Annotated in this window: 95 protein-coding genes and 1 pseudogene (1 of these 96 cut by a window edge); 39 read left to right on the top strand and 57 right to left on the bottom strand. The window is 72.9% G+C overall.

The genetic code is table 11. The annotated features are described in order from the left end of the window. Positions 1-137 precede the first annotated feature (137 nt). Positions 138-1,208, bottom strand: a complete 1,071-nt coding sequence (locus ACZ7HT_RS23995) for an alkene reductase (protein ID WP_471169291.1) — start codon at positions 1,206-1,208, stop codon at positions 138-140. A 115-nt stretch (positions 1,209-1,323) separates the two neighbouring features. On the opposite strand from ACZ7HT_RS23995, the gene ACZ7HT_RS23990 reads away from it, so the two are divergent. Further along, positions 1,324-1,848: a MarR family winged helix-turn-helix transcriptional regulator gene (locus ACZ7HT_RS23990; protein WP_471169288.1), complete on the top strand. Its 525-nt coding sequence runs from the start codon at positions 1,324-1,326 to the stop codon at positions 1,846-1,848. A 364-nt stretch (positions 1,849-2,212) separates the two neighbouring features. On the opposite strand, the gene ACZ7HT_RS23985 is transcribed toward ACZ7HT_RS23990, so the two are convergent. The 3 genes from ACZ7HT_RS23985 to ACZ7HT_RS23975 all read right to left on the bottom strand — a co-directional run bounded on the left by ACZ7HT_RS23985 (position 2,213) and on the right by ACZ7HT_RS23975 (position 5,148). Further along, positions 2,213-3,274, bottom strand: a complete 1,062-nt coding sequence (locus ACZ7HT_RS23985) for an aminotransferase class V-fold PLP-dependent enzyme (RefSeq protein WP_471169285.1) — start codon at positions 3,272-3,274, stop codon at positions 2,213-2,215. A gap of 98 nt (positions 3,275-3,372) precedes the next feature. After that, the gene (locus ACZ7HT_RS23980; RefSeq protein ID WP_471169283.1) at positions 3,373-4,080 is read right to left on the bottom strand and encodes a DsbA family oxidoreductase; all 708 of its coding nucleotides are present in this window, start codon (positions 4,078-4,080) and stop codon (positions 3,373-3,375) included. Positions 4,081-4,155: 75 nt separating this feature from the next. Continuing rightward, the gene (locus tag ACZ7HT_RS23975; RefSeq protein WP_471169280.1) at positions 4,156-5,148 is read right to left on the bottom strand and encodes a GlxA family transcriptional regulator; all 993 of its coding nucleotides are present in this window, start codon (positions 5,146-5,148) and stop codon (positions 4,156-4,158) included. Positions 5,149-5,218: 70 nt separating this feature from the next. Between ACZ7HT_RS23975 and ACZ7HT_RS23970 the strand changes: the two genes are divergently transcribed. Further along, positions 5,219-6,625 carry an MFS transporter gene (locus tag ACZ7HT_RS23970; protein WP_471169277.1) on the top strand — a complete coding sequence of 469 codons (1,407 nt, stop codon included), beginning with the start codon at positions 5,219-5,221 and terminating at the stop codon, positions 6,623-6,625. On the opposite strand, the gene ACZ7HT_RS23965 is transcribed toward ACZ7HT_RS23970, so the two are convergent. Continuing rightward, positions 6,602-7,555 (bottom strand): AraC family transcriptional regulator, encoded by a 954-nt coding sequence (locus tag ACZ7HT_RS23965; RefSeq protein WP_471169274.1) that lies wholly within the window; start codon positions 7,553-7,555, stop codon positions 6,602-6,604. The genes ACZ7HT_RS23970 and ACZ7HT_RS23965 overlap by 24 nt on opposite strands. A gap of 90 nt (positions 7,556-7,645) precedes the next feature. On the opposite strand from ACZ7HT_RS23965, the gene ACZ7HT_RS23960 reads away from it, so the two are divergent. Next, positions 7,646-8,653: a zinc-dependent alcohol dehydrogenase family protein gene (locus ACZ7HT_RS23960; protein WP_471169272.1), complete on the top strand. Its 1,008-nt coding sequence runs from the start codon at positions 7,646-7,648 to the stop codon at positions 8,651-8,653. A 6-nt stretch (positions 8,654-8,659) separates the two neighbouring features. Here the strand turns inward: ACZ7HT_RS23960 and ACZ7HT_RS23955 are convergent, their stop codons facing one another. After that, positions 8,660-10,162: an aldehyde dehydrogenase (NADP(+)) gene (locus ACZ7HT_RS23955; protein WP_471169270.1), complete on the bottom strand. Its 1,503-nt coding sequence runs from the start codon at positions 10,160-10,162 to the stop codon at positions 8,660-8,662. Positions 10,163-10,310: 148 nt separating this feature from the next. Here ACZ7HT_RS23955 and ACZ7HT_RS23950 point away from each other — a divergent pair, with 148 nt between their 5' ends. Further along, on the top strand, positions 10,311-11,081 hold the full coding sequence (locus tag ACZ7HT_RS23950; RefSeq protein WP_471169268.1) for an IclR family transcriptional regulator: 771 nt from the start codon (positions 10,311-10,313) through the stop codon (positions 11,079-11,081). A gap of 70 nt (positions 11,082-11,151) precedes the next feature. Here the strand turns inward: ACZ7HT_RS23950 and ACZ7HT_RS23945 are convergent, their stop codons facing one another. Further along, a complete protein-coding gene (locus ACZ7HT_RS23945; RefSeq protein ID WP_471169265.1) occupies positions 11,152-11,631 on the bottom strand; it encodes a cupin domain-containing protein in 480 nt (159 codons plus the stop codon). Between ACZ7HT_RS23945 and ACZ7HT_RS23940 the strand changes: the two genes are divergently transcribed. The 3 genes from ACZ7HT_RS23940 to ACZ7HT_RS23930 are packed head-to-tail and all read left to right on the top strand — an operon-like array spanning position 11,630 to position 14,519. After that, positions 11,630-12,625 carry a hypothetical protein gene (locus ACZ7HT_RS23940; protein WP_471169263.1) on the top strand — a complete coding sequence of 332 codons (996 nt, stop codon included), beginning with the start codon at positions 11,630-11,632 and terminating at the stop codon, positions 12,623-12,625. The genes ACZ7HT_RS23945 and ACZ7HT_RS23940 overlap by 2 nt on opposite strands. Further along, on the top strand, positions 12,622-13,857 hold the full coding sequence (locus ACZ7HT_RS23935; protein ID WP_471169260.1) for a sensor histidine kinase: 1,236 nt from the start codon (positions 12,622-12,624) through the stop codon (positions 13,855-13,857). The genes ACZ7HT_RS23940 and ACZ7HT_RS23935 overlap by 4 nt, the downstream gene beginning before the upstream one ends. 44 nt (positions 13,858-13,901) lie before the next feature. Beyond that, the gene (locus tag ACZ7HT_RS23930) at positions 13,902-14,519 is read left to right on the top strand and encodes a response regulator (RefSeq protein ID WP_471169351.1); all 618 of its coding nucleotides are present in this window, start codon (positions 13,902-13,904) and stop codon (positions 14,517-14,519) included. A gap of 54 nt (positions 14,520-14,573) precedes the next feature. On the opposite strand, the gene ACZ7HT_RS23925 is transcribed toward ACZ7HT_RS23930, so the two are convergent. Further along, positions 14,574-15,578 carry a hypothetical protein gene (locus ACZ7HT_RS23925; protein WP_471169348.1) on the bottom strand — a complete coding sequence of 335 codons (1,005 nt, stop codon included), beginning with the start codon at positions 15,576-15,578 and terminating at the stop codon, positions 14,574-14,576. A gap of 147 nt (positions 15,579-15,725) precedes the next feature. On the opposite strand from ACZ7HT_RS23925, the gene ACZ7HT_RS23920 reads away from it, so the two are divergent. The 6 genes from ACZ7HT_RS23920 to ACZ7HT_RS23895 all read left to right on the top strand — a co-directional run bounded on the left by ACZ7HT_RS23920 (position 15,726) and on the right by ACZ7HT_RS23895 (position 24,530). After that, entirely contained in the window at positions 15,726-17,174 is a 1,449-nt protein-coding gene (locus ACZ7HT_RS23920) for a peptidoglycan D,D-transpeptidase FtsI family protein (RefSeq protein ID WP_471169258.1), read from the top strand. A gap of 148 nt (positions 17,175-17,322) precedes the next feature. Further along, positions 17,323-17,712: a hypothetical protein gene (locus tag ACZ7HT_RS23915; protein WP_471169345.1), complete on the top strand. Its 390-nt coding sequence runs from the start codon at positions 17,323-17,325 to the stop codon at positions 17,710-17,712. Beyond that, complete coding sequence (locus ACZ7HT_RS23910) at positions 17,709-18,404, top strand: HEAT repeat domain-containing protein (RefSeq protein WP_471169256.1); 696 nt, start codon at positions 17,709-17,711, stop codon at positions 18,402-18,404. The genes ACZ7HT_RS23915 and ACZ7HT_RS23910 overlap by 4 nt, the downstream gene beginning before the upstream one ends. Then, positions 18,383-19,570 (top strand): MFS transporter, encoded by a 1,188-nt coding sequence (locus ACZ7HT_RS23905; protein WP_471169254.1) that lies wholly within the window; start codon positions 18,383-18,385, stop codon positions 19,568-19,570. Before ACZ7HT_RS23910 ends, ACZ7HT_RS23905 begins: the two co-directional genes overlap by 22 nt. Before the next feature lie 116 nt (positions 19,571-19,686). After that, positions 19,687-21,753 carry a SpoIIE family protein phosphatase gene (locus ACZ7HT_RS23900; RefSeq protein WP_471169251.1) on the top strand — a complete coding sequence of 689 codons (2,067 nt, stop codon included), beginning with the start codon at positions 19,687-19,689 and terminating at the stop codon, positions 21,751-21,753. Further along, positions 21,750-24,530, top strand: coding sequence for a SpoIIE family protein phosphatase (locus ACZ7HT_RS23895; protein WP_471169248.1), 2,781 nt, complete (start codon positions 21,750-21,752; stop codon positions 24,528-24,530). Before ACZ7HT_RS23900 ends, ACZ7HT_RS23895 begins: the two co-directional genes overlap by 4 nt. A 163-nt stretch (positions 24,531-24,693) precedes the next feature. Here ACZ7HT_RS23895 and ACZ7HT_RS23890 read toward each other — a convergent pair whose 3' ends face one another. Continuing rightward, positions 24,694-25,662: an amidohydrolase gene (locus tag ACZ7HT_RS23890; RefSeq protein ID WP_471169246.1), complete on the bottom strand. Its 969-nt coding sequence runs from the start codon at positions 25,660-25,662 to the stop codon at positions 24,694-24,696. Between ACZ7HT_RS23890 and ACZ7HT_RS23885 the strand changes: the two genes are divergently transcribed. Together ACZ7HT_RS23885 and ACZ7HT_RS23880 are read left to right on the top strand one after the other, a co-directional pair. After that, positions 25,607-25,930: an FCD domain-containing protein gene (locus ACZ7HT_RS23885; RefSeq protein WP_471169243.1), complete on the top strand. Its 324-nt coding sequence runs from the start codon at positions 25,607-25,609 to the stop codon at positions 25,928-25,930. The genes ACZ7HT_RS23890 and ACZ7HT_RS23885 overlap by 56 nt on opposite strands. A 128-nt stretch (positions 25,931-26,058) precedes the next feature. Then, a complete protein-coding gene (locus tag ACZ7HT_RS23880) occupies positions 26,059-26,868 on the top strand; it encodes an NAD-dependent epimerase/dehydratase family protein (RefSeq protein WP_471169240.1) in 810 nt (269 codons plus the stop codon). Between the two features lie 314 nt (positions 26,869-27,182). Here the strand turns inward: ACZ7HT_RS23880 and ACZ7HT_RS23875 are convergent, their stop codons facing one another. Further along, positions 27,183-28,187, bottom strand: a complete 1,005-nt coding sequence (locus ACZ7HT_RS23875) for an AraC family transcriptional regulator (protein WP_471169237.1) — start codon at positions 28,185-28,187, stop codon at positions 27,183-27,185. A 115-nt stretch (positions 28,188-28,302) separates the two neighbouring features. Between ACZ7HT_RS23875 and ACZ7HT_RS23870 the strand changes: the two genes are divergently transcribed. Beyond that, positions 28,303-29,583, top strand: a complete 1,281-nt coding sequence (locus ACZ7HT_RS23870; RefSeq protein WP_471169234.1) for a TerD family protein — start codon at positions 28,303-28,305, stop codon at positions 29,581-29,583. 46 nt (positions 29,584-29,629) lie between these two features. Here ACZ7HT_RS23870 and ACZ7HT_RS23865 read toward each other — a convergent pair whose 3' ends face one another. From ACZ7HT_RS23865 to ACZ7HT_RS23850, 4 genes and pseudogenes are all read right to left on the bottom strand, one after another. Further along, entirely contained in the window at positions 29,630-30,646 is a 1,017-nt protein-coding gene (locus tag ACZ7HT_RS23865; RefSeq protein WP_471169231.1) for a 1-aminocyclopropane-1-carboxylate deaminase, read from the bottom strand. Positions 30,647-30,947: 301 nt separating this feature from the next. Further along, positions 30,948-31,586 (bottom strand): annotated as a pseudogene (locus ACZ7HT_RS23860) (GntR family transcriptional regulator); the annotation flags it as partial. Between the two features lie 54 nt (positions 31,587-31,640). After that, positions 31,641-33,065, bottom strand: a complete 1,425-nt coding sequence (locus ACZ7HT_RS23855) for an alkaline phosphatase PhoX (RefSeq protein ID WP_471169228.1) — start codon at positions 33,063-33,065, stop codon at positions 31,641-31,643. A 220-nt stretch (positions 33,066-33,285) separates the two neighbouring features. Next, positions 33,286-34,740 (bottom strand): hypothetical protein, encoded by a 1,455-nt coding sequence (locus tag ACZ7HT_RS23850; protein WP_471169225.1) that lies wholly within the window; start codon positions 34,738-34,740, stop codon positions 33,286-33,288. A gap of 250 nt (positions 34,741-34,990) precedes the next feature. Here ACZ7HT_RS23850 and ACZ7HT_RS23845 point away from each other — a divergent pair, with 250 nt between their 5' ends. Next, the gene (locus ACZ7HT_RS23845) at positions 34,991-36,829 is read left to right on the top strand and encodes an endonuclease/exonuclease/phosphatase family protein (protein WP_471169222.1); all 1,839 of its coding nucleotides are present in this window, start codon (positions 34,991-34,993) and stop codon (positions 36,827-36,829) included. 12 nt (positions 36,830-36,841) lie between these two features. On the opposite strand, the gene ACZ7HT_RS23840 is transcribed toward ACZ7HT_RS23845, so the two are convergent. Beyond that, on the bottom strand, positions 36,842-37,555 hold the full coding sequence (locus ACZ7HT_RS23840; protein ID WP_471169220.1) for an antibiotic biosynthesis monooxygenase: 714 nt from the start codon (positions 37,553-37,555) through the stop codon (positions 36,842-36,844). A gap of 109 nt (positions 37,556-37,664) precedes the next feature. Here ACZ7HT_RS23840 and ACZ7HT_RS23835 point away from each other — a divergent pair, with 109 nt between their 5' ends. Further along, positions 37,665-38,108, top strand: coding sequence for a GNAT family N-acetyltransferase (locus ACZ7HT_RS23835; RefSeq protein WP_471169343.1), 444 nt, complete (start codon positions 37,665-37,667; stop codon positions 38,106-38,108). 31 nt (positions 38,109-38,139) lie between these two features. Here the strand turns inward: ACZ7HT_RS23835 and ACZ7HT_RS23830 are convergent, their stop codons facing one another. Then, entirely contained in the window at positions 38,140-38,895 is a 756-nt protein-coding gene (locus ACZ7HT_RS23830; protein WP_471169217.1) for an SDR family NAD(P)-dependent oxidoreductase, read from the bottom strand. 134 nt (positions 38,896-39,029) lie between these two features. Between ACZ7HT_RS23830 and dapA the strand changes: the two genes are divergently transcribed. Beyond that, positions 39,030-39,902 (top strand): 4-hydroxy-tetrahydrodipicolinate synthase, encoded by an 873-nt coding sequence (gene dapA / locus ACZ7HT_RS23825; RefSeq protein ID WP_471169214.1) that lies wholly within the window; start codon positions 39,030-39,032, stop codon positions 39,900-39,902. Here dapA and dapD read toward each other — a convergent pair whose 3' ends face one another. From dapD to ACZ7HT_RS23810, 3 genes are read right to left on the bottom strand one after another with little or no spacing between them, the layout of a single operon-like run. After that, on the bottom strand, positions 39,903-40,886 hold the full coding sequence (gene dapD / locus ACZ7HT_RS23820) for a 2,3,4,5-tetrahydropyridine-2,6-dicarboxylate N-succinyltransferase (protein ID WP_471169212.1): 984 nt from the start codon (positions 40,884-40,886) through the stop codon (positions 39,903-39,905). Between the two features lie 44 nt (positions 40,887-40,930). Beyond that, on the bottom strand, positions 40,931-41,527 hold the full coding sequence (locus ACZ7HT_RS23815) for a TetR/AcrR family transcriptional regulator (RefSeq protein ID WP_471169209.1): 597 nt from the start codon (positions 41,525-41,527) through the stop codon (positions 40,931-40,933). Then, positions 41,527-41,847, bottom strand: coding sequence for a DMT family transporter (locus tag ACZ7HT_RS23810; protein WP_471169206.1), 321 nt, complete (start codon positions 41,845-41,847; stop codon positions 41,527-41,529). The genes ACZ7HT_RS23815 and ACZ7HT_RS23810 overlap by 1 nt, the downstream gene beginning before the upstream one ends. 63 nt (positions 41,848-41,910) lie before the next feature. Between ACZ7HT_RS23810 and ACZ7HT_RS23805 the strand changes: the two genes are divergently transcribed. After that, entirely contained in the window at positions 41,911-42,984 is a 1,074-nt protein-coding gene (locus ACZ7HT_RS23805) for a DUF7847 domain-containing protein (protein ID WP_471169203.1), read from the top strand. A gap of 58 nt (positions 42,985-43,042) precedes the next feature. Here ACZ7HT_RS23805 and ACZ7HT_RS23800 read toward each other — a convergent pair whose 3' ends face one another. The 8 genes from ACZ7HT_RS23800 to ACZ7HT_RS23765 all read right to left on the bottom strand — a co-directional run bounded on the left by ACZ7HT_RS23800 (position 43,043) and on the right by ACZ7HT_RS23765 (position 49,595). Next, entirely contained in the window at positions 43,043-43,381 is a 339-nt protein-coding gene (locus tag ACZ7HT_RS23800; RefSeq protein WP_030205917.1) for a metal-sulfur cluster assembly factor, read from the bottom strand. Then, positions 43,378-43,845, bottom strand: coding sequence for a Fe-S cluster assembly sulfur transfer protein SufU (sufU, locus tag ACZ7HT_RS23795; RefSeq protein ID WP_471169200.1), 468 nt, complete (start codon positions 43,843-43,845; stop codon positions 43,378-43,380). The genes ACZ7HT_RS23800 and sufU overlap by 4 nt, the downstream gene beginning before the upstream one ends. A gap of 10 nt (positions 43,846-43,855) precedes the next feature. Further along, positions 43,856-45,124 (bottom strand): cysteine desulfurase, encoded by a 1,269-nt coding sequence (locus ACZ7HT_RS23790; protein ID WP_471169197.1) that lies wholly within the window; start codon positions 45,122-45,124, stop codon positions 43,856-43,858. Then, positions 45,121-45,885 (bottom strand): Fe-S cluster assembly ATPase SufC, encoded by a 765-nt coding sequence (gene sufC / locus ACZ7HT_RS23785; protein ID WP_041128637.1) that lies wholly within the window; start codon positions 45,883-45,885, stop codon positions 45,121-45,123. The genes ACZ7HT_RS23790 and sufC overlap by 4 nt, the downstream gene beginning before the upstream one ends. Positions 45,886-45,892: 7 nt before the next feature. After that, positions 45,893-46,210 carry a bifunctional 3-phenylpropionate/cinnamic acid dioxygenase ferredoxin subunit gene (locus ACZ7HT_RS23780; protein ID WP_406057374.1) on the bottom strand — a complete coding sequence of 106 codons (318 nt, stop codon included), beginning with the start codon at positions 46,208-46,210 and terminating at the stop codon, positions 45,893-45,895. Further along, the gene (gene sufD / locus ACZ7HT_RS23775; RefSeq protein ID WP_471169193.1) at positions 46,210-47,391 is read right to left on the bottom strand and encodes a Fe-S cluster assembly protein SufD; all 1,182 of its coding nucleotides are present in this window, start codon (positions 47,389-47,391) and stop codon (positions 46,210-46,212) included. The genes ACZ7HT_RS23780 and sufD overlap by 1 nt, the downstream gene beginning before the upstream one ends. 66 nt (positions 47,392-47,457) lie before the next feature. Continuing rightward, entirely contained in the window at positions 47,458-48,873 is a 1,416-nt protein-coding gene (gene sufB / locus ACZ7HT_RS23770; protein ID WP_471169191.1) for a Fe-S cluster assembly protein SufB, read from the bottom strand. Then, on the bottom strand, positions 48,870-49,595 hold the full coding sequence (locus ACZ7HT_RS23765; protein WP_471169189.1) for a helix-turn-helix transcriptional regulator: 726 nt from the start codon (positions 49,593-49,595) through the stop codon (positions 48,870-48,872). Before ACZ7HT_RS23765 ends, sufB begins: the two co-directional genes overlap by 4 nt. A 170-nt stretch (positions 49,596-49,765) precedes the next feature. On the opposite strand from ACZ7HT_RS23765, the gene ACZ7HT_RS23760 reads away from it, so the two are divergent. The 3 genes from ACZ7HT_RS23760 (at position 49,766) to ACZ7HT_RS23750 (ending at position 52,495) form a co-directional block, all read left to right on the top strand. Further along, positions 49,766-50,701, top strand: coding sequence for an ABC transporter ATP-binding protein (locus ACZ7HT_RS23760; protein WP_471169187.1), 936 nt, complete (start codon positions 49,766-49,768; stop codon positions 50,699-50,701). Next, on the top strand, positions 50,698-51,462 hold the full coding sequence (locus tag ACZ7HT_RS23755) for an ABC transporter permease (RefSeq protein WP_471169184.1): 765 nt from the start codon (positions 50,698-50,700) through the stop codon (positions 51,460-51,462). Before ACZ7HT_RS23760 ends, ACZ7HT_RS23755 begins: the two co-directional genes overlap by 4 nt. Positions 51,463-51,526: 64 nt before the next feature. After that, complete coding sequence (locus ACZ7HT_RS23750; RefSeq protein WP_471169340.1) at positions 51,527-52,495, top strand: COX15/CtaA family protein; 969 nt, start codon at positions 51,527-51,529, stop codon at positions 52,493-52,495. Between the two features lie 22 nt (positions 52,496-52,517). On the opposite strand, the gene ACZ7HT_RS23745 is transcribed toward ACZ7HT_RS23750, so the two are convergent. The 3 genes from ACZ7HT_RS23745 to ACZ7HT_RS23735 form a co-directional block, all read right to left on the bottom strand. Next, positions 52,518-53,612 (bottom strand): amidohydrolase family protein, encoded by a 1,095-nt coding sequence (locus ACZ7HT_RS23745; RefSeq protein ID WP_471169181.1) that lies wholly within the window; start codon positions 53,610-53,612, stop codon positions 52,518-52,520. Positions 53,613-53,682: 70 nt separating this feature from the next. Beyond that, positions 53,683-54,003, bottom strand: coding sequence for a hypothetical protein (locus ACZ7HT_RS23740; RefSeq protein ID WP_471169179.1), 321 nt, complete (start codon positions 54,001-54,003; stop codon positions 53,683-53,685). 99 nt (positions 54,004-54,102) lie between these two features. Continuing rightward, complete coding sequence (locus ACZ7HT_RS23735; RefSeq protein ID WP_471169176.1) at positions 54,103-55,050, bottom strand: heme o synthase; 948 nt, start codon at positions 55,048-55,050, stop codon at positions 54,103-54,105. Positions 55,051-55,397: 347 nt separating this feature from the next. Between ACZ7HT_RS23735 and tkt the strand changes: the two genes are divergently transcribed. From tkt to pgl, 5 genes are read left to right on the top strand one after another with little or no spacing between them, the layout of a single operon-like run. After that, a complete protein-coding gene (gene tkt, locus ACZ7HT_RS23730; protein WP_471169173.1) occupies positions 55,398-57,500 on the top strand; it encodes a transketolase in 2,103 nt (700 codons plus the stop codon). Between the two features lie 36 nt (positions 57,501-57,536). Continuing rightward, on the top strand, positions 57,537-58,655 hold the full coding sequence (gene tal, locus ACZ7HT_RS23725; protein ID WP_471169170.1) for a transaldolase: 1,119 nt from the start codon (positions 57,537-57,539) through the stop codon (positions 58,653-58,655). Between the two features lie 5 nt (positions 58,656-58,660). After that, positions 58,661-60,193, top strand: a complete 1,533-nt coding sequence (gene zwf / locus ACZ7HT_RS23720; protein WP_116161614.1) for a glucose-6-phosphate dehydrogenase — start codon at positions 58,661-58,663, stop codon at positions 60,191-60,193. Beyond that, on the top strand, positions 60,190-61,248 hold the full coding sequence (opcA, locus tag ACZ7HT_RS23715; protein WP_471169165.1) for a glucose-6-phosphate dehydrogenase assembly protein OpcA: 1,059 nt from the start codon (positions 60,190-60,192) through the stop codon (positions 61,246-61,248). The genes zwf and opcA overlap by 4 nt, the downstream gene beginning before the upstream one ends. Beyond that, positions 61,245-62,027, top strand: a complete 783-nt coding sequence (gene pgl, locus ACZ7HT_RS23710) for a 6-phosphogluconolactonase (RefSeq protein ID WP_471169163.1) — start codon at positions 61,245-61,247, stop codon at positions 62,025-62,027. The genes opcA and pgl overlap by 4 nt, the downstream gene beginning before the upstream one ends. Before the next feature lie 30 nt (positions 62,028-62,057). Here pgl and ACZ7HT_RS23705 read toward each other — a convergent pair whose 3' ends face one another. From ACZ7HT_RS23705 to uvrC, 13 genes are all read right to left on the bottom strand, one after another. Next, positions 62,058-63,614 (bottom strand): PH domain-containing protein, encoded by a 1,557-nt coding sequence (locus tag ACZ7HT_RS23705; protein WP_471169160.1) that lies wholly within the window; start codon positions 63,612-63,614, stop codon positions 62,058-62,060. After that, positions 63,611-64,111, bottom strand: coding sequence for a PH domain-containing protein (locus tag ACZ7HT_RS23700; RefSeq protein WP_471169156.1), 501 nt, complete (start codon positions 64,109-64,111; stop codon positions 63,611-63,613). Before ACZ7HT_RS23700 ends, ACZ7HT_RS23705 begins: the two co-directional genes overlap by 4 nt. A 4-nt stretch (positions 64,112-64,115) precedes the next feature. Next, positions 64,116-65,768: a glucose-6-phosphate isomerase gene (gene pgi / locus ACZ7HT_RS23695; RefSeq protein WP_471169337.1), complete on the bottom strand. Its 1,653-nt coding sequence runs from the start codon at positions 65,766-65,768 to the stop codon at positions 64,116-64,118. A gap of 169 nt (positions 65,769-65,937) precedes the next feature. Further along, positions 65,938-66,273, bottom strand: coding sequence for an RNA polymerase-binding protein RbpA (locus ACZ7HT_RS23690; protein WP_078908267.1), 336 nt, complete (start codon positions 66,271-66,273; stop codon positions 65,938-65,940). Between the two features lie 77 nt (positions 66,274-66,350). Then, positions 66,351-66,581: a preprotein translocase subunit SecG gene (secG, locus tag ACZ7HT_RS23685; RefSeq protein WP_116161609.1), complete on the bottom strand. Its 231-nt coding sequence runs from the start codon at positions 66,579-66,581 to the stop codon at positions 66,351-66,353. 97 nt (positions 66,582-66,678) lie between these two features. Continuing rightward, positions 66,679-67,455 carry a triose-phosphate isomerase gene (gene tpiA, locus ACZ7HT_RS23680; protein ID WP_471169153.1) on the bottom strand — a complete coding sequence of 259 codons (777 nt, stop codon included), beginning with the start codon at positions 67,453-67,455 and terminating at the stop codon, positions 66,679-66,681. A gap of 7 nt (positions 67,456-67,462) precedes the next feature. After that, positions 67,463-68,674 carry a phosphoglycerate kinase gene (locus ACZ7HT_RS23675; protein WP_471169150.1) on the bottom strand — a complete coding sequence of 404 codons (1,212 nt, stop codon included), beginning with the start codon at positions 68,672-68,674 and terminating at the stop codon, positions 67,463-67,465. Positions 68,675-68,786: 112 nt separating this feature from the next. Then, positions 68,787-69,797, bottom strand: a complete 1,011-nt coding sequence (gene gap, locus ACZ7HT_RS23670) for a type I glyceraldehyde-3-phosphate dehydrogenase (protein WP_471169147.1) — start codon at positions 69,795-69,797, stop codon at positions 68,787-68,789. Positions 69,798-70,015: 218 nt separating this feature from the next. Next, positions 70,016-72,967, bottom strand: coding sequence for a M14 family metallopeptidase (locus ACZ7HT_RS23665; RefSeq protein WP_471169144.1), 2,952 nt, complete (start codon positions 72,965-72,967; stop codon positions 70,016-70,018). 180 nt (positions 72,968-73,147) lie between these two features. Further along, positions 73,148-74,137 carry a DNA-binding protein WhiA gene (whiA, locus tag ACZ7HT_RS23660; RefSeq protein ID WP_030205188.1) on the bottom strand — a complete coding sequence of 330 codons (990 nt, stop codon included), beginning with the start codon at positions 74,135-74,137 and terminating at the stop codon, positions 73,148-73,150. Then, positions 74,128-75,162: a gluconeogenesis factor YvcK family protein gene (locus ACZ7HT_RS23655; protein ID WP_471169140.1), complete on the bottom strand. Its 1,035-nt coding sequence runs from the start codon at positions 75,160-75,162 to the stop codon at positions 74,128-74,130. The genes whiA and ACZ7HT_RS23655 overlap by 10 nt, the downstream gene beginning before the upstream one ends. Continuing rightward, a complete protein-coding gene (gene rapZ / locus ACZ7HT_RS23650) occupies positions 75,159-76,121 on the bottom strand; it encodes an RNase adapter RapZ (protein ID WP_471169138.1) in 963 nt (320 codons plus the stop codon). The genes ACZ7HT_RS23655 and rapZ overlap by 4 nt, the downstream gene beginning before the upstream one ends. Further along, the gene (uvrC, locus tag ACZ7HT_RS23645; RefSeq protein WP_471169136.1) at positions 76,118-78,106 is read right to left on the bottom strand and encodes an excinuclease ABC subunit UvrC; all 1,989 of its coding nucleotides are present in this window, start codon (positions 78,104-78,106) and stop codon (positions 76,118-76,120) included. Before uvrC ends, rapZ begins: the two co-directional genes overlap by 4 nt. A 58-nt stretch (positions 78,107-78,164) precedes the next feature. Here uvrC and ACZ7HT_RS23640 point away from each other — a divergent pair, with 58 nt between their 5' ends. Continuing rightward, on the top strand, positions 78,165-78,917 hold the full coding sequence (locus ACZ7HT_RS23640) for an SDR family NAD(P)-dependent oxidoreductase (RefSeq protein WP_471169134.1): 753 nt from the start codon (positions 78,165-78,167) through the stop codon (positions 78,915-78,917). 354 nt (positions 78,918-79,271) lie between these two features. Here ACZ7HT_RS23640 and ACZ7HT_RS23635 read toward each other — a convergent pair whose 3' ends face one another. Both ACZ7HT_RS23635 and ACZ7HT_RS23630 read right to left on the bottom strand, forming a co-directional pair. Beyond that, complete coding sequence (locus ACZ7HT_RS23635) at positions 79,272-80,009, bottom strand: hypothetical protein (RefSeq protein WP_471169333.1); 738 nt, start codon at positions 80,007-80,009, stop codon at positions 79,272-79,274. Between the two features lie 5 nt (positions 80,010-80,014). Beyond that, positions 80,015-80,602, bottom strand: coding sequence for a papain-like cysteine protease family protein (locus tag ACZ7HT_RS23630; protein ID WP_471169131.1), 588 nt, complete (start codon positions 80,600-80,602; stop codon positions 80,015-80,017). Positions 80,603-80,832: 230 nt separating this feature from the next. On the opposite strand from ACZ7HT_RS23630, the gene ACZ7HT_RS23625 reads away from it, so the two are divergent. Continuing rightward, positions 80,833-81,762 carry a hypothetical protein gene (locus ACZ7HT_RS23625; protein ID WP_471169128.1) on the top strand — a complete coding sequence of 310 codons (930 nt, stop codon included), beginning with the start codon at positions 80,833-80,835 and terminating at the stop codon, positions 81,760-81,762. Between the two features lie 10 nt (positions 81,763-81,772). Here ACZ7HT_RS23625 and ACZ7HT_RS23620 read toward each other — a convergent pair whose 3' ends face one another. Both ACZ7HT_RS23620 and uvrA read right to left on the bottom strand, forming a co-directional pair. After that, positions 81,773-82,207: a Rieske (2Fe-2S) protein gene (locus ACZ7HT_RS23620; RefSeq protein WP_471169125.1), complete on the bottom strand. Its 435-nt coding sequence runs from the start codon at positions 82,205-82,207 to the stop codon at positions 81,773-81,775. Between the two features lie 150 nt (positions 82,208-82,357). Then, positions 82,358-85,426 carry an excinuclease ABC subunit UvrA gene (gene uvrA / locus ACZ7HT_RS23615; protein WP_471169122.1) on the bottom strand — a complete coding sequence of 1,023 codons (3,069 nt, stop codon included), beginning with the start codon at positions 85,424-85,426 and terminating at the stop codon, positions 82,358-82,360. 213 nt (positions 85,427-85,639) lie between these two features. On the opposite strand from uvrA, the gene ACZ7HT_RS23610 reads away from it, so the two are divergent. The 3 genes from ACZ7HT_RS23610 (at position 85,640) to ACZ7HT_RS23600 (ending at position 88,447) form a co-directional block, all read left to right on the top strand. After that, positions 85,640-86,329 (top strand): maleylpyruvate isomerase family mycothiol-dependent enzyme, encoded by a 690-nt coding sequence (locus tag ACZ7HT_RS23610; protein WP_471169119.1) that lies wholly within the window; start codon positions 85,640-85,642, stop codon positions 86,327-86,329. A gap of 35 nt (positions 86,330-86,364) precedes the next feature. Then, the gene (locus tag ACZ7HT_RS23605; protein WP_471169116.1) at positions 86,365-87,021 is read left to right on the top strand and encodes an MBL fold metallo-hydrolase; all 657 of its coding nucleotides are present in this window, start codon (positions 86,365-86,367) and stop codon (positions 87,019-87,021) included. 139 nt (positions 87,022-87,160) lie between these two features. After that, positions 87,161-88,447 (top strand): MFS transporter, encoded by a 1,287-nt coding sequence (locus ACZ7HT_RS23600; protein WP_471169330.1) that lies wholly within the window; start codon positions 87,161-87,163, stop codon positions 88,445-88,447. A 76-nt stretch (positions 88,448-88,523) separates the two neighbouring features. Here the strand turns inward: ACZ7HT_RS23600 and ACZ7HT_RS23595 are convergent, their stop codons facing one another. The 5 genes from ACZ7HT_RS23595 to ACZ7HT_RS23575 all read right to left on the bottom strand — a co-directional run bounded on the left by ACZ7HT_RS23595 (position 88,524) and on the right by ACZ7HT_RS23575 (position 95,666). Beyond that, positions 88,524-89,528, bottom strand: coding sequence for a TerC family protein (locus ACZ7HT_RS23595; protein WP_471169113.1), 1,005 nt, complete (start codon positions 89,526-89,528; stop codon positions 88,524-88,526). A gap of 234 nt (positions 89,529-89,762) precedes the next feature. Continuing rightward, positions 89,763-91,646 (bottom strand): TerD family protein, encoded by a 1,884-nt coding sequence (locus tag ACZ7HT_RS23590; RefSeq protein ID WP_471169326.1) that lies wholly within the window; start codon positions 91,644-91,646, stop codon positions 89,763-89,765. A 144-nt stretch (positions 91,647-91,790) separates the two neighbouring features. Next, positions 91,791-92,369, bottom strand: coding sequence for a TerD family protein (locus ACZ7HT_RS23585; RefSeq protein WP_359509123.1), 579 nt, complete (start codon positions 92,367-92,369; stop codon positions 91,791-91,793). A 151-nt stretch (positions 92,370-92,520) separates the two neighbouring features. Continuing rightward, complete coding sequence (gene uvrB, locus ACZ7HT_RS23580; RefSeq protein WP_471169109.1) at positions 92,521-94,659, bottom strand: excinuclease ABC subunit UvrB; 2,139 nt, start codon at positions 94,657-94,659, stop codon at positions 92,521-92,523. Between the two features lie 71 nt (positions 94,660-94,730). Beyond that, positions 94,731-95,666, bottom strand: a complete 936-nt coding sequence (locus ACZ7HT_RS23575; RefSeq protein WP_471169106.1) for an MHYT domain-containing protein — start codon at positions 95,664-95,666, stop codon at positions 94,731-94,733. A 277-nt stretch (positions 95,667-95,943) separates the two neighbouring features. Between ACZ7HT_RS23575 and ACZ7HT_RS23570 the strand changes: the two genes are divergently transcribed. Continuing rightward, on the top strand, positions 95,944-96,522 hold the full coding sequence (locus ACZ7HT_RS23570) for a methylated-DNA--[protein]-cysteine S-methyltransferase (RefSeq protein ID WP_471169104.1): 579 nt from the start codon (positions 95,944-95,946) through the stop codon (positions 96,520-96,522). Positions 96,523-96,708: 186 nt separating this feature from the next. Next, entirely contained in the window at positions 96,709-98,013 is a 1,305-nt protein-coding gene (locus ACZ7HT_RS23565; protein WP_471169100.1) for an MFS transporter, read from the top strand. A gap of 16 nt (positions 98,014-98,029) precedes the next feature. Here the strand turns inward: ACZ7HT_RS23565 and ACZ7HT_RS23560 are convergent, their stop codons facing one another. The 4 genes from ACZ7HT_RS23560 to ACZ7HT_RS23545 all read right to left on the bottom strand — a co-directional run bounded on the left by ACZ7HT_RS23560 (position 98,030) and on the right by ACZ7HT_RS23545 (position 102,310). Then, positions 98,030-99,010 carry a hypothetical protein gene (locus ACZ7HT_RS23560; protein WP_471169097.1) on the bottom strand — a complete coding sequence of 327 codons (981 nt, stop codon included), beginning with the start codon at positions 99,008-99,010 and terminating at the stop codon, positions 98,030-98,032. Next, positions 99,007-100,263, bottom strand: coding sequence for an MFS transporter (locus ACZ7HT_RS23555; RefSeq protein WP_471169095.1), 1,257 nt, complete (start codon positions 100,261-100,263; stop codon positions 99,007-99,009). The genes ACZ7HT_RS23560 and ACZ7HT_RS23555 overlap by 4 nt, the downstream gene beginning before the upstream one ends. Then, positions 100,263-101,603: a discoidin domain-containing protein gene (locus ACZ7HT_RS23550; protein WP_471169093.1), complete on the bottom strand. Its 1,341-nt coding sequence runs from the start codon at positions 101,601-101,603 to the stop codon at positions 100,263-100,265. Before ACZ7HT_RS23550 ends, ACZ7HT_RS23555 begins: the two co-directional genes overlap by 1 nt. A 350-nt stretch (positions 101,604-101,953) precedes the next feature. After that, positions 101,954-102,310, bottom strand: a complete 357-nt coding sequence (locus tag ACZ7HT_RS23545) for a cupin domain-containing protein (RefSeq protein WP_391478994.1) — start codon at positions 102,308-102,310, stop codon at positions 101,954-101,956. A 275-nt stretch (positions 102,311-102,585) separates the two neighbouring features. Here ACZ7HT_RS23545 and ACZ7HT_RS23540 point away from each other — a divergent pair, with 275 nt between their 5' ends. Continuing rightward, on the top strand, positions 102,586-103,554 hold the full coding sequence (locus tag ACZ7HT_RS23540; protein WP_471169090.1) for a pseudouridine-5'-phosphate glycosidase: 969 nt from the start codon (positions 102,586-102,588) through the stop codon (positions 103,552-103,554). After that, a complete protein-coding gene (locus tag ACZ7HT_RS23535; RefSeq protein WP_471169087.1) occupies positions 103,551-104,498 on the top strand; it encodes a carbohydrate kinase family protein in 948 nt (315 codons plus the stop codon). Before ACZ7HT_RS23540 ends, ACZ7HT_RS23535 begins: the two co-directional genes overlap by 4 nt. A 24-nt stretch (positions 104,499-104,522) precedes the next feature. On the opposite strand, the gene ACZ7HT_RS23530 is transcribed toward ACZ7HT_RS23535, so the two are convergent. Beyond that, on the bottom strand, positions 104,523-105,158 hold the full coding sequence (locus tag ACZ7HT_RS23530; RefSeq protein ID WP_471169323.1) for a nucleoside/nucleotide kinase family protein: 636 nt from the start codon (positions 105,156-105,158) through the stop codon (positions 104,523-104,525). A 114-nt stretch (positions 105,159-105,272) separates the two neighbouring features. On the opposite strand from ACZ7HT_RS23530, the gene ACZ7HT_RS23525 reads away from it, so the two are divergent. Both ACZ7HT_RS23525 and ACZ7HT_RS23520 read left to right on the top strand, forming a co-directional pair. Continuing rightward, entirely contained in the window at positions 105,273-105,689 is a 417-nt protein-coding gene (locus tag ACZ7HT_RS23525; RefSeq protein ID WP_471169084.1) for a VOC family protein, read from the top strand. Between the two features lie 47 nt (positions 105,690-105,736). Further along, positions 105,737-106,143: the 5' portion of an SDR family NAD(P)-dependent oxidoreductase gene (locus ACZ7HT_RS23520; RefSeq protein ID WP_471169081.1), read on the top strand. It continues 343 nt past the right edge of the window; 407 of the gene's 750 nt are visible here — the first part of the coding sequence; the start codon lies at positions 105,737-105,739; its stop codon lies off the right edge, out of view.

Below are 106,143 nucleotides of genomic sequence, written 5' to 3'. Positions count from 1 at the left end.
CCGCCCCTGTCTTTGTGTTCTTGACTCCCCCCCCCCCCCCCCCCCCCGCCTCTATTCACCCCCCCGGGGGGGGGGGGGGGGGGGGGGGGGCGGCGCCCCCCCCCCCCCCCCCCCCCCCCCCCCCCCGTACCCGCGACCTACAGCGCGGGGTAGTCGATGTAGCCCTCGGGGCCGCCGGCGTACATGGTGGCGGGGTTCGGGGTGGCGTAGGGGCCGTCGGCCTTCAGGCGGGCGGGCAGGTCGGGGTTGGCGATGAAGAGCCTGCCGTACGCGACGAGGTCGGCGGTGCCGTCCTCGACCAGGGCCAGCGACTCGGCGCCGGTCGGGACGGCGCCGGTGGCCGGGTTGAGGATGAAGGCGCCGGCGAACCGCTTGCGCAGGTCGAGGACGAGCGGGCGCTGCTCGGGGCCGGCCTCCAGGACGTGGAGGTAGGCGATGCCGACGGGCTCGATCGCGGTGAGCAGCTGGGCGTAGAGCTCGTCGGTGTCGGTCTCGCTGATGTCGTTGAGCGTGCCGGCCGGGGAGATGCGCAGGCCGGTGCGCTCGGGGCCGATCTCGGCGGCGACGGCCTTGACGACCTCGACGGCGAAGCGGATGCGGTTCTCGACGGGGCCGCCCCACTCGTCGGTGCGGTGGTTGGAGCCGGAGGCGAGGAACTGCTGGATCAGATAGCCGTTGGCGCCGTGGATCTCGACGCCGTCGAAGCCGGCCTCGACGGCGTTGCGGGCGGCGGAGGCGAAGCCGGCGACGGCCTCGCGCACCTGGTCGCCGGTGAGCTCGCGCGGGGCGACGAAGTCCTTGGGGCCCTCGTGGGTGTAGACCTGGCCGGCGGCGGCGACGGGCGAGGGGCCGACGGGGTGGAGGTCGCCGTCGAGGAGGTCGGGGTGGCCGATCCGGCCGGAGTGCATGAGCTGGGCGAAGATCCGGCCGCCGCGCTCGTGGACGGCGGTGGTGACCTCGCGCCAGGCGGCGATCTGCTCGCGGCTGTGGAGTCCGGGGGTGTCGGGGTAGCCCTGGCCCTCGGCGACCGGGAAGACGCCCTCGGTGATGATCAGGCCGGCGGAGGCGCGCTGGGCGTAGTACTCGGCGACGATCGCGGTGGGGGTGCCGTCCTCGCCGTTGGCGCGGCTGCGGGTCATGGGGGCCATCGCGATGCGGTTGGCGAGGCGGGTTCCGGCGAGGTCGATGGGGTCGAATGCAGTGGTCACGACTGTCCCTCACAGAAATATGTGGTCGGCCAACTAATTGGGCCGCTGCCACTGTAACCCATTCATTTGGCCGACCAAGGTAATCTTGGGGAAGAACCGTCCCGAGGAGCCCCGCATGTCAGGAACCGACCCCGTCTGTACCGCCCCGTCCGCCGGGCCGCAGCCCTCCGCGGCGTGCACCGGGACCGTCAGCCACGCCCTCGCGTGGGTCGCGCGGCTGCATCGGATCGGCATGGGCCGGCGACTGCGGGACCTCGGGCTCTACCCGGGCCAGGAGCTGATGATGATGCGCCTGTGGGACTGCGGGGCGGTCCGCCAGTCGGAGCTCATCCAGTCGCTCGGCCTCGACCCCTCCACGGTGACGAAGATGCTCCAGCGCATGGAGCAGTGCGGATACGTCCGCCGCAGCCCGGACCCGGCCGACCGGCGCGCGGTCCTGGTCGAGGCGACGGAGCAGGGCCTGGCCCTGCGCGCCGGGGTCGAGGGCGCCTGGGCGGACCTGGAGGAGAGCACCCTCGCCGGCCTCACCCCGGCCGACCGGGCGGAACTCGCCCGCCTCCTCGGCCTCGTGGGCGAGAACCTGAAGGCAGAGGCGGACGAGGAGAGCACGTGCGGCCCGGGGGCGGGCGGAGCCTGCTGATGCCCGGGGCGGAGCGCGTTCTGGCTGGCGCAGGGCCGGGGCGGGGCGCCGTCCGGCTGGCGCTGGGCCAGGCGGGGCGCCGTCTGTCTGGCGCCGGGCCGGGCCGGGGTGAGCGCCGCCGTAACGCGAGGCCTTGCGTGGCGCCATCGGCTCACGCCGGGCCGGGCCGGGCGCCGTCCGGCTGGCGCCGGGCCGGGCCGGGGTGAGCGCCGCCGTAACGCGGGGCCGGGCTGAGCGCCGCCGTAACGCGAGGCCGGGCGTGGCGCCGTCCGCTCACACCAGGCCAGGCTGGGCGCCGCCGTAACGACGGGCCGGGCCAGGCGCCGTCTGGCCGGTGCCGGGCCGCCGGGTGCAGCCCTGGGGCTCAGCCCGCCAGGACCTCCAGGGCGTGGTCCACGTCCGCCGACGTGTTGTACACGTGGAACGACGCCCGCAGGTTGCCCGCGCGGGACGAGAGGAGGATGCCCGCCTCGCGCAGGGCGTCCGCGCGGTCGCCGAGGCCGGGGATGGCGACGACCGTCGAGTCGTCCATGACCGGCGCGTGCCCGAGGTCGAGGAGGCCGGAGCGGAAGCGGGCCGCGAGCCCCTTGTTGTGGGCCTCGATCCGCTCGATGCCTATCTCCTCCAGGAGGGCGAGCGAACGGGCGGCCCCGTGGTACGCGAGGAACGCGGCCGGCTCGTCGAAACGGCGGGCGGTGCCGGCCAGTTCACGGACCGGGCCGTAGGTGTTGCCCCACAGCTCCTCGCCCGTGACCCAGCCCGCGTGGATCGCGAGCAGCGAGTCCTGCGCCTCCTCGGTGACGGTGAGGAAGGACGCGCCGCGGGGGCAGAGCAGGTACTTGTAGCCGGCGGTGACCGTGTAGTCCCAGTCCCCCGCACGCAGCGGCAGCCAGCCCGCCGACTGGGTGGCGTCCATGAGGGTGCGGGCGCCGTGGGCGGCCGCGGCCTCCCGTATCGCCGCGAAGTCGGCCGTGCGGCCGTCCGCCGACTGCACGGCGGAGAAGGCGACGAGCGCGGTGCCGGGCCGGACGGACTCGGCGAGCCGCTCAAGCGGCACGAAGCGGGTCTTGAGGTCGCCGCGGATGGTGAACGGGGTGATGACGGAGGAGAAGTCGCCCTCGGGGAAGAGGACTTCGGCCCCGGACGGCAGCGACTGGGCGATCATCCCGCAGTGGACCGCGACCGCGCTGCCGACGGCGACGCGCTCGTGGGAGACGCCGGCGATCCGGCCGAAGGCGGCGCGGGCCTCGTCCACGATGTCGAAGCTGCCGGCGCCGTCCGCGCGGCCGACGGCGGTCTCCTCCGCGAGGAGGGTGACGGCCTCGACGGCCCGGCGGGGCAGCAGCCCGCAGGCGGAGGTGTTCAGATACGTGGTGTTCTTGGGCGCGAACTCGGCGCCGCCGAGCGGCTGGTCAAGGGAATCCATGCCCCCACCCTGGGTCCCCCACGATCATCCGTCAATGGCGATCCGATCGTGGGGAGACTCCAAGCCGCTCTTATCTCCGCAGGTCAGAGGTGGCGCGGTCAGGCCTGCGGGACCTCGCAGGCGCCGTCCGGGCCGCAGACCTCCGCGTCGGAGCCGACCGGCTGGAGGACCCGGCCCTGCCAGGCCTGCTCCAGGGCCTGGGTGAAGACCTCGGCGGGCTGGCCGCCGGAGACGCCGTAGCGGCGGTCGAGGACGAAGAACGGCACGCCGTTGGCGCCGAGTTCGGCGGCCTCGCGCTCGTCGGCCCGTACGGCCTCGGCGTAGGCGGTCTCGTCGGCGAGGACGGCCCGGACCTCGGTCTCGTCGAGACCGGCCTCCACGCCCAGGGTCACCAGGGTCTCGGCGTCGAAGACGGAGCGCTCCTCGGCGAAGTTGGCCCGGTAGGCCAGGTCCAGGAGCTCGTTCTGGCGGCCGCGCTCCTTGGCGAGGTGGAGCAGCCGGTGGATGTCGAAGGTGTTGCCGTGGTCGCGGCCGTCGGTGAGGTAGTCGAGGCCCTCGGAGTGCGCGTTCGACGCGACGTGCGCCTCCATGGCGCGGGCCTCGTCGAGGGTGCGGCCGTACTTCTTCGCCAGCATCTCCAGGACGGGTCCGGTGTCGCCCTTGGCGCGGTTCGGGTCGAGCTCGAAGGAGCGGTGCACGACCTCGACGTCGTCGCGGTGGGCGAAGGCCGCGAGCCCCTTCTCGAAGCGGGCCTTGCCGATGTAGCACCAGGGGCAGGCGATGTCGCTCCAGATCTCGACGCGCATGTGACTTCTCTCCGAGGGGTTGCCGGTGGGGGTGTTCCGCAGGGGGAACGCACACGGCGGTCCGGTTCATTCCGGTTACGGCCCCGGTGTGAGGCGCGGCACCATGCGGTTGAAGGAGGCCCGGTAGGCGCTCGGGGTGAGGCCGGTGCGGCGCACCACGTGCTGCCGCAGCGAGTCCGCGGAGCCGAGGCCGCTCGCGCGGGCCACCTGCTCCATGGGGAAGGAGGTGGTCTCCAGGAGCTCCTTCGCCCGCTCGACGCGCTGGTGCAGCAGCCACTGGAGCGGGCTGACGCCGGTCTCCGCGTGGAAGCGGCGCGAGAGGGTGCGGACGGAGACCCCGGCCTGCCGGGCGAGGTCGGTGAGGCCGAGGGGTTCGTCGAGGTGTTCCATCGCCCACGCGCGCGTGTCGGCGAAGGAGACCCCGCGCTCGGGTGGCAGCGGGGTCTGGGTGAACTGGGTCTGGCCGCCGGGCCGGACGGGCGCGACGAGCGCGAGGCGGGCGACCGCGTTGGCGACGGCGGCGCCGTGGTCGGTGCGGATGACGTGCAGGCAGAGGTCGATGCCCGCCGCGTATCCGGAGGAGGTGAGCACGGGGCCGTCCTGGACGAAGAGGACGTCGTCCTGGAGGTCGACGGCCGGATGCCGGGCGGCGAGCAGCGGCCGGTAGGCCCAGTACGTCGTCGCCGCCCGGCCGTCGAGCAGTCCGGCCTCGGCGAGCGCGAAGGCGCCGGTGCAGATGGAGGCGATCCGCTTGCCGGCGTCGGCGGCCGCGCGCAGGACGTCGAGGACGCGCGGGTCGGGGTCCGTGTACGCGCCGCTGCCCGCGAGGATCACGGTGTCGGCCCCCTCGACGGCGTCGAGCCCGCGCGGGACGACCAGGTCGAGGCCGCCGGTGGTGGTGACGGGCCCCGGGTCGGGGGCGCAGATGACCGTCTCGTACCCGGGTCCGCCGTCGATCTCGACCTTCCCGAAGAGCATCTCCGGGATGGCCAGGTTGAACATCGAGACGGGCGGGGCGGCGATCACGGCGACGCGCTGGACGCCCCGGACCCGGGACTCGACGGTCATGGCCAGAACCTCCGGTCGTATGGCATTCCCGCCACTACTGTACGGGCCCGCAGGTCACGAAGCTGGACGCATGTCCTCAACAGTCCTCAGCACAGGCCCCGTTGTCCGTCGCGACGCCCCTTCCCCCTCCCCCGGCCCCGCCCTCGCGGCCGCCATGCTCGGCTTCGCCCTCATCACCCTCGACACCTCCGTCGTCAACGTCGCCCTGCCCGCGATCGGCGCCGACCTGCGGGCCGGGATGTCCGGGCTGCAGTGGGTGGTCGACTCGTACACGCTGGCCTTCGCCGCGCTGCTGCTCTCCAGCGGGGCGCTCGCCGACCGCGTCGGGGCGAGCCGGGCGTACGGGGCGGGGGTCGTCGTCTTCACGCTCGCCTCGGCCGCCTGCGGTCTGGCCCCGGGCCTCCCGGGTCTGCTGGCCGCCCGGGCGGTACAGGGCGCGGCGGCGGCCGTGATGCTGCCGGCCTCCCTGGCACTCGTACGGGAGGCGTACGGCGATCCCGGGCGGCGGGCCCGGGCGGTGTCGCTGTGGGCGGCGGGCGGCACGGTCGCGGTGGCCCTCGGCCCGGTCGCGGGCGGGGCGCTGACCACGGCCTGGAGCTGGCGCGGGATCTTCTTCATCAACCTGCCGCTCGGCCTCCTCGCGCTCGTCCTGCTGGCACGGGTGGCCCGCTCGGCGCGCAGGCCCGCCCCGCTGGACGTGCCGGGCCAGCTGACGGCGATGACGGCGCTCGGGGCGCTGACCTTCGCGGCGATCGAGGGCGGCACGAAGGCCTGGTGGGCGCTGGGGGTCGCGGTGGCCGCGTTCGCGGCGTTCCTGCTGATCGAGGCGCGGCGGCGGCATCCGATGGTGCCGCTGGGGCTGTTCCGGAACACGACGGTGGCGGTGGCGGTGACGGCGGGCGCGGCGAACAGCGTGGCCTTCTACGGCATGGTGTTCGTGTTCAGCCTGTTCTTCCAGCAGGTGCTCGGGCTCTCGGCGCTCGGCGCGGGGCTGATGTTCCTGCCGATGACGGGGCTGCTCGCCGGGGTCAACATCCTGTCGGCGAAGGTGGCGGCGCGGTACGGGGCACGGCTGCCGATCGTCCTGGGCCAGGCGGTCGGGGTGGCCGGGCTCCTCGGTCTGCTCACCGTGGACGCGGACTCCTCGCGGGTGGCGCAGGCCCTGCTCCTCGTGCCGCTTGCGCTCGGGGCCGGGTTCTCGCTGCCGCCGCTGATCGCGGCGATGATGGAGGCCGTCCCGGCGGAGCGGGCGGGCACGGCGGCCGGTCTCCTGAACGCGATCCGGCAGACGGCGGGCGCGCTCGCCATCGCGGTCTTCGGCTCCCTGGCGGCCCGGGGCTTCGACACGGCCCTCCCGACGACCCTGCTGATCAGCGCGGGCCTGCTGACCCTGACGGCCCTGGCCTCGCTGCGCCTTCCGCGCCGCGGGACGCGCGAGGGCCTGTCCGGCGGATCAGGGCCGGGGCCGCGAGCCTGATCCGCCGGCCAGGCCCTCGGCGCCCTTGCGGTACCGGCCCGGTGCCATCCCGTACTCGCGCTTGAAGGCCTTGGCGAAGGCGAACTCCGAGGAGTAGCCGGAGCGTTCGGCGACCGCGCGGAGGGGGAGGTCGTCGGAGCGGAGCAGGCGGCCCGCCGTGGTCATGCGCCACCAGGTGAGGTACGCGAGGGGCGGGCGTCCGACGAGGGTGGTGAAACGGCGGGCGAAGGCGGCGCGGGAGAGGCCGCCGAGCGCGCCGAGTTCCTCGACCGTCCACGCCCTGGCGGGGTCGCCGTGGAGGGCGCGCAGGGCGCCCGCGACGGCCGGGTCGCTCAGCGCGGCCGACCAGCCGGTGGAGCGGTCGCCGCACTCGGTGAGCCACCAGGTGCGCAGCAGGTACAGGAGCAGGGTGTCGAGGAGGGCGGGGACGACGGCGTCGGATCCCGGCTGGGGTTCGGCGAGTTCGGCGCCGAGCAGGTCGACGGCGGCGCGCAGCCGGGGGTGGGCGCCGATCCGGGCGGGGAGGTGGACGTACGGCGGCAGTTCGGTGAGCAGGGGGTGGGCGCGGGCCCGGTTGAGCTGGTAGGAGCCGCAGAGCAGCAGGGTCTCCTCGGCGCCGACGGGTCCCCGGGCGGGCCGGGTGGGCCAGGAGCCGTCGGGGGCGAGGACGGCGTCGACCAGCGGGGTGTCGGGCCGGTCGGCGAGGCCGTGGCCGGTGGCGTGGGCGACGAGGACGATGTCGCCGGGGCCGAGCCGGACGGGGGCGCCGTCGTCCGGGGGCAGCAGCCAGGCGGTGCCCTGGAGGAGGACGTGGAATCCGGCGCCCATGCTCGGGGGGAAGCGGTAACCCCAGGGGGCGAAGCGGACCGTGCGGGAGGAGTGCGGGCGCCCGGTGCGCATGGAGGCGATGGCATCGCTCAGTACGTCCATGACCTGAACGGTAGCGGGCGAGACGATCGGACATGACGGGGAGCCGGGAGGACATGGATCGTCTTTCCCGTTCTTTCTAACGTGATCGTCATGACGACAACAGGCATGACGACGAAGGCTGTTCTCTTCCACGAGCTCGGCGGGCCCGAGGTGCTGAGGGTCGAGGAGGTGCCGCTGCCTGACCCCGGTCCCGGGGAGGTCCTCGTCCGGGTCGAGGCGATCGGACTGAACCGCGCCGAGGCGCTGTTCCGCTCCGGCACGTACCACTACCCGGCGACGCTGCCGGGTTCGCGACTCGGCTACGAGGCGGCGGGGGTGGTCGAGGCGGTCGGCGCGGGCGTCACGGCGTACGCCCCGGGCGACCCGGTGATGGCGGCGGCCAACTTCGACTTCGGCACGTACGGCGTGTACGCGGAGCGGGTGGTGCTGCCCGAGGAGTACGTGGTGGCCCGGCCCGAGGGCGTGGACGCGGTGACGGCGGCGGCGGTCTGGCTGAGCTACTTCACCGCGTACGGCGGGATGGTGCTGACCGGCGGGCTGCGTCCCGGCGACCACGTGGTGATCACGGGCGCGTCGAGCGGGGTGGGGACGGCCGCGGTGCAGACGGCGCTGCGGATCGGCGCGGTGCCGATCGCCACCACCCGCGGCGAGGGGAAGCGGAAGCGGCTCTTGGAGCTCGGGGCCGCGCATGTGATCACCACGGCTACAGAAGACCTGGTCGGTGAGGTGCGGCGGATCACCGGCGGGGCGGGCGCCGACCTGGCCTTCGACGCGATCGGCGGGCCCGGCTTCGCCCGGCTCGGCGACGCGCTGCGGCCTGGTGGCACCGCCGTCCTGTACGGCTGGCTGGACCCGCGGCCGATCGAGCTGTCGATGAACTGGCCGCTGACCACGCACACGTACGCGAACGGGGCGCTCGCCCGGACGGAGGAGGGGCGCCGGCGCGCGGCCGGGTTCATCGGCTCGGGGCTGCGGGACGGCTCCCTGGCGCCGGTGATCGCCGAGACCTTCGAGGGTCTGGAGCGGATCGCCGACGCCCACCGGCTGATGGAGTCGAACACGCACCTCGGGAAGATCGTGGTGCGCGTCTCCTCCTGAGGGGTGTCAGCGCCTCGGCACGCCCAGCGGGTTGCCGTCGCGGAGTTCCGGCGGGAGGAGGTGGCCGGGCGTCGACTGGTACGTGACCGGGCGCAGCCAGCGCTCGATCGCGGTGGCGCCGACCGAGGTGGAGGTGGAGGTGGTGGCCGGGTAGGGGCCGCCGTGGTGCTGGGCGGGGGCGACGGCGACGCCGGTGGGCCAGCCGTTGACGAGGAGGCGGCCGGCCAGCGGGGTGAGCTCGGCGAGCAGCGGGGCCGCGTCGGGGTCCTCGGCGGCATCCTCGGCGATGTGCAGGGTGGCCGTGAGGTTGCCGGGCAGCAGGCCGAGGACGGCGGTCACCTCCTCGCGGGTGGAGTAGCGGGCGACGACGGTGACCGGTCCGAAGCACTCCTCCAGGAGGAGGCCGTGGCCGCCGCCGGCGAGGGCGGCGGCGTCGACGGCGAGGACTCCGGCGCTGACGGTGTGGGCGCCGCCCGCGCCGGGGGTGACCGGGCTGTGCACTCCGGCGAGCGCGGCGCGCTCGGCGACGCCGGCGACGAAGGCGTCCCGCATCCGGTGGTCGAGCATGACGGCCGGTTCGGTCTCGCTGACGGCGGCGGTGAGGGCGTCGAGGAAACGGTCGCCGTCCGCTCCCCGGGGGGCGAGGACGAGGCCGGGCTTGGTGCAGAACTGGCCGGCGCCCAGGGTCAGGGAGCCGGCGAGCCCGGCGCCGATCTCCCCGGCGCGCTCCGCGGCGGCGGCCTCGGTGACCACGACCGGGTTGAGGGAGCCGAGTTCGCCGTGGAAGGGGATGGGGACGGGGCGGGCGACGGCCGCGTCGAAGAGGGCCCGGCCGCCGCGGATCGAGCCGGTGAATCCGGCCGCGGCGACGAGCGGGTGGCGGACGAGCTCCAGGCCCGCGTCGAAGCCGTGGACGAGGACGAGGACGTCCTCGGGGAGTCCGGCCTTGACCGCGGCCCGGCGCAGCAGGGAGGCGCAGAGCTCGGAGGTGGCGGGGTGGTCGGGGTGGGCCTTGACGACCACGGGGCAGCCGGCCGCGAGGGCGCTCGCGGTGTCGCCGCCGGGGACGGAGAAGGCGAGCGGGAAGTTGCTCGCGGCGTAGACGGCGACGACGCCGAGCGGGATCTTCCAGCGGCGCAGGTCGGGCCGGGGCGGGACGGCCGCGGCGTCGGGCCGGTCGATCCGGACGTCGAGGAAGGAACCGTCCTCGACGACCTCCGCGAAGGCGCGCAACTGACCGGTGGTGCGCGCGAGTTCGCCGGTGAGGCGGACGGGCCCGAGGGCGGTCTCGGCGTCGGCCGCCTCGACGACGTGCTCGCCGGAGGCGTCGAGGAGGTCGGCGGCGGTACGGAGGAAGGCGGCCCGCAGCGCGCGGTCGGCGAGGGCCTCGCGGGTGGCCCGCGCCGCTCTGACGGCCTGGTCGACCTCCTCGGCTGTGGCCTCCACCGCAACCTGCTCGCGCGGCTTCCCCGTCCGGGGGTCCACGCTCCACACTGGTTCTGCCGCCACCGCCACGCCCCTGTTCGCTATTCTGAACGCAGTTCCTGTAGATGAACGCATCTGGTGGGGACTCTATGGACGGCCCGGCCGTCTCCACAAGGGCCCCGTCCGGCCGGGCGGCGGGTGGGCGGCCGGACAACGGAAAAGGGGTGAGGGCGTGGCGACTGCCGACGCGGGTGGGGCGCAGGTGAAGTCCGCGGTGCGGACCGTGGAGCTGCTCGAGTACTTCGCGGGACGCCCCGGGATGCACTCGCTCGCCACCGTCCAGGAGGCCGTCGGCTACCCCAAGTCCAGCCTGTACATGCTGCTGCGCACCCTGGTCGAGCTGGGCTGGGTGGAGACGGACGCGACGGGCACGCGGTACGGGATCGGGGTGCGGGCGCTGCTCGTCGGCACCTCGTACATCGACGGCGACGAGGTGGTGGCCGCCTCCCGGCCCACCCTCGACCGGCTCTCCGACGACACCACCGAGACCATCCACCTGGCGCGGCTCGACGGCACCAACGTCGTCTATCTGGCGACCCGTCAGTCCCAGCACTATCTGCGGCCGTTCGCCCGGGTCGGGCGCCGGCTGCCCGCGCACTCGACCGCCCTGGGCAAGGCGCTGCTCGCCACCCTCGGCGACGAGCAGGTGCGCAAGCTGCTCCCGGAGGTGCTCCCGGCGCTGACCGAGCACACGATCACCGACCGCGAGAAGCTCGTCGAGGAGCTGCACGCGGTCCGCGAGCAGGGCTACGCGGTGGACCGCGAGGAGAAGACGCTGGGGCTGCGCTGCTTCGGCGTCGCGATCCCCTACCGGACCCCGGCGCGGGACGCGATCAGCTGCTCGGTGCCGGTGGCGCGGCTCACCCCGGCCCATGAGCAGATGATCAAGGACGCGCTGTTCGACGCGCGGGACCGGCTGACCCTCGCGACCCGCCGCCTCTGATCACCCGCTCACGCACGGCCGGCCTCACGCGCGGTCGGCCTCACGCGCCCCGGCCTCACGCGCCCCGGCCTCATGCGCGGTCGGCGAGGGCCTGCTGCCACACCGGGCTCTCGACGTAGTGGTTGTCGTACTGCTCCGAGGAGGCCTTGATCTCCTCGGAGCTCGCCTCGCCCCGCATGACGCGGCCGAGCAGGCGCAGGTAGTCGAAGCGGGCCATGCCGGGCGTGAAGGCGAAGAGGACGTCGGCCTCGGCGCCGGGCGCCGCGGCGAAGGCGTGCGGGGTGTGCGGCGGGACGAGCAGGAAGTCGCCCTTCTCCAGGACGGTCAGCTCCTCGCCGACCAGGACCTGGAGCGAGCCGTCGAGCACGAAGAACATCTCCGAGGCCTTGGTGTGGAAGTGCGCCGGGGCGCCGACCGCGCCCTTCGCGAAGGAGGAGCGGTAGCTGGTGAGCTCGACGGCGGGGAGGAGGGCCTCTCCCCCGTGCGGCGGAGGCGGTTCACCGCTCGGCAGGAGGTGGCCGCCCGGGGCCGCGCGGGAGCGTGGAGCCATGACACAGACCGTGCACCCGCCCGCCCCGGCGCCCGCCGCCGGCCCCCGTCCGAGCGCCGCCCGCCGGGCGCTGCGCGCCCTCGCGATCGTCGCCTGCCTCCCGTACGTCTCGCTCAAGGTCGCCTGGGTGGCGGGCAGCGAGATCGGGATCCCCGCCGGGAGCGTCCTCCTGGAACACCGGCGGATGATGGTGATCGCCAACTCGGTCACCGTCGTCGCCGACGTCCTCGTCGTCGTCCTCGCCCTGCTCCTCACCCAGGCCTGGGGCCGGCGGTTCCCCGCCTGGCTCCTCGCCCTCCCCATGTGGGCGGCGACCGGACTGCTCGCCCCGATCATGACCGGCTACCCGGCGCAGCTCGCGGTCGCTCTCCTCACCGGCGACGAGAAGGCCGCCGCCCCCAGCGAACCCTTCCTGGACGGCTGGGTCTTCGGTGTGGTCTACAGCGGGTTCATCCTCCAGGGCCTCGCCCTCGGCTCGCTCTTCGCCCTGTACGCCCGGGACCGCTGGGGCCACCTGTGGCAGGGGCGCCTCGGCGAGCTGTCCGCCCGCACGTCCGGTCCCGGGGCGCGGGCGTTCGCCGTGGCCGGATCGGTCGTCGCGCTCCTGCCCGCCGTGCTCCACCTGCTGTGGACGGCCGGCTCGACCGCGGGCCTGTCCGCCCGGCGCATCGCCGAACGCGACGCCGACTTCCACGTCCTGGAGGCCGACCGGCTCGTCTTCGTCCTCGTCGCCGTCGCCGCCACCCTCCTCCTGGTCCTGCGCCGACCGGCCCGGCTCCGGTTCCGCACCACGCTCGCCCTGGCCTGGACGGCCACGGCGGGCGCCGGCTGCTGGGGCGCCTACATGTCGCTCGTCGCGCTGCTGCCGGAGTCGGATCCGACGAAGCGCGTCCCCGGGCTCGTACAGCTGTCCTACGCTGGCGACATGATCACCGGGTTCCTGCTCGCCGCGTGCGTGGCACTGCTTCTGCGGCGGCGGAGCGCCGACGCGTGAGACCGGCGACCGCCCTCTTCGGGCAGCGGGCCAGGCTGCGGTGGCTCCATCTGATCCTGGGCGGTGCGCTGTTCATGCCGTTCTGGATGGTCGGCTCGCTGATCGTGGCGCCGCTGTTCGACGACGGCGGCCTGTTCGCCGGCGACCTCGGGACGCAGTTCGGGGCGTACGCGGCGGGGCTGCCGCTCGCCGCGGCCGTCGCGCTCTTCCCGCTGGCCCGGCCCATGTCGGTGGCGGTGGCGCGGGCGCTGTGCGGGGTGCCGGACGAGCGGTTCGCGGACGGCCCGGCGCGAGGCGCGCGGGCCAGGGCCAGGACGGCCGGCTGGTTCACCCTGCACCTGGGCGTCGGGGCGCTGGTCAGCGGGGCGACCCTCGCGCTGCCGCCGTTCGCGGTGTCGGTGATGGCGCTGCCGTTCTCGCCGGGGCTCCGGGCGTCCGAACTCGGCCGGGTCTGGGGGCTCGACCGGCCCGAGTGGGTCTGGGCGGGGCTCCCGGCCGGGCTGCTCATGCTGCTCGCGCTCGCCGCCGTCGCCGCCGCGACCGGCGCCCTGCTCGCCCGGCAGGCGCCCCTGCTGCTCGGCCCGAGCCCGGCGGACCGGCTCGCGGCGGCCGAACGGCGCGCCGCCGAGGCCGAGTCCCGCAACCGGCTCGCCCGCGAACTGCACGACTCCGTCGGCCACGCCCTCAGCGCGGTCACCCTCCAGGCGGGCGCGGCCCGCCGGGTCCTGGACGGCGACCGGGCCGACCTGGAGTTCGTACGGGAGGCGCTGACCGCGATCGAGGAGACCACCCGGCGCACGGTCGGCGAACTGGACTGGGTCCTCGGCCTGTTGCGGAACGACGGCACACCGGAGCAGGGTCCGGGGCCGGGGCTCGACGCCCTGGAGGCCCTCGTGCGGGGCGCGGGGCCGCGGGTCGCCCTGACGGTGGACGGCGCGCTGGGCTCCGTACCGGAGACGCTGTCGCGGGAGGCGTACCGGATCGTCCAGGAAGGGCTGACGAACGCGGCCCGGCACGCGGGCGGCGCGCCCGTGACCGTACGGCTCGACGCCCGTACCGAGGAGTTGGAGATCACGATGGAGAACCCCCTGCCCGACCGTCCCCCGGTCACCCGGCCCGACGGCGGGCGCGGCCTGCGCGGGATCGCCGAGCGGGCCCGGCTGCTCGGCGGCACCGCCGACGCCGGTCCGGCGGGCGGCGTGTGGCGCCTCGCGGTCAGGATCCCCCGGTGAGCGCGGCGGCGGCGATCAGGATCGTCCTCGCCGACGACGAGCGGATGGTCAGGACGGCCCTGCGGGTCATCCTGGACGCGGAGCCCGACCTGGAGGTCGTCGGCGAGGCGTCCACGGGCGCGGAGGCGGTGTCGGTGGTACGGGCGGAACGGCCGGACGTCGTCCTCATGGACGTGCGGATGCCGGAGATCGACGGGATCCGGGCCACGGAGCAGATCCTCGCGGGCTCGGCGGAGCCGCCGCGGATCGTGGTCGTGACGACCTTCGAGAACGACGCGTACGTGTACGACGCGCTGCGGGTCGGCGCGGCGGGCTTCCTGCTGAAGCGGGCGGCGGCGGAGGAGCTGGTGAGCGCGGTCCGCCTGGTCGCGCGCGGCGACTCGCTGCTCTACCCGGCGGCGGTACGGGGCCTCGCCGCCGAACACGCCCGCCGGCGGCCCCCGGCGGCACCGCCCTGGGCGTCACGGCTCACCGAACGCGAGGCGGAGGTGCTCCGCCTGGTCGCGACGGGCCTCACGAACGCGGAGATCGCCACGCGGATCGGCGTCGGCGCGGCGACGGTGAAGACGCACGTGGCGGCGGTGCTGTCGAAACTGGGGGCGCGGGACCGGACGCAGGCGGTGATCCTGTCGTACGAGTCGGGGTTCGTGGGGCCGAACTGAGGCCCACACGGGCGGGGGCACCGCCCAGCGGGCGGGCGTGCGGGCCCGTGTGGGTCAGGAGCGCGTGGCGACCCCGCAACCGCCCCGCCCGACCCCCACCGCCCCCGTCCGGTCGTACGGGTCCACCGCCTCGCCGGTCCCGCCGCCACCACCCCCGCCGAACTCCGGCCGGAAGTAGCCCGTGGCGTTGTCGCATCCGCCGTTCGTCATGTCGGTCTTGTACGACACGAGGCTGAAGGTGCCCGCCTCGGTGATCACCTTCGACGGGTCGTCCCAGCTCACGACGGTCTCCCGGCGCACGATCACCCGCACGACCTCGTCGCCGCCGCCGGCCGGTGCGACCGGGTACACGTACGTGACGTCGGCGGTCACCTCCAGGGCTCCGCGACGGCCCTCGCGGTAGGAGATCCGGCCGCGGGTCTTCACCACGTCCCCGACGGGCCGCGCCTGCGCCGGGTCGAAGCGGCTGAAGAGCAGGAGCGGGTCGTTGTCCTTGCCGGGGGTGCGCAGCGAGGTCGTGACGAAGGTGTGGACGTCCTGCTGGTGCGGGTTCATCAGGGCGATCGCCCTGTCCGGGTGTCCGCCGCGGAGCACCGCCGGGTCCAGGCCGGACGCGGCGAGGAAGTCGCGGGTCCGTGCGAGGACGCGCGCCACCTCCGCCTTCGTCATCCAGCCGGTCGCCTCGGCGGCGGGCACGTGGATGCCGGCCGTGCCGATCGCCCAGCGGGCCGCCGGGGAGCCCCGGAAGGGTTCGGCGAGGGTGGCGCGCCCGCCGGGCTCGGCGGGAGGTGCCCGGTCCGGTCGCGCCGACTCCTGCGCGAGGGGCCGCGGGTCACCGTCACCGCCGGACCAGCCGACGACGCCTCCCGGGTCCAGGGCCACGACGAGCAGCACGAGGGCGGCCAGGAATCCCGCCACGTACCAGCCCTTCCTCCGCCGCCCGGGACGTCGCGGCGCCCGCTCCACGCCCGCGCCCGCGCCGGAGGTCCGCAGGAACTCCTCCCAGACCTCGTCCGGCACGGACGAACCCGTGCCGTCCCGCTCCCCGCCCACACCCACACCCACGCCGGCTCCCCACCTCGTACGTCCCGGCCCCTCCCCCCGGGGCTCCGGGCATGATCGCATGCGACACCGACATGAAGGTTCGCTGAGAAACGGGACACATCCGGAACGACGGGCACCGGTCTGTTCGTCCCCACCAGTGCCATGAACAAGACGATCAGGAACACGTCGGTCTTCGTTCTGATCCTGGTGCTCGCCCTGCTCGGGCGGGCCACCTGGGTGCAGGCGTACGAAGGCAAGGCGCTCGCGGACGACTCGAAGAACCGGCGGAAGACCATCGCGCAGTACGCGCAGCCGCTCGGGAACATCGTCGTGGCCGGCTCCCCGGTCACCGGCTCGAAGAGGACGGAGGGATCGGACCTCGCGTACAAGCGGACGTACACGGACGGCGAGCTGTACGCGGCGGTCACCGGCTACAGCTCACAGGCGTACGGCGCCACCCAGCTGGAGGGCATCTACTCCGAGGTCCTCGACGGCACCGACGACCGGCTGAAGAACCCCCTGGACGCGGTCACCCGCAAGCAGCAGGAGCCGGGGACGGTCGTCACGACGATCGACCCGGACGTGCAGAAGGCCGCCTACCGGGCGCTCGGCGGCAAGAAGGGCGCCGCGGTCGCGATCGACCCGGCGACCGGCCGGATCCTCGCCATGGTCTCCACCCCCTCGTACGACCCGTCGAAGATCTCCGGGACGCACGACGGCGACGTGTGGAAGCGGCTGATGGCCGACGAGGACAAGCCGCTGGTGAACCGGGCGATCCGGCAGCCGCTCCCGCCCGGGTCCACCTTCAAGCTGGTCGTCGCGGCCGCCGCGCTCGAGGACGGTCTGTACGGCTCCGTGGACACGGCGACGCAGAGCCCCGACCCGTACACCCTGCCGGGCACCCGGAGGGTGCTGCCGAACGAGAACGCCTCCGCGCCCTGCGAGAACGCCACGATCCGCACCGCGCTCCAGTACTCCTGCAACAACGTCTTCGCCAAGATGGCCGCCGACCTGGGGCAGGACAAGGTGAGGGCGATGGCGGAGAAGTTCGGCTTCGACGACGCCGAGCTGGACGTCCCGGTCCGCGCCTACGCGAGCGTGTACCCCTCCGGCATGGACAAGGCGCAGACCGCGCTCACCGGCATCGGCCAGTTCGACGTGACGGCCACCCCGCTCCAGATGGCGATGGTGTCGGCGGCGATCGCCAACGACGGCCTGCTCGCCGCCCCGCACATGGTCTCGGAGGTCGTCGACTCCGACGGCGACGCGCTGAGCTCGTACAAGGACGGGGACACCGAGCGGATCGTGTCCTCGTCGACGGCGGAGCAGCTGCGGAGCGCGATGGTGACCGTGGTGGAGAAGGGCACGGCCACCAACGCGGCCGTGGCCGGCGCGGAGGTCGGCGGCAAGACCGGCACCGCGCAGCACGGCGAGAACAACAGCAAGACGCCGTACGCCTGGTTCACCTCCTACGCGAAGGACGCCTCGACCGGGAAGCAGGTCGCCGTCGCGGTCATGATCGAGGACTCGGGCGCCGCCCGCTCCGAGGTCAGCGGCAACGGCCTGGCGGCGCCGGTGGCGCAGAAGATGATGGAGGCGGCGCTGAAGTGACAGGGGACGGGGGCCGATTGGCCGTCGGGCCCCGTCGCGCGATATGCAGGGTCACGCTCCTCACCGAGCACACATTCGATTCATCGACCCTGCTGTCACCTCGCGGAGGACCGCCGTGCGCCTGCCCCGTTCCCTGTCCGGCTGGACCATGGCGGTCTTCGGCGTCCTCGCCGCCGCCCTGGGGGTGGTGGGCCTGGTCGCCCCGGACGCCCTGCTCGGCGTCATGGGCTTCGAGCCGGTGCCCGAGGGCGGGCGCGCGGACGGGGACCACACCCTGGTCTTCCTCACGTCCTCCTCGATGGCCGCGCTCAACATGGGCGTCTACTACGTCCTGGCCGCCCTCGCCGACTGGAAGGCCTTCTTCCGCTGGACGGTCCCCTTCCGGCTGCTCACCTTCACGGTCTTCACCCTCGCGGTCGTCACCGACCGCGCCCCGGCCGGATTCCTCGGCGTGGGCCTGTGGGAGGGGTTCGGCGCGGTGGTGACGGGGGCCGCGCTCCGGTACGAGAACCGGCGGACGGCGGAGGCGCGGGCGTGAGCGAGCGGCCGGGACCCGCGTACGACCCGCTCGCCGGGCTCGACGCCGTCGACTGGGCGTCCCACCGGCACGCGTACGGGCCCGCGGTGGACGTCCCGGGGCTGCTCCGCGCCCTGTACCGGCCGGACGAGGCCGCCGACGCGGCAGACACCCTGTTGGTGAACGTGCACCACCAGGGCGGCTGCGTCGAGTCGGCCTCCGTGGCCGCGCTCCCCTTCCTCGTCCGCGCCGCCGCCGATCCGTCCCTCGACGCGCCGGTACGGATCGAACTGATCGACCTGGTCGTCTGCGTCGCGGCCGAGGGCAACCGGGTCGAGCCCCGCTGGATCGCCCCCGGCTGGGCCGAGGCCTGGGACAGCGCGGTCCCCGGCCTGCTGCCGCTGCTCCACGACCCCGAACCGGGGGTACGGACCGCGACCGCCGAAGCCCTCGGCCAGGCACGCGGGCGGGCCGACGCCGTGCTCACCGCCCTGTGGGCCCGTGCTGCGCGCGTTCCTGGACGCGGACGAGCGGCCGGTGGAGCACGGCGGCTGGCGGTCCGTGCCGGAGGACGACGAGCTGTGCGCGGCGGCGCGCGCCGCGCTGTACGCCGTATCAGGAGGCTCGGCAGGCCGCTGATTAGGGCATCTGCCCGATCCGCGCGGCCCACCTCAGACGACAGCCTTCGGCCATGCGTTGGTCTTTGTATCTGACAGGTGTCGTCGTGTCCGGATTCGGTACGACGGCGATGTGGCTGGTCTCCGGGATCTGGGTCAAGTCCCTCACGGGCTCCGACAGTCTCGCGGCCCTGGCGTCCTTCGCCCTCTGGGCGCCCGTGCTCGCCGGGCCGCTGCTCGGCACGCTCGCCGACCGGGTGCGGCGCAGACCGCTGATGGTCGTCCTGAACCTGGCGATGGCGGTCCTGCTGCCGCTGCTGCTGTGGGTGGAGTCCGCGGACCGGGTGTGGCTGCTCTTCGCGGTCCTCGTGCTGTACGGGGCGCAGGGCGCCGTCCACGACGCGGCGGAGCAGGCCCTGATGACGGTCGCCGTCGACGAGGAGCGGCTCGGCACGTTCAACGGGCTGCGGATGACGGCGAACGAGTCCATGAAACTGATCGCCCCGCTCGTCGCGGCGGGGCTCTTCGCCCGGTACGGGGGCGGGCCCGTCGCCCTCCTCGACGCGGCGAGCTTCGCGGTCGCGGCGGGCCTGTTCGCGCTGATGCCGGTCCGGGAGGAGCGGCCCGCGCGGCCGGAGCCCCGGAACTGGTGGCGTGAGACGGCGGAGGGCGTACGGCTCCTCCGGGGCTCGCGGGTGCTGGTGCCGCTGGTGGCGACGGGCGCGTTCACGATGCTGCTCGCCGGGGTGAACGGGGCGGCGGTCTACGCCGTCGTGGACAAGGGTCTCGGGCACGCGCCCGCGTACGCGGGCGTGCTCTACGCCGTTCAGGGCGTGGGCTCGGTCCTCGCGGGCCTGGTCGCGGGCCCCCTGCTCCGCCGGGTCCCGGAGCGGGCCCTCGCCGCGGTCGGACTCGCGCTGTTCGCGGTGGCGGTGGGGGTACGGGGAGCGCTGCCGTACGAGGCGACGGCGCTCGCGGCGAGCGCGGTGATCGGGCTCGGGATGCCGTGGGTCCTGATCGCGGTCATGACGGCCGTCCAGAAGGAGGCCCCGGCGGAGGCGGTCGGCCGGGTCGCGGCCACCGCGAACACGCTGGTCATGGCCCCGAACGCGCTGGCGATCGCGCTGGGCGCGGGGCTTGTCGCGGTGACGGACACGCGGGTGCTGCTGCCGGGGGCGGCGGTGGCGGGCGCGATCTGGGCCCTGACCCTGGCGACCCGTTCCCACCGCCGCCACCCGGCCCCGGTGTCCCCGACGGGCTGAACGGGCGCCGCCCCGCAAGGGCGCGGGCCCACGCGGCAGCGGGCGCGGGCCCGCAACAGGGTGCGGCGGGGACTGTGCGCGGGGAGCATGGAGACAGGCGGTGGAAGGAGGGTGGAGTGACGGCCGGTTCCTTCCCGGGGACGACGGGGCGGGTCGGTGTGCCCCTCGACGGCAAGGGGCTCCTCGACGTGCTCGGAGTCGCCGCCGTCGTCGTGGACGCCGACGGCAGGATCGTACTGTGGAGCCCGCAGGCGGAGACGCTCTTCGGGTTCCGCGCCGACGAGGCCCTCGGCCAGTACGTCGCCCGGCTGATCGTCGGCGAGGAGCACCGCGAGGAGGCGAAGCGCCTCTTCGGCGAGGTGCTGCGCGGCGGCTCGGCCTGGGCGGGCACCTTCCCCGTACGGCACAAGGACGGCTCGGTCCGGCGGGTCGAGTTCCGGAACATGCGGCTGACCGACGACCTGGGCGACATGTACGCGCTGGGGATCGCCGCGGACGGCGCCGCCGTAGAGCGGATCGAGACCGAGCTCGCGCTCTCCGACCGGCTGGTGTCGCAGTCGCCGATCGGCCTCGCCGTCCTCGACACGGAGCTGCGCTATGTCCTGGTGAACCCGGCCCTGGAACGGATCAACGGCATCCCGGCCGCGCAGCACCTCGGCCGGCGGATCGGCGACATGCTCCCGCAGGTCGACGCGGAGGCGCTGGAGAAGGCGCTGCGCACGGTCCTCGCGACGGGGGTGCCGGTCCTCGACCATTCCGTGGCGGGCCGGACCCCGGCGGACCCGGAGCACGAGCACACCTGGTCCCTGTCGTTCTACCGCCTGGAGGGGACCGACGGCCGTGTCCAGGGGGTCGCGTCCTCGGTCATCGACGTGACCGAGCGGCACCGGGCGGACGCGGACGCCGACCGGTCGCGGCGGCGGCTCGCGCTGATCGCGGACGCCTCGGCCCGGGTGGGCACCACCCTGGAGGTGGAGCGTACGGCGGACGAGCTGGCCTCGGTGGTGGTGCCGGAGCTCGCGGACATCGCGGCGGTCGACGTCCTGGACTCGGTCCTGGCGCTGCGCAGGCCGGGCGCGCCGGAGGAGGGGCCCGAGCTGTTCCGCGCGCTCGCGGTGAAGGCGGGGGCCCGTACGGAGGCGCTGCCGGCGGCGGACCCGCCGGGGGAGGTCGCGATGTACGGCGCGGACCGGCTGGTCACCCGGTGCGTGCACACCGGTCTGCCGGTCCTGGTGGAGCACGTGGGCCCGGGGGACCTGTCGCGGATCGCGCGGAGCCCGGAGGCCGCCGAGCTGCTCGCGCGCGCCGGGGTCCACTCGTATCTGGCGGTGCCGCTGATCGCGCGCGGCGAGGTGCTGGGCGCGCTCGACCTGAAGCGGGACCGCAACGCGCTGCCCTTCGACGGGGACGACGTGCTGCTCGCGTCGGAGCTGGCGGCCCGCGCGGCCGTCAGCATCGACAACGCGCGCTGGTACCAGAGCGTGCGGAACTCGGCGGTGACGCTCCAGCGGAGTCTGCTGCCGGGGGCTCCCCCGGAGCGGGCGGGCCTGGAGGTCGCCGCCCGCTACCAGCCGGCGTACGCGTCGAGCGAGGTCGGCGGCGACTGGTACGACGTGATCGCGCTGTCCGACGACAAGACGGCGCTCGTCGTCGGGGACGTGATGGGAAGCGGGATCGACGCGGCGGCGACGATGGGCCGGCTGCGGACCGCGACGTGCGCGTTCGCGGACCTCGATCTGTCCCCGGCGCAGGTCCTGCGGCATCTGGACCGGATCACGGCGGGCCTTGAGCACTACATCGCGACCTGTCTGTACGCCGTGCACGACCCGGTGCGGCAGCGGTGCCGGATCGCGAACGCGGGCCATCTGCCGCCGGTCCGGGTCCCGGCGGACGGGCCGGCCGAGCTGGTGCGGCTCTCCACGGGGGTGCCGCTGGGCGTCGGCGGCGGCGTCTTCCGTACGGCCCGGGTGCCGTTCCGGCCCGGGGACCGTCTGGTGCTGTACACGGACGGTCTGATCGAGACCCGCCACGAGGCGATCGACGAGCGGCTCGACCTGCTCGTCCACCTCCTCGACGAGGCGCGCGGGCCGCTGGAGGAGACCTGTGACGTGCTCCTGCGGGCGCTGCGCCGGCCGGGCGCGCCGGACGACGTGGCGCTCCTGATCGCCAGGAGCACGGGATGACGGCCCGGAAGCACGCACAGCCCCGGGGGAAGGGCGGGAAGGGCCGGGGCACGGGGCTGCGGAGCGTCGCCGGTCAGGTGTTCGCCCTGGAGGCGCTGATCGCGCTCCTGGTGATCGCGGTGGCGGCGTTCGTGGTCTTCCACCAGGAGCGGCGGGACACCGAGCGGGACGCCCGGATCCGTTCGCTCGCGGTCGCGGAGGCCTTCGCGCACGCGCCCGGCATCGACGCCGCGCTGACCTCGCCGAATCCGACGGCGGAGCTGCAGAGCCGGGCCGAGGCGACCCGGAAGGCCACGGGCGTGGACTTCATCGCGGTCCTGAGCCCCTCCGGGGTGCGGTACACGGACTCGCAGCCGGAGCTGATCGGCCAGAAGGCGACCGGGGACCTCTCCCGGGCGGCGGTGAAGGGCGAGGCGTACACCGAGCTGTTCCGGGGCGCGCCGAACGACGCCGTGCGGGCCGTCGTCCCGGTGGTGGACGACAAGGGCCGGATCGTCGGCCTGGTCAGCAGCGGCATCGAGGTGGAGAGCATCGCGCACTCGGTGCAGGACCGGCTGCCGCTGCTCATCGGCGCGGCGGGCGGCGCGCTCGCGGCGGCCGTGGGCGGGGCGGCGCTGGTGAGCCGGCGGCTGCGGCGGCAGACGCACGGGCTCGGGCCGGCGGAGATGACCCGGATGAAGGAGCACCACGAGGCGGTGCTCCACGCGGTGCGCGAAGGGGTGCTGATCGTGGGCGCCGACCACCGGCTGCTGCTCGCGAACGACGAGGCGCGCCGGCTGCTCGGTCTCTCGGCGGAGGCGGAGGCACGGCACGTCTCGGAGCTCGGGCTCGATCCGCGGACGGTCGAACTCCTGGAGTCGGGGCGGTCCGCGACGGACGAGGTGCACCGGGCGGGCGACCGACTGCTCGCGGTGAGCGTGCGGCCCACGCTGGCGCACGGTTCGGAGTCCGGGTGCGTGATGACGATGCGGGACACCACCGAGCTGGCGGCCGTGACCGGCCGGGCGGCGGTGGCCCGCGGGCGGTTGCAGCTGCTGTACGAGGCGGGGGTGCGGATCGGGACGACGCTGGAGGTCGTACGGACGGCGGAGGAGCTGGCGGAGGTGGCGGTGCCCCGGTTCGCGGACTTCGCGACGGTGGAGCTGCTCGAACCGGTGCTGCGCGGGGAGGAGCCGCCGGAGGGCGCGGCCGCCTCCGCGGAGATGCGGCGGACGGCGCTGAGCGGGCTGCGGCCGGACCAGCCCCTGCAGCCGGTCGGGGACACCGTCCATTTCCACGTCCGCAGCACCCCGATGGCGAAGGCCCTGCACGCGGGGCACGCGGTGGTGGAGCCGGAGCTGGCCGCGGCGGAGGGCTGGCGGGCGCAGGACCCGGAGGGGGCGGCGCAGGCCCTGGCGTACGGGATGCACTCGCTCCTCACGGTGCCGCTGCTCGCCCGTGGGGTGGTCCTCGGGATGGCCAACTTCTGGCGCGCGGACACTCCGGAGCCGTTCGGGGAGGAGGACCTGTCGTTCGCGGAGGAGCTGGCGGCGCGGGCCGCGGTCGCGATCGACAACGCGCGCCGGTTCACGCGGGAGCACGCGATGGCGGTGACGCTCCAGCGGAGCCTGCTGCCGCGGGTGCTGCCGGAGCAGAGCGCGGTGGAGGTGGCGTACCGCTATCTGCCGGCGAAGGCGGGGGTCGGCGGCGACTGGTTCGACGTGATCCCGCTGCCGGGGGCGCGGGTGGCGCTCGTGGTGGGGGACGTGGTGGGGCACGGGCTGCACGCGGCGGCGACCATGGGGCGGCTGCGGACGGCCGTGCACAACTTCTCGACCCTGGACGTGCCGCCGGACGAGCTGCTCGGCCATCTCGACGAGCTGACGGGCCGGATCGAGAGCGGGGACACGGAGGGCGCGGCAGGTGAGGTGCGGCGGCGGGACGAGGGCATCACCGGCGCGACCTGTCTGTACGCGATCTACGACCCGGCGTCCGGGCTCTGCCAGATGGCGAGCGCGGGGCATCCCGGTCCGGCGCTCGTGGGTCCCGACGGGCGGGTCGAGTTCCCCGAGCTGTCGCCGGGTCTGCCCCTCGGTCTCGGCCTGGGCGACGTGCCCTTCGAGTCGACGGAGCTGCGGCTGCCGGAGGGCAGCAAGCTGGTCCTGTTCACGGACGGGCTCCTGGAGGACCACGGTCGGGACATCGACACGGGCCTCGCGCTGCTGCGGACGACGCTCGCCCGGGCGGACCGGAGCCCGGAGCAGGCCTGCGCGGACGTGCTCGCGACGCTCCTCTCGCCGGCGCCGCGCGACGACATCGCGCTCCTCGTGGCGCGGACCCGGCTGCTCGACCGGGACCGGATCGCCGAGTGGGAGGTGCCCCGGGACCCGTCGGCGGTGTCGCCGGTACGGAACGCGGCGGCGGCCAAGCTGTCGGAGTGGGGGCTCGACGGGCTCGCGTTCACGGCGGAGCTGATCCTCAGCGAACTGATCACCAACGCGGTGCGGTACGGGGCGGATCCGGTACGCGTACGGCTCCTCCACGACCGGACCCTGATCTGCGAGGTCTCGGACGGCAGCAGCACCTCCCCGCACCTGCGGCACGCGGCGACGACGGACGAGGGCGGCCGCGGCCTCTACCTGGTCGCCCAGTACGCGGAACGCTGGGGCACCCGGTATGCCAGACGCGGCAAGACGATCTGGGCGGAACTGAGGGTAGGCGCAGACGGCTCGGAACCGGTGGCGATGGCGGTCCCGGAGGTCCCGGACTTGGACGCGCTGGAGGACCTTGCGTGGTGAGCCCCGTTGTGGGCAATCGTTCCGCTGGGGCGATGGGGGTCCCCCCTGCTCGAGCGAGGCCGAGAGCTTGGGGGAGGGTGGGCACAACGGACCCGCGCCCTGCCGGCGCCAGGGGCTCCCGCGCCCTGCGTCGAAGGAGTCGTACGGGACGAGGTGTCGGTGCTCACGCGGCCCCTCCGGCGGTCGGGCCGAACGCGGACGGGACGAGCGTCGGGTAGTCGTCGTCGGCGAAGGGGCCGACGACCTTCCCGGCGTGCAGGACGAGCAGCCGGCGGGGGTGGGCGGCGACGGCTTCGGCGACGGAGCCGGCGGCGACCGCGACGAGGTCGGCGCGGGCGCCGGGGGCGAGGCCGTAGTCGGTGAGGCCGAGCGCGGCGGCGGCCTCGCCGGTCACGAGGGAGGCGGCGACGGACAGTTCGGGGTCGGTCATGAGGCCGGTCCTGAGGCCGACGATCGTGGCGCGTTCGAGCATGTCGGCGGTGCCGTAGGGCCACCAGGTGTCGCGGATGTTGTCGGAGCCGGCGAAGACCCGGACGCCGTGCTCGCGCAGCCGCAGGACGGGCGGGACGGGGCCGCTCGGGCCGTTGGTCATGATCGCGACCCCGGCGGCGGCGAGGGCGGTGGCGGTGCGGCCGAGTTCGGTGTCGTCGACGTCGCCGAGGGCGTAGGCGTGGCTGACGGCGACCGTGCCGCCGAGGCCGAGGGCGGCGGTGCGGGCGGCGATGTCCCGCAGCTGGGCGGTGCCGGTCTCGCCGCCGTCGTGGAGGTGCAGGTCGATGCCCTTGCCGTGGCGCTCGGCGAGGCCGAAGACGATGTCGAGCTGGCCGGCGGCGTCGCCGTCGAAGCCGACGGGGTCGAGGCCGCCGACGAGGTCGGCGCCGTCGGCGAGGGCGGCGTCGAGGAGGTCGGCGACGCCGGGCGCGGCGACGACCCCGGACTGCGGGAAGGCGACGAGCTGGATGCCGAGCCGGCCGCGGAACCTCTCGCGGACGCCGAGGAGGGCGTGCAGGTGGTCGAGGCCGGTGCCGGGGTCGACGTCGACGTGGGAGCGGACGTGCCCGGTGCCGAGGGAGACCATGCGGCGGGCGAGGGCGGCGGAGTCCGGGCGGCTGCGCGAGGCCGTCTCGCTCAACGCCGACTTCCACCGCCACATCGTCGAACTCTCCGGGAACCCGCTCCTGATGGACCTGATGACCCCGCTCGACTCCCGGCTGCGCCGGCTCTTCCGGCTCACCTCGGCGCAGGCGGACGGCGAGCCGATGTGCGGGGCGCACGAGCGGCTGTACGAGGCGGTCCGCGACCGCGACGAGGACGGCGCGGAGGCCCTGGCCCGCACCCACGTCGCCGACACCCGCGCCTCGGCCCAGCGCCTCCTCGCGTCCCTGCCGGACGCCTCCTAGGGCCTCGCCGGTCAAGGCGGTCGCGCATCTCCGTCACGGTGCTTGACGCTCCGTCGGGCGCCTTCCTAGCGTGCCCGGGGTGGTGAACACCGCCCGTGCGCACGCCACTCGACCGAGGAGACCGCGCCATGACCGCACCGCGCACCGTCCTGCTCACCGGCGCCGCCGGGGGCGTCGGCACGATGATGCGGGAGCTGCTGCCCGCGTACGGCCACGAGCTCCGCCTCCTGGACGTCAGCCCCGTGCCGGGCGCTCCCGACGCGATCCGCGCCGACCTCGCGGACCGCGCGGCGCTGCGCGAGGCGGTCCGGGGCGTCGACGCGATCGTGCACCTGGCGGGCATCTCCCTGGAGGCCGACTTCGAGAAGATCCTCGCCGCCAACATCGCCGGCACCCACCACCTCTACGAGGCCGCGCGCGAGGAGGGCGTCCGGCGCGTGGTCTTCGCCTCCAGCAACCACGCGGTCGGCTTCACCCGGCGCCCGCGCGAGGGCGAGCCGCCGGTCCCGGTCGGCACCCCGCACCGGCCCGACACCTTCTACGGCCTGTCCAAGGGCTTCGGCGAAGGCCTGGCCCAGCTCTACTGGGACCGGCACGGGATCGAGACCGTGTCCCTGCGCATCGGCTCCTGCTTCCCGGAGCCCACCTCGGTACGGATGCTCTCGACGTGGCTCAGCCCCGCCGACTGCGCCCGTCTCGTGCACGCGGCGCTCACCGCCGAGGACGTGGCCCACACGGTCGTGTACGGCTCGTCCGCCAACACGCGCGCGTGGTGGGACCTCTCGACGGCCCGGGCGCTCGGGTACGCGCCCGAGGACGACGCGGAGGTGTACGCGGAGAAGATCGTCGCCGAGCAGGGCCTCCTGGCCGAGGGCAGCCCCGACGACCTGTACGTGGGCGGCCGGTTCTGCGCGGACGCGCCGCGCTGGCCGCACTGAGCGCGGAGCACGTGGATACGCAGGACCCGGCCGGACTGATACGGGGGAGCCGGCCGGGGCCCGGGTCACGGGCGCGGGGCTTGCGCGCCTGACCTGCTCACCGTAGGCCGGGCGGATGATCATCGCGAGCCGCGGAACGCGGCACCTGTCCGGAATGCGCGGTGGGTCGATGCGCGCGCGGAAGCGCACTGTGCGCCCCTCCCGGTGGCGGGCTCGTGCTCCGTTCCCGATCGGGCGCCCGCTTCCTGTCGTCGCTCATGCGCCCCGCCCCCGACCCCGGCCAGGCGCCCGCCCCACGGCCGCCCAGCGACCCGTCAGGCGCCCGCCCGCAGCGTCCGGGACGGGGACTCGCCGAACCGCTCCCGGTAGCGGGCCGCGAACCGGCCCGGGTGGGCGAAGCCCCAGCGCCAGGCCACCTCGCTCACGCTCACCTCGTCCGGCGCGGCCGCCCGCAGCTCCTCGCGGACCCGGTCGAGCCGGACCTCCCGCACGTACGCCATCGGTGACATCCCCACGTACTCGCGGAAGGACTCCTGGAGGCGGCGCACGCTCACCCGGGCCAGGGTCGCGAGTTCGGTGGTCGTGAACGGGTGCTCGGGGCGCTCCCGCACCGCGTCCATGACGCGCTTGACCGGGGCCGGGCGCCGCGCCTCACCCGGGTGGGCGAGCGCCTGGCGCCAGGGGTGCTCGGCGGCGAGCAGCAGCCCGTTGAGCAGCGCCTCCTGGAGCGGCCTCGCGACCAGCTCGTGCGTGGCGAGACCCTCCCCGGCGAGCGCCTCGGCGGCGACCTGGCGGGCGAAGCGCACCCAGCTCAGGCCGGGGCCGCGCGTGATGTCCAGGCGGGGCGCGAAGGCGAGCGGACCGCGCGGGGCACGGCCCATCAGCTGTTCGAGGCGGTCGCGCAGTTCGGTCGCCCCGACCTTCACGGACAGGGTCCGGCAGTCCCCGCTCCAGCGGTCGAGGAAGGTGTCGCCGGCCGGGTCGAGGAGCAGCGCCTCGGCGGGCGTCGCGACGATCCGCGAGCTACCGCCCTGGCGCATTTCCATCGTTCCGCTCATGGGCGCGTTGAGGTGGTACGCGCCGAGCTCGCCGAAGCTCATCCGCACATCGGCGCCGCAGCTGAGGTCGCCGATGACCAGCGGCCCGAGCGACACGGTGTCGAAGCGGGCCGCGAAGGGGCGCCGCTCCCCGTCGACGACGGCCATGCGGTTCGCGTAGTACCGCGCGTCGAGCTCCTCGCGGGCCTCGTCCACGTCCTCCGTCCGGAACGAGCTCCCGCCCGATGTCCCCGCGCCGCCCGCGGCCCCCACTGCACCCATGGGTCGAAAGAATATTCATATGACGGATCTGACCGGGAATGGCCCCCGTCACCGGGGTGGCCGAACCGGTCGTCGGTAAGGGAACGGCAAAGGGGGCCGGATCGTTACCCCTGGCATGACCGCTATGACCCCCGGCTCGAACATCCCTCTCACCGCCGCGCGCGTGGCGGTGGACGTGGCCGCGCCCGTGCGGCTCGACGTCTCGGGCCTGCTGCTCGGCGCTGACGGCAAGGTGCGCTCGGACGACGACTTCATCTTCTACAACCAGCCGGCCGGGCCCGGTGTCACCTACCGCTCCGGCGCCGGGGCCGCGCCCGACGCGATCCTGGTGGACACCGGCGCCCTCCCCGCCGGCATCGAGCGGATCGTCGTCACGGCGAGCCCGGACGCCGCCGGCCAGACCTTCCAGGGCATCGAGCCGACGGCCACCATCCGGAACGCGGACGACGGCACCGTGATCGCCACGTTCACGCCGCCGCGGCTGGCCACCGAGACGGCGCTCGTGGTCGTCGAGATCTACCTGCGGAACGGCGCGTGGAAGGCCCGCGCGGTGGGCCAGGGGTACGCGAACGGGCTGGCCGGCATCGCGACGGACTTCGGCGTCTCGGTGGACGACGAGCCCGCCGCCGCCCCGGCCCCCGCGCCCGTCGCCCCGCCCGTCGCCCCGGCCCCCGCGCCCGTCGCCCCGCCCGTCGCCGCGGCCCCGGTCGCCCCGCCGGTGCCGCCCGCGCCGCCCGCCGCCCCGGTGGACCCGCGCGTCACGGCCTCCATGCCCCCGGCCCCGGCCGCTCCCCCCGCCGCCGCGCCCGTCTCGACCGGCAAGATCAACCTCGACAAGGGCCGGGTCAGCCTCCAGAAGAACCAGACGGTGTCCCTGGTCAAGGGCGGCCGCCCGCTGCTCTCCCAGGTGCGGATGGGCCTCGGGTGGGAGCCCGCCTACCGGGGCAAGGACATCGACCTGGACGCCTCCGTCATCGCGTACGGCCCGCAGCGCAACCACCTGGACAGCTGCTACTTCGGCAAGCTGTCCATCCTGAACGGCTCGATCAAGCACTCCGGCGACAACCTCACCGGCGAGGGCGCGGGCGACGACGAGGTGATCACGGTCGACCTCGGCCGCCTCCCGGCCGACGCCACGGGCCTGGTCTTCACGGTCAACTCCTTCTCCGGCCAGAAGTTCACCGAGGTCGCCAAGGCCTACTGCCGGCTGCTCGACGCGACGACGGGCGAGGAGCTGGTCCGCTTCGACCTGACCACGGCGGAGCCGCAGACCGGCGTGATGATGGCCAAGCTGATCAAGCAGTTCTCCGGCGAGTGGGAGATGACGGCGATGGGCGAGTTCGTGAAGTCGCGGACCGTCCGGGGCATGGTGAAGCCGGCCGCCCAGGCGCTGTGAGGGGAGGCCGGCCCCGCCCGGGCGCTCCGGGCGGGGCCGGCGCCTCTCAGAACAGCGCGCTGTAGGCGTTGAGGGCGGGCTGGCCGCCGAGGTGGGCGTAGAGCACGGTCGAGTCACGGCCGATCTCTCCCCGGCCCACCAGGTCGACCAGGCCCGCCATCGACTTCCCCTCGTAGACGGGGTCGGTGACCATGCCCTCGGTGCGGGCGGCGAGCCGCATCGCGTCGAGGGTGGCCTCGTCCGGGATGCCGTACACCCCGGCGTGGTAGCGCTCGTCCAGCTCGACGTCGGCCGCCGTCACCTCGCGCTCGACGCCGATGAGGGCGGCGGTGTCCCGGGCGATCCGGGTGATCTGCTCGTGCGTCGGGACGGGCTTCGCGGAGGCGTCGATGCCGATGATCCGCCGGGCCGGGCCGCCCTCCTCGGCGAGCGCGGCGAAGCCCGCGACCATGCCGGCCTGGGTGGAGCCGGTCACCGAGCAGACGACGACCGTGTCGAAGAAGACGCCGAGCTCCCGCTCCTGTTCGGCCACCTCGTAGGCCCAGTTCGCGAAGCCGAGACCGCCGAGCCGGTGGTCGGAGGCGCCCGCGGGGATCGCGTACGGCTTCCCGCCGCCCTCCTCGACCTCCCGCAGGGTCTGCTCCCAGCTCTCCTTGAAGCCGATGCCGAACCCGGCCTTCACCAGGCGCACGTCCGCCCCCGCGAGGCGGCTGATGAGGATGTTGCCGACCTTGTCGTAGACGGCGTCCGGCCAGTCGACCCAGCTCTCCTGGACGAGGACGCACTTGAGTCCGGCGCGGGCGGCGACGGCGGCGACCTGGCGGGTGTGGTTGGACTGGACGCCGCCGATGGAGACGAGGGTGTCGCAGCCCTGGGCGAGCGCGTCGGCGACCAGGTACTCCAGCTTGCGGGTCTTGTTCCCGCCGTACGCGACGCCGGAGTTGCAGTCCTCGCGCTTGGCCCACAGGGTGGCGCCGCCGAGGTGGTGGGTCAGCCGTTCGAGCGGGTGGACCGGGGAGGGTCCGAAGAGGAGCGGGTAGCGGTCGAAGTCGTTGATCGGCAAAGCGGCTCCCTGGTGAGTGCGGCGACGGTTCGACAGTCCTGGACGCGCTGCGGCGCTACGGAGCCGCGGGCTCGGAGGGCACGGGCTCCTCGGGCACGGGCCGCTCGGGCACGGGCCGCTCGGGCACGGGCCTCTCGGGCACGGGCCGCTCAAGCACGGGCCGCTCAAGCACGGGCCGCTCAAGCACGGGCTTCTCCGTGCCGGGCTCGCGGTCCCCGGATGGCCTCCCGCCCGCGGGTTCCCCGCCGCCCGCGGCCGGCGGCGGGCCGATGCCCGTGACCTCGGCCACCTCGATCGCGTCGTCCGCGAGTTGTTCGAGCGCGGCCCAGATCTCCGTGGTGACCCGTACCGCCTCGTCCGCGTCCCCCGCCGCGCACGCCTCGATGAGCCGGGCGTGCAGTTCGGCCGATCCGCAGCTCCCGGCGTCACCGAAGAGCCGCCGCTCGACGCGGCGGATCAGCGGGGTGTAGCGCGCGATCGTGGCGGCGGCGGCGTGGTTGCCGCTGGCGACGACGAGGACCTGGTGCAGCTCGTCGTCGGCGGCGAGCGCGGCCTCCACGTCGGAGGCGCGGACGGCCGCCGCGAAGCGCTCGTTGGCCTCGCGCATGGTCCGGATGCCCTCGGGGCCGAGCAGCGGCACCCCGGTCCTGGCGGCGAGCTCGTGCATCACCCGCACCACCGAGGCGGCGTCCCGGACGACCCGGCTGACCGGCCGGGTGACCCGGGTGTAGCTCTGCGGCTTGGACTCGACGAGCCCCTCGGCGCCGAGCCGGGCCAGGGCCTCGCGCACGGGTGCGCGCGAGAGCCCGAGCCGTTCGGCGAGATCGGCGTCCTTCAGCGGGGCGCCGGGGGCGAGCTCGCCGCGCACGATGGCCTCGCGCAGCGCCTCGTAGGCCCGGTCACGCAGCAGGGTCCGGCCCACGGGCCGCAGTGCGTCCATGGACTGACATGTTAGATGTCAGCCCATGGACCTGACCAGAGATCAGTTCAAGCCTCAACGACGGGGCTGGCGGCGCCAGGGACCCGTGATCGCGACCATGATGCCCGGGGTCTGGATGTTGGCGAACAGCGTGTCGCCGTCGGGCGAGAAGGTCACGCCGGTGAACTCGCTGTCGTTGAGGTCGTTGCGGGCGATGGGGTACGTGCGGCCCGAGTCGGTCGCGCCGAAGAGGTGCTGGACGCCCTCGCCGTCCTCGGCGATGACGAGACCGCCGTACGGGGAGACGGTGATGTTGTCGGGGCCGTCGAAGGCGCCGTCCTCGTCCGGGGTGGCGTTCACGCCGAGGAGCACCTTGAGGGTGAGGGTGCGGCGCTTCGGGTCGTAGAACCAGATCTGGCCGTCGTGCGCGGCGCCGGGGCTCTCCTCGCGCGCGTAGGAGGAGACGATGTACGCGCCGCCGTCGCCCCACCACATGCCCTCCAGCTTGCGGGCGCGGGTGACCTGGCCGTCCGTGAACTGCTTGCGGACGGAGGTGGTGCGGGCGTCGCGGTCGGGGACGTCGATCCAGTCGACGCCGTAGACGGTGCCGATCCGGGTGGCGCGGGACAGGTCGTCCACGAAGCGGCCCGAGGAGTCGATGCACTTGAAGGCCTGGAGCGCGCCGGCGTCGTCGGCGAGGGTGCGGAGCCTGCCGCGGCCGTGCTCGAAGTCCTGCGGCGGCACCCAGCGGTAGAGGAGCCCGTTGGGGCCGGCGGCGTCCTCGGTGAGGTAGGCGTGGCCGCGCTTGGGGTCGACGACGACGGCCTCGTGGGCGTAGCGGCCGAAGGCCTTGACCGGCTTCGGGGCGAGGTTGGCGCGGCGGTCGTGCGGGTCGACCTCGAAGATGTAGCCGTGGTCCTTGGTCATGCCGTTCTTGCCGGCCAGGTCCTCGGTCTCCTCGCCGGTCAGCCAGGTGCCCCAGGCGGTGCGGCCGCCCGCGCAGTTGGTGGAGGTGCCGGCGAGGCCGACCCACTCGGCGACGGTGCCGTCGCGGTGCACCTCGACGACGGTGCAGCCGCCGGCCGCGGCCGGGTCGTAGACGAGGCCCTCGGTGAGCGGGACGGGGTGGGCCCACGTGGCGCGGGGGCCCTTGAGCTCGTGGTTGTTGACCAGGTACGTGGCGCCGCGCGGCCCGCCGAAGGCGGCCGTGCCGTCGTGGTTGGAGGGGGTGAACTCGCCGGACTCGAGGCGCGTCTCACCGCTGTGGGTGATGACGCGGTACGAGAACCCCTCGGGCAGCGCGAGCATCCCGTCGGGGTCGGCGACCAGCGGGCCGTACCCGAGCACGGACGTGTGACCGCGGCCCGCCCCGGACACCTCCGGCTCGTCGGACGCGAGCGCCTCGGGCGCGGTGGCGAGAGCCCCGACGACACCGGTGAGGGCGAGCCCCGCACCGGCGGCGGCGGACTGCTTGGCGAACTCTCTGCGGTTCAGCGGCATGATGGGCTCTCCCTGTGGTGTCCGAATCTCGCGGGCCACCCTCCCGTGCGCCGACGAACTCCGCCTGAACGCCACGGGAACACCACAGGACGCCGTGCCGGGCGGCACGCCGGGCCCTACCGCCCGGGCCTGTACGGGCGGCACGCCGGGCCCTACCGCCCGGGCCCGTACGGGCGGCCCGCCCGAGGGACCGGGGGCGCCCCGCGTCAGTGACCCGGTCTCAGGAGCCCGAGCGGGACCTCGCCTTGAACGCCGCCTTGCGGGCCTCCTTCGCCGCCGTCTTGTCGCGGTGCAGGCGGCCCATCGCCTCCAGGACCTCCGCCGTCGCCGGGTGCTCCACGCGCCAGGCCGCCTCGAAGAAGCCGCCGTGGCGGCCGGTGAGGCCCTCGATGAGCTCCTGGAGCTCCTCCAGGTCGCCGTCCGAGTCGAGCTGGGCCGCGATCGTGTCGATGGCCAGCCAGAAGATCATCGACTCCGGCGGCGCGGGCACGTCCGCCGCGCCGCGCTCGGCGAGCCAGACCCGGGCGAGGCCGCCGAGTTCGGCGTCGTCCAGGACTTCGCGGACGGCGGGCTCGGCCTCGGCGCCCACGAGGGAGAGGGTCTGCTGGCAGTGGAGGCGGCGGAGCGGGGAGCCGGCGTCGGCGCCCCGGGCGGCGTGCAGCAGCTCGCGGGCCGCGCCGAGCGCGTCGCGGCCGGCCAGCCACGCGGCGGTCTCCTCGCGGGCCGCGGCCTGCGGGTAGCCGGCGATCCCGGTGAGGAGCGCGTCGGCGCCCTGCTCCGTCAGGTCGCCGACGGCGGGCGCGTCGACGCCGGCCTCCAGCATCCGGGCGCGGACGCCGTAGAGCCCGAGCGGGGTGAGCCGGACCATGCCGTAGCGGGTGACGTCCTCGTCGTCGACGGGCGGCGCGGGCTCCTCGCCCTCCTCGGCCATGAGGGCCTCGTCGACGGGCTGGTACTCGACGAGCCCGATCGGTTCGAGCAGCCGGAACTGCTCGTCGAGCCGCATCATCGCGTCCGAGACCTGCTCCAGGACGTCGTCGGTGGGCTCGCCCATGTCGTCGGGGACGACCATCGACGCGGCGAGCGCGGGCAGCGGTACGGGGCCTTCGCCGGCGCCGCCCTCGCTGACGGTCAGCAGGTAGAGGTTGCCGAGGACGCCTTCGAGGAAGTCGGCCTCCGCCTCGGGGTCCCAGTCGAGCGCGTCGAAGTCGATCTCGCCGTCCTCGCCGACGATCGCGTCCAGGTCGTCGAGGACGGGGGCGACGGCGTCGGCGAAGACGGCGTCGAAGCCGTCCAGCCAGAGGCCGAGGACGTCCTGCGGCGAACCGCCCGTGACCAGCGCGAGGTTCTCGCCGGGCCCGGCCTTGCCGGGGAGCTCGGCGTCCTCGCCCTCCTCGCCGTCCTCGACGGCGACGAGCCCGGTGTCGACGGCGAGCCGCCAGGCGTCGCCGGCCCAGGTCTCGCCGTCCTCGTCGTCGGCGAGGCCCAGCACCTCGGCGGCATCGGGGAGTTGCTCGTCGACGAGCTCGCCGCCCGCGTCGACCCGGGTCTCGGGGCCGGCCCAGCGGGCGAGCCGTACGGCCTGGGCGAGGAGGGGGGCGGCCAGGGCGTCCCGCGCCAGCTCCGCGTCCGCACGCAGCCGAACGGGGGGAAGGGTGGGGTGCTCCGCTGACATGTGGGGGGTCTCCTCGACGCGTACGTAGGTGAAGCGGTGAAGGCGGAAGGGGCTCCGCCGGCCGCCGGCCGTGGCTTCCCGCGGGCTCGGCGAGCGTCCTCAGGGTAGACGCATCCGGGACCGCGTCCGTCGGTTCATGGATCCGTCAGCCTTCGTACACCCGTCGACTCTTGACAAGTGCACTGCTCTCACAAGAGATTGACGCGCGTAGATTCATCTGCCGTTCCTCCAAGCACCCTCGGAGCCTCTGATGTCTTCCTCCATACCGAGATCCGCCGCGGTCTCCGCCGTCGTCGCCGCCGCCCTCGCCTCCGGTCTGCTCGCGGGTTCGGCGAACGCCGCCGCGGAGGACGCCGCCGCCGGCGTCCGCATCCACGACATCCAGGGCACGACGCGCGTCTCCCCCCTCGTCGGCAAGCAGGTCACCGGCGTGACGGGCGTCGTCACCGGCGTCCGCACCTACGGCTCCCGTGGATTCTGGATCCAGGACCCGGAAGCCGACGCGGACCCGGCCACCAGCGAGGGCGTCTTCGTCTTCACGAGCTCCGCCCCCACCGTCGCCGTCGGCGACGCGGTCCGCCTGAACGGCACCGTCACCGAGTACGTCCCCGGCGGCCTGACCTCGGGCAACCAGTCGCTGACCCAGATCTCGAAGCCGGTCGTCACGGTCCTCTCGAAGGGCAACGCGGTCCCGGCCCCGGTGACGGTCTCGGACGAGTCGGTCCCCGAGGAGTACGCCCCCGAGGGCGACCCGGCCGCGGGCGGCTCGGTCAACGGCCTGACCCTGGACCCCGAGACGTACGCCCTGGACTACTACGAGTCCCTTGAGGGCATGAACGTCGAGATCGGCTCCTCGCGCGTGGTCGGCGCCACCGACCCGTACTCCGAGCTGTGGGTGACGGTGAAGCCCTGGGAGAACGACGACGAGCGCGGCGGCACGGTCTACGGCTCGTACGAGTCCCAGAACACCGGCCGGCTCCAGATCCAGCAGCTCGCCCCGATCTCGCAGCAGCCCTTCCCCAAGGCGAACGTCGGCGACTGGCTGACCGGCACCACCGAGGGCCCGCTCGACTTCAACCAGTTCGGCGGCTACACGCTGGTGGCCCGCACCCTCGGCGAGCACGAGGACGGCGGCCTGGAGCGCGAGGTGACGGACCGCCAGCACAAGAACGAGCTGGCGGTCGCCACGTACAACGTCGAGAACCTCGACCCGACCGACCCGCAGGAGAAGTTCGACGCGCTCGCGAAGGCGGTCGTCGAGAACCTCTCCTCGCCCGACGTCGTCGCCCTGGAGGAGATCCAGGACAACAACGGCGCCAAGAACGACGGCACCGTCGCCGCCGACCAGACGGTGAAGAAGTTCACCGACGCGATCGTGGCGGCCGGCGGCCCGGCGTACGAGTGGCGCTCGATCGACCCGCAGAACGGCAAGGACGGCGGCGAGCCCGGCGGCAACATCCGTCAGGTCTTCCTCTTCAACCCCGAGCGGGTCTCCTTCGTGGACCGCCCGGGCGGCGACGCCACCACCCCGGTCGCCGTCACCGGCACGAAGGGCGACGCCCACCTCACCGTCTCCCCCGGCCGCATCGACCCGGCGAACAGCGCCTGGGAGAGCAGCCGCAAGCCGCTCGCGGGCGAGTTCCGCTTCCGCGGCCGCACGGTGATCGTGGTCGCTAACCACCTCACCTCGAAGGGCGGCGACGAGTCGATCGTCTCCCACCACCAGCCGCCGAACCGTTCCTCCGACGCCAAGCGACTGCTCCAGGCGCAGGCCGTCAACGCCTTCGTCAAGGACATCGAGGCCGTCGACAAGCAGGCGAACGTGCTCGTGGTCGGCGACATGAACGACTTCGAGTTCTCGGGCACCACGCAGGCGATGACGGACGGCGGCGCGCTCTACCCGGCGATGCTGTCGCTGCCGGAGAGCGAGCGCTACTCGTACGTCTACCAGGGCAACAGCCAGGTCCTCGACCAGATCCTGACCAGCCCGGGCGTGCACCACTTCGAGTACGACAGCGTGCACATCAACGCCGAGTTCGCCGACCAGGACAGCGACCACGACCCGCAGGTCCTGCGCTTCCGCCCCTGACGGCCCGCCCCGTCACACGCCCGCGCTCAGGCTGAGCGCGGGCGTGTACCGCATCACCCGGCCGCCCACGAGCGCCGGGTGGTGGTGCACCCGCTGCCAGGCCTCGCTCTGCCCGGCGTCGTCCGCCGCCCACTCCTCGTAGGCCTGCTCGCTCTCCCACTCGGCGTAGTTCAGGACCCGGACCCCGTCGGTGGACAGATGGAAGTGGGCGCCGGTCCCGCCGGTCCGCCGCCGCGTCGCCGCGTCCTCGTCCAGGGCCGTGCACACGCCGTCCACCCAGGCTTCCCGGCGCCCGGCGACGGGCCCGTCGAAATCGGCCTCGGCGACCACGACGATCCCGGGCAGCTCCCCCGTGCCCGTCCCGCCGCGGACGGCGGACCGGTGGATCGGCGCGTAGCGGCGGAGCTCGACCCGCTCGATGCCGGGCACGGCGGCGTCGATCTCGGCGTTCCGGTCGTCGCGGTAGGTGCGGACGAAGTCCTCGTAGGCCTGCTCCTCGGTCCACTGCGAGTAGTGCAGCAGCGTGTCCCCGTCGGTCCCGGTGGCGACGCTGTACGAGAGCAGGCCGAGGTCCGGCCACGGACGGCTCTCCCAGGCCTTCCGGATGGCCTCGACGGCGGCGCGCTGGCGCTCGGGGGTGCCGACCCGCCAGGTGCTGACGAGGACGGCGCCGACTCCGGGACGGTGGAGGTCGGGGCGGGCGTCGGGGTGTGCGACGGCGTTCATGGAAGGTCTCCTCCTGCTGCCTGTTCGGTGCGGATGACCCGACCCTCCTCCCTCAACCATGGTTGAGGTCAAGGGGTTTCGTCATGGGAGACTCCCTGCCATGAGTTCCATGATCCTTCGCCCGGCCACCCGCGCCGAACTGCCCGCCGTCCTCGCCCTGCTCGCCGACGAGGACCGGGTCGTGGACCCGTCCTCGGTGATCGTCACCGAGGCGTACGAGCGGGCCTTCGCGGACATAGGGGCCGATCCCCGCAACGAGATGCTCGTCCTGGTGGACGACGGGCTCGTCCTGGGCTGCCTCCAGGCCACCTACATCCCGGGCCTCGGCAAGGGCGGCGCCGAGCGGGCCCTGATCGAGGCGGTCCGGATCAGGGCCGACCGGCGCGGCGGCGGGCTCGGCCGGGAGCTGATGGACCTGGCCGTGGCGCGGGCGAAGGAGCGTGGCTGCGCGCTCGTCCAGCTGACCAGCGACAAGCGGCGGACGGACGCCCACCGCTTCTACGCCTCGCTGGGCTTCGCGCGCAGCCACGACGGCTTCAAGCGGGCCCTCTAGGGCCTGCCCGGCGGATCAGGGCCGGACAGCCCTAGCCGAGCAGGTGGCCTCCGCCGTCGACGAGGAGGACCTCACCCGTGATGTACGAGGCGTGGGCGAGGTCGAAGACGGCCCCGGCGATGTCCTCAGGGCGGCCGACCCGGCGCAGCGGGACGGCCCCGGCCACGTGCTCCTTGGCGGCGTCGGCGCCCTCCACCCCGTCGAACCAGGGGGTGTCGATGAGGCCGGGCGCGACCGCGTTGACGCGGATGTCGGGGCCGAGCGTCTTGGCGAGGAGCTTCGTCATGTGGTTGACGGCGGCCTTGGAGACGGCGTACGGGATGGAGCTGCCGCCCGGCCGGACGCCGGCCTGGGAGGAGATCGTCACGATGGTGCCGCGGGTCTTCCGCAGGTGCGGGACGGCGGCGGTGACGGTCTGCCAGACGCCGATGACGTTGACGTCGTAGAGGTGGCGCCAGACCTCGGGCGTGGCGGTTTCGAGGTCGTCGTGCGGGATGAACCGGGTGGTGCCCGCGCAGTTGACGAGGAGGTCGAGGCGGCCGTACGCCTCCACGGCGGCCGCGACGAGCGCGGCGGCCTGGGCCTCGTCGGAGACGTCGGCCCGGACGTAGACGGCGTCGGGCAGTTCGGCGGCGAGGGCCTCGCCGGCTTCGGCCGTGCGCGCCGAGTTGACGACGAGCCGGTAGCCGGCGGCGGCGAGCCGCCGGGCGACGGCCGCTCCGATGCCCGAGGACGAACCGGTGACGAGTGCGACGCGCTGTTCCGCGGCCGTGCTGGGTGTGCTCATGCTGTGCTGTTCTCCATGTCCCCCTGTCGCGCCCGGCCGATCATGCCAGACGGGCCATCGTTCACAGAAACTGAATCCTCGAAGCAAGAAGAACTAAGTAGACCTTCACGGTCATCGGCGCACAGACTTCTCGGATGAACACCGAACGCCCCTTCGGGCGCGCCCTGTGCGCCATGGTCACCCCGTTCACCGCCGACGGCGCCCTCGACCTCGACGCGGCGGGGGAGCTCGCCGCCCGGCTCGTCGCGGAGGGCTGCGACGGTCTGGTCCTCAACGGCACGACGGGCGAGTCCCCGACCACCACCGACGCCGAGAAGTCCGCGCTCGTCCGTGCCGTCCGCGCGGCCGTCGGCCCCGGCCCCTCGGTCCTGGCGGGGGTGGGCACGGCCGACACCCGGCACACCGCGGAGCTGGCGCGTCAGGCCGAGGAGGCGGGGGCGGACGGGCTGCTCGTCGTCACCCCGTACTACAGCCGTCCCCCGCAGGAGGCCGTCGAGGCGCACTTCCTGAAGGTCGCGGACGCGACCGGTCTTCCGGTGATGGTCTACGACATCCCGGGCCGCACCGGCACCCGGGTCGAGCCCGCGACGATGCGGCGGCTCGCCCGGCACCCGCGGATCGTGGCGGTGAAGGACTGCGCGAACGACCTGCTCGGCTCGGCCCGGCTGATCGCGGAGACCGGGCTCGCGTACTACTCGGGCAGCGAGGAGCTGAACCTGCCGCTGTACGCGGTGGGCGGCGCCGGATACGTCAGTACGGTGGCGAACGTGGCGCCGCGGCGGACGCGCGCGGTCCTGGACGCCTTCGACGCGGGCGACACCGCCCGCGCGGCCCGCCTCAACGCCGAGCTCCTGCCGCTGGTCGAGCTGATGATGGCCTCGGGCCTGCCGGGCACGGTGACCGTGAAGGCGCTCCTCGGCGGCCCGGTGCGCGAACCGCTGCGGCCCGCCGGCCGGGAGGCGGCCGACGGGCTGCGCGCGGCGCACGAGGCGCTGTTCGACGCCTGATCAGTTGTGGCTGTGCAGGATGTCGTTGAGCCCGCCCCAGACCGCGTTGTTCGGGCGGGCCTCGACGGCGCCGGTGACCGAGTTGCGGCGGAAGAGGATGTTCGAGGCGCCGGAGAGCTCGCGGGCCTTCACGACCTGGCCGTCGGGCATGGTGACCCGGGTGCCGGCGGTGACGTACAGACCGGCCTCGACGACGACCTCGTCGCCCAGCGCGATGCCGACGCCCGCCTCGGCGCCGATCAGGCAGCGCTCGCCGATCGAGATGACGACGTTGCCGCCGCCGGAGAGGGTGCCCATGGTGGAGGCGCCGCCGCCGATGTCGGAGCCGTCGCCGACGACGACGCCGGCGGAGATGCGGCCCTCGACCATGGAGGTGCCGAGGGTGCCGGCGTTGAAGTTGACGAAGCCCTCGTGCATGACGGTGGTGCCGGCGGCGAGGTGGGCGCCGAGGCGGACGCGGTCGGCGTCGGCGATGCGGACGCCGGCGGGCACGACGAAGTCGGTCATGCGCGGGAACTTGTCGATCGAGGTCACCTGGAGGTGCAGGCCCTCGGCGCGGGCGTTGAGCCGCACCTTCTCGATGTCGTCGACGGCGACCGGGCCGAGCGAGGTCCAGGCGACGTTGGCGAGCAGGCCGAAGACGCCGTCCAGGCTCTGGCCGTGCGGCTTGACCAGCCGGTGGCTGAGCAGGTGGAGGCGCAGGTAGGCGTCGTGGGCGTCGATCGGCTTCTCGTCGAGCGAGGCGATGACGGTGCGGACGGCGACCACCTCGACGCCGCGGCGGGCGTCCACGCCGAGGGCCTTGGCGGCGCCTTCGCCGAGGGCGTTGACGGCCTCGTCGGGGCCGAGGCGCTCGGTGCCGGCGGGGCCGGGGGCGTCGGTCAGCTCGGGGGCGGGGAACCAGGTGTCGAGGACGGTGCCGTCGCCGGCGATGGTGGCGAGGCCGGCGGCGACGGCGCCGGTGGTGCGAGGAGCAGTGGTCATGACGGAAAACCTAACGGGCGGGCCCCGGCGCGGGCCAACCGGTCTCAGGTGTCGGTCGGGTCCGTGGGCGGTTCCGACAAGGTCCCGGCCTGCCGTTTCGGGTCTTCGTTCAGGATCCGGGCCAGCATCTCCCGGGCGTACCCCTCGTCGTACGGGACGCCGGTGAGCAGCGCCTGGAGGCTGATGCCGTCCATGAGGGCGACCAGGGCGCGGGCGGTGACGGGTCCGGTGCGCGGGGCGAGGGCGGAGACCACCTCGTCGGCCCACTCGGCGGCGACGGGGCGCAGGGCGGGGCGGCGCAGGGCGGCGAGGTAGAGCTCGTACTCCAGCTCCACCCCGGTGCGTTCGGCGGACAGCCACTCCCCCATGAGCGCGGCCAGGCCGGCGGCCAGGTCGGGCGCGGCGATCTCGGGTGCCTGCCGGAGGCGGGCGCCGAAGGTGCCGTTGACCCGGCGGAGGGCCGCGACGAGGAGTTCGTCGAGGGAGGCGAAGTGGTACGTGGTGGAGCCGAGCGGCACGTCGGCCTCGGCGGCCACCGTGCGGTGGCTGAGGCCGGCGATCCCGGCGCGGCCGACGACGGTGAGGGCGGCGTCGACGATCCGCTCGCGCCGGTCGGGGTCGTGTCTGCGGGGCCGTGCCATCAGTGCGCGCCGCCGAGGTTGAGGACGACGACCCCGGCGATGATCAGGAGGATTCCGGCGATCTTGGCGGCGCCCAGGGCCTCGCCGAGGAGGAGGTAGCCGATGAGGGCGACGACGGCGGTGCCGACCCCGGACCAGATGGCGTAGGCGGTGCCGATCTGGAGCGTCTTGAGCGCCCGGGAGAGGAGCAGGAAGGAGACGAGGTAGCCGGCGCCGGTGAGGAGGGAGGGCCAGAGCCTGCTGAAGCCCTCGCTGTACTTCATCGAGGTGGTGGCGAGTATCTCCGCCGCGATGGCGCCCGCGAGCAGTCCGTATCCCATGTGTACGAGCGTACACAGCACCGCTCATGGGGGTACATGTCAGCCCCCGATACGGTGTCCCGCATGACGTATCCCCCAGGCCCGCCGGGCCCGCCGTACGGCTACGGCTATCCGCCGCCGCCCCCGCCGCCGCAACCCGGCGTGATACCCCTGGCGCCGCTCGGCTTCGGCACGATCCTGTCCGGCGCCTTCTCGACCCTCGGCCGCTACTGGAAGCAGCTGCTCGGTGTGACGGGGGCGGTCTACGGCGGCGCGCTCCTGGTCGTCGGGGTGGCGCTGGCCATCGCGTACGCCGCCGTCGGCGACCTCCTGCCCGAGGTGTTCGACCTGCCGGACGGCCAGGACCCGCGGTGGGACGACGTCCGTCCGCTGATCATCGCCTTCGTCTGCGTCTGGCTCGTCGCCGTGGTCGCGATGGTCTGCGCGAGCACCGTGGTGTCGGCGGCCTGCCCGGCCGTGGTCCAGGAGGCGGTCCTCGGCCGGCCCACCACCTTCCGCGCGGTCTGGCGCCGCTCCTGGTCCCGGATGCCGGCCGTCCTGGGCACGGTGGTGCTGACGGGTCTCGCCCTGGTGATCCCGATGGCGCTGTTCGTCGCGGCCTTCGCCTGGATGCTCACGGCGACGCTCGTGGCCGCGGACGAGTCGACGGGCACCCCGGTGACCGGCCTGCTGCTCGTCCCCCTGCTCGCCATCGGCGCGGCCCTGCTCATCGCCCCGCTCGCGCTGTGGATCTGGGTGAAGTTCAGCCTGGCCCCGGCGGCGGCCGTGATGGAGGGGCAGGGCGCCTTCGCCTCGATGCGCCGCTCCTCGTCCCTGGTCCGCGGCTCGTGGTGGCGCGTGTTCGGCTGCGTGCTCGCGGCCGGTCTGATGGCCTCCGTGGTGAGCGGAATGATCCAGCAGGCGCTCTCGCTCCTCGTCTCGGTCCCGCTCTCGGCCGCCGACTACTCCGGCGACGACCAGGGCGCCCTGATCGCCTCCCTGGCGACCCTCATCGGTTTCCTGGTCGTCGGCCAGATGGTCGTCCAGGCGGTCGTCTCGCTCTTCCCGCCGATCGTCACCGGTCTGCTCTACGTCGACCAGCGCATCCGCAAGGAGAACCTGGCCCCGGAGCTGGCCCGCGCGGCGGGTCTGCTCTGAGAACATGAGAACGGCCGTGCCCCGGAGGGCACGGCCGTTCTCATGTGACGCGTACGGATCAGACGTTGAAGCCGAGCGCGCGCAGCTGCTCGCGGCCGTCATCCGTGATCTTGTCCGGGCCCCACGGGGGCATCCAGACCCAGTTGATCTTCAGCTCGCTGACGATGCCGTCCGTCGCGGACTTCGCCTGGTCCTCGATCACATCGGTCAGCGGACAGGCCGCCGACGTCAGGGTCATGTCCAGCGTCGCGACGTTCGAGTCGTCGATGTGGATGCCGTAGATCAGGCCCAGGTTGACGACGTCGATGCCCAGCTCGGGGTCGACGACGTCGTACAGCGCCTCACGGACTTCTTCCTCGGAGGCCGGCTTCATCGTGGCCTCGGCGTTCTCGGTCATGCCGACTTCCTCTCCGCGCCACCGTCACCCAGAGCCTGGGCGGTCGCGTCCTTCCACGCCATCCAGCTGAGCAGCGCGCACTTCACACGGGCCGGGTACTTGGAGACCCCGGCGAACGCGACCGCGTCCTCCAGGACCTCCTCCATCGCGTCGTCCGGCTCGATCTGGCCCTTGGACTGCATCAGCTCCAGGAAGGTGCCCTGGATCTTCTGCGCCTCGGCCAGCTCCTTGCCGACGAGCAGCTCGTTGAGGACGGAGGCCGAGGCCTGGCTGATGGAGCAGCCCTGGCCCTCGTACGACACGTCCTCGATGCGCGAGCCGTCGTACTTCACGCGGAGCGTGATCTCGTCGCCGCACGTCGGGTTGACGTGGTGCACCTCGGCGTCGCCGTCCCGAAGACCGCGCCCGTGCGGGTGCTTGTAGTGGTCCAGGATGACGTCCTGGTACATCGAATCCAGCTTCACGAGGTGTCCCCTAGCCGAAGAAGTTCCGTACGTGCTCCAGACCCTCGACCAGCGCGTCGACCTCGCCGGGGGTGGAGTACAGATAGAACGACGCTCGCGTGGTCGCGGGAATTCCGTACCGCAGGCAGACCGGCCGCGCGCAGTGGTGGCCGACCCGGACCGCGATGCCCTGCTCGTCGAGGACCTGGCCCACGTCGTGCGGGTGGATGTCGCCCAGCGTGAAGGAGATCGCCGCGCCGCGGTCCTCGGCCGTGGTGGGGCCGATGATCCGCAGGTCCGGGACCTCCTGGAGGCGCCGGACGGCGTACTCGGTGATCGCGTGCTCGTGGCGCGCGATGTTCTCCATGCCGATCGCCGACAGGTAGTCCACGGCCGCGCCGAGGCCGACGGCCTGGGCGATCGGGGGCGTACCCGCCTCGAACTTGTGCGGGGCCGGAGCGTACGTCGAGGAGTGCATCGAGACGGTCTCGATCATCTCGCCGCCGCCGAGGAAGGGCGGGAGGTCCTCCAGGAGTCCCGCGCGTCCCCACAGCACGCCGATGCCGGTCGGGCCGCACATCTTGTGGCCGGTGAAGGCCACGAAGTCGGCCTGGAGCGCCTGCACGTCCAGGACCATGTGCGGGGCCGCCTGGGAGGCGTCGATGCAGACGAGCGCACCGACCTCCTGGGCGCGGCGGATGATCGTCTCCACCGGGTTGATGGTGCCCATGAGGTTGGAGACCAGCGTGAACGAGACGATCTTGGTCTTCTCGGTGATGACCTCCTCGATGTTCGAGAGGTCGAGACGGCCGTCGTCGGTGAGGCCGAACCACTTCAGCTTCGCGCCCGTGCGCTGCGAGAGCAGCTGCCACGGCACGATGTTGGAGTGGTGCTCCATCTCCGTGATCGCGATCTCGGTCTCGTGGTCCACGCGGTAGGGCTCGTCGGCCCAGCCCAGCATGTTGGCCACGAGGTTGAGCGACTCGGAGGCGTTCTTGGTGAAGATCACCTCGTCGCGGCTCGGCGCGTTGATGAAGGCCGCGACCTTGTCACGGGCGCCTTCGTACAGCGCCGTCGCCTCCTCGGCGACCGTGTAGACGCCGCGGTGGACGTTGGCGTTGTGACGCTCGTAGTACTGGTTGAGCGCGTCGAGGACCTGCCGCGGCTTCTGCGAGGTCGCCGCGGAGTCGAGGTACACGATCTTCTTGCCGTCGTGGACCACGCGATCCAGGAGCGGGAAGTCCTTGCGGATCGCCTCGGTGTCGAGGAGGCCGGTCAGCCCCTGATGGGCGGAAGTCACGCGGATGCGCCACCCTTCACGTACTTGTCGTAGCCCTCGTTCTCCAGCTGGTCGGCGAGCTCGGCGCCGCCGGACTCGACGATGCGGCCGTTCGCGAACACGTGCACGAAGTCGGGCTTGATGTAGCGCAGGATGCGCGTGTAGTGGGTGATCAGCAGGGTGCCGACCTCACCGGTCTCGCGGACGCGGTTGACGCCCTCGGAGACGATGCGCAGGGCGTCGACGTCGAGGCCGGAGTCGGTCTCGTCGAGGATCGCGATCTTCGGCTTGAGGAGCTCCAGCTGGAGGATCTCGTGGCGCTTCTTCTCACCGCCGGAGAAGCCCTCGTTCACGTTGCGCTCGGCGAAGGCCGGGTCCATCTGGAGCTGCTCCATCGCGGACTTGACCTCCTTCACCCAGGTGCGCAGCTTGGGCGCCTCGCCGCGGACGGCGGTGGCGGAGGTGCGCAGGAAGTTGGAGACCGAGACGCCGGGGACCTCGACCGGGTACTGCATGGCGAGGAAGACGCCGGCGCGGGCGCGCTCGTCGACCGACATCTCCAGGACGTCCTCACCGTCGAGGGTGACGGTGCCGCCGGTGACCGTGTACTTGGGGTGACCGGCGAGGGAGTACGCCAGGGTCGACTTGCCGGAGCCGTTGGGGCCCATGACGGCGTGCGTCTCGCCCTGCTTGATGGTCAGGTCGACGCCCTTGAGGATCTCGCGGGGGCCGTTCTCCGCCTCGACGGAGACGTGCAGGTCGTGGATTTCGAGCGTAGCCATGGGTGACTCAGGACTCCTGGGTGACGGAGACGAGCACATCGTCCCCTTCGATCTTGACGGGGTATACGGGGACGGGGCGCGTCGCGGGAAGGCCGGAGGGCTTGCCGGTGCGCAGGTCGAAGCTGGAGCCGTGCAGCCAGCACTCGATCGCGCAGTCCTCGACCTCGCCCTCGGAGAGGGAGACGTTCGCGTGCGAGCAGATGTCGTTGATCGCGAACACCTCGCCCTCGGTGTGCACGAGGGACACCGGCGTGCCGTCGACCTCGACCCGCTTCGGGGTGTCGGCCTCCAGCTCGCTCAGCGCGCAGACTCGGACGAAGGCCATCAGACGGAGGCCTCCAGCTCGGCCTCGATCTTGGCGAGGAGGCGCTCCTGGACGTCCGGCAGACCGATCTGCTGGACGAGCTCCGCGAAGAAGCCGCGGACGACGAGGCGGCGGGCCTCGGCCTCCGGGATGCCGCGGGCCATCAGGTAGAAGAGCTGCTCGTCGTCGAAGCGGCCGGTGGCCGAGGCGTGACCGGCGCCGGCGATCTCGCCGGTCTCGATCTCCAGGTTCGGCACGGAGTCGACCCGGGCGCCGTCCGTGAGGACCAGGTTCCGGTTGAGCTCGTACGTGTCGGTGCCCTCGGCCGCGGCCTGGATGAGCACGTCGCCGATCCAGACGGCGTGCGCGTCCTGGCCCTGCAGCGCGCCCTTGTAGGCCACGTTGGACTTGCAGTGCGGGGTGTTGTGCTCGACCAGGAGGCGGTGCTCCTGGTGCTGGCCGGCGTCGGTGAAGTACAGGCCGAAGAGCTCGGCCTCGCCGCCGGGGCCCGCGTACCGCACGCGCGGGTGGATGCGGACGACGTCGCCGCCGAAGGTGACGACGACCGACTTGAAGGAGGCGTCACGGCCGACCAGCGCGTTGTGCTGGGCGACGTGGACGGCCTTCTCGTCCCAGTCCTGGACGGAGACGACGGTCAGCTTGGCTCCGTCGCCGAGGACGTAGTCCACGTTGGCGGCGAGCACGGCGTCACCGGTGTGGTCGAGGACCACGACGGCCTCGGCGAAGGCGCCGAGCTCGATCACCTGGTGGGCGAAGGCGACGCCGCCCTGGCCGTGCACGGAGATGCGGATCGGCTCGGTGAGCACCGCCTCCTTGGCGACGGTGATGACGCCGGCCTTCTCGAAGGAGGAGTACGCCTGGGCGGCGACGCGGTCGACGGGCGTGCCGGCCTTGCCGAGGCGCTCGTCGTCACGGCCGACGGTCTCCACGGTGACGCCCTCGGGGGCCTCGACCTCCACCTTGACGCCCTCGCCGGAGGCGACGGCGGTGCCGTCGTGGAGGCCACGCAGGCGCGCCAGCGGGGTGAACCGCCACTCCTCCTCGCGGCCGTGCGGGACGGGGAAGTCCGCGACGTCGAAGGACGGGGGCGCGCTCATGCGCGTGGCGACGGTCGACTCGGCGGCCACCGCGATCGAGCCGGCGGTGGTGGAGCCCGCCGGGATGTTCTGAGCCTCAGCCATGGCTGTCGTGTTGCTCTCTTCCTGCGTACGTAAAGAAAAGTCGGTCGCTGCGGGGCGGGGCCGGCCTTAGCCGACCGCACCCTCCATCTGCAGCTCGATCAGCCGGTTGAGCTCCAGGGCGTACTCCATGGGGAGCTCCTTGGCGATGGGCTCGACGAAGCCGCGGACGATCATCGCCATGGCCTCGAACTCGGTGAGGCCGCGGCTCATCAGGTAGAAGAGCTGGTCCTCGGAGACCTTGGAGACGGTGGCCTCGTGGCCCATGGAGACGTCGTCCTCGCGCACGTCCACGTAGGGGTACGTGTCGGAGCGGGAGATCGTGTCGACGAGCAGCGCGTCGCAGAGGACGTTGGACTTGGCGCCCGGGGCACCCTCGCCGATCTCGATGAGACCGCGGTAGGAGGTGCGGCCGCCGCCTCGCGCCACCGACTTGGAGACGATGTTGGAGGAGGTGTTCGGCGCCATGTGGACCATCTTGGCGCCGGCGTCCTGGTGCTGGCCCTCGCCCGCGAAGGCGATGGAGAGGGTCTCGCCCTTGGCGTGCTCGCCCATCAGGTAGACGGCCGGGTACTTCATGGTGACCTTGGAGCCGATGTTGCCGTCGACCCACTCCATGGTGGCGCCCTCGTAGGCGACGGCGCGCTTGGTCACCAGGTTGTAGACGTTGTTCGACCAGTTCTGGATGGTCGTGTAGCGGCAGCGGCCGCCCTTCTTCACGATGATCTCGACGACCGCGGAGTGCAGGGAGTCCGAGGAGTAGATCGGGGCGGTGCAGCCCTCGACGTAGTGGACGTAGGCGTCCTCGTCGACGATGATCAGCGTCCGCTCGAACTGGCCCATGTTCTCCGTGTTGATGCGGAAGTAGGCCTGGAGCGGGATCTCGACGTGCACGCCCTTCGGCACGTAGATGAACGAGCCGCCGGACCACACGGCCGTGTTCAGGGAGGCGAACTTGTTGTCGCCGACCGGGATGATCGTGCCGAAGTACTCCTTGAAGAGCTCCTCGTGCTCCTTCAGCGCGGTGTCGGTGTCGACGAAGATGACGCCCTGCTCCTCCAGGTCCTCGCGGATCTGGTGGTAGACGACCTCGGACTCGTACTGGGCGGCGACACCGGCGACGAGGCGCTGCTTCTCCGCCTCGGGGATGCCGAGCTTGTCGTACGTGTTCTTGATGTCCTCCGGCAGGTCCTCCCAGGACTCGGCCTGCTTCTCGGTGGACCGCACGAAGTACTTGATGTTGTCGAAGTCGATGCCGGAGAGGTCGGAGCCCCAGGTCGGCATGGGCTTCTTGTCGAAGAGCCGCAGACCCTTGAGACGCAGCTTCAGCATCCACTCGGGCTCGTTCTTCTTCGAGGAGATGTCGCGGACGACGTCCTCGTTGAGACCGCGCTTCGCGGTGGCGCCGGCCGCGTCGGAGTCGGCCCAGCCGTACTCGTACCGACCCAGGCCCTCGAGCTCGGGGTGGCTGATCTCGGTGGTCATGCGGGGTTCCTCCCGGCCGTACTTGCGGATGCTGATTCGGTGGTCTGTGGGGCGCTGTGCGGGATGAACGTGGTGCAGACGCCGTCACCATGCGCGATGGTGGCCAGACGCTGGACGTGCGTTCCCAGGAGGCGTGAGAAGAATTCCGTCTCCGCCTCGCACAGCTGGGGGTACTGCTCGGCGACGTGGGCGACCGGGCAGTGGTGCTGGCAGAGCTGCTCGCCGACCGGCGCGTTCCGCGCAGTGGCAGCGTACCCGTCCGCCGTGAGGGCCTTGGCCAGCGCCTCCGTCCGCTGCGCGGGCGCGGCCGACTCCACGGCCTCGCGGTACGCGCCCGCCTGGGTCTCGATCCGGTCGCGGGCGAAGGCCGCGACGGCCGCCTCCCCGCCGGCGTTGCGCTCGATCCAGCGGAGCGCCTCGACGGCGAGCGAGTCGTACGACTGGTCGAAGGCGTCCCGGCCGCAGTCGGTGAGCGCGAAGACCTTCGCGGGGCGACCGCGGGACCGGGTCCCGTAGACGCGCTGCTCGCGGGCTTCGACGACGTTCTCGGCGACCAGCGAGTCGAGGTGGCGGCGGACGGCGGCCTGGGTGAGGCTGAGCCGTCCGGCCAGGTCGGCGACGGTCGAGGGACCGTGATCCAGGATCGACCGCGCGACCCGGTTGCGCGTGGAACGCTCTCGGGTCGCGAGTTCCTCCACCGGAGCCGCGCCAACGTTTTTCACAACGCCATTGTTGCGTAATTAATCGGGGAGTGACAAGCGGCGTCCGGACCGGTGACGATGTCGTGCGTCACTCAGGTAAGGCTTACCTGACCTGCGAGAACGATCATTGGTGGGATGAATTCCCCGCCCCGCGCACCGGGTCCCCCCGCACGCTCTCTAGACTTCCCGGCATGTCAATCGAGTCCGTCGGCAGCGTCGTCCAGGTACGTGGCCTGCTCAAGCGGTACGGAAACAAGACCGCCGTCGACGGCCTCGACCTCGACGTCCGCGCAGGCACCGTCACCGCCGTCCTCGGCCCCAACGGGGCCGGCAAGACCACCACCATCGAGACCTGCGAGGGCTACCGCAGGCCCGACGCCGGCACCGTCCGCGTCCTCGGCCTCGACCCGGTCGCCGACGCCGCCGCCCTGCGCCCCAGGATCGGCGTGATGCTCCAGTCCGGCGGCGTCTACTCCGGCGCCCGCGCCGACGAGATGCTCCGCCACACGGCCAGGCTGCACGCCCACCCCCTGGACGTCGACGCCCTGATCGAGCGGCTCGGCCTCGGCTCCTGCGGCCGCACCGCCTACCGGCGCCTCTCCGGCGGCCAGCAGCAGCGCCTCGCGCTCGCCATGGCCGTCGTCGGCCGCCCCGAGCTCGTCTTCCTCGACGAGCCCACCGCCGGACTCGACCCGCAGGCCCGCCGCGCCACCTGGGACCTCGTCCGCGAGCTGCGTGCCGACGGCGCGACCGTGGTCCTCACCACCCACTTCATGCACGAGGCCGAGGAGCTCGCCGACGACGTCGCCATCGTCGACGCCGGCCGGGTCGCCGCCCAGGGCAGCCCCGAGGAGCTCTGCCGCGGCGGCGCCGAGAACACCCTGCGCTTCACCGGCCGCCCCGGCCTCGACCTCGGCTCCCTGCTCAAGGCCCTGCCGGACGGCTCCGCCGCCGCGGAGCCCCTCCCCGGCACGTACCGGATCACCGGCACCGTCGACCCGCAGCTGCTCGCCACGGTCACCACCTGGTGCGCCCAGCACGGCGTCATGCCGGACGGCATCGCCGTCGAGCGCCACACCCTCGAAGACGTTTTCCTGGAACTGACCGGCAAGGAGCTGCGCGGATGAGCACCGGTACGTACGCGCCCAAGCCCGGCGCCGCCCCCGTCGGGCGGATGATCACCGCGCAGACCGCCCTGGAGACCAGGATGCTGCTGCGCAACGGCGAGCAGCTGCTCCTCACCGTGATCATCCCCTCGCTGCTCCTGGTGCTCTTCTCCACCGTCGACGTGGTCGATACGGGCACGGGAAAGGCCGTCGACTTCCTCGCCCCCGGCGTCCTCGCGCTCGCCGTGATGTCCACCGCCTTCACCGGCCAGGCCATCGCCACCGGTTTCGAGCGGCGGTACGGGGTGCTCAAGCGGCTCGGCGCCTCACCGCTCCCCCGCTGGGCGCTCATGACCGCCAAGACGCTCTCCGTCCTGGTCACCGAGGTCCTCCAGGTCGCGCTCCTGACGGCGATCGCCCTGGCGCTCGGCTGGTCCCCGCAGGGCAACCCCCTGTCGGTCCTGCTGCTCCTGGTCCTCGGCACGGCCGCCTTCTCCGGACTCGGCCTGCTCATGGCCGGCACCCTGAAGGCCGAGGCCACCCTGGCCGCCGCGAACCTGGTCTTCCTGCTGCTCCTGGTCGGCGGCGGGGTCATCGTCCCGCTGGAGAAGTTCGGCGCCGCGGGCGACGTGCTCGCGCTGCTCCCGATCTCCGCGCTCTCCGACGGCCTGCGCGACGTCCTCCAGAGCGGGGCGCCGATGCCGTGGGGCGACGCGCTGATCCTGGCCGGCTGGGCGGTCCTGGGCCTCGGAGCGGCGGCGAGGTTCTTCCGCTGGGAGTAACCGTAAGGTTCCGTTCCGCCATATACGCCCCCCTCGTGAAAGCGCGCACAAGCGCCGCCCTACGATAGGGCCCGTGCAGACCCCCCTCGCCTCCATCGCCCAGCGCTGGACCCCGTCCCCCCGGACGCTCCGGCGCGCCGCGCTCGCAGCCGTCGTGATGAGCGTGCTCATCATCGTCACGGGCGGCGCGGTCCGGCTGACCGGTTCCGGTCTCGGCTGCGACACCTGGCCGAAGTGCACGGACGACAGCCTCATCGTGACGCCCGAGCAGGGCTACCGCGGCGCGATCGAGTTCGGCAACCGGATGCTGACGTACGTGCTGTCGGCGGCGGTCGGCTGGGCGATCGTCGCCGCCCGCTCCACCAAGCCGTGGCGCCGCGGGCTCACCCGGCTCGGCTGGGCCCAGTTCTGGATCGTGATGAGCAACGCCGTCATCGGCGGCATCACGGTGTGGATGGGCCTCAACCCGTGGACGGTGGCCGGCCACTTCATCGCCGCGAACTCCCTGCTCACGGTCGCCGTCATCACCTGGCACCGCACCGGCGAGGGCGACACCGCCCCCCGCCCGCGCGTGCCGCGCCCGGTCCGCAAGCTGTCCTGGGCGATCACGATCGTCTCCGCCCTGCTGATCGTGCTCGGCACGACGGTGACCGGCGCCGGCAAGCACGCCGGTGACAGCAGCGACGTCCCGCGCATGCCGTGGGACTGGACGAACGCCGCGCACCTCCACGCCATCGCCGCCTGGATCGTCTGCGCCCTCGCCCTCGCGATGTGGCTGGTCCTGCGCGTGGTCGACGCCCCGGACGACACGAGGGCCCGCGCCCGCGACCTGCTGATCGTGCTCGTGGCCCAGGGTGCGATCGGCTACGTCCAGTACTTCACGGGCGTCCCGGAGCTCCTGGTCGCCGCCCACATGCTCGGCTCCTCGCTGATGTGGATCGCGGTCCTGCGGCTCGCCCTGAGCATGCGCGAGCGTCCGCTCGCCGTGCCGGACATCCCGGCCCAGGCGGACCCGGAGCTGGCGAAGGCCTGACGGTCCCAGGACTCTGACGGGTCTACCGGCTCTCCGCGAGCCGGTAGACCCGTCTCGCGTTGTCCGCCGCGATCATCGTCGCCACCCGCTGCGCGTCCGTACGGGACCAGGCGCCGTCCATGACCCACTCCCCGAGCACCCGGGTGAGCGCCGAGCGGAATCCGTGCGCGGCGACCACATGGAGCTCGGGCAACCCGTGGGCGCCGCTGGAGAACAGCAGCTTGCCGAACGGCGCCCGTTCCAGGACCTCGGCGAGGACGGCCGCCGCCCGGGCCCCCGTGTGGGCGAGGACGGGGCCGAGGTCGGCGTACACGTGCGGGTGAAGTCCGGTCAGGTGCGCGGCCGCGCGGTGGTACGGGTAGCGGTGCAGCAGCACCAGGTCGGTGCCGAGCCCCGCGGTGGCGGCGGCGAAGCCGTTCAGGGCGGCCGGATCCTCCGCGTGCAGCTGGAGGGGGCGCCCCGCGGTGACCGCGATCCAGAGCAGATGGCGCAGCAGGACGGGGTCCCTGAGCGGGCCGCCCGGCCCGCGTGCGGCCAGCCAGCGCCCGGCGGCCCCGCGCACCTCTCCGGGGCCCGGCGGCTCGGGCAGGGCCGCGAGCCCGCCCCGTACCCCCGACGCCGAACTGAACGCGACCGCGTCCGCGGCGGCCCCGTGGACGGCCTCGGCGAGGTCGGCGAGGAAGGCCTCGACGGTGTCCGAGGCGTCGGCGACCCGCTCGGCGAGGGCTTCGAGGCGGACGGTCTCGTGGGCCTCGGCGGCGCCCGCGGCGGCGAGCTCGGCGGGGCGCGTGAGGTCGCCGGGGAGACCCGTGTCGACGAGGTAGGTGGAGATCCCGGAGGCGCGCAGGAGCCGCCGGCCGGCCTCGGCGGCACCGAGTTCCCGGCGGCGGGCGAGGTAGCGGGCGGGCGGGCAGTGCGGTTCCAGACCGAGGAGCGGCGGGCACCAGCGGCGCACGGCGAAGCCGGTCTGGGTGTCGAAGAAGGTGGTGCCGGCGGCGGGCAGGACCGCGTCCCCGCCCAGGTGCGCGCCGAGGCGGGCCTCGAAGGTGCCGAGGCCGAGCTCGGTCCGGAGCACCCCGTGGCAGTACTGGTCCACCAGCTGCGGCATGTCGATCATCTCGGGGGGCTCCCTGTGTGGACGTGTCTCCACACGTCCTAACGGGTGAGCCCCGCGCGAGGTTGCCGCCTCAGCTGTTGGAGGGGCCGCCGAGCTGGATGCCGGCCATCCGGGTCCACTCGTACGGGCCGGTGGCGACCTTGGCGGCGAACTCGCCGTCGAACTCCTCGTGGAGGGTCAGGCCGGCCTTCTCGGCGGCCTGCTGCGCGATCGCGTACGACTTCGCGACGAGGTCGCCCCAGCCGCCGTCCGTGCCGACCAGGACGATCCGGGTGCCCGCCTGGCCGATGTGCGCGAGGTGTCCCTCGGCGCCGCCGTGCGCCTTGGAGAAGGCCTTGATCTCCTTGGCGAGCCTGGCCGCCCTGCGCTCTTCCTGCTTCGTTTCTGCCATGACACGGATGCTACCGAGGGGTAGAACGAACGGCGACGGCCGGGTCACGTGGCCTATCCCACGTGACCCGGCCGTCGGACCGGTCTGATCATCTGAGCGCTAGCGGAGGAAGGGGTCCACCGCGACGGCCACGAAGAGCAGGGAGACATAGGTGATGGACCAGTGGAAAAGGCGCATCTCCTTGAGCTTGGCGCCCGTCACCTCGGCCTTGGCGCGGTTGAGGAGCGCGTGCGCCTCCCAGAGCCACCAGCCGCCGGTGACCAGTGCCACCGCCGTGTAGAACCAGCCCGTGTAGCCGAGCGGGGTGAGCAGCAGGGACACGGCGACCATGACCCAGCTGTAGACCACGATCTGCTTGGCGACGACCTTGTTGGAGGCCAGGACCGGCAGCATGGGCACGCCCGCGCGTGCGTAGTCGTCCTTCACCTTCATGGACAGCGGCCAGTAGTGCGGCGGCGTCCAGAAGAAGATGACGAGGAAGAGGATGACCGCGGCCCACGACATCGAGTCGGTCACGGCCGACCAGCCGATGAGCACCGGGAGGCAGCCGGCGATGCCGCCCCAGACGATGTTCTGCGCGGTGCGCCGCTTGAGGATCATCGTGTAGACGACGACGTAGAAGAGGAGCGCGCCGAGCGAGAGGGCGGCGGACAGCCAGTTGACGAGCAGGCCGAACCAGAGCGTGGAGACCACGGCGAGGGTGAGGCCGAAGACCAGGCCCTCGCGCGGGGTGAGCACGCCGGTGACCAGCGGGCGCTGGGAGGTCCGGTCCATCAGGGCGTCGATGTCCCGGTCGATGTACATGTTCAGCGCGTTGGCGCCGCCCGCCGAGAGGTAGCCGCCGAAGCAGGTGGCGAGCACCAGCCAGAGGTTCGGCACACCCTGTTCGGCGAGGAACATCACCGGAACGGTCGTGATGAGCAGCAGTTCGATGATCCGCGGCTTGGTCAGCGCCACGAATGCCTTGACGCGGGCCCCGAACGGCCTATGGCCCCCCGGGCTGGGAGTCAAGACGACCCCTGCGGGTCGGGACTCGACGGCCGTCACGCACACCCCTGACAGAGAAATTCCCAGCAAGCCCCCCGCGTGAAGACCGGGTAAAGCTCGCACGTACCACGCCACTGTAGACGTTGCCCAGAGCCCGATCTTCGCGGGGGTGGGGTCGTGTTGGAGGGGTACGTCCCAAGGGGTGGACAGGTTCGGAGGCGGCTCCCGGCGCGGCTCGGCGGGCGAACTCCCACGACCACCGGCACTCTTGCTGTGTCCTTTCATTTCTCCGCTCATTTGAGGGGCATGGACACGAAAAGAGGGGCGTTCCGCGGGGGTAGGCTCGACAGCGCCGGTACACCCTCAGTCACCGGCTCAAGACATGTGGAGAGGAGCCCTGACCCAGGGTGAGCACTAAGCCGACCACCACAGACCTCGAGTGGACCGAGTTGGACCAGCGGGCCGTCGACACCGCCCGCATCCTGGCCGCGGACGCCGTACAGAAGGTCGGCAACGGCCATCCCGGTACGGCCATGAGCCTGGCGCCCGCCGCGTACACCCTCTTCCAGAAGGTGATGCGGCACGACCCCGCCGACCCCGAGTGGGTCGGTCGTGACCGGTTCGTCCTCTCCGCCGGGCACTCGTCCCTGACCCTCTACACCCAGCTGTACCTGGGTGGCTTCGGTCTCGAGCTGGACGACCTGAAGACCTTCCGCACCTGGGGCTCGAAGACCCCCGGTCACCCGGAGTACGGCCACACCGCCGGCGTCGAGACGACCACGGGCCCGCTGGGCCAGGGTGTCGCCAACGCCGTGGGCATGGCGATGGCCGCCCGCTACGAGCGCGGTCTGTTCGACCCGGAGGCCGCCACGGGCGCCTCTCCGTTCGACCACCGGATCTACGCGATCGCCGGTGACGGTTGCCTGCAGGAGGGCATCTCCGCGGAGGCGTCCTCGCTGGCCGGCCACCAGAAGCTCGGCAACCTGATCCTGCTGTGGGACGACAACCACATCTCGATCGAGGGCGACACCGAGACCGCCGTGTCCGAGGACACGATGAAGCGGTACGAGGCGTACGGCTGGCACGTCCAGCGTGTCGAGCCGCAGGCCAACGGCGACCTGGACCCGGCCGCGCTCTACGCGGCGATCAAGGCCGCCGAGGCCGAGACCGAGCGTCCGTCGTTCATCGCGATGCGCTCGATCATCGCCTGGCCCGCGCCGAACGCGCAGAACACCGAGGCCGCGCACGGCTCGGCGCTCGGCGACGAGGAGATCGCGGCCACCAAGCGCGTCCTGGGCTTCGACCCGGAGCAGACCTTCGAGGTCACCGACGAGGTCATCGCGCACACCCGCTCGCTCGGCGACCGCGGCCGCGAGGCCCGCGCCGCGTGGGAGAAGCAGCTCTCCGAGTGGCGTACGGCCAACCCGGAGCGGGCCGCCGAGTTCGACCGCATCGAGGCGAACGAGCTGCCGGCCGGCTGGGCCGAGAAGCTCCCGGTCTTCGAGGCCGGCAAGGGTGTCGCCACCCGTGCCGCGTCGGGCCAGGTCCTCCAGGCGCTCGGTGCGGTCATCCCGGAGCTGTGGGGCGGCTCGGCCGACCTCGCCGGTTCGAACAACACGACGATCGACAAGACCTCGTCGTTCCTGCCCGAGGGCAACCCGCTGCCGGAGGCCGACAAGTACGGCCGCACGATCCACTTCGGCATCCGCGAGCACTCCATGGCCGCGGAGATGAACGGCATCGCGCTGCACGGCAACACCCGCGTCTACGGCGGCACCTTCCTGGTGTTCTCCGACTACATGCGCAACGCCGTTCGCCTGTCGGCCCTGATGCACCTGCCCGTGACGTACGTCTGGACCCACGACTCGATCGGTCTGGGCGAGGACGGCCCGACGCACCAGCCGGTGGAGCACCTCGCCTCGCTGCGCGCGATCCCGGGTCTGAACGTGGTCCGTCCGGCCGACGCCAACGAGACCGCCCTCGCCTGGCGCGAGATCATGCAGCGCCACACCAAGGTCTTCGGCAAGGGCGCCCCGCACGGTCTGGCGCTGACCCGCCAGGGCGTGCCGACGTACGCCCCGAACGAGGACACGGTCAAGGGCGGCTACGTGCTGTTCGAGGCCGAAGGGCCCTCCGGGCAGAACACAGAGCCGCAGGTCGTGCTGATCGGCACGGGCTCCGAGGTGCACCTGGCCGTCGAGGCCCGCGTGCAGCTCCAGGCCGCCGGCGTCCCGACCCGCGTGGTCTCGATGCCGTCGGTGGAGTGGTTCGAGGAGCAGGACCAGGCGTACAAGGACTCCGTCCTGCCGCCGTCCGTCAAGGCCCGTGTCGCGGTCGAGGCCGGTATCGGTCTCACCTGGCACAAGTACGTCGGTGACGCCGGCCGCATCGTCTCGCTGGAGCACTTCGGCGCCTCGGCGGACGCGAAGGTCCTGTTCCGCGAGTTCGGGTTCACGCCGGAGGCGATCGTCGCCGCCGCGCGGGAATCTCTCGACGCCGTCGCGCGCTGACGCGAATACGTACGACTCAATGGAGATGCAACTCTCATGACAGACGCTCTCAAGCGCCTCTCCGACGAAGGCGTCGCGATCTGGCTGGACGACCTCTCGCGCAAGCGGATCACGTCCGGCAACCTGGCCGAGCTCATCGACCAGAGCCACGTGGTCGGTGTGACCACGAACCCGTCGATCTTCCAGAAGGCCATCTCCTCGGGTGACGGTTACGAGCAGCAGCTCGTCGACCTCGCCGCCCGCAAGGTGACCGTGGACGAGGCCATCCGCATGATCACGACGGCGGACGTCCGTGACGCCGCCGACATCCTGCGGCCGGTCTTCGACGCGACCGACGGCCAGGACGGCCGGGTCTCCATCGAGGTCGACCCCCGTCTCGCCCACGAGACGGCCGCCACCATCGCCGAGGCCAAGCAGCTGGCGTGGCTGGTGGACCGCCCCAACACCCTGATCAAGATCCCGGCCACCCAGGCGGGTCTGCCGGCGATCACCGAGGTCATCGGCCTCGGCATCAGCGTCAACGTCACGCTGATCTTCTCGCTGGAGCGCTACCGCGCGGTCATGGACGCCTACCTCGCCGGTCTGGAGAAGGCCCGCGAGCGCGGCCTCGACCTCTCCAAGATCCACTCGGTGGCCTCCTTCTTCGTGTCCCGCGTGGACACGGAGATCGACAAGCGCCTGGACGGCATCGGCACCGACGAGGCCAAGGCGCTCAAGGGCAAGGCCGCCCTGGCCAACGCCCGCCTGGCCTACGAGGCGTACGAGGAGGTCTTCTCCTCGGACCGCTGGGCCTCCCTCGACAAGGCGCAGGCCAACAAGCAGCGTCCGCTGTGGGCCTCGACCGGCGTCAAGGACCCGGCGTACAAGGACACCCTGTACGTCGTGGACCTGGTCGCCCCCGGCACGGTGAACACCATGCCGGAGGCCACCCTGGAGGCCACCGCCGACCACGGCGAGGTCACCGGAGACACCATCCGCGGCACGTACGAGCAGTCCCGCGCCGAGCTGGCGGCCGTCGAGAAGCTGGGCATCGGCTACGACGACGTCGTGCAGCTGCTGGAGGACGAGGGCGTCGAGAAGTTCGAGGCGTCCTGGAACGACCTGCTCAAGTCCACCGAGGCGGAGCTGGCGCGCCGCGGATCTTCGGAGGCGTAAGCACTTTGAGCGCAGTCCACGGAGCCAACCCGCTCCGTGACGCCGCAGACCGACGGCTCCCGCGCATCGCGGGGCCGTCGGGTCTGGTGATCTTCGGCGTCACGGGCGATTTGTCCCGTAAGAAGCTGATGCCCGCCGTCTACGACCTGGCCAACCGCGGCCTGCTGCCGCCGGGCTTCTCGCTCATCGGCTTCGCCCGCCGCGAATGGGCGGACGAGGACTTCGCGCAGGAGGTCTACGAGGCCGTCAAGCAGCACGCGCGCACCCCCTTCCGCGAGGAGGTGTGGCAGCAGCTGATCCAGGGCATGCGGTTCGTCCAGGGCGACTTCGACGACGACACGGCCTTCGAGCAGCTCAAGGCGACGATCGAGGAGCTCGACAAGGCGCAGGGCACGGGCGGCAACTTCGCCTTCTACCTGTCCGTGCCGCCGAAGTTCTTCGAGCTCGTCGTCCAGCAGCTCAAGAAGCACGGCCTGGCCGACCAGAAGGACGGCTCCTGGCGCCGCGCGGTCATCGAGAAGCCCTTCGGCCACGACCTGGTCTCCGCCAAGGAGCTCAACGAGGTCGTCCACGAGGTCTTCCCGCCCGACGCGGTCTTCCGGATCGACCACTACCTCGGCAAGGAGACCGTCCAGAACATCCTGGCGCTCCGCTTCGCCAACACCCTCTTCGAGCCGATCTGGAACCGGTCGTACGTCGACCACGTGCAGATCACCATGGCCGAGGACATCGGCATCGGCGGCCGCGCCGGCTACTACGACGGCATCGGCGCCGCCCGTGACGTCATCCAGAACCACCTGCTCCAGCTGCTCGCGCTGACCGCGATGGAGGAGCCCGCCTCCTTCGACGCCGACGCGCTGGCCGCCGAGAAGACCAAGGTCCTCGGCGCGGTGAAGCTGCCCAAGGACCTGGGCAAGTCCACGGTCCGCGGCCAGTACGCGGCCGGGTGGCAGGGCGGCGCGAAGGCCGTCGGCTACCTCCAGGAAGACGGCATCGACCCCCAGTCGAAGACCGACACCTACGCGGCCATCAAGCTGGAGATCGACAACCGCCGCTGGGCGGGCGTCCCGTTCTACCTGCGGACCGGCAAGCGCCTGGGCCGCCGCGTCACCGAGATCGCGGTCGTCTTCCAGCGCGCCCCGCACTCCCCCTTCGACCACACCGCGACCGAGGAGCTCGGCCGCAACGCCATCGTCATCCGGGTCCAGCCGGACGAGGGCGTGACGGTGCGGTTCGGCTCCAAGGTGCCCGGCACCCAGATGGAGATCCGGGACGTGTCGATGGACTTCGCGTACGGCGAGTCCTTCACGGAGTCCAGCCCCGAGGCGTACGAGCGGCTCATCCTCGACGTCCTGCTCGGCGACTCCAACCTCTTCCCGCGCGTCGAGGAGGTCGAGCTGTCCTGGAAGATCCTCGACCCGATCGAGCAGTTCTGGGACACGCACGGCAAGCCCGCGCAGTACCAGTCCGGGACCTGGGGTCCGGTCGAGGCGGACGAGATGCTCGCACGAGACGGCAGGAGCTGGCGCCGGCCATGAAGACCGACCTGACGGACACCACGTCCTCCAAGATCAACAAGGCGCTGGTGCTCGGGCGGCGGGCGATCGGCACGCCGGCCGTCGGCATGGTGCTCACCCTCGTGATCGTCACCGACGAGGAGAACGCCTACGACGCGCTCAAGGCGGCCAACGAGGCGTCCCGCGAGCACCCCTCGCGGACCCTCGTCGTCATCAAGCGGGTCTCGCGCACCCCGCGGGACCGCGCGCAGGCGCGGCTCGACGCCGAGGTCCGCCTCGGCGCCGACGCCAGCACCGGCGAGACGGTGGTGCTCCGGCTGTACGGCGAGGTCGTCGACCACGCCCAGTCGGTGGTGCTGCCGCTGCTCCTCCCGGACGCCCCCGTCGTCGTCTGGTGGCCGGTGAACGCGCCGTCCGACCCGGCGAACGACCCGCTGGGCGCGCTCGCCCAGCGGCGGGTGACCGACACGTACGCCGCCGAGCAGCCCATCCAGGAGCTGACCGCGCGCGCGGACGCGTACACCCCGGGCGACACGGACCTCTCGTGGACCCGGATCACCCCGTGGCGTTCGATGCTGGCCGCCGCGCTCGACCAGGTCGTCTGCGAGGTCACCTCGGCCGAGGTGGAGGGCGAGGAGTTCAACCCGAGCGTCGAGCTGCTCGCGATGTGGCTCGCGGACCGGCTGAAGGTGCCGGTGCGGCGCGCGAAGTCGGCCGGCCCCGGTCTCACCTCCGTACGGATGGAGACCAACGCGGGCCCGATCGTGCTCGACCGGCCGGACGGCTCGCTCGCGACGCTCTCCATAGAGGGCCAGCCGGACCGTGCCGTGGCGCTCAAGCGCCGTGACACGGCGGAGCTGATCGCGGAGGAGCTGCGCCGCCTCGACCCGGACGACACCTACGCGACGGCGCTGCGGTTCGGCCTTGAGCGGCTCGACGAGAAGGCGGCGACCACCGTCCCCGAGACCGTCGTGGAGACGGTCGTGGAGGACGTGGTGGAGGCCGTCGAGGAGACGGCCGCCGCGCCCAAGCCCGCTCCGAAGAAGGCCCCGGCCAAGAAGGCGGCGGCCAAGTGAGCACCCCTCAGCTGGTCGTCCACCGCGACAAGGAGCTGATGGCCGAGGCCGCCGCGGCCCGGCTCATCACGAAGATCGTGGACGCCCAGGCCGCCCGCGGCTCCGCCTCGGTCGTGCTGACCGGCGGCCGCAACGGCAACGGCCTGCTCGCGGCGCTCGGTTCGGCGCCCGCGCGGGACGCGGTCGACTGGTCGCGGCTCGACCTGTGGTGGGGCGACGAGCGGTACCTGCCCGAGGGCGACCCCGAGCGGAACGTCACCCAGGCCCGTGCGGCGCTGCTCGACCGCGTGCCGCTCGACCCGGCCCGGGTGCACGCCATGCCGGCCTCGGACGGGCCGTACGGCAGCGACGTCGACGCCGCCGCGGCCGCGTACGCGGAGGAGCTGGCCGCCGCCGCGGGTCCCGGTGACCATAGCGGGGTGCCGACCTTCGACGTGCTGATGCTGGGCGTCGGCCCGGACACGCACGTGGCCTCGCTCTTCCCTGAGCTGCCGGCGGTCCGCGAGACCGAGCGGACGGTGGTCGGGGTGCACGGCGCGCCGAAGCCCCCGCCGGTCCGGATCTCGCTGACCCTCCCGGCCATCCGGGCGGCGCACGAGGTGTGGCTGCTCGCGGCCGGCGAGGACAAGGCGAAGGCCGCGGCGATCGCGCTGTCGGGCGCGGGCGAGGTGCAGGCCCCGGCGGCCGGTGCCCGTGGCCGTTCGCGGACGCTGTGGCTGCTGGACGCGGCGGCCGCGTCGGAGCTGCCGCGGAGCATGTATCCGCCGGCTTCGGCCTGAGTCCCCGCACGGCTCGTACGGAGGCCCGGTTCACCTTTCGGTGGGCCGGGCCTCCGGCGTTTCCAGGGCTTCCGGTGCTACCGGCGCTCCAGGCGCTTCCGGCGTTTCCAGGAACGGTGCGAGGAGCCCCGGTACGGCCTCGGCGGCGAAGGCGAGGCCCTGGCTCTCGCCCGCGTCGAGCACGGCGTACGCACCCTCTCCCGCCGCCGTGGTGGCCGTGACGGTCAGGATGCCGGCGCGCCGCTGGACGTACGACTGCTTGACCGTCCAGCCGATGACGCCGGAGCGCTGGAGGGCGACCGTCCGGCGCCGGACACTGCCCGAACGGGCCACCAGCCAGTCGCCGCTGACGCCGTGTCCGAGGGAGCGGTACGCGTCGAGGGCGAGCAGCACCGCGACCGGCCCGAGGACGAGGGCGCAGCCGGCCGCCACGTACACCAGGACCGGCGTGAGGAAGAGGCCGAGGACGGCGAGGACCGCGGCGGGCCCGAGGACGCTCCCCAGGGCCCGGCGCAGCCGCCGGGCTCGCGCGGCCCGGGGGTGGGCGGCGAGGGGCCTCGCGGTCGGCGACCGCGGCTCGCGGAGCACCAGGGCGGCGACCCGCTCGGCCCGCTCCCGGGGCGCGGCGGGCAGCAGGTTCTTCAGGTCGGCGTGTTTGTCGTCGTCGTCCTGGGCGAGGCCGGTGGCGACGGCGTCGACGCGGGCGGCCCCGAACAGCCGTACGCCGAGCGGCTCGACGAGCTCGATGCCGCGCAGCCGGCGCTCTTCGAGGGTGACCGAGCGGGCGGTGAACAGGCCGCGGCGGACGCGGAGGGTGCCGCCGGGCTCGCGCTCCAGGCGGTAGTTCCACCACATCTCGATCCAGAGCCCGAGGGCGCCGACGGCCCCGGCGGCGGTGGCGAGCAGGACCAGGTCGGTGATCGCCCAGGTCAGGGAGGTGTCCCGGAAGCGGTCCCCTATCCAGTCGATGACCTCCGCCTGGGCGCCGAACCACTCGCTGACCTGGAGGACGGCCCCGGCGGCGGCGCCGCCGAGGGCGGGGGCGAGGAAGGAGACGGGGGCGTAGCGGATCCAGCGGGGGTCGAGGACGGCCAGGACGCTGTCGTGGCCCGGCTCCTCGGGGCCGGTCACGCGGGCGAGGAGCTCACGGCGGAGCCGCTCGCCCTCGGTGCGGGTGACGAGGTCGAGTTCGAGGGTGGACTCGCCGCCGGTGTGCTCGCCGGTGCCGATGCGGACCTTGACGAGGCCGAGGACGCGCTGGAGCGGGTTGGCGGTGAGGTCGACGCTGCGGATCCGCTCGCGGGCCAGGGAGCGGCGCTTGAGCAGCAGGAGCCCGGTGTGGAGGTCGACCCTCTCGATGCCCACGCGGTAGCGGGTGCGGCGCAGCCGGACCCAGTCGACGGCCGTGCCGCCGAGGACGAGCAGCGCGGCGCCGGCGAGGACCCAGGCGACGGCCTGCCACAGGGGCCGGCCGCCCGAGAGGCCGGCCACGGCCGGGAGGGCCGCGCCGCCGGCCACCCCGCAGAGGACGGCGGCGCCGGCGAGCAGGGTGCGCGGGTCGAGCCGCCGCCACTCCCCCTCGCTCATGTGGCGTCCCCGGGGGTGGCCCGGGTGATGAGGGTGAGCCGCTCGGCGAGCTCGGCGGCGAGCTCGTGGTCGAGGCCCTCGATGCGGATCGCCCCCTTGGAGGAGGCGGTGGTGACGGTGACGGTGGCCAGCCGGAACGTCTGCTCCAGCGGCCCTCGTACGGTGTCGACCGTCTGGATCCGGGACATCGGGGCGATCCGCCACTCCTGCCAGAAGGCGCCGGTCCGCACGTAGACGGCCTCGTCGGTGACCTCCCAGCGGTGCACCCGGAACCACCAGGCGGGGAGGAGCGCGGTGCAGCCGAGGCCGAGGACCGCCACGGCCCCGGCCGCGAGCAGCAGCCAGGACCGGGCGGGCCCGATCAGCGCCCCGAGCACGGCCAGGACCGCCGCCGGGACGGCGGTGGTCACGAGCAGCCGGGTCCGCCACCAGGTGACGGCCCGCCGGTCGACGGCGTTCCTCGGCGGCCGCAGCCGTACCGCGTCCTCCCCCCTCATCCGGTTACCGGCCGCGCAGCGAGCGGTAGGCCGAGACGAGTCCGGCGGTGGAGCTGTCGAGCTGCTCGGCCCCCTCGCCCCCGGTCAGGACCGGCTCGATCTTCTTGGCGAGGACCTTGCCGAGCTCGACGCCCCACTGGTCGAAGGAGTCGATGTTCCAGATCGCGCCCTGGACGAAGACCTTGTGCTCGTAGAGCGCGACCAGCTGGCCGAGGACGGACGGGGTGAGCGCGTCGGCCAGGATCGTGGTCGTCGGGTGGTTGCCCTGGAAGGTCTTGTGCGGGACGAGCTCCTCGGCGACGCCCTCGGCCCGTACCTCCTCGGGCGTCTTGCCGAAGGCGAGCGCCTGGGTCTGGGCGAAGAAGTTGGCCATGAGCAGGTCGTGCTGGGCGACGAGCCCGGGCAGCAGGTCCTCGACGGGCCGGGCGAAGCCGATGAAGTCGGCGGGGATGACCTTGGTGCCCTGGTGGATCAACTGGTAGTAGGCGTGCTGCCCGTTGGTGCCGGGGGTGCCCCAGACGACGGGTCCGGTCTGCCAGTCGACCCGGTTGCCCTGGCGGTCCACCGACTTGCCGTTGGACTCCATGTCGAGCTGCTGGAGGTAGGCGGTGAACTTCGACAGGTAGTGGGAGTACGGCAGGACGGCGTGCGACTGGGCGTCGAAGAAGGCGCCGTACCAGACGCCGAGGAGGCCGAGCAGCAGCGGCGCGTTCTCCTCGGGCGGGGCGGTGCGGAAGTGCTCGTCGACGAGGTGGAAGCCGTCGAGCATCTCGCGGAAGCGCTCCGGGCCGATGCCGATCATCAGGGAGAGGCCGATGGCGGAGTCGTACGAGTAGCGGCCGCCGACCCAGTCCCAGAAGCCGAACATGTTCGCCGTGTCGATGCCGAACTCCTCGACCTTCCCGGCGTTGGTCGAGAGGGCCACGAAGTGCTTGGCGACGGCCTCCTGGCCGGCGCGCAGCCCGGTGAGGAGCCAGTTCCGCGCGGAGGTGGCGTTGGTGATCGTCTCGATGGTGGTGAAGGTCTTCGAGGCGACGACGAAGAGCGTCTCGGCGGGGTCGAGGTCGCGGACGGCCTCGTGGAGGTCGGCGCCGTCGACGTTGGAGACGAAACGGAACGTCAGATCCCGCTGGGTGTAGGAGCGCAGGACCTCGTAGGCCATGGCGGGGCCGAGGTCGGAGCCGCCGATGCCGATGTTGACGATGTTCTTGACGGGCCGTCCGGTGTGGCCGGTCCACTCGCCCGCGCGGACCCTGTCGGAGAAGGCGGCCATCTTGTCGAGGACGGCGTGCACTTCGGGGACGACGTTCTCGCCGTCGACCTCGATGACGGCCTCGCGGGGGGCGCGCAGCGCGGTGTGGAGGACCGCCCGGTCCTCGGTGGTGTTGATCTTCTCGCCGCGGAACATGGCGTCGCGGAGCTCGGCGACACCGGTGACGGCGGCCAGCTCGCGCAGCAGGGTCAGCGTCTCGTCGGTGACGAGGTGCTTGGAATAGTCCAGATAGAGGTCGCCGACGCGCAGGGTGTAGCCGGTGCCGCGCTCCGGTTCGGCCGCGAACAGTTCACGCAGACGGGTCTCGCCCAGCTGCTCACGGTGCTTGCCGAGGGCCGCCCACTCGGGCAGCCGGTTGAGCCTCGTACGGCCTTCGCTGGTCATCTCGGATTCGCCCACTTCTTCTCCATACTGCTTGTCTGCCCCGCTGCACCCCCCAACCTAATTGATCTGGGGGACGGTCGACGCGAAGGCGGGCGTGAACGCCGAACGGGCCCCGCCCGCGAACCAGGTTCGCGGGCGGGGCCCGTTCGTCACACCGTCACACCACGCTTCAGATCTCGCCGCGCAGCTTGGCCAGCGCCTCGGCGAGGATGGCCTCGCCGTCCGCGTCGCTGCGGCGCTCACGCACATAGGCGAGGTGGGTCTTGTACGGCTCCGTGCGCGGCGGGTCCGGCGGGTTGTCCCGGTCCTGACCTGCCGGGAAGCCGCAGCGCGGGCAGTCCCAGGTATCCGGGACCGCCGCGTCGCTGGCGAAGCTCGGCTGCGTCTCGTGCCCGTTCGAGCACCAGAAGGAGATGCGGAGGCGCGGTGCCGACTCGCCCCGCTCGGCCTCCCCCATCGGCCCCGCTCCGACCCGGCTTCCCCGGATCGCGTTGCCACTTGCCACGGTCGTAACTCCCTGCGTGATGGTGCTCGAAGATGCCCCAGTCTACGTAAGGCCCAACGCGCGTCCAGTGATTGGAGTTACCGGTCCAACTTCATCAGCAGACCAAGTACCACAATGCAGGAGAACCAGCACAGACCGACCACGACCGTGATCCGGTCCAGGTTCCGCTCGGCGACCGAGGAGCCGCCCACGGAGGACTGCATGCCGCCACCGAACATGTCGGAGAGGCCGCCGCCCTTTCCCTTGTGCATCAGCACGAGCAGCATCAGCAGCGCGCTGAAGATGATCAGGGCGATCGAGAACCCCATAACCACGGCTGGACCAACTTCCTCGGACTTATACGGACGGGGGCCGGGCACCTGCCCGACCCCCGCAAGGGTACGACGTAACTCCGCTACCGCATACTCACTGGTCGCGGAAGCGCACGATCTTGACGAACTCGTCGGCGTCCAGTGCCGCGCCGCCCACCAGGGCGCCGTCGACGTCCGGCTGCGCCATGATCGCGGCGACGTTCCCGGCCTTGACCGAGCCGCCGTACTGGATGCGGACCTTGTCGGCCAGCTCCTGCGAGTACAGCTCCGCGAGGCGGCCGCGGATCGCCCCGCAGACCTCCTGGGCGTCGTCCGGGGTGGCGACCTCGCCGGTGCCGATGGCCCACACCGGCTCGTACGCGATCACGATCGTCTCGGCCTGCTCGGCCGGGACGTCCTTCAGGCCGCCGTCGAGCTGGGCCAGGGTGTACTCGACCTGGTTGCCCGCCTTGCGGACGTCGAGGCCCTCGCCGACGCAGAGGATCGGGGTCACGCCGTGCTTGAAGGCGGCCTTCACCTTGGCGTTGCAGACCTCGTCGTTCTCGGCGTGGTACTGGCGGCGCTCGGAGTGGCCGACGGCGACGTAGGCGCACTTCAGCTTCGACAGCATCAGGCCCGAGATCTCGCCGGTGTAGGCACCGGAGTCGTGCTCCGAGATGTCCTGCGCGCCGTACTTGATCTTGAGCTTGTCGCCGTCGACCAGGGTCTGGACGGACCGCAGGTCGGTGAAGGGGACCAGGACCGCGACCTCACAGGCGTCGTAGTCCTTGTCGTTCAGGGCGAAGGCGAGCTTCTGGACGTGGGCGATGGCCTCGAGGTGGTTGAGGTTCATCTTCCAGTTGCCCGCCATCAGCGGGGTGCGGGTGCTCATAAGGGGTTCAGTCCTCCAGTGCGGCGAGGCCGGGAAGCGTCTTGCCCTCGAGGTATTCGAGGGAGGCGCCGCCGCCGGTCGAGATGTGGCCGAATGCGTTCTCGTCGAAGCCCAGGGTGCGGACGGCCGCGGCGGAGTCGCCACCGCCGACGACCGTGAAGGCCGGGGAGTCGACGAGCGCCTGGGCGACGGCCCTGGTGCCCTCGGCGAAGTCGGGGTGCTCGAAGACGCCCATCGGCCCGTTCCAGAAGACGGTGGCCGCGTCGGCGAGCTTCGAGGCGTACAGCGCGGAGGTCGCGGGGCCGATGTCCAGGCCCATCCGGCCGGCCGGCATGGCGTCCGCGGCGACGACGACGTGGTCGGTCGGGGCCTTGGTCTTCATGTCGGGGAACCCGGAAGCGACCACGACGTCGACGGGGAGCACGAACTCCACGCCGGACGCCTCGGCCCGCTTCAGGTACTCCTGGACCACCGGGATCTGGTCCTCCTGGAGCAGCGAGCCGCCGACCTCGTGGCCCTGGGCCTTGAGGAAGGTGAAGACCATGCCGCCGCCGACGAGGATGCGGTCGGCCTTCTCCAGGAGGTGGTCGATCACGCCGAGCTTGTCGGAGACCTTGGAGCCGCCGAGCACGACCGCGTACGGCCGCCGGACGTCCTCGGTGAGCTTCTTCAGGACGCCGACCTCGGTGGCGATGAGGTGGCCGGCGTAGTGCGGGAGGCGGGCCGGGAGGTCGAAGACCGAGGCGTGCTTGCGGTGCACGGCGCCGAAGCCGTCACCGACGTAGACGTCGGCGAGGGCGGCCAGCCGGTCCGCGAAGGCGCCGCGCTCGGCGTCGTCCTTCGAGGTCTCGCCGGCGTTGAAGCGGAGGTTCTCGATGACGGCCACCTGGCCGTCGGCGAGCCCGGCGACCGTGGTGGTGGCCGAGTCGCCGACCGTGTCGGTCGCGAAGGCCACGTCGGCGCCGAGCAGCTCGCCGAGGCGGGCGGCGGCCGGGGCGAGGGAGAAGGCCGGGTCCGGGGCGCCCTTGGGGCGGCCCAGGTGCGAGGCGACCACGACGCGGGCGCCGGCGTCGGCGAGCGCCTTGACCGTGGGGACGACGGCGCGGATGCGGCCGTCGTCGGTGATGGTGGTGCCGTCGAGCGGCACGTTGAGGTCGGCGCGGACGAACACGCGCCTTCCTTCGACGCCCTCGTGGAGAAGCTCGTCGATGGTCTTCATCTGTTAACAGACTCCTTGGTACGGGGTGGAGCACACAAACAGGGCTCGCACAGCGCGGCATTGCGCTGCCCGAGCCCTGCTCACATCGAAAGCCTGCCCTGAACCCTAGAGCCTAGAGCCGGCCGCCGACGAAGGCGGTCAGGTCGACGAGACGGTTGGAGTAGCCCCACTCGTTGTCGTACCAGCCGAGGATCTTCACCGTGTTGCCTTCCTGGACCATTGTCAGGGAGGCGTCGAAGGTGCAGGACGCCGGGTCGCCGACGATGTCCGAGGAGACGATCGCGTCCTCGGTGTAGAAGAGGATGCCCTTGAGGTCGCCGTCGTCGGAGGCCTTCTTGAACGCGGCGTTGACCTCGTCCTTGGTGACCTCGCGGTCGAGGGTGACGACCAGGTCGGTGGCGGAGCCGGTCGGGACCGGGACGCGCATGGCGATGCCGTCGAGCTTGCCCTTGAGCTGCGGGAGGACCAGGGCGGTGGCCTTGGCGGCGCCCGTCGTGGTCGGGATGATGTTCTCCGCGGCGGCGCGGGCGCGGCGCAGGTCCTTGTGCGGGAAGTCCAGGATGCGCTGGTCGTTGGTGTACGCGTGGACCGTGGTCATGAGTCCCTTGACGATGCCGAAGCTCTCGTCGAGCACCTTGGCCATCGGCGCGACGCAGTTGGTGGTGCAGGAGGCGTTCGAGATGACGTGGTGCCGCGCCGGGTCGTACTTGTCCTGGTTGACGCCCATGACGATGGTGATGTCCTCGTCGGTGGCCGGAGCCGAGATGAGGACCTTCTTGGCGCCGCCGGCGATGTGCTTCGCGGCGTCGGCCTTCTTCGTGAAGATGCCGGTCGACTCGATGACGATGTCGACGCCCAGGTCGCCCCAGGGGATGTCGGCCGGGTCGCGCTCGGACAGCACCTTGATGGTGTGGCCGTCGACGGTGATGGTGTCGGCGGTGTGGGTCACCTCGGCCCTGAGGCGGCCCAGAATGGTGTCGTACTTCAGCAGGTGCGCGGTGGTCGCGGTGTCACCGAGGTCGTTGACAGCCACGATCTCGATGTCGGCACCCTGCTCAAGGAGCGCTCGGAAATAGTTCCGGCCGATGCGGCCAAAGCCGTTGATGCCTACGCGGATCGTCACGAACCGATCTCCTCGTCTGCTACGCCGGAGTTCTCGACGCCGGCGAGATTTGTGTTCTTTGGGATGTCCCCGACCGCTTACGACCCTACCTCCCCGGTAGCCGGCGGGGGGCATCCTGCGCATCCGGACGAGCCCGGAAAGTGAGGGAAAGCGGCCGACGGCCCGCCCCTACCGGCGGGTACGGGCCGTCTTGGGATCTTTGTCCCCGCTACTCTCCGTCAGTGCCGGAGCGCCGCGAGGGCGCGTCCGACGATCCGTGCGCGGTCCGCCTCGCCGGGCACGTGCTCCAGGCCGTAGCCGAGGAGGACGGTGTCGCGGGTGGTGACCGCCGCCTGGGAGTGGAAGAGCGCCGCGGAGCGCGTCCAGTCGGAGGCGTTGCCGGGGCTTCCGGCCGGGGCGCCGGGGGTGGACCAGGCGCCGAGGGAGGTCTCGAAGCCCTCCGCCTCGGTGGTGGTCCCGGTGACGAGCCGGGTGTCGTCGACGAAGGCGCCCATCTCTCCCGTACCGGGGTCGGAGACGTACGAGATCGCGAGCTCGACCTTCTTGCCGGCCCAGGCGCTCAGGTCGACGGAGGCCTGCCGCCAGCCGTTGGAGGGGCCGGTGAAGGCGTTCCAGGCGCCGGTGGTGCCGGTGGCCGCGCAGCCGTCCTCGCCGACGGTGAGGTAGTGGGCGAGGAAGGGGTGGCCGCGGACGTAGAAGCCCTCGCCGCAGTCGGCCGGGGGCTGCGTGGAGGTGCCGCCGTTGGTGTCGGGCAGGGTCGTCCAGTCGTCCTGGCCGGCGGTGTGGGCCTCGACGACGAGGTTGTCGTAGCCGGGCTCGGTGTCGTAGCTGACCTGGAAGTCCAGGCGCGGCTGCGACGCGGCGGCGACGCCGGTGAGGTCGACGGTCCTGGCGAGCCTGGCCCAGGCGTCGTCGGTGTGCTTGACCGCCGCGAAGCTCGATCCCTCGGCGGGCTCGAAGGGGGTGCGGATGCCCGGGTAGTCACCGGCGGAGGCGCTGCTCGCGAACTGCGGGAACCGGTCCGGCGTGAGGGTGTCCGAGGTGACGGTGTACGCGCCCGCGTTGTCCAGCGGGTTGTCGGCGGCGGCGCCGAGGGTCGCGCCGACGCCCGCGAAGGCGCCGCCGCCGGCGAAGGCGGGCGGGTTCTTGAGGCCCGCGCGGCGGTAGGCGCCGAGGTAGTACTGGGCGAAGTCGTTGGTCTCGGCGCGACCGACCTCGGTGAGCCCGCCGGCCTTCTCACCGGCCTCGATCAGCTTGCCCCCCTCGTTGAGGTAGGCGCGGACGGCGAGCTCGGCGGCGCCGGAGGGGCGCTCGGCGCCGGTGTACCAGACGACGGTGCGGAAGTGGGAGAGCACGCCGAGGGCGTCCGGGGCGCCCTGGGTGGCGACGTCCCAGACGGCGGCCATGCGGCCGTTGCCGGCGAGCGCCCGGACGTACTCCGCGGCGTGCCGGGCGGCGGCGGTGCCGCCCTCGTCGGCGAGGACGAGCACGTCGCCACGGGGACGCTCGGCCACCGTGTACGTGAAGGGGGCGGAGGAGGTGGCGCGGCCCTCGCGGGTGCGGGCGGTGAACCGGACCTCGACGGAGTCGCCGGGCCGGGCGCCCTCGACCTCGGCGCGGTACTCGTCGAAGTAGAGGTTGTCCTTGCCGCCGTAGGTCTCGCCGCCCTTCCAGGCGTCGAGCTTCTCGCTGTGGGTGCGGCCGCCGTTGATCCGGTACGTGAGGGTCTTGCCGCGCAGCGACTTGCGGGCGGTGACGGCGACCTCCTGCTCCTGGCCGCGGGCGTAGGAGGTGGTGAAGGTCTTCGGGGTGAGGTCGGGGGCGTCGATGCCGACCGGGGAGACGGGCCGGTCCGGGTGGGCGGTGGTCTCGGCGACGGCGAGCGCGAAGGGGATGTTCTTGGCGAACTCGGCCTGGATCAGCTTCTCGTCGTCCGGGAAGGTGAAGACGGAGGCGCAGTCGGCCGGGTTCCACGCGTCGTTCGGGTCGACGCGGGAGGCGGTGGCGCAGGTCGACATCTCCGGGGTGAACATCTGCATCCCGTTGACGTTGGTGGCGTGTCCGTCCGCCTCGCCGTTGGTGATGTACAGCTCGGAGGAGACCTGCGGGCGGTAGCCGGGCACGGCGGACTTCTGCGGGGTGCCGGCGAGGGCCTTCAGGACCACGTCGTCGGGGGTGTCGGTGGCGACCTGCCAGCCGACGCCGTACAGCAGGAGCTGGGCGGCGGAGTGGTAGTTGATGCCGTACGCGAAGCCGATGCGCTTCTGGAAGGCGTCGAGGGCCCTCGTCTCGGGCTCCGACATGGGGCCCTTGCCGCGGAAGGTCTCGTCGGCGGGGTCGGGGGACGAGCCCTCGTCGTCGTAGCCCCACTTGTAGGCGAAGTTGCGGTTGAGGTCGACGCCGTCGCCGGGGCCGATCTTCCCGTCGCCGTCGTTGTCGCGGAGGTTCTTGCGCCACTGGCGGTTGGCGGGGTCGGCGTGGGTGAAGTCGTAGCCGTCCGGGTTGGCGGAGAGCACGAACCACAGCTCGGTGGAGTCGACGATCTTCGTGACCCGGGGGTCCTTGCCGTAGCCGTCGAGGTAGTAGTGCATCAGCCGCCGGGTCATCTCGGGGGTGATCCACTCGCGCGCGTGCTGGTTGGACATGTACAGCGTGGCGGGCTTCGAGCCGTCCTTGGTCTTCCGCGCGCCCTTGGTCAGCTTGAGGGCGAGGATGTCCTGGCCCTTGAGGGTCTTGCCGATGGAGACGACCTCGGTCAGGCCGGGGTTGGCCCGCGCGGTGTCCAGGATCTCCTGCTTGAGGCCGTTCGGACCGCCGTACGGGCGGAAGACCCCGTCCCCGGCGGCGGCGACCCGCTTCTCGGCCTGGGCGGTGAGGTCGTGCTCGGCGATCTCGACGCCCTGGCCGCGCAGCCGCCCGGCCTGCCGGCCGGTGAGGAAGAGCTCGACGGTCGTGGAGCCCTTCGCCGGGACCTGCTCGGTGAGTTCACGGGCGTCGGCACCGGCGTCGAGGAGCAGCGGGACCTGCTCCTTGGTGACCTCGGCGCGCCACACCGACAGGGCGTCACCGCCGTCCCGGTCGTTCGGTTGCGCTCCGGCGACGGGTGCCGCCGCCACGCCCGCGATCAACAGTGAAGCCGCGGCGAGGATCGATCTCGCTCTGCGTCTCATGAGCCCCCCTTGCTGTTGTCCGTCACGAAGGTGAACAGACGCCAGGCTCTTGGGCGCTCATGGCACTGTCAAGGGTGCCTCGCGGGGTGTGTGAAAAAGCTGCCGGTGCCTCAGAAAGGCACCGGCAGCGCGGAGTTCGGGGTTCCGTACGGGTCTGCCGTACGGGGTCGCTCGTACGGCTCAGCCGACCAGGCTGTCGTCGAGCTCCTCCGTCAGGTTGGACTCGGTCCCGGGGATGCCCAGGTCCTGCGCCCGCTTGTCGGCCATCGCGAGGAGCCGGCGGATCCGGCCGGCCACCGCGTCCTTGGTCAGCGGCGGGTCGGCGAGCGCGCCCAGCTCCTCGAGGGAGGCCTGCTTGTGCTCCATGCGGAGCCGGCCGGCGGCGGCGAGGTGCTCGGGCACCTCCTCGCCGAGGATCTCCAGGGCGCGCTGCACCCGGGCCCCGGCGGCGACGGCCGCGCGGGCCGAGCGGCGCAGGTTGGCGTCGTCGAAGTTGGCCAGGCGGTTGGCGGTGGCGCGGACCTCGCGCCGCATCCGCCGCTCCTCCCAGGCGAGCACCGACTCGTGCGCGCCGAGCCGGGTGAGCAGGGCGCCGATCGCGTCGCCGTCGCGGACGACGACCCGGTCCACGCCCCGTACCTCGCGGGCCTTCGCCGCGATGGAGAGCCGGCGGGCCGCGCCGACCAGGGCGAGGGCCGCCTCCGGACCCGGGCAGGTCACCTCCAGGGAGGAGGAGCGGCCGGGCTCGGTCAGCGAGCCGTGCGCGAGGAACGCGCCTCGCCAGGCCGCCTCGGCGTCACAGGTGGCCCCGGAGACCACCTGCGGCGGCAGTCCCCGGATGGGGCGGCCGCGGCCGTCCACGAGACCCGTCTGCCGGGCCAGCTGGTCGCCTCCGGCCACCACCCGCACCACGAAGCGCGAGCCGCGCCGCAGCCCGCCCGGGGCCATCACGATCAGCTCCGAGCTGTGCCCGAAGATCTCCAGGATGTCCCGCTTGAGGCGGCGGGCCGCCATCGCGGTGTCGAGCTCCGCCTCGATCACGATGCGGCCGCTCACCAGGTGCAGCCCGCCCGCGAACCGCAGGATCGACGAGACCTCTGCCTTCCTGCAGCAGGTCCGGGTGACGGGAAGCCGGGAGATCTCGTCCTTCACCGCTGCCGTCATCGCCATGGGCCGATCCTTCCATGCATCCGAAAAATACGGTCGTACGCGGCGGCCAACAGCTCCGGGTCATGCTTCGCGGAGCCGTCGGGCCTGGCCACCGGCGCCAGCTCGACCGCGGCGCCGAGCCGCTTGGCGGCATCGACGAGAGGCTCCCTCGCTGACACGTCGGGCACGGCGGCCTCGTCGGCCAGCACCACGTCCAGGGCGAGTTTAGGGGCGTGTCGTCCCAAAACCTCCAAATGACGCTGCGGGGAGAAGCCCTCGGTTTCTCCGGGCTGCGGCGCGAGGTTCAGCGAGAGCACCTTCCGGGCCTTCGTCTCGGCCAGGGCGTCGAGGAGCTCGGGGACGAGGAGGTGCGGGATCACCGAGGAGAACCAGGAGCCGGGACCGAGCACCACCCAGTCCGCGTCCAGGACCGCCGCGACCGCCTCGGGCACCGCCGGCGGATCGTTCGGCACGAGGTGCACGGACTGCACCTCGCCGGGGGTGAGCGCCACGGTCGCCTGACCGCGGACGGTGTCCACGTCGTCCGGCCGCTCCGGGTCGTGGCCCCTGACCAGGGCCTGGAGCTCCAGGGGCACGGCGGACATGGGCAGCACCCGGCCCTGGGCGCCGAGCAGCCGACCGACCAGGTCGAGGGCCTGCACGGGGTCGCCGAGCTGCTCCCAGAGGGCGACGATCAGCAGGTTGCCGACGGCGTGGCCGCCCACATCACCCTTGGACTGGAAGCGGTGCTGGATGACCCGGGCCCAGGTCTGGCCCCAGTCGTCGTCTCCGCACAGGGCGGCGAGCGCCTTGCGCAGGTCGCCCGGGGGCAGCACGCCGAGCTCCTCCCGGAGCCGGCCGCTGGAGCCCCCGTCGTCGGCGACGGTGACGACGGCGGTGAGGTCGCCGGTGATCCGGCGGAGCGCGGCGAGGGAGGCCGACAGGCCCATGCCGCCGCCGAGCGCGACCACCTTGGGCTGGGCGCCGCGCCTGCGGAGCGTACGCCGCACCGAGAGGGTGGAGGCGCGCCGACGGTAAGGCTTCACTCGCGCCCCATGTCCCGGTGCACGACGACGGTCTCGACCCCTTCGGCGGCGAGACGGGCGGCGAGGCGCTCGGCGGTGGCCACGGAGCGGTGCTTGCCGCCGGTGCAGCCCACGGCGATGGTCACGTACCGCTTGCCCTCGCGGCGGTAGCCCGCGGCGATCAGCTGGAGGAGCTCCGTGTAGCGGTCGAGGAACTCCTTGGCGCCCGGCTGGTTGTAGACGTAGTTCGACACCTCCTCGTTGAGGCCGGTGAAGGGGCGCAGCTCGGGGACCCAGTGCGGGTTCGGCAGGAAGCGCATGTCGACGACGAGGTCGGCGTCGACCGGCAGGCCGTACTTGAAGCCGAAGGACATCACGGTGGCCCGGAGCTCGGGCTCCTCGTCGCCGGCGAACTGGGCGTCCATCTTGGCGCGCAGCTCGTGGACGTTGAGGCTGGAGGTGTCGATCACCAGGTCGGCGTCGCCGCGCAGCTCGCGCAGCAGGTCGCGCTCGGCGGCGATGCCGTCGGTGATGCGGCCGTCGCCCTGGAGCGGGTGCGGCCTGCGGACCGACTCGAAGCGCCGGACGAGGGCCTCGTCGGAGGACTCCAGGAAGACGATCCGGCGGGTGACCTGCTTGGCGTCCAGGTCGGCGAGGGACTCCCTGAGGTTGTCGAAGAACTGCCGGCCGCGGACGTCCACGACGACGGCGATCCGGGCGACGTTGCCCTGGGAGCGGGCGCCGAGCTCCACCATGGTGGGGATCAGCGCGGGCGGCAGATTGTCCACGACGAACCAGCCGAGGTCCTCCAGACACTTCGCCGCGGTGGACCGGCCGGCTCCGGACATGCCGGAGATGATCACCAGCTCGGGAATGGCCGCCTCGGCGCCGTTGTCGCCGGGGGTCTCCTTCGTGCCCGTACTCACGTGTCCTGCTCCGTCTTCTCGGTCGTGCCGGTGGTGCGTGTGGCGCTCGCTCATGCGGTGACGCCCCCGTCGTCTTCCATGATCTCTCCTGTGGCCGTGTTCACGGCGGGTGCGGCGGGGGCCGCCTGGGCCAGGGCCACGGCGACCGCCTCCGCGGTCTTCCGGCCGAAGCCGGGGACCTCACAGATCTGCTCGATTGTCGCCTGCTTCAGCCGCTTCACCGAGCCGAAATGCTTGATCAAGGCCTGCTTGCGCGATTCCCCGAGGCCGGGGACGGCGTCGAGCGGGCTGGTCCGGATGCGTTTCGTCCGCTTGGACCGCTGGTAGCGGATGGCGAAGTCGTGAGCCGTGTCACGCACCCGCTGGAGCAGATAGAGGCCCTCGCTGGAGCGGGGCAGCACCACCGGGTCGTCGTCGCCGGGCAGCCAGACCTCCTCCAGGCGCTTGGCGAGGCCGCAGACCGCGACGTCGTCGATGCCGAGCTCGTCGAGGGCGCGGCGGGCGGCGGCGACCTGCGGCTGCCCGCCGTCGACGACGACGAGCTGCGGCGGGTACGCGAACCGCTTGGGCCGCCCGTCGTCCTCGGGGCTCTCCGCCGGGACCTCACCGTCCGCGACCGGCCCCCACTCCCCCGTACGGTCCTTCTCGGCCAGGTAGCGCTTGAAGCGGCGGCTGATCACCTCGTGCATGGACCGGACGTCGTCCTGGCCCTCGAAGCCCTTGATCTGGAAGCGGCGGTACTCGCTCTTGCGGGGCAGCCCGTCCTCGAAGACGACCATGGACGCGACGACGTCCTCGCCCTGGAGGTGCGAGATGTCGAAGCACTCGATGCGCAGCGGCGCCGAGTCCAGGTCCAGGGCCTCGGCGATCTCCTCCAGGGCCCGGGAGCGGGTGGTCAGGTCGCTGGCGCGCTTGGTCTTGTGCAGGACGAGCGCCTGCTGGGCGTTGCGCGCGACCGTCTCCATCAGGTCCTTCTTGTCGCCGCGCTGCGGGACGCGCAGCGAGACGAGGGACCCGCGGCGGCCGGACAGCCAGGCGGAGACGGACTCTGGGTCCTCGGGGAGCGCCGGGACCAGGACCTCCTTGGGGACCGCCTCGCCGCTCTCCTCGCCGTACAGCTGCTGGAGCGCGTGCTCCACGAGCCCCGCCGTGTCGACGGCCTCGACCTTGTCCGTGACCCAGCCGCGCTGGCCGCGGACGCGTCCGCCGCGCACGTGGAAGATCTGGACGGCGGCCTCCAGCTCGTCCTCGGCGAGGGCGATCAGATCGGCGTCGGTGGCGTCGGCGAGGACGACGGCGCTCTTCTCCATGGCCCGGCGCAGGGCCTCTATGTCGTCGCGGAGCCGGGCGGCCTTCTCGTACTCCATGTCCTCGGCGGCGATCATCATCTGCTTCTCGAGCCGGCGGATGTACGTGCCGGTGCGACCGGCCATGAAGTCGCAGAAGTCGTCGGCCAGTTCGCGGTGCTCCTCCGGGGTGACCCGGCCGACGCAGGGCGCCGAGCACTTGCCGATGTAACCGAGCAGACAGGGCCGCCCGGCGGAGGCGGCGTTCCGGAAGACGCCCGCCGAGCAGGTGCGCACGGGGAACACCCGCAGCATCAGGTCGACGGTCTCTCGGATCGCCCACGCGTGCGCGTACGGCCCGAAGTAGCGCACGCCCTTCTTCTTGTGCCCGCGCATGACCTGAACGCGCGGAAACTCCTCGTTCATGGTGACGGCGAGGTACGGATAGCTCTTGTCGTCCCGGTACTTCACATTGAACCGGGGATCGAACTCCTTGATCCAGGAGTACTCCAGCTGCAGCGCCTCGACCTCGGTGGACACCACGGTCCACTCCACGGACGCGGCCGTCGTCACCATGGTGGCCGTGCGCGGGTGCAGGCTCGTGAGCGGCTGGAAGTAGTTCGCCAGCCGCTGACGCAGGGACTTCGCCTTCCCCACGTAGATCACCCGGCGGTGCTCGTCGCGGAACTTGTAGACCCCCGGGGAGTCGGGGATCTGACCCGGCTTGGGGCGGTAGCTGGAGGGGTCTGCCATGCTCCCCACCCTACTGGCGGGGACCGACACTCAGGGCGGGCACGCTCGTTGGCCGGACATGGCTCAGGACACTTCAGGACGGCTGGCGGACCGGGTGTGCGTGATCACCGGCGCGGCGAGCGGAATCGGGCGGGCGACCGCGGAGCGCTTCCTCAGGGAGGGGGCGCGGGTGGTGGCGGCGGACGTCGACGGCGACCGCCTCGCGACGCTGAAGGGGGTGATCCCGGTGGTGGGCGACGTCTCCGTCGAACAGGACGCCCGCCGGATGATCGACACGGCCGTGGAACGCTACGGATGGCTGGACGTCCTGGTGGCGAACGCGGGAGTGATCCCGCTGCTCTCCGTCACCGAGGCGGAGGCCGCGGACTTCGACCAGGTGATGGCCGTCGACGGCCGGGGCATGTTCCTGACCTGCAAGTACGCGATCGAGGCCATGCTCGTCTCGGGCGGCGGGGCCATCGTGTGCACCTCGTCGATCTCCGGCATGGCCGGGCAGGCGCGGCAGGCGGTGTACGGCCCGGCGAAGTTCGTCGCGACCGGCCTGACGAAGCACCTGGCGGTGGAGTGGGCGGAGCACGGCATCCGCGTCAACGCGGTCGCCCCCGGCACCATCGAGACCGAACGCGTCGCCGCCGCGCGCGTGGAGCCGGGCGGCCCGGAATACCTCACGGAGATCGTCCGCGCCCACCCGATGGGCCGCTTCGGAACCCCGGAGGAGGTGGCGGCGGCGATCCTGTTCCTGGCGTCGGACGAGGCGTCGTTCGTCACGGGCGCGATCCTCCCGGTAGACGGCGGCTACCTGGCCCGCTGACGCCCGGCCCGCGCCGACACGGGCCGGCCGCCGGTGCCCCCGCCCGCGTGGGGCCGGTGCCCCCGCCCGTGTGGGCAATCGTCCCGCAGGGCGGGACGGGTGGGCACACGGGACGGCGCCCTCCAGCGGCGCCTCCGCGTTCCGCGCCTGGACCCGCACCACCTTGCGCGGCGCACAACGAGGTGCGGGTCCAGGCGCATGAGCCTCTGGCGCCGGCAAGGGCGCCGTCCGTTGTGCCCACCCTCCCCCAAGCTCTCGGCTTCGCTCGAGCAGGGGGGACCCCCATCGCCCCAGCGGAACGATTGCCCACAACGGCGGGGCGCGGAAGCGCGGCCGGCGACGGGCGGCGTCGGCTCAGGCGCGTCGGGATGCGCGGCGCCGGCGGAGCGTCAGCGCGGCCGTCAGCGCGAGGACCAGGCCGGCACCCACCCCGACCGCGGCGACCGCCGCCGTCTCGCGGGGCGCGGCCCCGTCGTAACCCCCCGCCGCCCCCCGCCGCGCGTACGCCGACCCCGGCAGCTTGTCGCCGTACGCCCGGACCACCCGCTCCCGGTAGGCCGCGAGGCTCGTCCCGCCCCGGCCGACGGCCCGTACCGCGTCCTCGTCCAGCGGCAGCACCTTCGTACCCCGGAGGACGTACCACGCGTCGATCTGCGGTTCGCGGAAGACGAAGCCGTGGCCGAGTTCGGCGTAGCGGATCTCGTCGTCGCCGGTGGCGATGTTGACCACCTGCCAGCCGCCGCCCGGCTGTTTCGCGGTCCACAGCGAGGCCTTCTGCCCGTCCGGGGCGACGGCCCGGCTGGCGCGGAACTCGACGCGGGCGACGGGAGCGCCGGGCTTCCCGGCGACGAAGTCCGGGGAGAGGAGGCGCACGGGGACGGAGGCGCCGTCGACGCGCGGCGCGGCCGCGGTGCGGGCGAGGGCCCCGTCGCGGGCGAAGAACCGGGACAGGGTGTCCAGGGTCCCCGGCGCGGAGGCGGCCTGTTCGGGGGTCGGCGCGGACGGCAGGCCTTCGACGGCGGCCGCCGGAAGCGTCCCGAGGACCGCGAACGCCGCCGCGAGGAGGCCCGCGGCCGTGGCTCGTGCGTTCATCGTCGTCACGCCCCGATCCGGTAGAGCGAGTGGGTCCAGGAGAAGGACCCGTTGTCGACGTACCAGGCGTGGGAGGCCCAGTTGTAGCGGTCGCTGGAGGGCCAGGGATCGCCCCAGTAGACCCAGCTGTTCGCGTCGTCGTAGCCGTAGATCACGTGCATGTGGCCGCCGCCGCTCGACCACTGGATCCGCGTCTCGACGGGCCGGTTCGCGTTGATCTCGGTCTGGACGGTGGAGTAGCGCAGCCAGCCGTCGACGTACGAGCCGGGGCTGATGCCGGCCCAGCTCAGTCCGGTCTGGACGTTGCCGAGCGTGGCCTGCCAGTTGGGGCAGTCGTAGCCCTGCTGACGGTTGAAGGCGGCGTTGCAGAACTGGTTCTGGCTGTAGTTCCGCCCGTACCAGGTGGCGATGGTGTTGCCGCTTCCGGCCCAGCACCAGTTGGTCTTCTGCTGGGCCTGCATGGTGATGTTCAGGCGCTTGGAGGCCAGGACGGAGACGTCCTCACCAGCGGGCGCGGCGGACGCCGTCGTGGCGGGGACGAGGAAGACGGCGGCCGCGGCGAGCACCGCGGGGTTCAGCTTTCTTCTGCGCATCGCGTTCCTCCCATGAGCTGGGGATGAGGGGGGTGGAGGAGCGCGTCCGGACGCTGGTCAGGAGCATCTTCCGTTGTCCGGACCGGGTCAACACGCTTCAATGCGGGGTGACATCGGACTGTGAACGGTGTGACCCGGGTGTGAACGCACTCCCATGGCCCACCAGCCCGCCCACCCCACGCGGCGCGACGGTCCGTTCCCCCGTCGTGAACGTTCACCGAGGAGTCCTCGTGGGCCACACCGAGGCGGATCTGGTGCAGCTGCTGCAGACCGGTCCCTTCCATCTGGCGCTGCGCACCGCGCTGGCCGTGCGCGGGCTGCCGCTCCAGCGGGTCCAGCACCATCTGGCGCACCGGGGCGTCAGGGTCGGGGTGACGAGTCTGAGCTACTGGCAGCAGGGGGCCAGGCGTCCGCAGCGGCCGGAGTCCCTGAAGGCCGTCCGGGCCCTGGAGGAGGTACTCCAGCTGCCGGGGAACTCGCTGCTGCGGCTCCTGACGGAGGACGCGGCGGCCCGCTCCGAGGTGGAGCGCCCGGCGGCCCGCTCGTACCGCTCACTGGTGGAGGCCTCGGGCTCGGTCGAGGAGCTGCTCGCGGAGCTTGAGTCCCCGGCGGACGGCGGGCTGCACACCGTGGGGCACCACGAGCGGGTACGGATCGGGGCGGGGCGGGAGCTGGTGGGGCGCGAGTCGCAGCAGGTGGTGCGGGCACACCGGGACGGTGTGGACCGCTACCTCGCCATCCATCACGGGGACCCGGGCTGCGACCCGTCCCGGGTGGTGGTGCGGGCGGTGGAGAACTGCCGGACGGGGCGGGTGCGGTGGCATGCCGGGGCGGGCGTGCTGGTCGCGGAGCTGCTCTTCGACGCCCGGCTGCGGGCCGGGGACACGTACCTGTTCTCGTACGGATTCGAGGACGGTACGGCGGGTCCGAGCGGGGAGTACGTGCGCGGGTTCAGCTTCGCGGGCGGGCTGTACGCGCTCCAGGTCCGCTTCGACGAGGCGGCGCTCCCGGTGCGGTGCCGGAGGTTCGCGCAGGCCTCGGCGGGCGCGCCGCGCGGCGGCCGTGCGGAGCTGACCCTGAGTGGCCGGCACCGCACGGTACACCTCGTGGAGCAGGGGGTGCGCCCGGGGATCCTGGGGATCGACTGGGACTGGGCGTGAGCCCGTCGGCTCAGGCCTTGGGCGCTTCGGGGCCGGCCACCAGCTTGCCGTTCTCGACGCGGATCGGGACCTCGGGGAGCGGGACGGTGGCGGGGCCGCGGACGGCCTTGCCGGTGGTCACGTCGAAGCGGCTGCCGTGGCAGGGGCAGTTGCCCTCGTTGTCCTCGACCTTGTCGAGGACGCAGCCGGCGTGGGTGCACTGGGCGCTGAAGGCCTTGTACCGGCCCTTGGCCGGGCAGCTCACCACGAGCCGCTGCTCGCGGTAGAGCTTGGAGCCGCCGACCGGCACCTCGTCCGGGGCGCCGAGCGGGACGGGCGCGGTCGGGGTCGGGGTCTCGGCGTGGCCGAGCTTGGAGTCGGTGGAGCAGGCGGCGACGCCAAGACCGGCGGCTCCGGCGAGGGCCGCGCCTTTCAGTACGGTGCGGCGGCTGGACTGGCCGGACATGAACGCTCCACGGTGAGATCGGGGACAACACACCCCAGGGGTGACCGAACCGACGATACCGGCGGCCCTCGGAAGGCCGTCCTCCGGGCCTGACGTGGGAGGCGGGGCCCCGGCCGGGACCCCGCCTCCGTCACTCCACGTGCCCGGCCGTCACGCCTTGCGCGTCCTGGCCGTCGCCTTCTTCGCGGCGGCCTTGGTCGCGGCGGCCTTGGCGGCGGTCGCCTTGGTCGCGGCGGCCCTGGTCGCGGTCGCCTTCTTCGCGGGGGCGGCCGCCGTGGTGGTCGCCTTCTTCGCGGCGGCCTTGGCCGGAGCCTTCGCCGCCGTCTTCTTCGTCCCGCGGGCCGCCGGGATCCTCCCGCCGGCGTCGCTGATCCGGTCGGTGTCGAGGATGTCCCGGAGGAACTTGCCGGTGTGGCTCTCGGGGACCGAGGCGACCTCCTCCGGCGTGCCCTCGGCGATCACCAGGCCGCCGCCGCTGCCGCCCTCGGGGCCCATGTCGATGACCCAGTCCGCGGTCTTGATGACATCGAGGTTGTGCTCGATGACGATCACCGAGTTGCCCTTGTCGACCAGGTTCGACAGGACCTTGATCAGCTTCGAGATGTCCTCGAAGTGCAGACCGGTGGTCGGCTCGTCGAGGACGTAGACCGTGCGGCCCGTCGAGCGCTTCTGGAGCTCGGAGGCGAGCTTGACGCGCTGCGCCTCGCCGCCGGAGAGCGTCGGCGCGGACTGGCCGAGCCGGACGTAACCGAGGCCGACCTCGTTGAGCGTGCGCAGGTGGCGGGCGATGGTCGGGACGGCCTCGAAGAAGTCGAGGGCCTCCTCGATCGGCATGTTCAGGACTTCGGCGATGGACTTGCCCTTGTAGTGGACCTCCAGGGTCTCCCGGTTGTACCGGTCACCGTGGCAGACCTCGCACGGGACGTAGACGTCCGGGAGGAAGTTCATCTCGATCTTGATAGTGCCGTCGCCGGAGCAGTTCTCGCAGCGGCCGCCCTTGACGTTGAAGGAGAAGCGGCCGGGCAGGTAGCCCCGGACCTTGGCCTCCATCGTCTCGGCGAAGAGCTTGCGGACGTGGTCGAAGACGCCGGTGTACGTCGCCGGGTTCGACCGCGGGGTGCGGCCGATGGGCGACTGGTCGACGTGCACGACCTTGTCGACGAGGTCGTCGCCGTCCACGCGCGTGTGCCGTCCGGGCACCGACTTGGCGCCGTTCAGCTCGCGCGCCAGGTGGGTGTAGAGGATGTCGTTGACCAGGGTCGACTTGCCGGAGCCCGAGACGCCGGTGACGGCGGTGAGGACGCCCAGCGGGAAGGAGACGTCGATGTCCCGCAGGTTGTTCTCGCGGGCGCCGTGCACGGTGAGCCGGCGTCCGGGGTCGGCCGGGCGGCGGATGTCCGGGGTGGCGATCGCCCGGCGGCCGGACAGGTACTGCCCGGTCATCGACTCCTCGTTGGCGAGGAGCTCCTCCAGGGAGCCGGAGTGGACGACCTTGCCGCCGTGCTCGCCGGCGCCGGGGCCGATGTCGACGACCCAGTCGGCGACCTTGATGGTGTCCTCGTCGTGCTCGACGACGATGAGCGTGTTGCCCATGTCCCGGAGCCGGACGAGGGTCTCGATCAGGCGGTGGTTGTCGCGCTGGTGGAGGCCGATGGACGGCTCGTCGAGCACGTACAGGACGCCGACCAGGCCGGAGCCGATCTGGGTGGCGAGCCGGATGCGCTGGGCCTCTCCGCCGGAGAGCGTGCCCGCCGCCCGGTTGAGGGAGAGGTAGTCGAGGCCGACGTCGACGAGGAAGCGGAGCCGCTCGTTGACCTCCTTGAGGACCCGCTCGGCGATCTTCTTGTCGCGGGCGTTGAGCGTGAGGCGGGAGAGGAACTCGGCGCAGTCGCTGATGGACATCGCGGAGACCTCGGCGATGGACCGGTCCATGACCGTGACCGCGAGGACGATCGGCTTGAGGCGCGTGCCCTCGCAGGTGGGGCAGGGCACCTCGCGCATGTAGCCCTCGAAGCGCTCGCGGCTGGAGTCGCTCTCGGCCTCGGTGTGGCGCCGCTTGACGAAGGAGACGGCGCCTTCGAAGGCCGGGGTGGTGTACGCCCTCTCGCGCCCGTACCGGTTGCGGTAGCGGACCTCGACCTGGGTCTTGTGGCCGTGCATCAGGGCCTTCTTGGCGCGCTGCGGCAGCCCGGCGTACGGGATGTCCGTGCGGAAGCCGAGGGCCTGGGAGAGGCCGCCGATGAGCCGGCCGAAGTACTCCTTGGTGTGCCCGTGCGACCAGGGGTGGATGGCGCCCTCGTCGAGGGACTTCTCCTCGTCGGGGACGATCAGGTCCGGGTCGACCTCCATGCGGGTGCCGATGCCGGTGCAGTCGGGGCAGGCGCCGAAGGGCGAGTTGAAGGAGAAGGAGCGGGGCTCCAGCTCCTCGAAGGACAGGTCGTCGTACGGGCAGTAGAGGTGCTCCGAGTACATCTTCTCGCGCTCGGGGTCGTCCTCCGCGAGGTCGACGAAGTCGAGCACGACCATGCCGCCGGAGAGTCCGAGCGCGGTCTCGACGGAGTCGGTGAGCCGGCGCTTGGCGCTGTCCTTCACGGTGAGGCGGTCGACGACCACCTCGATCGTGTGCTTCTCCTGCTTCTTCAGCGTCGGCGGCTCGCTGAGCTGGACGGTCTGTCCGTCGACCCGGGCGCGGCTGTAGCCCTTGGTCTGGAGGTCGGCGAAGAGGTCGACGAACTCTCCCTTGCGCTCGCGCACGAGCGGGGAGAGCACCTGGAAGCGGCTGCCCTCGGGGAGCTCCAGGACCTTGTCGACGATGGCCTGCGGCGACTGGCGGGAGATGGGCCGGCGGCACTCGGGACAGTGCGGCTTGCCGATCCGGGCGAAGAGCAGGCGGAGGTAGTCGTAGACCTCGGTGATGGTGCCGACCGTCGAGCGCGGGTTGCGCGAGGTCGACTTCTGGTCGATGGAGACGGCGGGCGAGAGACCTTCGATGAAGTCGACGTCCGGCTTGTCCATCTGCCCGAGGAACTGCCGGGCGTACGAGGAGAGGGACTCGACGTACCGGCGCTGCCCCTCGGCGAAGATCGTGTCGAACGCGAGGGAGGACTTGCCCGACCCCGAGAGCCCGGTGAAGACGATGAGGGAGTCACGCGGGAGGTCGAGCGAGACGTTCTTGAGGTTGTGCTCGCGAGCGCCACGGACGATGAGACGGTCGGCCACGCCGGTCCGCACCTTTCTTGAGAGAGCGGATGTCCTGACACACCCAACAACCAAGGATGCCGGATGCTTCCGCCGAGCCTATAGCACGCACATTCGATTTCCGGCCGCGAGGAGAACTCCGCACCCGAACGAGTGGCGGCGCCGGGGGTGCGTTGACGGTCGGGCCCGGTCGGCCCTGGCCCGACCGGCACGGCACCCCCTAGGGTCGGCGCCATGATCGACCACGAACTCGACCTTGCCTCCGTCCGCGAAGCGACCGACCGGCTGATCGCCGCGGTCGCCTCCTGGGACAACGCCGCGACGGCCGAGCCGTCACGGCTTCCGGGCTGGACCCGCGGCCACGTCCTCGCCCACGTGGCCCGTAACGCCGACGCCCTGGTGAACGTCCTCCAGGGCCGTCCCATGTACGCCGACGGCGCCACCCGGGACGCCGACATCGAGCGCGACGCCGACCGCCCGCTCGACGTCCACCTCGCCGACCTGCGCGAGACCGCCGACCTCTTCCAGGCCGTCGGCGCCGAGCCCGCCGACTGGAACCGCACGGTCGAGCTCCGCAACGGCGTCACCGACAGCGCCTCCCGCGTCCCCTTCCGCCGCTGGGTGGAGGTCGCCCTGCACCACGTCGACCTGGGCGCGGGCTACGAGCTTGAGGACCTGCCGGAGGACTTCGTCCAGCGCGAGATCGACTTCCTGGCGGACCGGTTCACCGGCAACGCGTCCGTCCCGCCGACCCGGGTCCTCGCCGAGGACGGCTCGGGCAGCTGGACCACCGGCTCCGCGGAGGGCTCCGCCGTGACCGTGAGCGGCTCCCCCGCCGAGCTCCTCGGCTGGCTCGCGGGCCGCCGCGACGGCTCCGCCCTGAAGACCGAGGGCGGCCCCCTGCCGGAACTGCCCCCGCTCTAGGCGCCGCTGTCACTCGTCGGGGCTAGTCTGAGGCCATGACGTACAGCGGAGTGGTGAAGGTCGGCGGCGCGGCGGACGTGCACGAGCTCACGGACCTGATGATCTCGAAGGTCGCGGTCGGCCCGATGGACAACAACGCGTATCTGCTGCGCTGTCGGGCCACCGGCGAGCAGCTGCTGATCGACGCGGCGAACGAGGCCTCGACGCTGCTCACGCTGATCGGTGACGACGGCATCACGGCCGTCGTCACCACGCACCGGCACGGCGACCACTGGCAGGCGCTCGCGGAGGTCGTCGCCGCGACCGGCGCCCGGACGTACGCGGGCGCGTACGACGCGGAGGGCATCCCGGTCGGGACCGACGAGCTGGTGGAGGACGGCGACACGATCCGGGTGGGCCGGGTCGAGCTGACCGCGCGCCGCCTCGTCGGGCACACGCCGGGCTCGATCGCCCTGATCTACGACGACCCGCACGGCCACCCCCACGTCTTCACCGGCGACTGCCTCTTCCCCGGCGGCGTGGGCAACACGTGGAAGGACCCGAAGGCCTTCGCGAGCCTGCTCCACGACGTGGAGAGCAAGCTCTTCGCGGTCCTGCCGGACGAGTCCTGGATCTACCCCGGCCACGGCCGGGACACCACCCTGGGTGACGAGCGCCCGCACCTCGCGGAGTGGCGCGAGCGCGGCTGGTGACGCCCGGCGCGCTGCCCCGGCCCTGATCCGCCGGACACGCCCGAAGCGCCTCCGTACGCCCCCGTAACCGGGACGGCGGCGGGGTAGTTGGCGCGACATGCGCCACAGTCACCCTCCGTCGCCGTCCCGGCCGCCCTCGATGGTCCGGCTCGCCGCAGCCTCGCTCGTCGGCACCGCCATCGAGTTCTTCGACTTCTTCGTCTACGGGACCGCCGCCGCCCTCGTCCTGGGGCCGCTCTTCTTCCCCACGTTCTCGCCCGTGGCCGGGACCCTGGCCGCGTTCGGCACCTTCGCCGCGGGCTTCCTCGCCCGCCCGCTGGGCTCGATGCTCTTCGGGCACGTCGGCGACCGGTACGGCCGGCGGCCGGTCCTCTTCGCCTCGCTGCTCCTGACCGGCTGCGCCACGGTCGCGGTCGGCTTCGTCCCGACGTACGCGACGCTCGGCATCGCCGCCCCCGCACTACTGCTCACCCTCCGCTTCCTGCAGGGTCTCGGCCTGGGCGGCGAGTGGGGCGGCGCGGTCCTGCTCACCGCCGAGCACGCCCCCGCGCACCGGCGCGCACTGTGGTCGAGCTTCCCGCAGATCGGCCCGTCGATCGGCTTCCTCCTGGCGAACGGGGTGATGCTGGCGCTCACCGCCGGGCTGAGCGACGCGGAGTTCCGCGCCTGGGGCTGGCGGGTGCCGTTCTGGGCGGCGGGGCTGCTCGCGGCCGGCGGTCTGCTGCTGCGCTCCTCGCTCGCGGAGACCCCGCAGTTCGAGGAACTGTCCGCGTCGGGGCGGCGCGCGGGCGCTCCGCTCGCGGAGGTCCTCCGCGACCACTGGCGGCTCGTGCTGCTCACGGCCGGGGCGCTGGCGGTCGGGTACGCCGTCTTCTACTCGGTCTCCACCTGGGCGCTGGCGTACGGCACCGAGCGGCTCGGGGTGAGCAGCACGGTGATGCTGAGCTGTGTCATGGCGGCGGTGACGGTCATGGGCGCGCTCACCCCGCTCGTGGCCCTGCTCGGCGACCGCTGGGGCCGCCGGCCGCTCTGTCTGGCGGGGTGCGCGGCCTCCGCGCTGTGGATGTTCCCGATGGTGGCGCTGCTGCACACGGCGCGGCCGCTGCTGATGTTCCTGGGTTTCCTGGGCTCGCTGCTGGCCTTCATCACCATGTTCGCGGTGATCGCCGCGTACCTCCCGGAGCTGTACGAGCCCCGCGTCCGCTGCACCGGCGCGGCCGTCGGCTACAACCTGGCGGGCGTCCTGGGCGGCGCCCTGACACCCGTCGTCGCGACCACCCTCTCCGACGGCGGCTCCGGCCCGCCCTGGGGCGTCGCGGCCTACCTGACGCTGGTCGCGCTGGTGAGCCTCGGCTGCTTCGCGCTCCTCCCGGAGACCCTCCCGGACCGCGCCGGGCGTCCGGCGCCCGAGCCCGCCGCGGTCTGAGCGGTTCCTTCCTGACGAAACGGCGACGGCCGACCGGGGTGGACCCGGTCGGCCGTCGGCGTGTGCGGTGGGCGCGTCAGGCCTCGACGCTGTCCTTCGGGGCGTCCTCGGGAGCGGCCGGGGCCTCAGCGGCGAGCCGCTCCTGCTTCCTGGAGGCGATCAGGCTGGTGACGGTGGTGATGACCAGGACACCGCCGATGACCGCGAGCGAGAACGGGATGGAGATCTCGGGGACGTGCACCCCGGACTCGTGCAGGGCGTGCAGCACGAGCTTGACGCCGATGAAGCCGAGGATCACCGACAGGCCGTAGCTGAGGTGGACCAGCTTCCTGAGCAGGCCGCCGATGAGGAAGTACAGCTGCCGCAGGCCCATGAGGGCGAAGGCGTTGGCGGTGAAGACGATGTACGGGTCCTGGGTGAGGCCGAAGATCGCCGGGATGGAGTCGAGGGCGAAGAGGACGTCGGTGGTGCCGATGGCGATCATGACGACCATCAGCGGCGTCAGCACCCGCTTGCCGTTCTCGCGGATGAAGAGCCTGGTGCCGTGGTAGCGGTCGGCGACGCCGAACTTCTTCTGGACGGTCTTGAGGACGCGGTTCTCCGGGACCTCGTCCTCCTCCTCGTCGGAGCGCGCCTCCTGGATGAGCTTCCAGGCCGTGTAGATCAGGAACGCGCCGAAGAGGTAGAAGACCCAGGAGAAGCTCGCGATGATCGCGGCGCCGGCGGCGATGAAGACCGCGCGGAGCACCAGGGCGATCAGCACGCCCACGAGCAGCACCCGCTGCTGGAGGTGGGAGGGCACCGCGAACTTCGCCATGATCAGGACGAAGACGAAGAGGTTGTCGACGCTGAGCGACTTCTCGGTGATGTAGCCCGCGAAGAACTCGCCGGACGCCTGTCCGTCGCCGAACACGAACAGGCCGAGGCCGAAGAGCCCGGCGAGCACGACCCAGACGACCGTCCAGATCCCGGCTTCCTTGACCGACACGTCATGGGGCTTGCGCCCGATGAGGAAGTCGGCACCGATGAGGGCACCCAGACCGAGAATGGTCAGTACCCACAGGGTCATTGAAACGTCCACTGCGCCTCCGGCGTCGTACGGCTACTTGATCAGCGTCGTTCGCTGCCGGAGGTCTCTTCCACCCGGGCGGCGGACGGGCCGCACCGGGCCGACGCCCCGGGATCGGATCGATGTCGATCCGTCCGTACTGACGGGTGCGCCGCGCATGGGGAGTACTCCCCTCCGCAGGAAGAACAGTACCCGAAAGACCAAGAGAAGGTAAAGGGACGGGTAAAGGAGTCCCAAGGGACCAGGTCAGACCTGCTTTCCATGGCGAGCGGACGCCACCTGTGTCAGGACCTGGCGCAGGATCGCACTGCCCGGCGGGACGAGCGGCGGCTCGTACGACCAGGCGTGACCGACCCACGGATCGGCCAGGTGGTCGTCGGGCACGGGGGTGAGGCGCAGCAGCGAGCGCCACAGCGGATCGAGCAGCGGCCCGTACGCGGCCGCGTCCTCCCGGGCCGCGACCATCAGCAGGTGCACACCGACCGAGGGGCCCTCGTCGGCGAGGTACCGCAGCCGGGTGACCGCCCGGTCGTCGAAGCCGTGCGGGAAGTCGTGCACGACCAGCAGCTGCCGGGCCGTGTCCAGACCGGGCGGCAGCGCGTCCGTCGCCCCGCTCCGCAGCGCCATCTGCAGCAGGTCGACCCGCTCCGTGAGCTGCTCCAGGGCCGCCGAGACCCCGGCCGCGCCCCGGGCGGGCGGGGCGGCCGCGCCCGTCTCCACGAGGGGCGCGAGGGCCGCGGCGCCCGTGCCCGCCGGGTCGATCAGATGGACGGTGAACTCTCCGGCCGGGTGCGCCGCGAGGAGCCGCGCCGCGTGCGCCACCGCACAGTCCAGGGCGAGCCGCCGCAGCTCGGCCTCGTCGAGGAGCCCGGCCGCCTCGGAGTGGCCGCGGCCGGAGTCCACCCACAGGCCGCGCTCTAGCGGCAGCCGGACGAGCATGGGGATCCGCAGGTCGGCGCGCTCGGGGAGGTGGAGGTCGCCGAGGCGGACGGCCATCGGCTCCTCGGCCGGGACGCGGTAGGCGTGCCAGACGGGGTTGTCCCAGCGGGCGTAGGCGACGGGCAGCGCCGGCTCGACGACCTCGGACTCGGCGGCGAGCTGGGCGAGGTCCCGGTCGAGCACCTCCCGGGCCCGCTCCACGAGCTCGTCGTGCCGGGCGCGGGCCGCGGCGCGCGCGGCGTCGTTCGCACCGCCGGCCCGGGAGCGGTAGTCGGTGAGCGTCTCGTCGAGCTCCCGTTCGAGCCGGGACTCCGCGAAGTCGCAGGCGCTGCGGTAGGCGGCGGCGGTACGGGCCAGGTCCTCGAACATGCCCCACACCTGGTTGTAGAGCCGCTCGTCCATGGACCAGCCCGAGGCGTCCCCGGCGACCGGCACGGGCGGGCCCTGCCGGGCCTCGGAGGCCGCGGCGGGGGCAGCGGGGGCAGGGGCCGTCCGGCGCCCGGGGTGGGAGTAGTCGACGGGACCGCCCGTGGCGGTGCCCGTCGCGGGGGTGGGAGGCGGCGGCGCCGGGGCCGGGTCCGGGGTGGTGGGCGGCGCGGTGTGGAGTACCCGCTCCGGCTCGGGGACGTACGGCGGGGCGGAGGGTGCGGAGCTCTGGGCCACCGTCGCCAGGATCGCGGCGGCGAGGTCGGCGGGGCGCTCCAGGCCCTGGTCGCCGAGGAGGGCGGCGAGCCCTCCCTCGTACCCCTGACCCATCGCGCGGACCTTCCAGGCGCCCTGGCGGCGGTACAGCTCCAGGGCGACGACGGCGGACTCCGTGTCGAGGCCGGTGATGGTGTAGCTGGCGATCTCGGTGCCGTCGGGGCCGGTGACGGCGACGAACGGGGCGGCGAGGGCGCCGAAGCGGGCGGCCGGGCCGGTCAGCGCGAGGAGGACCGAGACGCGGTGGACGGCGCCGGGGACCGCGTCCAGGTCGACGGCGAGGCGGTGGTCGGCGGCGGCCCGGGCGGGCACGTCGACACCGGGGAGGGAGGGCGCGCCGGGGTGGGCGATCCACTCCGCGCCCGCGACCCGGCCCTGCTCGTCGCCGAGCGCGGCTCCGGCGAGGACGGGATGACCGGCCGACACGCGGATCTCCAGTCGGGTCTCGGGCAGGGGGTGGTTCTGCCCCCGGACCAGCTCGGCCGTCATCGTCTCTGTCCCCTCGGGTGTTTCCATGCGCGGAATCAACGGGTGCGGATCCTGCGCCTGCGGATCCTGCGGGTGCGGATCATGCGGACAGCTCCCGGTGGCCTGTCGCCTCCGGGAGCTGTGGGTGTGCCGTGCCGGGACCTGCTACAGGTGCGGCAGGATCGCGGGCATCAGGTCCTGGAAGGTGCGCCCGTTGGCCGGGTTGCCCAGGGCCGTCATCTGCCAGCCGGAGCCGACCCGATGCACCTTCGCCATGATCTGCGCGGTGTAGTTGCCGCCGCCGTCGAGGGTGTAGCGCGCGAGCTCCTGCCCGTTCGCCTCGTCGACGATCCGGCAGAAGGCGTTCTGCACCTCCTGGAACGTCTGGCCGGTGAAGGAGTTCACCGTGAAGACGATCTGGTCGATGTGGACCGGCACCCGCTCCAGGTCCACGAGGATCGCCTCGTCGTCGCCGCCCTGGCCCGCGCCGCCGACGAGGTTGTCGCCGGTGTGCTTGACCGAGCCGTCGTCGCTGACCAGGTGACGGAAGAAGACGACGTCGACCGGCTGCTTCTCGGCGAAGAGGACGGCCGAGGCGTCCAGGTCGATCTCCCGGGTGCGCGAGCCGAAGAGACCGCGGCGCGGCGCCGCCTGCCAGCCGAGCCCCATCCGCACCTGGCTGAGGCTGCCTCCGCCCCGCTTCTCCAGGCTGATGGCCTGACCCTTGGTCATGTTGACCGACACGCGTTTGCCCCTCTCGTTAGCGTTCCCCGCGCCCGCTGTCCGGTGCGTGCGGTTGTCGAGCACCCTACGCAGCGGCACCGACACCGCGGAGGCGCGGTCCGGTTTTGTGTCGGTCTTGCAACACACCGGACCGCCCGTCGGCCCTCGCCGGTCAGGCGAGTCCCGCCTCCTTCATCTGGCGCAACTCCTTCTTCAGCTCCCCCACTTCGTCGCGGAGCCGGGCCGCCACCTCGAACTGCAGCTCGGCCGCCGCCGCGCGCATCCGGTCGGTCATCTCCTCGATGATCGCGGCCAGTTCGGTGGCGGGCCGGTCGCCGAGTTCGACGGTGGAGCCGGCCCTGCCGCGCTTGCCGCGGGCCGTGGGGCCGTGCGCGGCGAGCGAGGGCACGGGGGCCTTCGCGCCCTTGCCCTCCTTCGCCTGCCGGTAGCCGGTGCCGAGCAGTTCCTCGGTGTCCATCTCCTCGCGCGCGATGGTCGCGACGATGTCGTTGATCTTCTTGCGGAGCGGCTGCGGGTCGATGCCGTGCTCCGTGTTGTACGCGATCTGCTTCTCGCGGCGCCGGTTGGTCTCGTCGATGGCCTGCTCCATCGCCGGGGTGATCTTGTCGGCGTACATGTGGACCTGGCCCGACACGTTGCGCGCGGCGCGGCCGATCGTCTGGATGAGGGAGGTCCCGGAGCGCAGGAAGCCCTGCTTGTCGGTGTCGAGGATGGCGACCAGGGACACCTCGGGCAGGTCGAGGCCCTCCCGGAGGAGGTTGATGCCGACGAGGACGTCGTACTCGCCGGCCCGCAGCTCGCGGAGCAGCTCGATGCGGCGCAGGGTGTCGACGTCGCTGTGCAGGTAGCGCACCTGGATGCCGAGCTCCAGGAAGTAGTCCGTGAGGTCCTCGGCCATCTTCTTGGTGAGGGTGGTGACGAGGACCCGCTCGTCGCGCTCGGCGCGCAGCCGGATCTCGTGGACGAGGTCGTCGATCTGGCCCTCGGTGGGCTTGACGACGACCTCCGGGTCGACGAGGCCGGTGGGGCGGATGATCTGCTCGACGAAGCCGTCGCCGCGCGAGAGTTCGTACGTCCCGGGGGTGGCGGAGAGGTAGACGGTCTGGCCGATCCGCTCCTGGAACTCCTCCCACTTCAGCGGGCGGTTGTCGAGGGCGGACGGGAGCCGGAAGCCGTGGTCGACCAGGGTCCGCTTGCGGGAGGCGTCGCCCTCGTACATGGCGCCGATCTGCGGCACCGTGACGTGCGACTCGTCGATGACGAGGAGGAAGTCCTCGGGGAAGTAGTCGAGGAGGGTGTTGGGCGCGGAGCCGGGGTCGCGGCCGTCGAAGTGCATCGAGTAGTTCTCGATGCCGGAGCAGGAGCCGATCTGCCGCATCATCTCGATGTCGTACGTGGTGCGCATGCGCAGGCGCTGGGACTCCAGGTGCTTGCCCTGCTTGTCGAGCTCGGCGAGGCGGACCTCCAGCTCGCGCTCGATGTCGTTGACCGCCCGCTCCATGCGCTCGGGGCCCGCGACGTAGTGGCTGGCGGGGAAGACGTACAGCTCGCGGTCCTCGCTGATGACCTCGCCGGTAAGCGGGTGGAGGGTGGAGAGCGCCTCGATCTCGTCGCCGAACATCTCGATGCGGACGGCCAGCTCCTCGTACACCGGGAAGATCTCGATGGTGTCGCCGCGCACCCGGAAGGTGCCGCGGGTGAACGCCAGGTCGTTCCGGGTGTACTGGATGTCGACGAAGCGGCGCAGCAGCTGGTCGCGGTCGATCTCCTCGCCGACCTTGAGCGGGACCATCCGGTCCACGTACTCCTGGGGCGTGCCCAGGCCGTAGATGCAGGAGACGGAGGCGACCACGATGACGTCCCGGCGGGTGAGCAGGGAGTTCGTCGCGGAGTGGCGGAGCCGCTCCACCTCCTCGTTGATCGAGGAGTCCTTCTCGATGTACGTGTCCGACTGCGGGACGTACGCCTCGGGCTGGTAGTAGTCGTAGTACGAGACGAAGTACTCCACCGCGTTGTTCGGCAGGAGCTCGCGGAACTCGTTCGCCAGCTGGGCGGCCAGCGTCTTGTTCGGCGCCATCACCAGGGTGGGGCGCTGGAGCTTCTCGATCATCCACGCGGTGGTCGCCGACTTGCCGGTGCCGGTGGCGCCGAGGAGCACGACGTCCTTCTCGCCCGCGCGGATGCGCCGCTCGAGGTCGGCGATGGCGGTCGGCTGGTCGCCGCTGGGCTGGTACTCACTGACGACCTCGAAGGGCGCCACCGAACGTTCGATCTTGGAAACGGGCCGCATGCAACCACCGTACGACCCGGCACTGACACTCGGGCGGTGATCGGCTCACCGCCCGGTCTCCGGTTGTCCCGTCACCAGTCCTGGGAGCGGTGTCCGCCGCGCGGGACGGCCCTGCGGGCGGCCCGTCCCGCGGCCCGTCCTGCGGTCCGTCCCGCGGCCCGTCCCGCGGGGCGCGCGGTCCAGTTGGCGGGCTCGCCGTAGTAGGACGGGACGTGGCGCGGGGCGGGCACGCCGGGGCGGTGCGGGGTCCGGGCGGGCCGCTGCCAGTCCGGGTCGCCCATCACGAGCAGCGGGTCGAACATGACGACGACGGCGGCCAGGATCAGGAAGACCGCCGGGCCGATCAGCATGGGCAGCAGGAGCGAGGTCGCGGTGTCGCCGGAGCCGCCGGTCGCCTCGGCGCCGTGCAGGTGGACGCTGACGGCGGCCATGGCCGTGTAGTGCATACCACTGACGGCGACGCCCATCACCAGGCTCGCACCGAGGCTGGCCAGAAATCCATGCACGGAGACGGCCGCCCAGAGGGCCGCCGTGGCGGCCACGACGGCGATGACCACGGAGAGCGCGACGGTGAGCGTGTCGTACTCGATCCGTCCCTGGAAGCGCATACCGGCCATGCCGAGGTAGTGCATGGTGGCGACGCCGAGGCCGGTGATGGTGCCGCCGGTGACCAGCGTGAGGGTGGTCGCCCCGCGGTAGCCGACGATGAAGATGCCGATGCCGACCATGAGGACGGCGACGCCCAGGCTGGCGAAGGTGATCGGGCGGTCGTAGTTGACGGGCGCCTGCGCGACGGAGAAGCCCATCATCGCGATGAAGTGCATGGTCCAGATGCCGGTGCCGATCGAGGTGGCGCCGAGGGCGAGCCAGCCCGCCTTGAAGGTGTCGTCGTGGCGGAGCGATCTGGTGGTGCACCTCAGACCGAGGGCGCCGCCGAGGCAGGCCATGAGAAAGGCGGCCACCGGCGTGACGAGCCCGTAGCTGAATCCGTCGACCGTGCCCTGCATGAGCGTGTGCCCTCCACCCCTGGTGCAACGTCGTCCGAAAACAGTCGGTACCGCTGGGTAGTACTACCGGGGCGAGATTATGGCGCGCCGGGGGCCCGACGACCACGTGACCGGGGAATTTCCGGTCGTGAGACCCGAGCGAGACCGCTCCGTGATCTGGGTGACCGTTCCGGGCGGGGTTGTCGGGGCCGTTCCGGAGCGGCTTGTCCGTGGCGGGTCGGGCTTCCGGGACGGTCCCCGGACCGCGTTGTCGGTGGCGGGTCGTACGGTGGGCGGCATGGACATCGACACGGGGGCGGAAGCGGAACCGGACGGCCGGGAGCGGGCCGCCACGGTGGAGTGGACGGTCGTGGAGAGCGCCATCGGGCCGCTCCTCCTCGCCGCGACCGAGCGGGGGCTGGTGCGGGTCGAGTTCCACGCCGACGCCGCCCGGCGGGAGCGGATGCTCGACCGGCTCGCCGGTCAGCTCGGCGCGGAGCTCGTGGAGTGCGCCTCGGGCCGGCTCGCGGAGGCGATACGCCGGCTCGAGCGGTACTTCGCGGGCGAGCCGGACGGCCTCGACCTGCCGCTGGACTGGAGCCTGACGACCGGCTTCAACCGGCAGGTGCTGCGCGAGCTCGCGGCGGGCGTCCCGTACGGCACGGTCGTCGGGTACGGGGAGCTGGCGAGACGCGTGGGGCAGCCGGGCGCGGCGCAGGCGGTCGGGGCGGCGATGGGCGCCAATCCGCTGCCGGTGGTCGTGCCCTGCCACCGGGTGGTGGAGAGCGACGGCGGGCTCGGCGGCTTCGGGGGCGGCCTGGAGACGAAGCGGCAACTCCTCGCACTGGAGGGCGTGCTGCCGGCACCGCTGTTCTGAGCGTCTCGGGGCTCTTGTTCTGAGCGTCTCGGGTCCTCGGGCGTCTCGGGACGGTCGGGCGCGGCGTCTCGGGTCCTCGGGCGACTCGGGACCGTCGGGCGCGGCGTCTCGGGACGTCGGGCGTCCCGGGACGTCGGGTGAGAGGCGGCGTTCCCCTCGGGTGGGACGGCTGGCACACTCACGTAAGTGACCCACAGCCCCAGTGCCCCTGACGCCACCGTGCCCGACGGGATACCCGGCGGGACATCCGCTCCCGTCACCCCCGCCGAGCTGCCGGCGCTCCGGCGGCGCGTCCAGGCCGCGCTGATCGCCACCCAGATCCTGGGAGGCCTCGGCATCGCCATCGGCTTCGCCCTCGCCGCCGTCCTGGCGAGGGACGTGAGCGGCACCGAGGCCCTGTCCGGTCTCGCCTCGACGGCGTCGGTGGCCGGTTCGGCGCTCGTCGCCATGCCGCTGGCCACGCTGATGACCTCGCGCGGGCGCCGGACGGGACTCGTCCTCGCCTACCTCGTCGCGGCGGTCGGCGCCGGTGTGGTGGTGCTCGGGGCGGTCGTCGACAGCTTCCCCGTCCTGCTCGTCGGCCTGCTCGGCTTCGGCGCCGGGTCCTCGGCGAACCTGACGGCCCGTTTCGCCGCCGCCGACCTCGCCGAGCCGGGCCGAAGGGCCCGGGCCATCTCCACGGTGGTCTGGGCGACCACGATCGGCGCGGTGCTCGGCCCGAACGTCGCCGCGCCCGCCGGAAGGAGCGTCTCCGGCCTGGGCGTCCCGGCCACCGCGGGCCCGTTCGTCTGGGCCGCCGGTGTCTTCGTCCTCGCGGCCGCCGTGGTGTCCGTGCTGCTGCGCCCGGATCCGCTCCTCACCGCCCGCGCGCTGGCGGAAGCCGGACCGGGCGAGGCGGCGGAGGGCCGCTCCCTGCGGGCCGGGATGGACGCCGTACGGAAGTCCCCGCGGGCCCGGCTCGCCCTGGTCACCATCGCCGGCTCGCACACCGCCATGGTGTCGATCATGTCGATGACGCCGGTGGCGCTCACCCATCACGGCGCGGACATCCAGCTGATCGGGCTCGTGATCAGCGGCCACATCACGGGCATGTACGCCTTCTCGCCGCTGATGGGCTGGCTGTCCGACCGGCTGGGCCGGCTCGCGGTGATCGGCCTCGCGGTGGGTCTCATCGGTACGGCCGCGCTCGTGGCGGGCACCGCCGGACCGTCCCACGGCCGCATCGCCCTGGGCCTGTTCATCCTCGGTCTCGGCTGGTCGGCGGGGCTCGTGTCCGGTTCGGCGCTGCTCACCGACTCGGTGCCGCAGGCCGCGCGCGCCGCCGCCCAGGGACTCTCCGACTTCGTCATGAACACCGCCGCCGGGGTCGGCGGCCTCATGGCGGGCCTGATCGTCTCGCAGGCGGGCTACGGACCGCTGAACGCGATCGCCGCGTGCCTGCTGCTGCCGATGGCGGCGCTCGCGCTGCGGGGTGCCCTCCGCAAGGCCTGAGGCGCTCACCCCGACCTCAGCGCGGCACCGCCGGGGACGAGGCCCCGCCGGCCAGCAGCCGCGGGGCGCCGGTGCCGTCGGCGGGCACCGACCAGACCGCTCCCCCGTATCCGTACGCGAGGGTCCTCGGGTCCGTCCACAGCGCCTGGTCGTCGATGCCGCGCCGCTCGGCGACGGGGTGCTCGCGTCCGCTGCGGAGGTCGTACACGTACAGCCGCCACGGCTCGCGCGGGCCGTCGGACACCCGCTTCTTGAAGGCGATCCGGGTGCCGTCCGGGGAGAGCGAGGGGCATTCGACGTTCTCCCGCAGGGTGCGGGCGGACCAGTTCCGCAGGTCGCCCTCGACGAGGTGGGTGCGGCCGCCGGTCGAGACGGTGGCGTAGAAGCGGTTGTCGTCGGCGGCGAAGCTGACGCCCCAGTAGTTGACGTCCGGTGCGTGGTGGCGGCGGCCGTCGAGGGTCAGCGGGATCTGCTCGATGCTCTTCACCAGGTAGCCGGTGCGCAGGTCGAGGATCGACGTGCGGGTGGAGAAGGCCGAGCGCGCGTACGAGTCGCCGGTGGCGAACATCGTCCAGGACAGCATGTGCCCGGAGGCGGAGACCCTGGCCCGGCTGGGGATGCCGGGCAGGGCGATGCGGCGGACCTCGCGGAGCCGCCCGTCGAGCACGAGGACGTACGAGCGGGCCGGTACGCCCGGCCGCCGCTGGAGGCAGAGCGCGGTGGAACCGGCCGCGTGGAAGCGGTCGCAGGAGGGGCCGCCCGCCACCCGGCCGCCGGGCCCGGCGGGGTCCACGCGCGCGACGCGGCCGCTCGCGGTGTCCCGGACGTACAGCGCCCCGGTGCCGCCGTCGAGGGTGAAGCCGGGTGCGGCGGTGCCGGTGGCGGAGGCCCGCCCGGACGCGGCTCGCAGCGTGTAGGCGGTGGCTCCGCCGCCGAGCAGCAGGAGGGCGAGGACGAGGATCGCCGCACGCGCGCGCGTGGAGGCGGTGATGTTCATGTCGTGGTCCCTTCGGGGGTCGGCCCGGACGGCAGCAGACGGGCGGCGCAGCCCAGGGCCGCCGCGAGGGCCAGGAGCGCCGTGACGAGGGCCGTCTCGGGCCCGCTCGCCGTCCAGAGGGCGCCGAAGCCGACGGCGGCACCGAGCCGGGCGAGGGCCTGCGCGGTCTGGACGAGAGCGAGGCCGCCGGCGTGCCGTCCCTCGGCGAGGAACGGTCCGGTGAGCGCCATCAGGACACCGTCGGTGGCGGCGTAGAAGACTCCGAGCAGCCCGAGGACGCCCACGAGGGTCACCTGTCCCGGCACGGGGGCCAGGAGCAGTCCGTAGGCGAGGAGCAGGGCCCCGTGCCCGTACAGGAGCGGCCGGCGGCGCCCGAGGCGGTCGGCGAGGCGGCCGGCCGGGACGGCGAGCAGCAGATAGACGGCGGCGGCGGAGAGCGGCAGGAACGGGAACCAGGTGGCGTCGAGGTCGAGCCGCCGCTGGAGCAGCAGGTAGAGGAAGGAGTCGCCGACGGTGGCGGCGCCGAGGAGGACGGCGACGAGCACGATCCGGCGGTACGCGGGCGAGCGCGGGGCGGTGAAGAGCCCGCCACGCGCGCGTGGCGCTGCGGCGGGGGCCTCCGGCGGGGCGACCCGCCCGGGGACGAAGAGCAGCCACAGCAGGACGCCGAAGGCTCCGACGCACGAACTGACGGCGAAGACCGCGTCGTACGCGTCGGCGGTCGCCCACAGCAGGGCGAAGGCGGCGAGGGGGCCGAGGAGGGCGCCGGTGGTGTCCATGGTGCGGTGGACGCCGAAGGCGCGGCCGAGGTCCTCGGGCGGGCTGTGCAGGGTGATGAGCGCGTCGCGCGGGGCGGTGCGGACGCCCTTGCCGAGCCGGTCGGCGGCGAGGGCGCCCGCGATCCAGCCCGTCGCCCCGCCGGCGAGGAGGAGGCCGAGCCGGGAGCAGGCGGAGAGGGCGTAGCCGAGTCCGGCGACCTGTTTGTGGCGGCCGCCCCGGTCGGCGCCGGCACCGCCGAGGAGCCGTACGAGCGCGGTGGCGCCGGTGGTGAGGCCGTCGAGGAGTCCGAACTGGAGCGGGGAGAGGCCGAGTCCGAGGACCAGGTACAGCGGCAGGACGGCGGTCACCATCTCCGAGGAGACGTCGGTGACGAGGCTGACCGCGCCGAGGGCGAGGACGGTGCCGGGGACGCGCCGCCGGGCCCCGGTGGGGCGGGGCGGCGCGTCGCGGCGACCGGTGGTCGCGAGGTACATCAGTGGCAGGTGTAGGTCGGGCCGGAGTCCTTGACCTGGTCGTCGGTGCCGACGTACTGCCAGGTGTAGGTGGTGTCGGTGAGGTCGAGCTTCAGGACGCCGTACGTGCCGCTGATCCGCTTCTGGCTGTTCGGCTGGACCGTCTCGATGGGGTAGGGCTCGGCGCCGCCCATGCCGCCGACGATCTCGACGATGCCGTCGGCGGTGACCCGCCCGTTCGGGCCCTGCGGGGCGAAGCGCTCGTAGTGGTGGTCGTGCCCGTTGAGGACGAGGTCCGCCTTGGCGCCGTACAGGATCTGCCAGACGGGCCTGGAGACGGGGTCGTTGCCGTGGCCGCCGGAGGAGTACAGCGGGTGGTGGAAGTAGGCGGCGAGGCAGCCCTTGGTGTTCCGCGCGAGGTCGTCCTTGAGCCACTGGATCTGCGCGGCGTCGTCGAAGGTGTTGGAGTCGAGGGCGACGAAGTGCCAGTTGCCCTGGTCGTAGCTGTAGTAGGGCTTGCCCTGGGGGTAGGCGATCGCGCCGAAGTACGACTTGTAGCCGGAGAACGCGCCTGCGGGGTCGTAGGACTCGTGGTTGCCGGGCACGGGCCGGGTCCGCGTCTTGAAGGCGCCCCAGGTCTTGTCGTAGTAGTTCCGGAAGTCGGAAAGACGGGCGTCGTCGTACTGGTTGTCGCCCATCGTCAGGAAGAAGGCGGGCGCGATCCGCTGGGCGAGCGCGGCGGTCTTCGGGTGGGCGCAGGAGCTGCTGGAGGCGGTGCACTGGGCGGCGATGTCGCCGGCCGCGACGACGGTGAAGGCGCCGGTGGGCGGGGGTGTGGTGGAGGTGGTGCCGTAGACCTCCACCGTGTAGAGCGAGTAGCCGTACGAGGTGCCGCGCGCGGTCCCGTACACGCGCAGGTAGCGGCCGGTGCCGGTGAGTCCGGTCCAGTCGTCGGTGCCGCCGTTGCCCGCGGTCTCGGTGGCGAGCCGGGTCCAGGTGGTGCCGTCGGCGGAGATCTCGACGCGGTAGGCCTTGGCGTAGGCGGCCTCCCAGACGAGCTTGACGCGGGAGACGGTGGCCGAGGGGCCGAGGTCGACGCGGATCCACTGCGGGTCGGAGCCTTCGGCGCTGGCCCAGCGGGTGGCGGAGAGGCCGTCGAAGGCCTTCTCGGGCCCGAGGGTGGAGTCCTCGACGGAGGAGGACGTGGCCGGCCTGCCCTGGGAGATCAGGGTGTCGGCGGCGGCTCCGGCCCGGTCCGGGAGGGCGAGCAGGAGTGTGCCGACGAGCAGCAGCACGGCGGCGAGGACGAGGGGCGGTCGGTCGGTGGTGCGGCGGGGTGGGGCGGAGGCGAACAGGCGCATACCCGGGCTCCCTGGCCTGAGGGGTGGCGAGAGCTGGACACCGGTGCGGCGCACCACGGACCGGCCGCGGGAGTGCGGGCCGGGGCGCCCGTGCCGTGGGGGACGGACACGGGCGGCCGGCCGGGTGGCGATTCGGGCGCCACACGGCGGGGTGGTGCTCGGCGGCCGGGTCAGAGCTCTCGCTGAGCGCGTCACGCCCCTTCGGACGGGGCGCCGCGCCGAGCCGCTGCCGGGGAGGATAGCGGACAGGAAGGTTTCCTACCAGACCCCCCACGCCTCGCCGCCCGCCGCGGCTTCAGGACCCCAGAGGGGCCGCCCCTGAGGGGCTTGGAGGGGCTTGGAGAGGGGCCTCAGAGGCTGATGTGGTACGCCTTGCGCAGGGTCTCGTGCACGGTCCACGTCGTCCGGTCGCCCTCCCGCAGCACGCACGCGTCACCGGGGCCGATCTCCAGGGTGTCTCCGCCCTCGACGGCGACGGTCGCGCGCCCGGAGACCACCACGAAGAGCTCGTTGGCCTCGGTGTCGGTGACGACGCCGGGCGTGATCTGCCAGATGCCCCGCAGCTGCTTGCCGTCGGCCGACTCCCACAGCACCTTGCCCGTCACCTCGGGCGTGCCGGAGACGATCTGGGAGGGGTCGAGGGGCTCGGCTTCGAGCTCCGCGTCGGGGATGTGCACGGCGAAGGAGGGGAGGTCATGAGTGGTCATGGGCGGTGACTGTAGCCGGGCCCGAAAGCGCCTCCAAGGCCGGGACTTGCTGGAACATCAGCCTCCGTTTCGACCCCGACCAGGCACGATGCCGGGGACCGTCGATGGCGACGGAATCCGCACCGGGCCTCCGTCCCAGCGTCCCAAGGGTGCCGCGGCCGTCCCCGCCGTCTCCGTCCGGCCTCCCGTCACGGATTCCGCAGGCGCCTCGCGGCGGGTGGCAGGAGCTCGCCAACGAGGTTTGCGGGGCCGGTGATCGCGCCAAGGAATGGAACATGTCCACACAGGTGTCCGAAGAAGTACGGGAGGCGCTCCACGAGGGCCGGCCCGTCGTCGCGCTGGAATCGACGCTCATCGCCCACGGCCTGCCCCGCCCGCGCAACCTCGCCGTGGCGGCGGAACTGGAGGAGTCCGTACGGGCCGGGGGCGCCGTCCCCGCCACGATCGCGGTGATCGACGGCACGGCCAGGATCGGGCTCGACCGGGCGGCCCTGACCCGGATCGCCGAGGACCCGGCGGTGCGGAAGCTGGGCCACCGCGACCTGGCCCCGGCCCTGGCGACCGGCGCGACCGGGGCGACGACGGTCTCGGCGACGGCCTGTCTCGCGGACGCGGCCGGCATACGGGTGTTCGCGACGGGCGGGCTCGGCGGTGTGCACCGCGAGTGGCGCGAGACGCAGGACGAGTCCGCCGACCTGCGGCTGCTCGCCCGGGTCGGGATCACCGTGGTGTGCGCCGGGGTCAAGTCGATCCTGGACGTGCCCGCGACGCTCCAGCGCCTGGAGACCCTGGGGGTGACGGTCGTCGGGTACGGCACGGACCGCTTCCCCGGCTTCTACCTCTCCTCCTCGGGCGAGCCGGTCGACTGGACCCTGCGCACCCCGGAGGAGGTCGCGGGGGTGATACGGGCGCAGGACGGCCTGGACGGCCCGCGGGCCGCGCTCGTCGTGGCCAACCCGGTGCCGGTGGCCGAGCAGTTGGATCCCGCACTGCACGACCGGGTGCTCGCGGGGGGCCTGGCGGCGGCGAAGGAGAAGGGGATCACCGGGCAGGCGGTGACGCCGTTCCTCCTCGAATACCTGATGGTGCACACGGAGGGAGCGTCCCTGGAGGCCAATCTCGCGGCGGTACGCGGCAATGTGCGGCTCGCGGCGGCCATCGCGGGCGCGTACGCGGCAGCGTCGGGGAGAGGGCCCGGCGGTGCGGGCGCGGGCGGTGCGGCAGCCGGCGCCGACGGCCGGTGAGCCGGTCCGGGGGCTCGCTGCTCGTCGTCGGGGACGTGGTCACGGACGTCGTCGCCCGGCACCGGACCCCGCTCTCCCCCGCCACGGACACGGCGGCGGAGATCCGCACCCTGCCGGGCGGCGCCGGGGCCAACGCGGCCTGCTGGGCGGCGCGTTCGGGCCCGGCCGAAGTGCGGCTGCTCGGCCGGGTGGGGACGGACGCGGCCGGCTGGCACGAGCGGGCGCTGCGCGGGGCGGGCGTGCGCCCCCTGCTCGTCCAGGACCCGGACGCGGCGACGGCCACCGTGATCGCGCTCGTGGACGGCTCGGCGGAACGCACCTTCCTGACGGACAGCGGCGCCGCGCTGCGCCTCTCCCCCGCCGACTGGTCCGCGGGGCTGCTCGACGGCGTGGCCCGGCTGCACCTCTCGGGGTACCTGTTCTTCGCCGCGCCGAGCCGCGAGACGGCCTGCCGGGCGCTGCGGGACGCGCGGGACGCGGGGGTCCCGGTGAGCGTGGACCCGGCCTCGGCGGGGTTCCTGGCGGAGCTGGGGGCGGAGCGGTTCCTCGCGGCGGCGGAGGGCGCCGAGACGCTGCTGCCCAACGCCGACGAGGCCCGTTCGCTCACCGGATGCGGCGAACCGGAGGCGGCCGCCGAGGAGTTGAGCCGGCGTTTCCCGCTGGTCGTGGTCACCCTCGGGGCCGCGGGCGCGCTGGTCGCCGAGGGCGGGGCGGTCACGGCGCGGGTGACGGCGCCCCCGGTGCGGCCGGTGGACTCGACGGGCGCGGGCGACGCGTTCACCGGGGCGTTCCTGGCGGCGCGACTGACCGGCGCGGACCCGGTGCGGGCCGCGGAGGCGGGCTGCCGCGCGGGCGCGGAAGCGGTCACGGTGGTGGGAGGCAGACCGACGGTCCGGACGGGACCGCAGGGCCAGGCGGAGCCGCAGGGCCAGGCAGGTCCATAGGGCCGGGCCGCACCGGAGCCAGGGCTACGCCCGGAGACCCTTCCAGGCCGGGTGTCGCGGGTCGTCGGCGCGTACGACGGCGTCCGCCGCCTCCGTGGGGCCGACCTCCGACTCGTACCGGGCGAAGGCGGGCAGGGTCCACGGCTCCTCCGTGCGCCGGGCGAGCGCGGCGGGCGAGAGGCGCAGGTGCACGGTGAGGTCGAAGGGGAACCAGTGGCCGAGCAGGAAGGGGCCGTGCAGCACGAGCACCCCGCGCGGCGGCAGCGTGACGTACGGGCTGCGGGTCGCGCGGTCCGTGACCGGGTCCCACAGGTCGGGCAGCACCCGCCCGGTGCCTCCGGGGTCCAGCGGCCCGAAGACCTCCCGCCACAGGGCCCCGATGTCGGTCCACCCGCTGTAGTACGCGTCGGGGTCCTGCTTCCCGTACTCGTACCGCAGGGACGCCGGCCGCAGGAAGCCGCCGGTCCCCACGACCTGGACGGCCCGCCCGCGCGAGCGCAGCGCCTCGGCGAGGAGTCCGGCGAGCTCGCCGCCGGGCGCGGCGGGCGGCCCGTCGATGCCCACCTTGAGCCAGTCGTCCCCCGCGGCGGCGGGGGACGCCTCGAGGTGGCCGGCGAGTTCCTCCGCCAGCCGGTCCCAGGTGATCGCCTCGTATCGCATCCCGCTCATCCTGCCCGTCGCTCCCCCTGACGTGTACCGGCCGACACCCCCGGCATTACGGTGACCTGGCCGCGCGACCGCACGGCACCCGCGGAGGAGAGGACTCGCATCCCCATGAGCCTGCGTCAGGAACCACTGCCCTACGAGACCACGGAGACGACGACGCCCTTCGGCCTCGGGCTGCACCACGTGCAGCTCTCCCTGCCGGCGGGCGAGGAGGAGGTGTGCCGCCGATTCTACGTGGACGTCCTCGGCATGACCGAGATCCAGAAGCCGCCGGTCCTCGCGGCGCGCGGTGGCCTGTGGGTCCGCTCGGACGCGCTGGAGATCCATCTGGGTGTCGAGGAGGACTTCCGGCCGGCCCGCAAGGGGCACCCGGGCATCCTGGTCGCCGACCTCGACGGCCTGGCCGAGCGGCTGACCGGCCAGGGGGTCGAGGTGACGTGGGACGACAACTTCCCGGGCCATCGGCGCTTCTACGTCGCCGACTGCCACGGCAACCGGCTGGAGTTCCTCTCCCCCCAGCGGTGAGCCGGGCTTGACCTTGTCGCTGGCGTCAGGGTTCGACCATCGGACCCATGGACACCACCACACCCACCAGGGTCGTCGTCGTCACCGGCGCGGGCACCGGCATCGGCCGTGCCACCGCGCGTTCGTTCGCCGCGCAGGGGGCCACGGTCCTCGCCGTCGGCCGCCGGGAGGAGCCGCTGCGGGAGACCGCCGGGTCCCACCCGGGCATCCACCCGTTCGCCGCGGACGTCACGGCGGAGGGCGCGGCCGAGGAGATCGTCCGCGCGGCGCTGGCCCACGGCCGTCTCGACGTCCTCGTCAACAACGCGGGGATCTCCGCCGGCGGCCCGCTCGGCACCCTCGACCGCTCCGTGATCGCCCCGCTCCTGGAGACGAACCTCGTCGCCCCGGTCCTGCTCACCCAGGCGGCCGTGCCCGCGCTCCGGGAGTCCCGGGGCGTCGTGGTGAACGTGAC

Source organism: Streptomyces sp. NPDC037410, assembly GCF_055602235.1.
This window is presented reverse-complemented; position numbering and strand designations above follow the sequence as displayed.

What these genes read in the sequence shown, in the direction of transcription:
- ACZ7HT_RS23805 (WP_471169203.1), top strand. Translation starts at nt 41,911, where the DNA reads ATGACGTATCCCCCAGGCCCGCCGGGCCCGCCGTACGGCTACGGCTAT.
- secG (WP_116161609.1), bottom strand. Translation starts at nt 66,581, where the DNA reads ATGGGGTTCTCGATCGCCCTGATCATCTTCAGCGCGCTGCTGATGCTG.
- ACZ7HT_RS23560 (WP_471169097.1), bottom strand. Translation starts at nt 99,010, where the DNA reads ATGAACATCACCGCCTCCACGCGCGCGCGTGCGGCGATCCTCGTCCTC.
- rapZ (WP_471169138.1), bottom strand. Translation starts at nt 76,121, where the DNA reads ATGAGCGAGCGCCACACGCACCACCGGCACGACCGAGAAGACGGAGCA.
- sufD (WP_471169193.1), bottom strand. Translation starts at nt 47,391, where the DNA reads ATGGCTGAGGCTCAGAACATCCCGGCGGGCTCCACCACCGCCGGCTCG.
- ACZ7HT_RS23940 (WP_471169263.1), top strand. Translation starts at nt 11,630, where the DNA reads ATGACACAGACCGTGCACCCGCCCGCCCCGGCGCCCGCCGCCGGCCCC.
- ACZ7HT_RS23850 (WP_471169225.1), bottom strand. Translation starts at nt 34,740, where the DNA reads ATGTCAGCGGAGCACCCCACCCTTCCCCCCGTTCGGCTGCGTGCGGAC.
- pgi (WP_471169337.1), bottom strand. Translation starts at nt 65,768, where the DNA reads ATGACCAGCGAAGGCCGTACGAGGCTCAACCGGCTGCCCGAGTGGGCG.
- ACZ7HT_RS23540 (WP_471169090.1), top strand. Translation starts at nt 102,586, where the DNA reads ATGTCCACACAGGTGTCCGAAGAAGTACGGGAGGCGCTCCACGAGGGC.
- ACZ7HT_RS23590 (WP_471169326.1), bottom strand. Translation starts at nt 91,646, where the DNA reads ATGACGGCCGAGCTGGTCCGGGGGCAGAACCACCCCCTGCCCGAGACC.
- uvrC (WP_471169136.1), bottom strand. Translation starts at nt 78,106, where the DNA reads ATGGCAGACCCCTCCAGCTACCGCCCCAAGCCGGGTCAGATCCCCGAC.
- ACZ7HT_RS23845 (WP_471169222.1), top strand. Translation starts at nt 34,991, where the DNA reads ATGTCTTCCTCCATACCGAGATCCGCCGCGGTCTCCGCCGTCGTCGCC.
- ACZ7HT_RS23985 (WP_471169285.1), bottom strand. Translation starts at nt 3,274, where the DNA reads ATGGATTCCCTTGACCAGCCGCTCGGCGGCGCCGAGTTCGCGCCCAAG.
- ACZ7HT_RS23555 (WP_471169095.1), bottom strand. Translation starts at nt 100,263, where the DNA reads ATGTACCTCGCGACCACCGGTCGCCGCGACGCGCCGCCCCGCCCCACC.
- ACZ7HT_RS23545 (WP_391478994.1), bottom strand. Translation starts at nt 102,310, where the DNA reads ATGACCACTCATGACCTCCCCTCCTTCGCCGTGCACATCCCCGACGCG.
- ACZ7HT_RS23875 (WP_471169237.1), bottom strand. Translation starts at nt 28,187, where the DNA reads ATGGGTGCAGTGGGGGCCGCGGGCGGCGCGGGGACATCGGGCGGGAGC.
- dapD (WP_471169212.1), bottom strand. Translation starts at nt 40,886, where the DNA reads ATGACCACTGCTCCTCGCACCACCGGCGCCGTCGCCGCCGGCCTCGCC.
- ACZ7HT_RS23975 (WP_471169280.1), bottom strand. Translation starts at nt 5,148, where the DNA reads ATGACCGTCGAGTCCCGGGTCCGGGGCGTCCAGCGCGTCGCCGTGATC.
- ACZ7HT_RS23915 (WP_471169345.1), top strand. Translation starts at nt 17,323, where the DNA reads ATGGCGGTCTTCGGCGTCCTCGCCGCCGCCCTGGGGGTGGTGGGCCTG.
- ACZ7HT_RS23630 (WP_471169131.1), bottom strand. Translation starts at nt 80,602, where the DNA reads ATGCGCAGAAGAAAGCTGAACCCCGCGGTGCTCGCCGCGGCCGCCGTC.
- ACZ7HT_RS23705 (WP_471169160.1), bottom strand. Translation starts at nt 63,614, where the DNA reads ATGAGCGAGGGGGAGTGGCGGCGGCTCGACCCGCGCACCCTGCTCGCC.
- ACZ7HT_RS23885 (WP_471169243.1), top strand. Translation starts at nt 25,607, where the DNA reads ATGCGGCGGGCGAGGGCGGCGGAGTCCGGGCGGCTGCGCGAGGCCGTC.
- ACZ7HT_RS23605 (WP_471169116.1), top strand. Translation starts at nt 86,365, where the DNA reads ATGACGTACAGCGGAGTGGTGAAGGTCGGCGGCGCGGCGGACGTGCAC.
- ACZ7HT_RS23960 (WP_471169272.1), top strand. Translation starts at nt 7,646, where the DNA reads ATGACGACAACAGGCATGACGACGAAGGCTGTTCTCTTCCACGAGCTC.
- ACZ7HT_RS23980 (WP_471169283.1), bottom strand. Translation starts at nt 4,080, where the DNA reads ATGCGCGTCGAGATCTGGAGCGACATCGCCTGCCCCTGGTGCTACATC.
- uvrB (WP_471169109.1), bottom strand. Translation starts at nt 94,659, where the DNA reads ATGCGGCCCGTTTCCAAGATCGAACGTTCGGTGGCGCCCTTCGAGGTC.
- ACZ7HT_RS23525 (WP_471169084.1), top strand. Translation starts at nt 105,273, where the DNA reads ATGAGCCTGCGTCAGGAACCACTGCCCTACGAGACCACGGAGACGACG.
- tal (WP_471169170.1), top strand. Translation starts at nt 57,537, where the DNA reads ATGACAGACGCTCTCAAGCGCCTCTCCGACGAAGGCGTCGCGATCTGG.
- ACZ7HT_RS23610 (WP_471169119.1), top strand. Translation starts at nt 85,640, where the DNA reads ATGATCGACCACGAACTCGACCTTGCCTCCGTCCGCGAAGCGACCGAC.
- ACZ7HT_RS23575 (WP_471169106.1), bottom strand. Translation starts at nt 95,666, where the DNA reads ATGCAGGGCACGGTCGACGGATTCAGCTACGGGCTCGTCACGCCGGTG.
- ACZ7HT_RS23990 (WP_471169288.1), top strand. Translation starts at nt 1,324, where the DNA reads ATGTCAGGAACCGACCCCGTCTGTACCGCCCCGTCCGCCGGGCCGCAG.
- ACZ7HT_RS23810 (WP_471169206.1), bottom strand. Translation starts at nt 41,847, where the DNA reads ATGGGATACGGACTGCTCGCGGGCGCCATCGCGGCGGAGATACTCGCC.
- ACZ7HT_RS23620 (WP_471169125.1), bottom strand. Translation starts at nt 82,207, where the DNA reads ATGTCCGGCCAGTCCAGCCGCCGCACCGTACTGAAAGGCGCGGCCCTC.
- ACZ7HT_RS23635 (WP_471169333.1), bottom strand. Translation starts at nt 80,009, where the DNA reads ATGAACGCACGAGCCACGGCCGCGGGCCTCCTCGCGGCGGCGTTCGCG.
- ACZ7HT_RS23835 (WP_471169343.1), top strand. Translation starts at nt 37,665, where the DNA reads ATGATCCTTCGCCCGGCCACCCGCGCCGAACTGCCCGCCGTCCTCGCC.
- whiA (WP_030205188.1), bottom strand. Translation starts at nt 74,137, where the DNA reads ATGGCGATGACGGCAGCGGTGAAGGACGAGATCTCCCGGCTTCCCGTC.
- ACZ7HT_RS23780 (WP_406057374.1), bottom strand. Translation starts at nt 46,210, where the DNA reads ATGGCCTTCGTCCGAGTCTGCGCGCTGAGCGAGCTGGAGGCCGACACC.
- ACZ7HT_RS23600 (WP_471169330.1), top strand. Translation starts at nt 87,161, where the DNA reads ATGGTCCGGCTCGCCGCAGCCTCGCTCGTCGGCACCGCCATCGAGTTC.
- ACZ7HT_RS23870 (WP_471169234.1), top strand. Translation starts at nt 28,303, where the DNA reads ATGACCGCTATGACCCCCGGCTCGAACATCCCTCTCACCGCCGCGCGC.
- ACZ7HT_RS23930 (WP_471169351.1), top strand. Translation starts at nt 13,902, where the DNA reads ATGGTCAGGACGGCCCTGCGGGTCATCCTGGACGCGGAGCCCGACCTG.
- ACZ7HT_RS23895 (WP_471169248.1), top strand. Translation starts at nt 21,750, where the DNA reads ATGACGGCCCGGAAGCACGCACAGCCCCGGGGGAAGGGCGGGAAGGGC.
- sufC (WP_041128637.1), bottom strand. Translation starts at nt 45,885, where the DNA reads ATGGCTACGCTCGAAATCCACGACCTGCACGTCTCCGTCGAGGCGGAG.
- tpiA (WP_471169153.1), bottom strand. Translation starts at nt 67,455, where the DNA reads ATGAGCACCCGCACCCCGCTGATGGCGGGCAACTGGAAGATGAACCTC.
- ACZ7HT_RS23570 (WP_471169104.1), top strand. Translation starts at nt 95,944, where the DNA reads ATGGACATCGACACGGGGGCGGAAGCGGAACCGGACGGCCGGGAGCGG.
- ACZ7HT_RS23740 (WP_471169179.1), bottom strand. Translation starts at nt 54,003, where the DNA reads ATGGCAGAAACGAAGCAGGAAGAGCGCAGGGCGGCCAGGCTCGCCAAG.
- ACZ7HT_RS23945 (WP_471169265.1), bottom strand. Translation starts at nt 11,631, where the DNA reads ATGGCTCCACGCTCCCGCGCGGCCCCGGGCGGCCACCTCCTGCCGAGC.
- ACZ7HT_RS23665 (WP_471169144.1), bottom strand. Translation starts at nt 72,967, where the DNA reads ATGAGACGCAGAGCGAGATCGATCCTCGCCGCGGCTTCACTGTTGATC.
- ACZ7HT_RS23880 (WP_471169240.1), top strand. Translation starts at nt 26,059, where the DNA reads ATGACCGCACCGCGCACCGTCCTGCTCACCGGCGCCGCCGGGGGCGTC.
- ACZ7HT_RS23745 (WP_471169181.1), bottom strand. Translation starts at nt 53,612, where the DNA reads ATGATCGACATGCCGCAGCTGGTGGACCAGTACTGCCACGGGGTGCTC.
- opcA (WP_471169165.1), top strand. Translation starts at nt 60,190, where the DNA reads ATGAAGACCGACCTGACGGACACCACGTCCTCCAAGATCAACAAGGCG.
- ACZ7HT_RS23760 (WP_471169187.1), top strand. Translation starts at nt 49,766, where the DNA reads ATGTCAATCGAGTCCGTCGGCAGCGTCGTCCAGGTACGTGGCCTGCTC.
- ACZ7HT_RS23855 (WP_471169228.1), bottom strand. Translation starts at nt 33,065, where the DNA reads ATGCCGCTGAACCGCAGAGAGTTCGCCAAGCAGTCCGCCGCCGCCGGT.
- ACZ7HT_RS23530 (WP_471169323.1), bottom strand. Translation starts at nt 105,158, where the DNA reads ATGCGATACGAGGCGATCACCTGGGACCGGCTGGCGGAGGAACTCGCC.
- ACZ7HT_RS23550 (WP_471169093.1), bottom strand. Translation starts at nt 101,603, where the DNA reads ATGCGCCTGTTCGCCTCCGCCCCACCCCGCCGCACCACCGACCGACCG.
- ACZ7HT_RS23800 (WP_030205917.1), bottom strand. Translation starts at nt 43,381, where the DNA reads ATGACCGAGAACGCCGAGGCCACGATGAAGCCGGCCTCCGAGGAAGAA.
- ACZ7HT_RS23965 (WP_471169274.1), bottom strand. Translation starts at nt 7,555, where the DNA reads ATGGACGTACTGAGCGATGCCATCGCCTCCATGCGCACCGGGCGCCCG.
- ACZ7HT_RS23830 (WP_471169217.1), bottom strand. Translation starts at nt 38,895, where the DNA reads ATGAGCACACCCAGCACGGCCGCGGAACAGCGCGTCGCACTCGTCACC.
- ACZ7HT_RS23970 (WP_471169277.1), top strand. Translation starts at nt 5,219, where the DNA reads ATGTCCTCAACAGTCCTCAGCACAGGCCCCGTTGTCCGTCGCGACGCC.
- ACZ7HT_RS23755 (WP_471169184.1), top strand. Translation starts at nt 50,698, where the DNA reads ATGAGCACCGGTACGTACGCGCCCAAGCCCGGCGCCGCCCCCGTCGGG.
- ACZ7HT_RS23905 (WP_471169254.1), top strand. Translation starts at nt 18,383, where the DNA reads ATGCGTTGGTCTTTGTATCTGACAGGTGTCGTCGTGTCCGGATTCGGT.
- ACZ7HT_RS23700 (WP_471169156.1), bottom strand. Translation starts at nt 64,111, where the DNA reads ATGAGGGGGGAGGACGCGGTACGGCTGCGGCCGCCGAGGAACGCCGTC.
- ACZ7HT_RS23920 (WP_471169258.1), top strand. Translation starts at nt 15,726, where the DNA reads ATGAACAAGACGATCAGGAACACGTCGGTCTTCGTTCTGATCCTGGTG.
- ACZ7HT_RS23640 (WP_471169134.1), top strand. Translation starts at nt 78,165, where the DNA reads ATGGCTCAGGACACTTCAGGACGGCTGGCGGACCGGGTGTGCGTGATC.
- ACZ7HT_RS23675 (WP_471169150.1), bottom strand. Translation starts at nt 68,674, where the DNA reads ATGAAGACCATCGACGAGCTTCTCCACGAGGGCGTCGAAGGAAGGCGC.
- ACZ7HT_RS23815 (WP_471169209.1), bottom strand. Translation starts at nt 41,527, where the DNA reads ATGGCACGGCCCCGCAGACACGACCCCGACCGGCGCGAGCGGATCGTC.
- ACZ7HT_RS23840 (WP_471169220.1), bottom strand. Translation starts at nt 37,555, where the DNA reads ATGAACGCCGTCGCACACCCCGACGCCCGCCCCGACCTCCACCGTCCC.
- sufB (WP_471169191.1), bottom strand. Translation starts at nt 48,873, where the DNA reads ATGACCACCGAGATCAGCCACCCCGAGCTCGAGGGCCTGGGTCGGTAC.
- dapA (WP_471169214.1), top strand. Translation starts at nt 39,030, where the DNA reads ATGAACACCGAACGCCCCTTCGGGCGCGCCCTGTGCGCCATGGTCACC.